Here is an 88288-nt window from a genome sequence, read left to right on the forward strand (position 1 = left end):
AGCACCGGGGCCGGCAATACCCGGAGCTGACCCCCACCATGCCGCCCCCCACCCCGAGAGGGGCCTTCGCCGCGCACGTGCGCCGGGCCGCCCCCGCCACTGCACCGCGGGGCCGGCCCGAGCACCTCAGTCTTCGGTCCCTACTCGATGACGAGCTCGACATCGATGTTGCCGCGGGTGGCCTTCGAGTACGGGCAGTACGCGTGGGTCGCCTCGACCAGCTGACGGCCGGTCTCGCCGGCCAGGGCGTCCGGCAGCTCCACCCGCATGATCACGGCCAGACCGAAGCCCGTGTCGTCCTTCCCGATGGAGACCTCGGCGGTCACCGAGACATCCTTGGTGTCGACCTTCATCTGGCGTCCGACATTGCCCATCGCACTGGCGAAGCAAGCCGCGTACCCGGCCGCGAAGAGCTGCTCCGGGTTGGTGCCCGCGCCGTTGCCCCCGAGCGCCGGCGGCATCGCCAGGGCGAGATCGATCTGGCCGTCGGAGCTGACGGCCCGGCCCTCGCGGCCGTTGGCGGTGGCGACAGCGGTGTACAGCGCGTCCATCTCGGTTCCCTTCGATAGCTCGGCGGCCGTTCCCGGGCCGCCCGATGTCCATAACCATTACACACATTTAAATTGCACGCAACTCAGTTGTGCACAACTAAATAATCCACGGCGGGCTAACCTGGGTCCATGACCTCCCCGACCAGCCCTCCGGTCCCCGACGCCGAACTGCTCCGCCTCGACCACCAGGTCTGCTTCTCACTGCACGCCGCCTCACGCGCCTTCGGCAGCGTCTACCGGGACGCCCTCAAGGACCTCGGCCTGACCTACCCCCAGTACCTGGTCATGCTGGTCCTCTGGGAGCACGGCCCCCAGCCCGTCAAGACCATCGGCGAGCAGCTCCGACTGGACTCCGGCACCCTCTCCCCGCTCCTCAAGCGACTGGAGACGGCCGGCCTGGTACGCCGCGAGCGCAGCGCCGAGGACGAGCGGTCCGTCACCATCCACCTCACCACCGCCGGCGAGGACCTGCGCGAACAGGCCCTGCCGGTGCCCCGCCGGATGCTGGCCGCGACCGGCCTCACGGTCGACGAACTCCGTACACTCCGCGGCCTGCTGGGTCGCGTGACCAGCGCGCTCGACCAGGCCTGAGCACGGGCAGGCAAGCGCAGCAGGGCGCCCACGACAGGCCAGGACACCCAGGCCGCGAGCGGACATCCGCCGATAAGCCTCTCGGGGACAACTGGCAATAAACCAACGCTAGTCCGTTGGTGTGCGCCTCCGCACCTTCCATCGACCCGTTGCGTTAGGACAAGAAGGTGCCCTGCGCGGTGCGCGCTCCCATGCGGTGCGCCCCTCCCACCCACCCCGCCACGCTCATCACCCCATTGAGCGACCAAGGTTGGGGAGTTTTCGGGACAAATCGCGTATAAAGGGTGCCCGTGACCAGCCGGAGTCGCCGGCAAAACCGTCAGAACGCGGTTGGCGGCATCGCCTACGAACAGCGGAGGAGCACCACGTGAATGCGGCAGAAGTTGTCAACAGCTTGCTGGTCCAGCGATTCGGAATCCCTTCGGCCCGCCTCAACTCCGAGGCCCCGCTGAGCACTCTGCGGTTGGACTCGCTGGCCCTCGAAGAGCTCCGCGTACTGATCGAGGAACAGCTGGACATCGACCTCGACGAGGTGTCGCTGACGCCGCGCAACACCGTGGGCCAGCTGGTGGCGGCCGTCGACGGCGTCGCCGCGTGACGGCCCGCCGGACGCCGTTCCACGCGGCGGTGACCGGGCTGGGACTGGTGACCGCCGCGGGCGTGGGCGCGAAGGCGACCTGGCACACCGTCACCGAGGACACCGTGCCGAGCGGCGTACGGCGCCAAGCGGAACTCGCCGATCTGCCCTGCGACTTCGTGTACGCCATCGACGGTCTGGACACCGCCGAGGTGCTGGGCATCGCCACCCAGCGGCTGATGGACCGCTTCTCACAGCTCGCGGTGATCGCCGCACGGGAGGCCATCGCCGACGCCAAGCTGGACACCTCGACCTGGGACGCCGCCCGCGTCGCCGTCGTCATCGGCTGCGCACACGGCGGGCTGCCCTTCTACGACGCGCAGTATGCCGCCATGGCCGCGCGCGGCCCGCGGCGGGTCTCCCCCAAGCTCGCCTCGCTGACCGCGGTCAACAGCGCCGCAAGCAGCATCTCCATGGACCTCGGCGCACAGGGCCCCAGCATGACCGTGGCGACCGCCTGCTCCTCCGGCAGCGTCGCCGTGGGCACCGCGCACCAGTTGCTGCGCACCGGGGCGTGCGATATCGCCATCGCCGGCGGCGCGGAGTCCGTCCTCAGCCGGCTGCTTATCGCCAGCGTCTGCAAGATGAAGGCGCTCTCCACCCGCCGCGAGAACCCGTCCGCGGCCTGCCGCCCGTTCGACGCGGAGCGGGACGGTTTCGTCATGGGCGAAGGCGCCGGGCTCCTCGTGATGGAACGGCCCGAGCACGCCAGGGCCCGGCGGGCCACCGTCCGCGCTCAGGTCTCCGGATACGGCGCATCCAGCGACGCCTACGCGGCCGTGGCACCGGACCCCGACGGCAACGGCATCGAGCGGGCGCTGCGCACCGCCATGGCGGACGCCGACGTACAGGCCCGCGACGTCGGCCATGTCAACGCGCACGGCACCTCGACCGTCCTCAATGACGTCATCGAGGCCAACATGCTGCACCGGGTGCTCGGGGACCATCCCCTGGTCACCTCCACAAAGGGGATGACCGGGCACACGCTGGGTGCGGCCGGCGGCATCGAGACCGCGCTCACCGTGCTCGCCCTGGAGCAGCAGCTGGTGCCGCCGACCGCCAATCTCGAAGTGCCCGATCCGCGGCTCCCGATCGAGATCGTGCGCAAGGCGGCCCGACCGGGGGCGTTTGACTGCGCGGTCAAGATGTCGCTCGGCATCGGCGGGCACAACGCCGCGCTCGTACTGACCCGCGGTTGAGGCGTCGCCCATGGATCAGCCCGGATCCCCCCTCGTACCGCCCCCGTCCAGGCCCTCGCACGCAGCCCGTTCCCGCAGGTCTCCGCGAAAAGGAAACAGCCATGTCAGAGGAATCGATCCGTTCGTTGTCGGTGAGCGGGGTGCCTTATTCCTACCGGGTGGCGCGGCAGCCCGACCGGAGTATCGAACCCGTCGTGGCTCTGGGAGGCGCTATGCAGGGATTGCACGGCTGGCCGCCGATGGAGGACCGTCTGGGGCCGTTGGCGGATGTGGTGACCGCCGACCTGCCCGGCATGGGGAGCGCGGGACCGCTGCCCCCGGGGCCGTCCCTCGACCTCCTGTGCAGGGCAGTCGAGGGCATCGTGGACGACCTGGGCGACCCACAGATCAATCTCTTCGGTTATTCGCACGGGGCCAGCGTCGCCTACGCCTTCGCCCAGCGCTTCCCCCGGCGCATCGCACGGCTCGTCCTCGGCGGCCCACCGGTATACATCAGCCCCGCACTGCAGGCCCCGTTCCACCAGGCCAGCGACGCCCTGGACAAGGGCGACTTCGAAACCTTCGCAACCATGACCGCCAAAGCTCTGATGTGTTTTGACGAGGACCGGCATGTGGTACGGCGGGAGCTCACCTATCGCTACGTCCGGCGCTCGCTGCTGCACACCTCCCGGAGCACACCGCACGCCGCCACCTTCGTGCGCCGCGCGCTGTCGAACCCACCGGAGTTCTCCGGCGGCCTGACCGGCGTACCGACGCTGGTGTTCAACGGCGAGCACGACACATTGACCACCGCGGCCCGGCAACGCGATTTTGCGGCCAGCATTCAGGGCAGCCGGCTGGTGACCATTCCCGATTCCGACCACTGGGTGATCCTCGAACGCGCCCAGGACGTGGCCGACTTGGCGGCCCGCTTCTTCACGGACGCGCCCCTGAGCTCGGCTCCCTGCCTCGTACCGGTCGCGCGTGAGGAGCTGTCGGCGGCCGGCCCGGCGTTTGTGTGACGCCGGACCAGCCGTACCGGGCCCTTTCGCGAGCCGGTGGAATGTCGACATCCAGCACTGGGCGTCCAGCACTCTCCCCTGAAAGATTCCCTTGCGGTTATATAACCAGGGAGGGATGCTGGAGGTATGCCCATACCGTTCGACGTACTCGCGGAGCCGAGCCGACGCAAGATCCTCGACCTGCTCCTGGAGCGCCCTCATCTGGTCGGTGAGCTCACCGACCACCTCGGGCTGAGCCAGCCCGGCACCTCCAAGCATCTGCGGGTGCTGCGCGAGGCCGGGCTCGTCCGGGTCCGGCAGGACGCGCAGCGCCGCTGGTACGAGCTGCGGCCCGAGCCCCTGGCGGAGCTGGACGCCTGGCTCGCGCACTACCGGCACCTGTGGACCGGGAGCCTCGACGCCCTCGAACGGCACCTCGACGCCATGGAGGACGAACCGCGATGAACCCGCACTCCGACACCCTCACCACCGCCGATGGCCGGACCGCGCTGCGCATGGAGCGCCGGCTCGCCCATCCGCCCCGCAAGGTCTGGTCCGCGATCACCGATCCGGCGCAGATCGGACGGTGGTTCCCGTCCGAGGTCACCGTGGAACTCGTACCGGGAGGGGCGATGACCTTTTCGATGCCGGGTGCCGGCGGCCCCCCGATGACCGGCACGGTCACCGACGCCGACGAGCCCCGGCTGTTCGCGTTCACCTGGGGCGACGACCATCTGAGCTGGGAGATCACCCCCGATGGGGAGGGCTCGCTGCTGACCTTGGTGCACACCTTCGGCGACCGCTTCGGCGGCGCCAGCTTCGCTTCCGGGTGGCATCTGTGCATCACCGCGCTGTCGCAGCTGCTCGACGGTGAGTCCACCGCCGTGACCCCCGATACCGGCGAGCTGCACGAGGCGTACCTCGAACAGTTCGACCTCGGTCACGGCGCCGTCGAGGACACCGCGGACGGTCTGCGGATCCGGTTCGAGCGGCAGCTCGTACGGCCCGCGGACGCCGTCTGGGCCGAGCTGACCAAGGGGGACGAGCCGCTGCCGGGCACGCCCGCCCCGGAAGGCTTCACCGCGGAGAAGATCCCGAACGGGCCGGTCACCGAGGTGCGGGCACCGACGGCGCTCGCATACCGCTGGCATCCGGAAGGAACGGTCCGCTGGGAGCTGGGACAGGGCACCGGCCACGGCGCTCGCCTCGTGCTCACCCAGACCGGCCCGCAGGAGTTCGACACGGAGACCGCCCTTGCCGCCTGGCACTCCCGTATCGAGCACCTCGCGGCGCGGCTGCTGGAGAACTGAAGACCCCGGACACCGAGAACGAGAGCCGAGGCGGAGGAGGAGGAAGAGGAGGAGGAGCGTCTCCGCCTCGGTGAATCCCCCGACGCTTTCTTGCGCCCTCTACGCATCCCGTAGGGGGCGCAGCTATATGGCGTGCCGCGATGACGTTCCCGACGTCCATGTTCCGGGTGCCCGCTGTTCGTGGCAGGGCCTGCGGCTGAACGGGCGGGGAAATGCCTTTACCGCGGTGTGGCGCAGGCAACTTCATGGCGCGCGGGGACAGCCTTTGAGGGCGGTCTCGGGTGATGCCGGGCACAGGGCGTACATCACGTACGAAGGTGCCTAGTCGATGCCATTCCGGGCCCACGCCGTGAAGAACGGGCAGAACAGTGACAAGGCGGAGCATCTCTCCCTTTCTCACGAAGATGGGTAGTACAGGGCATCTTTGCCTTCATCCAGGGCCGGCGCTAACCATGTTTCCGGTAGCACCGAGAACGAGCCTGCGACCTCAGCCAGAGGGCTAACGCGGCCATGACCCTCGGTCGATACGCGCCACCGAAGGCCACCTCCCCGCCGTCCAGTCCCTGGAAGAGGTCACTCCGCATGCCCAGCTTCACCCTGCCCAGCACCGCCCGCATCACCCGCACGCACAAGGTTTCCGCGGCGCTGGTGGCCACCGCGAGCTGCGCGGCCGTCGTTGCGCTCTCCGCGGGGCCGAGCAATGCGGAGGCCTCCGCCGGCCACGCGCCGACCGCGGTGAAGCCCGTCAGCGCCAATGGCCTGCCCGCCACCGCGAAGGCCAAGGCCGACGACGCCAAGACCGACGGCGAGGTCCTCGCCTCCGTCGCCGACCGCATCAAGGTCACCGCCGTCGCCGAGCAGGGGCACACCGCCAAGCAGGCCGCCAACCGCTCCACCGAGCGCAAGGCCCTGGTGACGAAGAAGGCCACGCCGAAGGCCGCCCCCAAGGCCGCGCCGAAGGCCGCGCCGAAGCAGTACGCGAACAACCTCGACGGCTGGATCCGTGAGGCCCTCGACATCATGGACGCCAAGGGCATCCCCGGCAGCTACGAAGGCCTCCACCGCAACATCATGCGAGAGTCCAGCGGCAACCCCAACGCCGTCAACGACTGGGACATCAACGCCATCAACGGCATCCCCTCCAAGGGCCTCCTCCAGGTGATCCAGCCCACCTTCGACACCTACCACGTCGCCGGCACCCCCCATAACCTCACCGACCCGGTCGCCAACATCACCGCCGCCGCCAACTACGCGGCCGACCGCTACGGCTCCATCGACAACGTCAACTCCGCGTACTGAGCCGGAACGACCGAAACAGCAATTGCCCTGCCCGCATCGCGCGGGCAGGGCAATTGCCATGGGTGTCACCAAGCGGGCGTCAGTAGGTCCGACCTCCCAGCACACCGTTCAGCAAGTCGGCGAGCGAGCCGGGGTAGATGCGCTCGCCGACCTTTCCCGGAGAGGCGGCCTTCTGGTCCTTGGAGGAGTTGGAGGAGCTGTAGGGGGACGAGTCCTCCGGGTCGTATCTATCGGCGGTGGCCGCGGTGGCGGCCCCGGAGGCGAGGAAACCTGAGACGACAAGGCCGCTGAGAATGACGGCTGTACGACGGAGCATGAGCTTTCCCTTACGGTGAGTGATTGCCTTGTGCGCTTTCACCTTCCGGGACGCTCGGGCGCGTCGCCATTCGAAAGCCCCGACGCTGCTGCGAACGGACGAGAGGCACCGTCGTGTCGCCGCAGCGGAACTCACGAACGGCCGATCGGAGCCGCCCCGCGCCCCATTCACCTGTCACGGGGCGGGAATTGGCGCCCGTCCCCGATTCCACTGGAAGTGACCCGGGTCACTTCCGGGAGCCCAGGGGGGACACGGCGAGCACGCGGGGTGCACCCCCGAAAACACAGCGGAGGCTTGCCGGGAGTGGCCTGCGCCACTTTCGGAGAATTTCGGTCTCCCCCTGAGGCATTTCCCAGGCGCTCCCGTGCACCCCCGGGCAGATCTCGATCTTTCCCGCGGGCCGTTTCCGGGCACCGAGCAGGGCCATAGGCAGGTAATTCGGGTGTGAGCCACACCACTTCGAAGGGCCTCTGGAGGGGGCGTTGCGGCGCCTCCCGGGTGATGCGGGGCACAGGACGCACATCACGTACGAACGCGCTTAGTTCCCTTACTCAGGCTGTATAGCCCGAGAAATTCGCATAGCTTCGGACATTTCCATCCATCTGACGAAGATGGGTAGTACATAGCACCATTGCCACGATTAAGGGCCGTCGCTAAACATGGTTCAGGCAGCACCGAGAACGAGCCAGCGACTTCGGCCCTCACGGCGAACGCGGCCATACACCTCGGACCTGACGCGCCACCGAAGGCCGCTGCCCCGTCCCCAGCACCCCCTGGAAGAGGTCACTCCCGCATGCCCAGCTTCACCCTGCCCCGCACTGCCCGCACCGCCCGCATCACCGGCACCCACAAGGTCGCCACCGCCTTTCTCCTCGCCGTAGGCGCCACCACCGCAGTGGCCGCCACCGCGACCCCCAGCACCGCTCAGACCGCTTCCGCGCACGGCTCGATCGCGGTGAAGCCGGTCAGCGCCAATGGCCTGCCCGCCACCGCGAAGGCCAAGGCGGACGGCGCCAAGACCCACATCGAGGCCGCCAAGTCCGTGACCGACCGCATCAAGGTCACCGCGGTCGCCGAGCAGGACCACACCGCCAAGCAGGCCGCCAACCGCTCCACCGAGCGCAAGGCCGTCACGCCGAAGCAGTACGCGAACAACCTCGACGGCTGGATCCGTGAGGCCCTCGACATCATGGACGCCAAGGGCATCCCCGGCAGCTACGAAGGCCTCCACCGCAACATCATGCGAGAGTCCAGCGGCAACCCCAACGCCGTCAACGACTGGGACATCAACGCCATCAACGGCATCCCCTCCAAGGGCCTCCTCCAGGTGATCCAGCCCACCTTCGACACCTACCACGTCGCCGGCACCCCCCATAACCTCACCGACCCGGTCGCCAACATCACCGCCGCCGCCAACTACGCGGCCGACCGCTACGGCTCCATCGACAACGTCAACTCCGCGTACTGAGCCGGATGCAGCAGTGGGCATGAACAACGAGACGAATAGGCCGACCGAGTCGGCGTAGGCAGTAGCGAAGCGGCGGAATGGCGCGTTCGCCGCTGCGCAACAGAGCGGGTCACGGCACTGCCGGGGCCCGCTTTCGCGTTGGTGCGGCAGGCTCCCGCAGGCGACGGCCAGTCGAGTGAGATGGCCCTGTCGGTCAGCGGCCTGACGGCTTGTTGGGGAACGGGCGCGATCAGTTCAGCGTATAAATCTTCTTATCAGCAGGAATCTGCTCAAAATCTGCTGAAACTGACCCAACCGAAGGCCCTCGGAGGCTCGCGATGCCCTTGCGCAGATCCGGTCCGGCCCGCCGCCCACTCTCCATTGCGGCCGGAACTCTCGTTTCTCTCCTCTCCGTGCTTGTTCTGCCCCTCGCGCTGTCCGGCTCCGCTGGTGCGTCGTCGGATGCGGGAAAGAGACCCGCCCACCCCGAGCGGGACTGGATGGGGTCGACCATCGCCGCCCACGAGGGCGACGACCGCGCCGGCGGCTCCGAGCCTCGGGGAACCGCCAAGACCGTGCCCGGCGTCGACGTCTCCAGCCACAACGGCCATGTCGGCTGGCCGGCGCTGTACAAGAGCGGAGTGCGCTGGGCCTACGTGAAGGCCACGGAGGGGACCAACTACAAGAACCCGTACTTCACGCAGCAGTACAAGGGCGCGTACGACGCCCACATGATCCATGGCGCGTACCACTTCGCGCTGCCGGATCACTCCAGCGGCGCCGCGCAGGCGAAGTATTTCGCGACCCATGGAGGCGCCTGGTCCCGGGACGGCCGGACGCTGCCCGGTGCGCTCGACATGGAGTACAACCCCTACGGGGCCAGTTGTTACGGCAAGAGCCCTTCGGCGATGGTCAGTTGGATCGCGGACTTCTTCCGGGCCTACCGGGCGAAGACCGGCCGGGACGCGGTCATCTACACCTCGACCAACTGGTGGAAGGCGTGCACCGGAAACTCGAACCGGTTCGGCAGGACGAACCCGCTGTGGATCCCGCGCTACGGCACCGCCGTCGGGCCGCTGCCGTCCGGCTGGAGGTTCCAGACCATCTGGCAGCACACGTCCTCGGGTAAGCCGATCGGTGACCGCAACCGCTTCAATGGCGCATACAGCCGGCTCAAGGCCCTCGCAACCGGCTGATTTCCGTGGACACGGCCGGCTCCCGACGCTGACAGAGGCGCCGGGGCCGGCTGTTTTCGTGAGCGGGACCGTCCGTTTTCGGTCGGCCCAAGGGCCCGCCGCCCGTGCCCGATTTCATCATCATCTCCGCGCTCTTCGCCAACTCCGTTCGAACTGCGGCGAATTCGCGAAGAGGCGTACAACCATCCCCGTCCGCCCGGTGTCTAACGCTTCGAAATGACCACCCGAGGCACACCACCCAAGGAAGAATCACCTGACGGGGGTATTCCCATGAAGCGTTCACATGCCATCGTAGGATCCGCGGTTCTCGCCGTGGCCGGAATCGCCACGATGGCAACGGCCACCACCGCATCGGCCGCTCCGGCGGGCGCCACGGCCACGTACAACGGAGCCTGCGGAAGCGGCTACAGCGTAGTGAATTCCGTGCCGCTGACCGGAAAGGGAACCGTCTATCTCACGTACAGCGCAAAGACCGGAAAGAACTGTGTCGTGACAGTGCGGAACAGTCCCGGTAAGCCGGTGTACATGTACACCTATCTCGGCCCGACCGATGCGAGTTCCGACCCGGTTTTCGACAGTGGTGAATACACCTCCTACGCGGGTCCGGTGTATCTCCAGGCGAAGGGCCTGTGTGTGGACTGGGGCGGCACGATCGAGACCGTCAGTGTCAGCGTCTCCGGCTCGAACTGCGGCCGGATGGCGGCCGGTGTCGTGACGCACCACTGAATGATCCCGACGGGGGCACTCACCCCGCCCCCTCACCCCATCCCCAACGCACGCAACGCGGACTTGGCGGCATTGTGACCGCTCATACCGTGGGCGCCGGCGCCCGGTGGGGTGGCCGCCGAGCAGAGGAACACGCCCGGTACGCCCGTGCTGTACGGGTCGAGGGCGACCCGTGGCCGCATCGTCAGCCGCAGCGGAGTGTTGGCACCGCCGATGATGTCACCACCGACGAAGTTGGCGTTGCCGCGTTCGAAATCCGCAGTGGAAGTGGCGGTGGCGGCGACGATGCGGTCGCGGGTCCCCGGTGCGAAGCGCTCGAACTGCGCGAGCATCGCCTCGGTGGCGTCGCCACCGTAGCCGTGCGGCACATGCGCGTACGCGGAGACGGGGTGGATGTCGCCGGCGGAGCGGTCCGGGTCGGCGAGATACTGCTGGGAGACGAGCGTGAAAGGCCGCTCGGGCATCCGCCCCCGGTACACCTCCCGCTCCGCGTACGCCATCTCCTCGAAACTGCCGCCGAGGTGCACGGTCCCGGCCCGGCGGCAGGCCTCGGCGCGCCAGGGCACACCGCCCTCGACCGCCAGGTCGAGCTTGAACGCACCGGGGGCGTGCCGGTAGCAGGTGTAGGCGCGGCGTACCCGGGGCGGCAGCCGGTCGCCGATCACAGTGGCGGCCGCAGCCGGGGCCAGATCCAACAAAACCGTTGCGGCTGGCGGGAGTTGGTCGAGCGAACGGACCCGTACGCCGGTCTCGATCCGCCCGCCGGCTTCGGCGAGCAGCGCGGCCAGCGCGTCGGTGATGGCGCGGGAGCCGCCCCGGGCCACCGGCCAGCCGTACCGGTGTCCGGCCGCGATGATCATGAGTCCGACGGATGCGCCGAACGGCTGCGTCAGCGGTCCGAAGAGATGGGCCGCCACCCCGCCGAAGAGACCCCGCCCCGCCTCCGTCCGGAAGCGGCGCGCGACGAGGGTGGCGGGCTGCACGGCGCGCAGGCCGAAGCGGGCGAGCCGGAGTGGATGCCGGGGCACATGCGCCATCGGCCGCATGACCTCTTCGGTCAGCGCCTGGGCGTCGGCGGCCAGCGGCCCGAACAGCCGCCGCCAGGCGGGCCCGTCGGCGCCGAGCTCCACGGCCGTCCGCTCGACCGACCGGTAGAGCGCCCCGGCGCCGCCCGAGTCCACCGGATGAGCCAGATCGATCTCGGGCCAGAGCCATTCCAGCCCGTACGCCGCGAGATCGAGCGTGCGCAGGAACGGCGAGCCGGCGCCCATCACATGCGCCGAGGAGCAGTGGTCGAACAGGACGCCCGGCACGTCCAGTTCACCGCTTCTGGTGCCGCCGCCGATCTCGTCCGCCGCCTCGAACACGGTCACCCGGAGCCCGCTCCGGGCCAACGTGACCGCCGCCGCGAGCCCGTTCGGCCCGGCCCCCACCACTACCGCCGTATCGCGCTCGGCCTGTTTCGTCATCCCTCCAGGATGCCAATGGGCTCCCGGGGCGCACCCGCAGGGCCCGGTCGTGAGGTCCTCGGTGAGCCGGTCGGTGCCCTCGTCAGCCCAGCGTCTTGAGGATCTCGACGGCGAGCGGGGCGGCGGAGGCCGGGTTCTGACCGGTGACCAGGCTGCGGTCGACGACCACGTTCGGGGCCCAGGGCTCGCCCTCCTGGAAGTCGGCGCCGAGCTCCACGAGCCGGTCCTGGAGCAGCCACTTCGCCTTGTCGGCGAAGCCGGCCTGGGCCTCCTCGGCGTTGGTGAAGCCGGTCAGCCGGTAGCCCGCGAAGGCATTGGTCCCGTCGGCCTTGGCCGCGGCCAGCAGCGCGGCCGGGCCATGGCAGACCACACCGAGTGGCTTGCCCGACTCCAGGGCCAGGGTCAGCAGCCTGCCGGAGTCGGCGTTGACCGACAGGTCCTCCATGGGGCCGTGGCCGCCGGGGTAGAAGACGGCGGCGTAGTCGGCCAGGTCCACCTCGTCCAGCTTCAGCGGCCTGCGCAGCTCCGTGATGGACGTGAGGATGTTCGCGATCTTGTCGGCGCCGTCCGGGCCCCCATTGACCTCGGGAGCAAGGCTCGCTTGATCGACGGTCGGCACGACGCCGCCCGGTGTCGCGACCACGATCTCGTGCCCCGCCGCCGTGAACGCCTCGTACGGGGCGACGGCCTCCTCGGCCCAGAAACCGGTCGGGTGCCGGGTTCCGTCGGCCAGCGTCCACTGGTCGGCGCCGGTCATCACGAAAAGGATCTTTGCCATGTCGCATTCTCCGGGGGTTCGGGCCGTCTCCGGCCTGGAAGTGATCCGTGGTTTCGAAGGTAGGCCGCCCTTCCATAAGAATCCAATAGGACATCCACTGGCAGCTATCGGAAATCCAATGGATCTACTGGGCGCTAACCCATAAGGACCTCGTAGAATTCCCCCTATGAGGCATAGGGATTCCGATGAGTCTGATGCGCCCGTCAGGCCTGACGGTCCGGTCGAGTCTCATGCGCTTGTCGAGTCTGATGCACCGGTCGAGTCTCATGAATCCGGTGAGTTCGATGCGTCCGGCGGGTCCAAGGGCCGCGGCGTCCGGCGGGCGGCCACCGCAGCACCGCTGGATCTCCATCAGCTGCGAACCTTCCTTGCCGTATACCGCGCCGGGTCCTTCACCGCCGCCGCGCACCTGCTGGGGCTTTCGCAGCCCACCGTGACCACCCAGATCCGCGCCTTGGAGCGGCAGCTGGGGCGCGAGCTGTTCGCACGGCTGCCGCGCGGCGTCGCGCCGTCGCCCTACGCGGACGAACTCGCGGCGCGGGCGGTCGCGCCGCTGGACGCGCTCGCCGCCATCACGGGACATGGCGGCCCCGAAGACGGCCCCGCCGAACCCGTCCATCTGGCCGGCCCCGCCGAGCTGCTGTGTGTACGGGCACTGCCCGCCCTCGCGCCTCTCGTCGAGGACGGGGTGCGCCTACGCGTGACCACCGGCCTCACCGACCCACTCCTCGACGAACTGCGCGCCGGACGCCATGACCTGGTCATCGCCACCACCCGCCCCCGCGGCCGGTCGCTGACCTCCGTGCCGTTGATGGACGAGGAGTTCGTACTGGTCGCCGCGCCCGCCTGGGCCGAGCGGCTGGGAGGTGCGCAGCGGATCGCCGCCGACGGCCCCGCGGCGCTGCACGGCGTCCCGCTCGTCACCTACGCCGAGGACCTGCCCATCGCCCGCCGCTACTGGCGGCACGTCTTCGGAAAGCGCCTCACCTGCCAGGCTGCGGTCACCGTCCCCGATCTGCGCGGCGTACTGTCCGCGGTCACGGCGGGCGCCGGCTTCACCGTGCTGCCCCGATACCTGTGCCTCGCGGAACTCGCCTCGGGCGCCCTCGTCCCCCTCCACGCCCCGGAAGACCCGCCGATCAACACCGGCTACCTCGTCCAGCGCCCCGGTTCCGCCGGCAATCCGCACGTCGTCCTCGTCCGCGACCGGCTGCTTCAGGCCGCTCGTACGTGGTAGCGGGTGGCGAGTCATTCGCTTATTCGTTGGCGAGCGGTGCCGACAGCCGTGAGGATCGCATCATGCCCTTCTTCCTGGAGACTGAACGGCTGATGCTCCGGTCGTTCACTGAGGCCGATGTAGACCACCTGGTGGACCTGGACGGCGATCCCGAGGTCATGCGTTTCATCAACGGAGGTCGGCCGACCGCCCGTGAGACGGTCCGGACCTGGCTCCTGCCACGGCTTCTCCACCGCTATCCGTGCATCGGAACGTTCGGCTTCTGGGCCGCCGAAGACAGGCTCACCCGAAGGTTTCTGGGCTGGTTCGAGTTCCGGCCGGTGGAGGGCCACAGCTCGGCAGTGGTCGAGCTGGGCTACCGGCTGCGCAAGGACGCGTGGGGCACCGGCTATGCCACCGAAGGTTCACGCGCCCTGATCCGCAGGGGTTTCACCGACCTCGGTGTTCAACGGGTGACCGCGAACACGATGGCGGTCAATATCCGTTCACGAAGCGTCATGGAGAAGGCGGGGCTGGCATATGTCCGCACCTACTTCGGGAACTGGCCGGAAGCCATCGAGGGCTCCGAGCATGGCGAAGTCGAGTACGCCCTGACGAGAACCGACTGGGAACGCCAAGGAACCACAGCCACCAGCTGAGACAACCATTCGTCGAGATCACTACGGGGGCCAGGCATGGGCAGGAAACCGGCACCGCAGGCCGATGTGGAGGACGATCGACCGGCTTCCGCTTCCGAGCGGTTACTGTTCGGCGGCCGGCTGCGCGACGACTTCGCCTGGTCACGACACAACGGTGCGTTCCTCCAACTCGGCTTGCGCACCATGGTGTTACGTCTTCCCCATCTGCTGGCGCTGACCGCCCGGCTCGCGCACCGCGCCGATGCGCGTGCGCTGCGCATGGTGATCGGTGCCGAGACGGGCCGGGGCGTCGCACAGGCCATCGCGATGGTGAAGATCAACAGCGTTCTCGCGGCGCTGCTCAGCGCCGGGGCGACCACCGAACGGTTACGGGACGCCGTACCGGCCCTACTCGTCGTGGGGCTCCTCGCGATCGCCGGGACGGCCTTGAAGTCCCTGTCGACGATGGGTACGGGCCGGCTGGAGCCGAAGGTCGAGCGGGTGGCCACCGAGCTGTATCTGGAGGCGGCGCAGAAGGTGGAAATGGCCACCGTCGAGGACGCGGAGTTCCACAAGCGGCTGGAGAGCGCCCGGTTCGGGGCGTCGGCGGCGCGTCGAATGGTCCAGTACAGCGCGTCGGTGATCAACGCACTGCTGTCGCTGACCGCCGCGGTGGGTGTGCTGACGGTGCTGCACCCGGCGCTGCTCCCGCTGATCGTCATGATGACGCTGCCCAGCGCCTGGGCGGCACTGTCGGTCGCCCGCCGGCACTACGTCTCGCACACGGCGTGGATGCAACATGCCCGCGCCGGGCGGATGTTGAGCGATCTGCTGACGTCCGCGCAGGCCGCGGCCGAGATCCGGGTGCACGGCATCGGCGGGTTCCTGCTGCGGCATTTCCGGCTGATGGCCGAGGATTCCGAGCGGGAGCAGACCCGCCTCGCCCGACTGGCGGCCCGTACCGGCCTGATCGCCGCGCTGTGGAGCGGCGCCGCGACCCTGGCCACCTTCGGGACCCTCGGGTGGCTGCTGTGGAGCGGGGCGGTGGCGCTGTCGGTGGGCGGTACGGCGGTGATCGCCATCCGTACGGGCGCCGGCGCGCTGGACACCCTGGTGCGGCAGATCAACTACCTGCACGAGGAAGCCCTGTTCGTCGGCGACCTGGAACACGTCCAGGCCGAGGCCGAGGCGCGTGCGATCCCCACCGACGGGCTCCCGCTCCCGGACCGTCTCGACGAGATCCGTTTCGAGAAGGTCACCTTCACCTATCCGGGCAACGACTCCCCCGCGCTGTGCGAGCTGGACCTGGTCGTCCCGGCCGGGAAGATCGTCGCGCTGGTGGGCAACAACGGCTCGGGAAAGACGACCGCCGTCAAACTGCTGTCCGGCCTCTACACCCCTGATGAGGGGCGCGTCCTGGTGGCCGGGGTACCCACCGACCGGGTCGACCGGCAGGCGCTGTTCTCCCGGATCTCCACCGTCGGCCAGGACTACTTCCGCTGGCCGTTCACGGCACGGGCGAACATCGCCATCGGGCGGGCCGATGCGTCGCTGACGGACGCACGGATGGACGGCGCGGTGCAGTACGCGGACGCCCAGGACGTGATCCGGGAGATGCCCCGCGGCCTGGACACGCTGCTCGCCCGCGGCTACAAGGACGGCCACAATCTGTCCGGCGGGCAGTGGCAGAAGCTGGCCATCGCCCGTGCGCGGTACCGGGACGGGGAGATCCTCGTGGTGGACGAGCCCACCGCGGCACTGGACGCGGAGGCCGAGCAAGAGGTCTTCGCCAAGATCCGTAACCTCGCCGCGGACGGCCAGACGATCGTCCTGATCACGCACCGGCTCCATTCGGTCCGGCACGCCGACCTCATCTATCTCATGGACCGCGGCCGGATCGTCGAACGCGGCACGTTCCAGGAGCTGATGGCCGCCACCGCGCCGGGTGGTTTCCGGGCGATGTACGAACTCCAGCGCAGCCAGTTCCAGGCTGATGCGGAGCGTGTCGAGCATGCGGAGCGGCCGCCGCTTCCGGGGCAGAACGGGCATGCGGAGCAAGGGAGTTCACGTTAGTGGGGTGGGTGGAGCTGGGCGGGGCGCGCCCTATGGCGTAGGCGGCGCTCCGGTGCTTTCCCGGGCCTCCAGATGCGGCAGTTCGCCCTGTACGGTGCGCAGCGGTCCGCCGTCGAGTACGGCGAGGAGTTCCTGGGCGGCGAGCCGTCCGAAGCCGGGGGTGTCGCGGACGAGGGCGGTCAGCCGGGGGTGGGTGACGCGGCAGAGCGCCGAGTCGTCCCAGGCCACGATCGACAGCTGCCCCGGTACGGGGATGCCGCGCCCGGCGGCGACCGAGGCGCCGGCCACGGCCATCACGTCGTTGTCGTAGATGATCGCCGTGGGCGGTTCGGGGGTGTCGAGGATGCGCCGGGTGGCTTCGGCGCCTTCGGCATCCGAGTAGTCGGTGGTCACCGAGCGGACCTGCCGCTCGTCGAGGCCCCGCTGGTCCGCTTCGGCGCGCAGTGAGCGGATCCGACGGTCGGTGTGGGCGAGGCCCGACATTCCGGCGATATGCGCGATCCTGCGGTGCCCAAGGGCATAGAGGTGATCGAGGACGCGGGCCATGGCCTTGGAGTCGTCGGCCCAGACGGTGGGAAGTTGTGGGTGCGCGGCCCGCGGGGGGTCGTCCGGCCGCTCGGTGGCGAGTCCGCCGACGACGACCGCGGGCAGGCCGAGGGAGGCGAGGAGCTCCGGCCGCGGGTCTTCGGTGCGCGGGTCGACGACGAGGACGCCGTCCACCCGCCCTTCGGCCCACCAGCGGCGGTAGAGCGCGCATTCGGTGTCGAGGTCTTCCACGACCTGGAAGAGGAGCGCGATCTTCCGCGCGGAGAGCACTTCTTGGATGCCGGAGACAAGCTGAAGGAAGAACGACTCCACGCCCAGCGTCTGCGCGGGGCGGGCGAGCACCAGGCCCGCGCAGCCGACGCGTTCCCCGGACAGCGCGCGGGCGGCGCTGCTGGCCTGCCAGCCGAGCTCCTCCGCTACCCGGCGTACCCGGGCGCGAGTGTCCTGGGAGACGCCCGGCCGGTCGTTGAGCGCGAAGGAGACGGCGCTCTCCGACACGCCGGCCCGGCGTGCGATGTCCTTGATCGTCGGCCGGCGCGCCGGCTTACGGCGGGCGGCCTCACCGGGCGCTGTCATGACGGGCTCTCCTCGTGCGGATACGGCTCCGGCGGCCGTGACCTAAACCGCATTAGTGCGCCCAGTCTGATCAGGGGTACTCGGCATGTCAAACGTACCAGGGTATTGACACTAGCTAAAGCGCATTAGTACGGTCTGCCGCATCGTCATCCGAGGGTTCGCAGAAATGATCCCGCCCGCCCGGCCGGTGACGGGCCTGGCTCATCTCTCGTTCTTTATGCGGTCCGCGAGCAGATCGCGCAGATCGCGCAGTCCGAACAGATCCAGAAGATCAAGAAAATATAGCGATTCGCCGTGCGTGTGCGCGGATTCGTGGGCGCCCAAACAAATTCGACATGTTTCTGGTCCGAGCGAAGGAGCCGCCAGCCATGTGTATGTCCCGCAGAGCAGTCGCCGCCACCGCAGTCCTGGTTGCCTCGGCGCTCGCCCTGACCGCGTGCGGGGCCCCGGACGGCTCCGGCGGCGCCGACGGTGCGTCGGGGAAGGTCGAGGGCCAGGTGACCTTCCAGACCTGGAATCTCAAGGCAAATTTCAAGGACTACTTCGAGGGTGTTATCGCGGACTTCGAGAAGAAGTATCCGGACGCGAAGGTGAAGTGGGTGGACCAGCCCGCCGAGGGATATCCGGAAAAACTGAGCGCCGATGCCGCCGGCGGCACGCTCCCCGATGTTGTCAACGTGTCGCCGGATCTTGCGTATCCACTGGCCAAGGCCGGGATGGCGCTGGATCTGGAAAAGTCCGCCGGGAAATACCGTGGGGAGTATCTCGACGGGGCCTGGAAGAGCAATGAGATGCCGGGAATGAAGGGTGTCTATGCCTTTCCCTGGTATCTGAACACCGGGCCGATGTTCTACAACAAGGACCTCTTCAAGAAAGCCGGTCTCGATCCGGAGAAGCCGCCGACCACATATGGCCAGCTCTTCAAGGACGCCGCGTCGATGGCGAGGAAGAGCGGTCGGGAGATAGCGATGCTCGCGAGCACGCCGTCGATCGAGGACTTCGGGCGCTATGGCGTCCGGCTGATGAACGCGCAGGGTACGGAGTTCACCTTCAACGAGCCCAAGGGGGTCGAACTACTCCGACATTACAAGGAGTTGTACGCCGCCGGGGCTCTGGACTCGCAGGCGCTCACCGCGAAGGCCGAGTCCTCCGGACGTAAATTCCAGCAGCAGTCGGTCGCCATGAACCCGGGCAGCGCGCTTGATCTTGAAACGTTCAAGAAGGAGGCACCGAGCCTCTACAAGAACATCGGCATCACGGACACGGTCAACAACACCGGCAAGGCCAATATGTACGTCCAGGGCCTGATGGTGAATGCGCAGAGCAAGGTCAAGCCGGCGGCCGTCGCGTTCGCGCATTTCGTCACTGGAAAGAAGAACCAGATGGCCTTCGCCAAGGAGGTCACGATCTTCCCGAGCACCAAGGGCTCGCTGGATGATCCGTACTTCACCAAGGAGGACGGCACCGATGCGACCCGCGTGCGGGTGGCGTCAGCCAAGTCCCTCAAGAACGCGGTGAATTACACGCCGGTGCTGCTCAGCGACCAGATGAAGACCCTGCTGCGGAATGCCGTCGCCAAGGCCGTGCAGGGCAAGCAGTCGCCCAAGGCGGCGCTGGACGGCGCGGTCGCCGACTGCAACCGCCTGCTCAAGACCGGCTGAGGCCGAGGCTGATCGTGATGATCCGTGGAACCCGTGGAATCCGTGGAATCCGTTCGCATCGTCCGTCCAGCCCCTGGCTCTTCCTCGCTCCCGGTCTGCTGATCGTCGCCGGATTCAGCCTCCATCCGTTCCTGAGCACCGTGGGGAACTCCTTCACCGACGCGCGCACCCTCACCGAGGGGCAGTTCGTCGGCGGCGCCAACTACCAGGAGCTGATCCATGACGCGATGTTCTGGACGGGGCTGCGCAACAGCCTGCTGTACGTCCTGGGGGCCGTACCGCTGCTGGTGATTCTGCCGCTGCTGCTGGCCATGCTCGTACAGCGGCACATCCCCGGGATCACCTTCTTCCGGGCCGCGTTCTACACCCCGGTGGTCGCCTCCGTGGTCGTGGTGGGGCTCATCTGGGTCTGGCTGCTGGACGACCGCGGGCTGATCAACGCGCTGCTGGAAACCGTCGGCTTCGGCAGGGTCGGCTTTCTCAGCGATCCATGGCTGCTGCTGCTCAGCGCGATGGCGGTCACGGTCTGGAAGGGCCTCGGCTACTACATGATCATTTATCTGGCGGCGCTGGCCAACGTCCCCAGGGAACTGCACGAGGCATGCGCGGTCGACGGAGCGGGCGCGGTGCGCCGTTTTCTGACCGTCACCGTGCCGGCGGTGCGCTCCACGATGGTGTTGGTGGCCGCGCTCTCCTCGGTCGGCGCGTTCAAGGTGTTCTCCGAGGTCTATCTGATGGCCGGACCCACCGGCGGCCCCGGTGGCGAGGACACCACGCTGGTGATGCTCGTCCAGCAGGTCGGTACGGGCCTCAGCGGCCGGGTCGGCTATGCCTCGGCGCTTTCCGTCGTGGTCTTCGTCATCACGCTCGGCCTGATGCTGCTGGTGCTGCGCGCCAACCGCAAGGAGGACGCATGAGTGAGCGCAGCGAGCGAATCAATGGCACCACCAGACCACGGCAGGAGCGTGCCGAGCAGCGGCGGATGCCGTGGTGGCAACTGCTGCTCCGCTATCTGCTGCTGCTCGCTGTGCTGGCGCTGACAGTCGGCCCGTTCCTGTGGCAGCTGTCCACGTCCCTCAAAGGTCCCGGCGAGGACATCTACCGGTATCCGCCGAGCCTGATCCCCCATCACTTCACCCTCGGCAACTACGCCGGCGTCGCGGAGATCATTCCGGTCTGGGACTTCGCGCTGAACTCCCTCAAGGTCGCCGCCGCGAATGTGCTCACCAACTGCGTGGGCGCAGCGCTGGCGGGCTACGCCCTGGCCCGGATGCGGTTCAAGGGTCGTAAGACCGCGCTCGTCGTCTTCATCATGGCGATGCTGGTACCGGTCGAGAGCATCATGATCGCCCAGTTTGTGACGATGCGGGAACTCCAGCTCAACAACACCCTGATCGGGGTGCTGCTGCCCGGCTGCATCGGCGCGATGAACGTGCTGCTGATGCGCAACGCCTTCGCCGGGCTGCCGTACGAGGTCGAGGAGGCCGCGTTCGTCGACGGCGCCAACGCCTGGCAGCGGTTCGTACGGATCGCGCTGCCGTCGGTCAAGGGCACCCTCGCCGTTGTCGCGATCTTCGCGTTCATGGGTGCCTGGGACGACTTCCTGTGGCCGTTGATCGTGCTGAGCGACCAGTCGAAGTTCACCTTGACCATCGGGCTGAACTTCCTGCACGGCACATTCGCCGACAACCAGCGGCTGGTCGCGGCCGGCACCATCATCGCCGTGCTGCCGCTGATCGTGATGTTCGCCTGCCTCCAGCGTTACTTCTTCCGGGGCGTGGGCGAAGGAGCCGTCAAGGGCTGACCGCCCAGCCCAGCCACTCCCCACCCCTGCCCCCGTACTCACAGGAAGCCCCATGCCTATGCAGGAACCTGCCCCCCACCAGAAGCACCAGCCGCGGTTCGGCGCCAACTACACCCCCACCGAAGGCTGGTTCCACCACTGGCTCGACTTCGATCTGGACGCCGTACGCGCCGACCTCGACTCCATCGCCGCCCTCGGCCTGGACCACATCCGGGTCTTCCCCCTCTGGCCGCTCTTCCAGCCCAATCGCACCCTGATCCGGCCGCGCGCCGTGGAGCAGTTGGTGCAGTTGGCGGACGCCGCCGCCGAGCGCGGGCTCGACGTCAACGTCGACGGGCTGCAAGGCCATCTGTCGAGTTTCGACTTCCTGCCCGCCTGGACGCAGACCTGGCACCGCCGCAACATCTTCACCGACGCCGCTGTGCTCGCGGGCCAGGAGGACTATCTGCGGACGCTGGCGGCCGCGCTGGCCGACCGGCCCAATTTCCTCGGGATGACGCTCGGCAACGAGATCAACCAGTTCTCCGACGGCCCGCACCCGGATCCGGACCGCATCACCGACGAGCAGGCCACCGCCTGGCTGGAGCGGATGCTGGCGGCCTGCGAACGGGGCGCGCCGGGCCGGACGCATCTGCACGCCGAGTACGACGCCGCCTGGTACCGCGACGGCCACCCGTTCACCCCCGCCCAGGCCGCCCGGCTCGGCGCCATGACGGCCGTGCACTCCTGGGTGTTCAACGGCACCGCGCAGCGGCACGGCCCGTCCGGCACCGCCACCGAGCACCACGCCGCGTATCTGATCGAGCTGTCCAAGGCTTGGGCCGTCGACCCGCACCGCCCGGTGTGGGTCCAGGAGGTCGGCGCGCCCGCTCCGCACATTCCCGAGGACCGAGCGGCTCACTTCACCAAGGCGACGGTCGTCAACGCCCTTGATTGCACTGGCATTTGGGGTATCACCTGGTGGTGTTCGCATGATGTGTCGCGGTCGCTGGCGGACTTCCCCGAGCTGGAGTACGGCCTGGGCCTGCTCGGCAACGACCGTACGGCCAAGCCCGCGGGCAAGGCCGTCGCCGCACTGGTCAAGGAGTGGCGCGGCCGCGAGCACCGGCCTCCGGTACGCACCACCGCGCTGGTCGTCGACGTCGGCGGGGGCGAGGATGCGCCGCGCCGCTCGGTGTGCGCGCCGGGCGGCCCCGTCTTCGAGGCATGGGCAGAGCTCACCGCTCAAGGCGTCCGGCCGGCCCTCGTGTTGGCCGAACTGGCATCAGACAGCGCACATTTGACGTCCCGTGGGATTACCGAGGTCTGCACACCGGAAGAGGTCCGCCAGGGCCTGTCCGACCCTGACCCATCGGACAGGCCCTAAGGCACGACCGCCGCCCACGCCGACCACCGGCCCGTTCCACCCGCCGTTCCGCCCCGCCCGCCACCGGAGGAGCACACCATGACCCAGCGACCCTTCCCGTTCTCCCGCCGCCGAGTGGTGCTGGCCGGGGCGGGTGCCGCGGCCGCCCTGCTCGGACCGTCCTTCGGAGGCGGCACGGCGCTGGCCGCCGGCCGCCTCGGAGCCCGCCCCCGCGCCGCGGACACCTTGCAGCCCTACGCGTCGTACTGGTTCCCCGACTCGCTGCCTTCGGGCACGCCCGGCGACGGCATCACCTGGACGAGCCTGGCGAACTGGACGCCGGAGGGTGACCGGGATCTGCCGTTCAACACGGCCACGGTGCCGCTCGCCGAACGGTTCAGCCCGGTCCCCGCGAACACCACGGCCCGCTCCGACCAGGCCAGGATCAGCGCGCTCGCGGCCTTCGACCACACCGCGGGCAACCCGTCACAGGGCTCGGCCACCGCCGACTACTACGCGCCGACGCACTGGGCGTACATCGACGAGCTGATCTTCTGGGGCGGGTCCTCCGGCGAGGGCCTGGTGCTGGCGCCGAACGCCCCTGTCGTCGATGCCGCGCACCGCAACGGCGTCCCCGTACTGGGCACCGTCTTCCTGCCGCCGGCCGCCTTCGGCGGGGATCTGCGCTGGACCCGTGACCTGGTGCGGAAGGACTCGGCGGGGCGTTTCCCGCTCGCCGCGAAGCTGGTGCAGGTCGCCACCGCGTACGGGTTCGACGGCTGGTTCATCAACGCCGAAACCGACGGCGGGGACGCCGCGCTGGCCGCGGACATGCAGGCATTCCTGCGCGCGCTGCGGGCCGCGGGAGCCGGTCACGGGCTGCGTATCACCTGGTATGACGCGATGAACGTGACCGGGCAGGTCGGCTGGCAGGGCGCGCTCAACGACCGTAATCAGCCGTTCTTCCAGGACGACGCGGGCCCGGTCGCGGATTCGATGTTCGTGGACTTCCGCTGGACGGCCCAACGGCTCGCCGACTCGGGGAAACTGGCCGACCAACTGGGCCGTAGCCGCTACGAGTTGTGGGCCGGGGTCGATGTCGAGTCGGCGGGCTGGGACACCGCCACGGACTGGGACGCCATCATCCCCAACAGGCGCGACCATGTGGTCTCGTACGGCTTCTACCGTCCCGAGTGGACCCTCCACCACCTCCCCGAGGGGCGCACTCCTGGCCAGTTCCACGCCGCGGACGACCGCTTCTGGTCCGGCGAGGGGCTCGATCCGACCCGGCCTGGCGGCACCGGCAAGGGCTGGCGGGCGCCCGCCACCGCCGTATCCGACCGTTCGACGATCTCCGCGCTGCCGTTCGCGACCACCTTCAACACCGGTCACGGCCTGCGCTGGTACGAGGACGGCGCGGCGACCTCCGACGCCCCGTGGAACCATCTCGGCCTGCAGGACCGGCTGCCGCCCCGGCGATGGGCGGTACGGACGGAAGGCCAACGCCCGGACATTTCCCTGGACTTCGCGGATGCCTGGCGCGGCGGCGGCAGTCTGCTGGTGCGCGGCGCGCTCGATGCCCCCGTCACCGTCGAGCTGTTCCCCACCCGGTTGCCGTCCGGCGCCGCCACGGTGCTCGATATCGCTCACCGTACGGATGCGGCTTCGGGTCCGGTGACCGTTGAAGTGGCCGTCGCGCTCCAGGAACCACCGGCACCGGGTGCGCCCACTCCGTACGCGTATCTGCCCGCCGGGAGCATCGAGCCGGGCGGCGGCTGGCGCACCGCCTCCGTACGGCTCGACTCCCTCGGCTCCGGCACCGTTCACGCCCTGGGCATACGGCTGACCGGCCGCGATGGCGCCGCGGTGGCATGGCGGCTGGGCTCCCTCGCGGTCCGCGAGGGCACCGGGCAGCCGGGAGCTCCCGGCGGACTCACGGTCGGCGACGCCGCCACCGTGAACGGGACGACTTCGCTGCGGCTGCACTGGCAGCGCGCCACCGGGCCGGTACGCCACTACGAACTGCATCGCCGGCTCCCGGACGGAACACGGCGTTTCCTGGGCGGTACGTGCGGCGCGGCCTTCTACGTCCCCGGCCTGCGTCGTGAGCAGAACGAGCGGGCCGTACTGCTCGAAATCCGCGCCGTGGGCGAACTGTTCACGGAATCGGCGCCCGCCAAGGCCCAACACCCTTGGTAAAGATGGACTGTTGGGAATTCGCATCGCCCGCCACCCCTCCCCGACTCTACGGAGCCACCTCCCATGCATGACGATCGCGCACTGGTCGAAGCCCGTCTCAAGCGTGTGCTGAACGAGCGCATCCGACCCGCCCTGTATCCGGAATCGGTCCCCCTTGAGGTCGCGGCATGGGTCGCGCCGGGCGAGCCCGTGCCCGTCGCCGAGGGCCTGTCCGCCGCACATACACCTGTGAGCGTGGGTGAGATGTGGGGCGCGCCCTGGGCCACGACCTGGTTCAGGGTTCACGGCGAGGTGCCGGAGAACTGGGCCGGCCGCACCGTCGAGGCGGTACTCGACCTCGGGTTCGACGAGCGGATGCCGGGCTTCCAGTGCGAGGCGCTCGTCTACACGCCCGACGGCAGCCCGGTGAAGGCCATCAATCCGCGGAATCAGTGGGTACGAGTCGGCGCGCCGGTACAGGGCGGCGAGCGCGTCGAATGGCATCTGGAGGCCGCGTCCAATCCGGTCATCCTCGACGTCCCGCCGTTCCAGCCCACCCGGTTGGGCGACCGGGAGACGGCGGGCAGCGAGCCGCAGTACCGGCTGACCCGGATGGATCTGGCGGTGTTCGACACCACGGTGTGGGAGCTGATCCAGGACCTGGAGGTGCTGGGCGAGCTGATGGCGGAGCTCGCGGTGGACAGCCCGCGGCGCTGGGAGGTCCTGCGCTCGGTGGGCCGGGCGCTGGATGCGGTCGATCTGCAGGACGTCAACGGCACTGCGGACGCGGCGCGTTCGGAATTGCGGGAGGTCCTGGCGGCGCCCGCGGGAGCGTCCGCGCACCGGATCAGCGCGGTGGGGCATGCGCATATCGATTCGGCGTGGCTGTGGCCGCTGCGCGAGACGGTCCGCAAGGTGGCCAGGACGGCCTCGAACATGACGGCTTTGCTGGAGGACGAGCCGGAGTTCGTCTACGCCATGTCGCAGGCCCAGCAGTACGCCTGGATCAAGGAGCACCGGCCCGAGGTCTACGCCAAGGTCAAGAAGGCGGTCGCGGACGGACGGTTCGTGCCGGCGGGCGGTATGTGGGTGGAGTCGGACACCAATATGCCGGGCTCGGAGGCGATGGCCCGGCAGTTCGTGCACGGCAAGCGGTTCTTCATGGAGGAATTCGGTGTCGAGAACGACGAGGCGTGGCTACCGGACACCTTCGGCTTTGCCGCGGGACTGCCGCAGATCATCAAAGCGGCGGGCGCGAAATGGCTGCTGACCCAGAAGATCTCCTGGAGCCAGATCAACGCCTTCCCGCATCACACCTTCCGCTGGGAGGGCATCGACGGCACCCGGATCTTCACCCACTTCCCTCCGGTGGACACGTACAACTGCCAGATGGCGGGCAGTGAAATCGCCCATGCGGCAAGGAACTTCAGGGACAAGGGGGTGGCACGGCACTCGCTCGCGCCCACCGGTTGGGGTGACGGCGGTGGTGGTACGACCCGCGAGATGATCGCCAAGGCGCGCAGGCTGCGCAATCTGGACGGCTCACCGGTGGTGGAGTGGGAGAAGCCCGCCGACTTCTTCGCGAAGGCGGAGGCGGAATGCCCCCAAGCACCCGTGTGGGTAGGCGAGTTGTATCTGGAACTGCACCGCGCGACGCTCACCAGCCAGGCGCGGACCAAGCGCGGCAACCGACGCAGCGAACAGCTGCTGCGCGAGGCCGAACTATGGTCGGCGACGGCGGCCGTTGCGGCCGAACACCCCTATCCATACGCCGAGTTGGACCGCATCTGGAAGACGGTGCTGCTGCACCAGTTCCACGACATCCTGCCCGGCTCGTCCATCGCCTGGGTGCACCGCGAGGCGGAGAAGACCTACGCCGCGGTCGCCGCAGAGCTCGAAGACGTCATCGCTGCCGCACTGTCGGCGCTGACCGGTTCCGGGAACGCCGACCTGGTGGTGAATTCGGCGCCGCACTCCCGCGGCGGGGTCGCGGCCGGGGCCATCGCGCCCGCGGTGGCCGACGGAGGTGAAGGAGACGAGGGAGGCAAGGGCGGCGAGGGAGGCGCGGTGCGCGCCGAGCCCCGTGACGGCGGCGGATTCGTGCTCGACAACGGCCTGTTGCGCATCGGAATCGACGACCGCGGCCTGATCGTCTCCGCATGCGACATCGCGGCCGAACGCGAGACCGTCGCGCCGGGCCACACGGCGAACCTGCTCCAGATCCACCCGGACTTCCCGAACATGTGGGACGCCTGGGACGTGGACGCCTTCTACCGCAATGTCGTCACCGATCTGACGGAGGCGGACGAGGTGGCGCTCGGCGAGGTGTCGACGGACGCCGCGACCGTCCACGTCTCCCGTTCCTTCGGTGATTCACATGTGGTGCAGGCGCTGACGCTGGCGCGCGGGCAGCGGCGCCTGGACATCGACACCGAGGTCGAATGGCACGAGACGGAGAAGTTCCTCAAGGCCGCCTTTCCCCTGGACATCCACGCCGATCGCTACGCCGCGGAAACCCAGTTCGGGCATCTGTACCGGCCCACCCACACCAACACCAGCTGGGAGGCCGCCAAGTTCGAGGCTTGCGCGCACCGTTTCGTGCATGTCGAGGAACCGGGGTGGGGCGTCGCACTAGTCAATGACGCGACATACGGCCATGACGTCACCCGCACCGTTCGGGACGACGGCGATTGCGGCACCACCACGACCGTACGGCTCTCCCTCCTGCGCGCCCCGCGCTTCCCCGACCCGGAGACCGACCAGGGCCTGCACCACTTCCGCTACGCGCTCGCGCCCGGCGCGGCGATCGGCGACGCCGTACGCGAGGGCCACCGCATCAACCTCCCCGAACGCCGGATCACCGGTGCCGGCCCGGTGGCGCCCCTGGTCACGGTCGACAATGACGCGACGGTCGTCACCGCGGTCAAGCTCGCCGACGACGCGAGCGGCGATGTGGTCGTACGCCTCCACGAAGCGCACGGCGGACGCGCCAGGACGACCCTGACCACGGCTTTCGACCTGGCTGACGCCGTCCCGACCGACCTTCTCGAACGGCCGACGGACGACGGTCCGGCCATCGAGCGGGAGGGGAACTCGGTGCGGATGTCGCTCCGGCCGTTCCAGATCGTCACGCTGCGGTTGAGGGGGGCGGGGGGCCGGGCGGACGGCTAGGGCCTGTCCGATGGGTCATGGCCGGGCCCGCGGCGTCTGGCCCGGCGCGCTTCACGGCCGGCGCCGCGCCCGGTGTCGTGACCCACGTATCGCACCGTGGCCACGCCCCGGCTCGCGACCGCGCGCCGCCTCATTGCCGTAAGGCGGGTCATGGTTGCGAGCCGCTTCATGGGGCGGGTCGTGGCACGGGTCCAGGTCCAGCATGTCCATCAGCAGGGAAAGGTCGGCCGCGTCCCGCGCGCGGTCGGCCAGCGCCCGCCTGGCGCGTCGTCGCTCCTCGTCGGCGGTCATGGGGCGAGGCGCGGTGTCATCGGCACTGTGGTGTTCATCGCTCACCGCTGCATTCTCGGCCGGATGGCGGCGCCGTGCCCGTCGAGCGAGCGGGCGAACGCTCGGGCGGAACCTCCGGGGCCGCGTTGGGCCGATCGGGTGTCCAGCGCCATGACGGCCCCGGGTGGCCCCGTACGACCGGGCACCCCCGGGGGCGGCCCGTAACGACACCCACGCCCCGGCACAACGCCGCACGATCCACCACGCCCGGGCATGATCCGGCACGATCCGGCACGACCCGATTGCCGGCAACGGAACCTCCGGCGTCGCTTTTCCCTCTTTATGGGCACTTGATCGCCCAGCCCGCGGAGTCACCGTTGAAACACCGTTACGCCGTCGCACTCGCCGCCGTGCTCGCCGCTTCCTCCGCGCTGCTCACCGGCTGCTCGGAGACCGGAGAGCAGATCGACTTCAACGCCGGCGCCAAGGATGGCGGCTCCGCGCAAGGCAAACCGGCCGACCGCGACACCTTGATGCCGACCGGCCCCAAGAGCGACTTCCGGATCACCCGGACACTGGACGACGGCACGCATATCGGCCGGGCAACGCTGAAGGGCGCGAAGTCCGGGGTCACCGGAAGTGTATGGGTCTGGGCGCCGAAGGAATACAACGACCCCAAATACGCCAAGAGCGGATTTCCGGTGCTGATAGCCCTGCCGGGCGGCCTGGGCAGCCCGAAGGAAGAGGGCGGCGTCACGAATTACTGGGTGGGCGGCGACATCAAGCTGCAGGAGAACATCACCAAGTGGACCGAGGAGGGCAAGAGCCTCCCGTTCATTGTCGTGATGCCGATGCTCAATCCGGATAACCAGTACCACGACGGCAGCGACATCCCCGGTCAGCAGAAGATGGGGACCTGGCTGACGGAGGACGTCGTGAACCTCACGAAGGCCAACTTCCGGACGTTCAAGTCCCGTGACGGCTGGGCCTTCATGGGGTCGTCCTCGGGTGGTTTCGTGGGCCTGAAGTCGGTGCTGAAGTTCCCGGAGAAGTTCAAGGCGGCGATAGCCAGCGGCCCGGACATCGTGCCGGACTCGCCGCTGTGGGCGGGGCACCAGGCGGAGAAGGACGCCAACAACCCGGAGAAGCTGGCCCAGCGCCTGCTGCAGAAGGGCGGCCCGGACGTCTACCTCGCCTTCCAGGCCGGCACCAAGGAACCGGCCAGCGTCACCTCCCGGATCAACGCGTTCCGGCAGACGTACGGCAAGGGACCGGTCCACACCGCATTGCAGATCATCCCCGGCGGCCGGCACAACGCCTGGGACTACCAGAACGGCATGGAAACCAGCTCCATCAAATTCATCAGCGATCACCTCAAGGCCCCGGTCCCCAGCGGTTCTTGAGCCGGGATCGGTCCTCCTTGAACACCGTGCAGGGGCTCCTCGACGGGAGCCCCTGCACGGAGATGCAGATCGTCCGTCCGGGGGTGATGCTGGATTCGTGCGGAAATCTGTCGAGGAGGATCACGTATGTCCATGAAAGACAAGATCAAGCACATGCTGAAAGGCCGCGAAGAGCAGGCCGACAAGGGCATCGACAAGGCCGGCGACTTCGTCGACGAGAAGACCCAGGGCAAGTACAGAGGCCAGGTCGACACGGCCCAGGAAAAGCTCAAGGAACAGCTCGGAACGGACCAGGAACGGAGCCAGGACAAGGGCCAGGGGGGACCGCCGCAGCCCTGAGACATCCGGGAGCCGCACCAGAGCACAGCGACGCCCCTGGCCCGCCCGAGCAACCGGATGATGACTTTCGGTCGCGCGAATTTCCGTACACGCGACAACTGTGACGGTGGGGATATCCGGGCATTTCCGAGGTGTATGCCGGGAGGTCGTGCGGAGATTTCGCCGCCAGGGAGCCCATTCAGCGATATCCCGAAGAAACCCCTCAATGATCCGCTGGGTCCCAGATCACGCTCTGCCCCTTCCGCAGCGCCGACGTCGGCCACTGGATCGACGCGGACCACGTGGGCCACCGCCTCCAGAAGATCCTCGACGACCGCAACCCGTGAGCGACGCCGGAGGGACTCCGCGAACCCTGTGCGCCGGTCCACGGCCGATCGGGTGATCCGCCCGCACACACGACGGCGCCCACCCCCACCGGGAGCGGGCGCCGTGTGAGCAGCGAGTGACTACGCCAGGCGGATCTGCTCCGCCTGGGGGCCCTTCTGGCCCTGGGTGACCTCGAAGGTCACCTTCTGGCCTTCCTGCAGCTCGCGGAACCCCTGGGCATCAATGTTCGAGTAGTGCGCGAAAACGTCGGCGCCGCCGCCGTCCTGTGCGATGAAACCAAATCCCTTTTCCGAGTTGAACCACTTCACCGTGCCGGAAGCCATACCTGTTTCCTTCGTTCATTGGACTCGAATCGGCTTCCGCATGCTGCGGAACCCGGAGGTGATCGCCCTGGTCCGGAGGCGCACCACACAACAAGAACGCCCGTGAATGCGACACGGGCGCCCGGCACTTCGGAACCACGACAGCTGTTCAGGACGCTACACCGACCAACGCCCGGCAGTCACGACAACCGTGGCAGACGCGTTACCCTTCACCGACAAGGGCATATCGGGTCATCCAGATCCACGACCGATCGGGCGAATGTACGACGATCGCCGGCCCCGCACGCGGAGCCCCGCCGCCGTACTGTGCCCGACGGCGGCGCCCCGGATCAGTCGTGTGCTTACCAGATCTCGTTGACCCACTCGGGGTGATCGATGAACGGGTTCCGGTTGTGCTGGTACTTGTCGAATATCACCTGGTTGCGGTGCTGTTCGAAGGTGTCCGGCGGGTCCTGCTGGCTCCACTGCTTCAGGACGGAGATCCGGCCGATGTTGGGCTTGGAGCCGTTGTCGACGCTGTTGTTGGGCTCCAGGTCGGGGAAGCCGTCGTCACCGTCGTAGCGGACGGCCATATAGAGGATCATGCGGGCGACATCGCCCTTGTCCGCGTCGCGCGGCTCGAAGGAGTCGTCGTCGGTGTAATTGCCCGGCGCCTCGCCGACCTCCGTACCGCCCTTGTCGAAGTCCTTGTTGCCGCGCGTGCTGTTGACGGACACATCCGTCGGACGCAGGTGGTGGATGTCGGTTCCGGGTCCGGTGGCGGTACCGAAATCACCGTGGGACTTCGCCCAGACGTGTTCGCGGTTCCAGTCGTCCGGATCTCCGCCGTTGGAGTTCTTGCTCTGCGAGGTGCCGGAGTACAGCAGAATCACATTCGCGCTGTTTTTCGGGTCCTCGTCGGTGTCCTTGAGGGCGTCCCAGACCTGGTCATACGTCAGTTTTCCGGTCTGGGTGCTGCTGATGATCTGGTGCAGCGAATCCTTGAGGTCCTGGCCGGTCTTTCCTATGGCGTCTTCGTAGTACGAGTCGTCATACGCGCCGACGGATATGGACGAGCGCTGGCCGACGGCCGTGGCACCGGATCCGGCATGGTCAGCCGGGGTGGCCGTAGCCATGGCCGGTATCTGTGCGCCCACCGCCACCAGTACGGTGCCGGCGGCTACGGTCAGTGCGATGCGGCCACGACGGGTCACGCGGAAGTTGTCCACGGATGGTGTCCTCTCCCCGAAATCTGGCACCGAGCCGCGAGATGTGGGGCACGGTCGGCGCCGGCCGTTGGGTATACGGCCGCAGGCAGCTTTCCACCGCAGTAATCACCACAGTGTGAACACCAGGAGAGAGTTGTGTGATCAGCCCGTGGTGACCACCGAATCCCCGCCGAAAGGCCCCATCCTTCACTGTCCATTGCCCTGATCTTTCATCTGTTCCAGGGCTAAGCAGCGAGAATTTGCATGATGGGCAGGCATAGTCGGTGATATTTCGTCAGAGCCTGACTGATAATGCCGACTCAGTCTAAAAGCAGGCAATACGGGATTCGCGGAGGCGGGACCGCGGCCCGGCACCGAGGGGGCGGCGCCGGACTGATTCCTCGTCATGGGCGGGCCGCGCACACCTCTCTCGGCTCTGCCGCCTGCGCGGCGGCCGGGACGGGGGCGTCGGGCGCGGACTTCGGGGCGGTCGCGGAGCGGCGCAGAAGGTCGGGGACGAGAGTGCCGAGCCCGGCCAGGGCGAGGACGGCGCCGAGCCACAACGGGGCCCGCAGCCCATAGGAGTTGATGACCAGGCCGCCGACCGACGAGCCGACGATGACGCCGAGCGTGATGAAGGACGAATGGACGGTGTTGACCAACGGCCTTGCGTTGCCGGTGCGTTGGACGCGGGTCGCCATCGCCGGGTTCATCGTGACGCCGACGAGTCCGATGCCCATCATCAGCGCCACGGCCGGGAGAGGAAGGTGCGCGAACAGCGCGAATCCGACGAGAAAGAGGAAGTTCAGGGCCAGACCGGCCAGTTGGACGCCGACGGCGTGCCGGTCGGCCAGCCGTCCGACGACGGTGTTGCCGACGACGGTCGCGGCACCGTAGGCGATGAGGAGCAGCGGAACGGTGCCGGTGCTGAATCCGGTGACCTCGGTGAGGATCGGGTTGAAGTAGCTGAACGCGGCGAAGGTCGCGCCGATGATCAGGGTGGAGGTGGAGAGCACCAGCCACAGCCGGGGATTCCGGAAGGCGACGAGCTCCTGCCGGACGTTCCCGCCGCCCTCCGCACGTCCCAGCCGAGGCACTCCGATGACGGTGGCGAGCGCGGCGACCACCGTGATGCCCGAGATGACCCAGAACGCCGCGCGCCAGCCGAGGCGTTCGCCGACCACCGTGGACAGCGGAAGTCCCAGCAGCGTGCCGAGCATCAGCCCGTTCATGGCCAGGGCGATGGCGCGGCCGCGGACCTCCGGGCGGGCCAGCTGGACGCAGAGCGAGATCGAGACGCCGAAGAACGCCTGCGAGGCCACGCCGGTGATGATCCGCGCCACCAGCATCACGCCGTAGTCGGGAGCGACGGCGGCCAGCACATTGCCCGCCAGGAATATCCCGAACAGCAGCATCAGAGAGCTTTTTTGACGGATCCTCAGTACAGCCATGGTCAGGAACGGCCCGCCGGCCGACATCGCCACGGCGAAGGCAGTGATGAGATAGCCGATCTGCGGGATACCGACGCCCAGCCCGACGGCCATCTGCGGCATCAGACCGGCTACCGCGAATTCACTGGTCACCATGGCGAAAATCCCCATGGCCAGCACATATACGGCGCGCGGCACGGTCAGCCCTCCCTCTTCTGAGGCGAACGTGACCAACGCGACCAACGCGACGACCCCGACAACCCCGACGCATACGACGACAGCGCTGCGGCCGTGCCCTTGTCCCGCCCGCCCGACGGACCCGTCATGACGCGAAACGCCATGTCGACACCAACTTTCCCAACCGATCGTTCCAATAAGTGAGCATGCGAAAGCCCCGGGTCGACAGGGCGATGAAGGCGAGAGAGCGCCTCGCCCGCCCCCACGCCGAGGACTGTACTCATACTGGATCGATCGGTCCAAAAATCAAAAACGGGAAGCTGAGGGTCCTTCAGATCAGCTACCCGTCTTGTCCCACACCACGGAGTCACGCCAGAGCAGATAACGGCGGAAACGGCTGCCCGGCAGCGGTTCACGGCGGCTTGCCGCACGTCGCCCTCACAGACCGGTGCTCCCATCGGGTGAACCCCCGCGGCCCGCGCAACCGAACCGGGGCGGCGCGGCCTCCGAAGAGCTGACACCTACTTCCGATCGCGAGCCGTGGAGGCCCTTGATGTACCTGTACTGCGAACAGACCCTGATGGACACGACGGAGCAGCTCTACCCGCCCACGTACCCGAAGGATCTCCACCTCCCGCCACCCCGCCCGGAGGACCGGCTCTGCCCACCACCCCGCCCCGAGGACCGGATCGTGTTCCCGCTTCCCTCGACGGACGGCCACCGGCTCCCACAGCCCCAGGGCCTTACGGACCCCCAAGGCCCCCAGCTCCAGCCCCCGTACTGCGACGAACCGCTGCCCGCTCCCCCGCGCGCCGAGGACCGGCTGCAGTACTCCGTGGCCACGCCCGACCGCCGGCGGCTCGACATCCAGGCCGCGCTCACCAAGGCCGGTGTCGCTCCGGCAGCCGGGGACGCGGCCGCCGTCCGGGCGATCGCGGGTCTGGACGACGCCACCGTCGCCGCCGTCATCGGCTGGATCGGCGCCGCCGCACAGGGAGCCTCGTAGGTCCCGTCCGGACTCACCGCAAGCCGGGCAGGCTGCGCAGTTCCCCGATCTTCAAGATGCGCGCCAGGCCCAGGAAGATCAGGGCCATCGTGGCCGTACCGGCGGCCAGCGCCAGGACCGGGGTCCAGCCCGCCGAGGTGGGGACGCCGGAGCAGGCGCGCGCCGCGAGCCAGCCGAACGCTCCGGCCGCGGCGGCGGACGCGGTCAGCCTGCCGTAGGTGCGGACCAACCGCCGCCCGTCGAGCCGGCCGGCGAGCCGTCGGCGCAGCAGCAGCGCGGTGGCGAGCAGCCCGAAGCCGTACGCGACGGTGTACGCGAGGGCCATGCCGGTGACCGACCAGCGAGCCGGCAGCCACAGGTGGCAGGCGGTGGCCAGGGCGATATTGACGCCACTGATCCAGACCGCCATCCAGAACGGCGTGCGGGTGTCCTCGAAGGCGTAGAAGCCACGCAGCAACAGGTACTGGGCGGAGTACGGGATCAGGCCGAGGCCGAAAGCCTGGAGCATGTGCCCGGCGGGCGCGGCCGAGGCGGCGTCCGCCGTGCCGTGGGCGAACAGCAGTTGTGCCGTCTGCGGGCCGAAGGCGAGGAAGAAGAAGGCGGCCGGGACGATGATGACGCCGCTGACGCGCAGTGCGCGGGAGAGGTCGCCGCGCAGGTCGTCCAGGCGGTGTTCGGTGACCGCCCGGCTCATCCGCGGCAACAGCGCCGTCACGAGTGAGACGGTGATGATCGACTGCGGCAGCATCCAGATGTTCTGCGCCAAGGAGTAGGCGCTGTATCCGACGCCCGCGGTGGGGAGTTGGTGGTCCGCGGCGTCGGCGAAACGCGTGACGACGGTCATCGCGGCCACGTTGGCGAGCACGAAGAGCAGCGTCCAGCGGGCGGCCACGATGCTCTTGCGTAGGCCGGTGCCGCGCCAGTCGAAGCGCGGTCGGAAGCGGAAGCCCGCGGCACGGACGAAGGGGATCAGGGCCAGGCCCTGGACGGCTATACCTCCGGTGGTGGCGAAGCCCAGGAGGTCGATCTGGCTACTGGTGATGTCCTCGACGCGATCGGATCCGGCCATTACTCCGATGTAGATACCGAACATCGCGATCAGGACAATGTTGTTGAGGACAGGCGTCCACATCATGGCGCCGAACTTGCTCCGGGCGTTGAGGACTTGCCCGAGGATGAAGAACAGGCCGTAGAAGAAGATCTGCGGGAGGAGGAAGCGGGCGAAGAGGACGGTGAGCTCGAAGGCCGCGTGGGTCTTGGGCGTATCGGGCGTGAAGATGGTGACGATCTGCGGCGCGGCCCACACGGCGAGCGCGGTGCCGACGCCGAGCACGGTGAGGACGAGGGTGACCAGGCGCTGTTCGTAGGCGCGGCCGCCGTCGGCGTGCTCGACCCTGGCGCGTACGAGCTGCGGCACGAGTACCGAGTTGAGGGCGCCGCCGATCAGCAGGGTGTAGATGCTCATCGGGACCATGTTGGCGATGCTGTACGTGCTGGCGAGCAGGCCGGTGCCCAGCGCGCCGGCCTGCAGCACCATCCGGATCAGCCCGGTTGCCCGGGATACCACCGTCCCCGCCGCCATCAGCAGCGACGAGCGCGCCAGGCCGCCCTTGGCGCCCTTGGCATCCTCAGCGCTCTTGTCGCCCATCTCCCCCTCGCCGCCGGCTGTCTGCCACCCCGGCGATCGCAGCTGCATTGTGTCGTCCGATGTCCCGTCGATCATGGTGGTCAATCTATGCGGAGGCCCGGACGGGCCCCGGCACGACGACGCATTCCGGCACGATGACGTATTCCGACACGATGCCGATCCCGTCACGACGGGGGCTTCGGGAGCGGGGCGGCTCTGTTGAGGTCGAGGAGCGGGCCGAGCAGATCCCCGTGGCGCTCGCGGCGGGCCGCGATATCGCTGAAGAGGAACGAGAGTTGCTCCGGTGCGGTGCAGGCGGCGATCTCGTCCCAGGTGACGGGGGTGGACACGGTGGGGGTGGCGCGGGCGCGCAGCGTGTAGGCGACGGCGGTGGTCTTGGCGGCGGCGTTCTGGGAGAAGTCGATGAAGACCTTGCCGGGGCGCAGCGCCTTGGTCATCCGGTGCACGACGAGATCGGGGAGCGCCGCTCGGGCCTCGACGGCGAGGGCTCTGGCGTAGGCAGTGGCCCGTTCCGAGGGTGTGTGCTCGATGGGCACGATCAGGTGCAGGCCCTTGGAGCCGCTGGTCTTGGCATGGACATCGAGGCCGTCGGCCGCCAGCCGGCCGTGCAGCCACTGGGCGGCGGCGCAGCACTCCACGATCGTGGCGGGTTCGCCGGGGTCCAGATCGAAGACGAGGCGGTCGGCGGAGCCGGGTGCGTCACCGGTCCACTGCGGGGCGTGCAGCTCGACGACCAGATTCGCGGCCCAGACCAGCGAGGACAGGTCCTGGATCAGGACCTGCCGGGTGGCTTCGCCACTCGTATGGGGCACCTCGCAGGTCTTCACCCAGGAGGGCGTGCCGGGCGGCACGTTCTTGGTGAAGAAGCGCTGGCCGTCGGGACCGTCGGGATAGCGGAGGAAGGAAACCGGCCGGTCGTGGAGGTGGGCGAGGAGCGCGTCCGCCGTGGTGGTGCAGTAGTGCAGCACCTCGCCTTTGGTGGTGCCGGTCTCGGGATAGAGGACCTTGTCCAGGTTGGTCAGCGAGAGGCGCCGCCCCTCCACGATGGTGATCGGCGACATACGATGAGAATCCCACACAGAAATCCCACACAAGGGATGGAACATGCGATCTGTATGGAATGGGTCTATTTCATTTGGCCTGGTCAACATCCCCGTGAAGACGTACAGCGCCACCGACCGCACCTCGTCGGTCTCGTTCGTACGCATTCATGAGAAGGACGGCGCGCAGATCCAGTACCGGAAGGTCTGCGAGCTGGACGGGGAGGAAGTGCCGAACGAGGAGGTCGGCAAGGGTTACCAGGCGCCGGACGCGGAAGCCATCGTGCCGATCACCGACGACGACCTGTCGCGGCTGCCGATGCCGACCGCGAAGACGCTGGCGATCCTCTCGTTCGTCGACGCCGCCGAGATCGATCCGCTCCAGCTGGACAAGGCCTACTACCTGGGCCCCAACGGTCTCTCCGCCACGAAGCCGTACGCGGTGCTGCGGGAAGCGCTGGAACACCACCAGAAGGTCGCGATCGGCAAGGTGGCAATGCGCGGCCGGGAGACGCTGGCGATGCTGCGCGCGTACGACGGGGCGATCGTGATGCACTCGCTGCTGTGGCCGGACCAGATCCGGCCCGCGACCGGTGTGGCGCCCGAGAACGTGGAGATCCGCGAGAACGAGCTCAAGCTCGCCGAGACGCTGATGGACTCACTGGGCGAGCTGGACCCCGCCGAACTCCACGACGACTACCGCGAGGCCGTCGAGCAGCTGGTCGCCGCGAAGCTGGAGGGCGAGGAGCCGGTCGCCGCCGATACAGGAACGTCAGGGGCGCAGGTCATCGACCTGATGGCCGCGCTGGAGAAGAGTGTGCGGGCGGCACAGGGGGCCGGGGCCGAGGCCGGGGCGGAGTCGGCGACCGTAACGCCGATACGGGGCCGGAAGTCGGCGAAGAAGACCGCGGAGGATACGGGGAAGACCCCGGCGAAGAAGACGGCTGCGAAGAAGTCCGCCGGCAAGAAGACTGCCGCTACCGCCGGCGCCAAGAAAAGCACCACCAAAACCACAGCGAAAAAGCCCGCCGCGAAACAGCCCGCCGCGAAGAAGACGAGCAAGAAGTCCCCCGCCTAGCACCCGTGCCCGCCCCCCTCGTCCTAGAGTCGTGGCATGGCTTCAAACGAGGGGAACGAGGGGACCACCCGCATCGACAGCTGGATCTGGTCCGTGCGGCTCACCAAGACACGTTCGATGGCGGCCGCGGCTTGCCGCGCGGGGCACGTACGCGTCAACGGCGAACGCGTGAAGCCGGCCCACGGTGTGCGCAACGGCGACGAGGTGCGACTGCGGCACGCCGGCCGGGAGCGGATCGTGGTCGTCACGCGACTGGTGCGCAAGCGAGTGGGCGCGGCCATCGCGGCCGAGTGCTTCATCGACAACAGCCCGCCGGCGCCGCCGCGCGAGGAGGCCACGGTCATCGCGCTCCGCGACCGCGGCACCGGCCGTCCCACCAAGCGCGACCGCCGCGAGATCGAGCAGCTGCGCGGCCACTGACGGCGCGACGCCGGCCCGGGCACCGGGCCGGCAACGAGCGTCTGTGCCGAATCCCGAGCCTCACGCCGAAGGCAGCGCGTCCACGTACACCCACTGGCCCGCCTCGCGGACGAAGCGGCTGTTCTCGTGCTGACTGTCGGCGTGCCCGCGCAGTGTGTAGTGCGCGCGGAATTCCACGGTGCCGTCGGCGTGGAAGGCGCTGCCCCCGGTCGTACCGAGAATTTCCAGCCCGGTCCACCGCTGCGCCGAATCGAATTCGAGGCCGTCGGGCCGGGTCGTCGAATGCCAAGTACGCAGCAGATATGCGGCGTCACCGACGGCGAAGGCGCTGTAGCGAGAGCGCATCAGCCGCTCAGCGGTCGGGGCGGCGGTTCGCCCCTGGTGGAAGGCGGCGCAGCAGTCGCTGTAGGTCGCGTCGCGCCCGCAGGGGCAGGGTGCGCCAGGGGTGATGGCGGCCGGGCCGCCCGTTTTGCTCTGCGGTTTCTTCGGCTTCTTCGGCTTCAGCGACGTCTTCGGCTTCTTCGACACCCGACGATTCTGCCGGACATCCGAGGACACCCCCACAGGCTACGACCGTTTGAGGGGTTTCAACGATAAATCGCCCATTTGCATCTTTTGACGGCTTGATACTTGCGGTGAGGCTGGAAGAACTCATGGTGACCGTCCCCACCACCCAGGAGAGAACCCATGATTCTGTCCGTTTCCGGCGTCATCCTGCTCGGCGTCGTCGTCTTCCTCTTTTTCCGAAAAGACGGCCTCAAGGTGTCCCACGCCTTGGTCTGCGCGCTCTTCGGTTTCTATCTGGCGGGCTCCGCCATCGCGCCCAGTATCAAGGCCGGCGGCGCCAGCCTGGCCAACCTCCTTGGAGGGCTCAAGATTTAGACCCTCCCCACCCCCGGCTCGCCTCCCACGCCGAGCCGTTCACGACCACCGCACAAGCAACAGGAGACAGATGTGGCCCGGCGCCCCCTGCCCCGCATCCTGACCGACAGCGCACGCATCGCGCGCAGCCGCGCATTCGCACGCACCGCCGCCGACGGCGCCTTCGACGTACTCCATCCGCTGATCACCATCAGCCGTGGACTGCGCCGACTGGTCGCCACCGGCCGGGAGCGCTGGTCCGAGACGCCCAAGGAGCGTCGTGGTCCGCTGTTCTTCTTCGTCGCCGCATGCGTCCTGGTCGTAGCGCTGATCCCGTACGGGCCGCTGCTCGCGCTCATCTCGGTGATGGGAGCGGCGGCCTGGGCGGGACGGGACCGGGCCCCGGTGGAGACCGGGCCCAGCGAGGCGGAGACCGCACGGTTGCAGTCGCTGTACGAGGCGCTGGTGCCGTACTTCTCCGCCGACGGCGATCCCAGCCCGCTCTACGCCCATGACGGCGACTGGGAGAACGCCTTCACCGAGTACGCCTTCGACGACAGCGGGCGACTGGAGCGCCTGCAGCTGAAGTACCCGCCCTTTTTCACCGATGGCGAGCCCCAGTCCCGGGCCCGTATCGAGCAGCTGCTGCACGTCAAGTGCGGCCGAGGGCGGGAGTACCACTTCGTCTGGGAGGAGGAGACCAACGAGCTGGTCCTGAGCGTCCTGGGCGCGCTGCCCACCGATATCGCGGCGCAGCGCTTCATCATCTCGCCGGGCGAGACGGTGCTCGGGTTCACCGACCCGGACGCCGTCCGGCGGACCCTGCCGGTCGCCCACGGCGACGACGAGACGCGCGATGCGTCGCCCGTGATGTGGCGCACCGGCATCCGGTCCACCGAGCCGCATCTGCTCGCCCTGGGGCAGCCGGGTACGGGGGCCACGACACTGCTGCGCTCCATCGCGCTGCAGGCTCTGTACGACGGCGATGTGCTGGTCATCGACGGTGGCGGCGCCGGCGAGTTCGCGTGCCTGTCCGGTCGCAGTGGCGTGATGGGGGTGGAGAGCGGGCTCTCGGGGGCGCTGGCGACGCTGGAGTGGGCCTCGCGCGAGACCGAGCGGCGGCTGATCGCGGCGAACCGGGCGCGGCAGTTCGGCCGGCCCGCGCCCGAGGACACCCGTCGGCCGCTGTGGATCATCGCGGACCGCCCGACGGCACTGGCCCATGTCGCGGCCGCGGAGGGCCGGGAAGATCCGCAGCGGCTGCTTCAGGTGCCGCTGCGGCACGGCCGGGCGGTCAATGTCACGGTGGTCGTGGCCGATCAGTTCGAGACCGCCGGAATGCTCAGCGACGCGGTACGGGCGCACACCAAGGCGCGGGTCGTGCTCGGTCCCGCCACAGCAGAGGAGGTGCAGGCGGTGCTCGGCGCGCCGCCGCGCACCACGCCGACGGCGGATGTGCCGCCCGGGCGCGGCTACGCGCGTCTGGGGACCCGACCGGTCCTGCGGCTCCAAGTGCCGGCCACACCCGATCCGTTCGACGACGGCACGAGCGAGGAACATCGGGAGGCCGTCCTGGAGCTGCTGCCCGAGCACACGGTTCCGGCCGGTGAGGCGGCGCCCGGCAAACCGTTGACCGCCGTCCCGCCGTTGAGCGTGGTCCAGCCCGCGGCTGCCTCCGCGACACTGCTGCCCTATGAGCAGGACGCCGACGACGAGATGACCGCGGACGGGGAGGCACCGGCCGACGCGGAGCCGCTGAGCGCGACCACCCGGATGATGACCGTCCGGACCGGTGACCCCCTCGCGGCCAACGGGCCGGCGGAGGCGGCGGAGGCGGCAGCGCACGCCGAGGGCCGCGCGATCCCGTTCCACTGGTAAGACGCGTCAGGACGTCAAAGCGCGTCAGGTCCAACCGGCCGGTACCTGCCCTCTCCCGACAAGTTCCCTTTCCGGCCAGGCGCCTGAATACCCGTCAGGAACAAGAAGCCAGAAGCCTCATCAGGCCACAAACACCTGCCGCGTCTCCGTCTCGACCGGGGCTCCGGTCGCGACCAGCCGCGCGGCGCCCGCCAGCCGTACGGCGGCCTCGTCGGCGACCGCTCCACTGACCGTGAACGGCAGCCGCACAAAGCCCTCGAAGGCCCCGTCGACACCGAACCGCGGGCCGGAGGGGACCCGCACCCCGAGCCGCTCCCCCGCCTCGGCGATGCGGGAACCGGAGAGTCCGCCCGTACGGGCCCAGAGGGTGAGGCCGCCGCGCGGGACGCTGAACTCCCAGTCGGGGACGTGCCGGCGCAGGGCGTCGACGATCGCATCGCGGTTCTCGCGGGCCTGCTCGCGGCGGATCCCGACGGCCGACTCCCACCCGCCGGTCTCCAGGAGCGAGGCGATGGCGAGCTGTTCGAGGACCGGTGAGCCGAGGTCGGAGTAGGCACGGGCGGCGACGAGGCTGCGGATGATGTCCGGCGCGGCCCGCACCCAGCCGATCCGCATCCCGGCCCAGAACGCCTTGCTGGCCGAGCCGACGGTGATGACGGCGCTGCCCGCGGGATCGAACGCGCAGACCGGGCGGGGTGGTTCGGCGTCCTCGTCCAGCTGGAGTTCGGTCATCGTCTCGTCGACGACGAGCAGCGTGCCGGCCGACCGCGCGGCATCGACGAGGCGACGGCGCTGCTCCTCGGTGGCGAGGGTGCCGGTGGGATTGTGGAAGTCGGCGACGACGTATGCCATACGGGGCGCCGCGTCACGCATCACCTGGCGCCAGACGGGGATGTCCCAGCCCGCCAGCCGCTCGCCGAGGGCGACCGGGACGAGCCGGGCGCCGGCGTCCCGCATCAGCTGGAGGATGTTGGCGTAGGACGGGGAGTCGACGGCCACCCGCTCGCCGGGGCTGGTACAGAGCCGGCAGATCGCGGCGACGGCGCCCATCGCGCCGGTCGTCACCATGATCTGTTCGGGCATGGTGGGGATGCCGTGGGCGGTGTAGCGGTCGGCGAGGGCCTGGCGCAGGACGGGGAGGCCCGCCGGGTAGTCGCCGTGGGTGTGGGCGTAGAGCGGGAGGTCGGCCATGGCGCCCTGGACGGCGCGGGTCAGCCAGGGTTCGGGGGCCGGGAGGGCGGCGCAGCCGAGGTCGATCATGGAGCCGGCGGCCTCCGGAGGGAGGGGCTCCAGGCCGCGGGTGGGCAGGGGGTTGCCGGCCGGGACGGCGGTCCAGCTGCCGGAGCCGCGCCGGGACTCCAGGAATCCTTCGGCGCGCAGCGCTTCGTAGGCGGCGGCGACGGTGGTGCGACTGACGCCGAACGCGGCGGCCAGTTCGCGTTCGGCGGGCAGCCGGGCGGCGACCGGTACCCGGCCTTCCAGTACGAGGAGGCGTACACCGTCGGCGAGGCTGCGGTAGGCGGGCAACTTGCGGCCGCCTACGGCGAGTTCGGCGGCTCGCGGGTCCTGCGACCGGAGCAGTCGGGCGAGTTGGGGCGCGCCTACCGCCGAAGTCCACTGAGCCATACAGATCAGTCCACCTTCCCCGGATTGGCTCTTCTTGCGAAGCCCGTACATGCCACATGGTCGCACGTGCCAGTCCAATCTTGCCAGGAGGGGGAAGAGTCGTGTCCATCACCGAGGAATCCGGCGCCCGGAGGGCGCTGCTGCCACGCCGGCTGATCCAGCTCTATGCGGGGCTCGTTCTGTACGGCGTGAGCATGGGGCTGATGCTGCGTGCCGGGCTCGGCCTGGAGCCGTGGAGCGTGCTGAACCAGGGCATATCCCTGCACACGGGTCTGTCGATCGGCACTGTGACCATCGTGTCCGGCGCGCTGATCCTGCTGCTGTGGATTCCGTTGCGGCAGCGCCCGGGACTGGGGACGGTGTCGAACGTCGTGATCCTCGGGCTGGTGATGGACGGAACGCTGGCGCTGGTGCCCGAGACCGGCGCGCTCGGCGTCCGTATCCCGCTGCTGGCCTTCGCCGTCGTCCTCAACGGCGCCGCGACCGGCCTCTATATCTCCGCCCGCTTCGGGCCCGGTCCGCGCGACGGGCTGATGACCGGGCTGCACCGGCGGACCGGCCGGCCGCTGCGGCTGGTGCGGACCGGCATCGAGGTGACCGTCCTCGCGGTCGGTTTTCTGCTCGGCGGTTCGGTGGGGGTGGGCACGGTCGGCTACGCACTGGCCATCGGGCCGCTGGCGCAGTTCTTCATCCGCCGCTTCGCGATCAAGGGCCTGCCCGAGCGGCCGTCGCCCGTGGTGGCCCGCGGAGTGCCGCAACCCGAGCCCGCCATACTGCCCGAGTGACTTCAGCGATACGACTGCGCCACCCCTACCTCGACCACCCCGCCCCGCTCCCTTTCGCCCACAGGGGCGGGGCGGCGGACGGCCTGGAGAACACCGCCGCCGCCTTCCGGTGCGCGGTGGAAAGCGGCTACCGCTATCTGGAGACCGATGTGCATGCCACGTCGGACGGAAAGCTCGTCGCGTTCCACGATGCGACGCTGGACCGGGTGACGGACACCCGCGGCGCCATCGGCGCGCTCCCCTGGCGGGCGGTGCGCCGGGCCCGGGTCGGCGGCCGGGAACCGCTGCCGCTGTTCGAGGACCTCCTGGAGGAGTTCCCGCAGGCCCGCTGGAACGTCGACATCAAGGCGGAGGCCGCCCTGACACCACTGCTGGATCTGCTGCGCCGGACCGACGCCTGGGACCGGGTGTGCGTCGGTTCGTTCTCGGAGGCCCGGGTCGCCAGGGCGCAGCGACTGGCGGGCACGCGGATGGCGACCTCGCTCGGCACCCGGGGCGTGGTGGGCCTGCGGATGCGCTCGTACGGCCGTGGGGTGCTGCCGTTGGACCGGCTGCTGGGCGCGGCGGTGCGGCGCAGCGCCGTCTGCGTACAGGTCCCCGAGCGTCAGTTCGGTATCCCCGTGGTCGATCCGCTTTTCCTGCGTGCCGCGCATGCGCTCGGTATGCAGGTCCATGTCTGGACGGTGAACGACGCCGAGCGGATGGCAACTCTGTTGGATCTTGGGGTGGATGGCATCATGACCGATCACATCGGGACGCTGCGTGCGGTGCTGACCGAGCGCGGCTCCTGGGTCTGAGCTTGATTCCCAAGGTCCGTCCCGGCGGCCGTGCACAGCGCTGACGGGGGCAGAAAGACGGGGGTGGGCTCGGTGAGCGCACAGGTCGTGACCGGGAGTGTGGCCGAGGCGGACGCCAGACGTCGCGAGCAGCGCGGCTGGTACTGGTACGACTGGGCCAACAGCGTTTACTCGACGAGCGTGTTGACGGTGTTCCTCGGGCCGTATCTGACGTCGGTGGCGAAGGCCGCGGCGGATGCGGAGGGCTTCGTTCATCCCCTGGGCATTCCGGTGCGCGCAGGGTCCTTCTTCGCCTACTCCGTCTCGGCCTCGCTGCTGCTGTCGGTGCTGGCGATGCCGGTCGCGGGGGCGCTGGCCGACCGTACCGGCCGTAAGAAACCGCTGCTGGGCGGCTGTGCGTACGCCGGTGCCGCCGCGACGGCCGGGATGTTCTTCCTGGCCGGCGACCGCTATCTGCTGGGCGGGGCGCTGCTGATCATCGCGAACGTGTCCTTCGTCGTGTCGATGATGCTCTACAACTCCTTCCTGCCGCAGATCGCCGAGCCGGACGAACGGGATGCGGTGTCCTCCCGGGGATGGGCGTTCGGCTATGCGTCCGGGGCCCTGGTCCTGCTCGCCGATCTGGCGCTCTACGCCGGACACGACTCCTTCGGCGTCAGTGAAGGCACCGCGGTGCGGATCTGCCTGGCGTCGGCGGGGCTGTGGTGGGGCGCCTTCACCCTGATCCCGCTGAGCCGGCTGCGCGACCGACGGGCGGCGGCCGCCGGCGGCACCCAGGGTCCGGCGCCCGGCGCAGCGCTGGGCCAGGGCCGGCGCCGGCTGCGGGAGACGCTGCGCGATATGCGCCGCCATCCGCTCACCCTCGCCTTCCTCCTGGCGTATCTCGTCTACAACGACGGCGTGCAGACGGTGATCACCCAGGCGTCCGTGTACGGCTCCGAGGAGCTGAAGCTGGATCAGACGACACTGATCGTGGCGATCCTGCTGGTGCAGGTGCTGGCCGCGGCGGGCGCGCTGCTGATGGGGCGGCTGGCCCGGCGGTATGGCGCACAGCGGACGATCCTCGGTTCGCTGGTGGCCTGGGCGCTGATGATCGCGGTGGGCTGTGTCCTGCCGGCGAAGGCGCCGGTGTGGTTCTTCGGCCTGGCCGCCGGGATCGGCCTGGTCCTGGGCGGCAGCCAGGCCCTCTCCCGTTCGCTGTTCTCGCATCTGGTGCCGCGCGGCAAGGAGGCGGAGTACTTCTCCGCGTATGAGATGAGCGACCGGGGAGTGAGCTGGCTGGGGCCGCTGGTCTTCGGGGTGGCCTACCAGCTGACCGGCAGCTACCGGGACGCGATCGTGTCCCTGGCGGCGTTCTTTGTGGCCGGTTTCATACTGCTCGCGAGGGTGCCGGTGCGGCAGGCGATCACAGCGGCCGGAAATCCCGTACCCGACCGGATTTAGTCGTGGAGCACGCGGGCCGGTAGTGTACGCCTTTGGCTCACCAGGCGGACCGTTACTGCGCGCTCAAGCATGGAAAGCGCTGGGTGACATCTGCTGCCAGATGTGACAAACCGGGCGTTGGTGGGTACAACAAGGGGCGGCACGAAGGAAGGCAGCGGCGCACGGCGCCTCCGTCAAGGGCGGTGGTGGGCGACGGGTGGGCGCATATCCCGATTACGGGAATCTTCACCGCCGACCGGACGTTGACCGGATGACGACGACAGCGACACCTGTCCTGTGGGCGACAAGCCCGGGAGGCACGATTCATGAGTGAGCGAGCTCTCCGCGGTACGCGACTCGTGGTGACCAGCTACGAGACCGACCGCGGCATCGACCTGGCCCCGCGCCAGGCGGTGGAGTACGCATGCCAGAACGGACATCGATTTGAGATGCCGTTCTCGGTTGAGGCCGAGATTCCGCCGGAGTGGGAGTGCAAGGTTTGCGGTGCACCCTCTCTTCTGGTGGATGGCGACGGCCCTGAGGAGAAGAAGGGGAAGCCCGCGCGTACGCATTGGGACATGCTCATGGAGCGGCGCACCCGCGAGGAGCTTGAGGAGGTGCTGGCCGAACGGCTGGCCGTCCTGCGCTCCGGCACCATGAACATTGCCGTGCATCCGCGCGACAGCAACCGCAAGTCCGCCTGACAACCGGACTGCGCAGTACAGCAAGCACAAGGGCCGGGGCCACTGCACTTCGCAGTGGCCCCGGCCCTTGTTGCGTTCGTGGTGATCTCAGCGGGTCAGCGGCGGGTCCTGGCGGTCCTCGCGGGGCGCCGGAGGCGTGTCGTCCCGGATGACCTCGCCCTGGACGACCTTGCCGTCCGGCTTGTGCATGCGGGCCTGCTGGAAGGCGTCACCGAGCGACCCCGTGGGGTAGGACGCCCGCCGGGTCAGCAGCTTCTCGGCGCGGCGGCCGATCAGCTTCGCGGCCGGCGGGAAGAGGCAGAGCAGCCCCAAGGCGTCGGAGATCAGCCCGGGCAGCATCAGCAGCAGGCCACCGATCATCGGGAGCGTATTGCCGCTGCCCGCGGAGGCGGGCGCCTTGGGCGCCGTGGGGTCGGCGCCGGCCTGCAGCGTGTCGGTGAGGTTCCGCCACGCACGGCGGCCGGCCCGCTTGATCACATACCCGCCGGCGATCACGCCCCCGAGCAGCAGCAGAACGACCGTCAGACCGTTCGTGGCACCGGCGACGACGATCAGCAGCCAGACCTCCAGCACCATCCAGGCGGCCACACCCAACGGAACGAACCGGCGGGCGCGCGAGCGCGTGGGCGGGCGGGGACTCGGCGATGGCATGGCTCCGAACGTCATGCCTCAAGTGTGCCTGGCCCGCCCGGCAGCGCCCCCTAAGGGTCGCCGTATTGATCGCTCTCGGATCGCCGGGCGGTGGCGGAGCCGGGAATCAGACCGGCTCTCACCGGCCGCGGATCTTGCCCAGCTTGGAGCTGACACCCCAGGCCGTGATCCGCCACAGCGCCTCCACGACGATGTCGCGGCTCATCTTGCTGTCGCCGAATTCCCGGTCGACGAAGGTGATCGGGACCTCGACGACGTGATAGCCGGCCTGCACGGCGCGGCGGGCGAGGTCGACCTGGAAGCAGTAGCCCGCCGAGGCCACCTCGTCCAGCCCGAGGCCCGCGAGGGTCTCCGTGCGGAAAGCCCGGTAGCCGCCCGTGACATCGCGGATCGGGACGTCCAGCAGGATGCGGGAGTAGGTGCTGCCGCCACGGGAGAGCAGCTCGCGGTACTTGGGCCAGTTCACCACCCGGCCGCCGGGCACCCAGCGCGAACCGAGCACGAGGTCGGCGCCCTTGAGGGCGGTCAGCAGCCGCGGCAGCTCCTCGGGCCGGTGCGAGCCGTCGGCGTCCATTTCGACCAGCACGCCGAAGTCGTTGTCGATGCCCCACTGGAAGCCGGCGAGGTAGGCGGCGCCGAGCCCTTCCTTGCCCTTGCGGTGCAGGACGTGGACCTGCTCGTCCTCGGCGACCAGCTCATCGGCGAGCTTGCCGGTGCCATCGGGACTGTTGTCGTCCGCGATCAGCACATGCGCCTCGGGCACGGCGGACCGCACCCGCGAGACGATCGGCTTGATGTTCTCCGCCTCGTTGTACGTCGGGATAATCACCAACGTGGTGCCGAGCGGACCGTATTGCCGCTGACCGCCGTCTGTCACTGCTGCCCCTTCTCGTCTTTCGTACGCCCACGCCGGCCCATGACTGCGGCGGCGGCACAGGAGAAAAGCCCCACGATAGCGAGCACCCACTCGGGAGCCGAACCGACGCGGTCAGCCAGCGTCGTTTCGTCGCGGAGCGGGATCCGCGCGGAGACGACTCCCTGGGTGAACTCCGGGATCTGGTGGGTGACCGTGCCGTCCGGGGCGACGACGGCGCTGATGCCACTGGTGGCGGCGGTGACCACGGCCCGGCCGTGTTCGACGGCGCGCAGCTTGGACATGGCCAGCTGCTGTTCGGGCTGGCCGGTGCGGCCGTAGGTGGCGTTGTTGGTCTGGATGACCAGGGCGCGGGCGCCGGCACCGACGGTCTCGTGCACGATCTCGTCGTAGGCGACCTCGAAGCAGATGACATCGCCGAGCTTGGCGGGGCCGACCTGCAGCACGCCGGTGTGGTCGCCCGGGTAGAAGTCCCGGGGCACCCGCTGGAAGCGGGTGATGATCTTGCTGAGCTGCTCCCGGAACGGCACATACTCACCGAACGGCACCGGGTGCTGCTTGGTGTACGAGGCGCCGGGCCCCTTCTTCGGGTCCCAGACGATGCCCTCGTTGAAGACATAGCCCTGCTTGGAGGGGTGGTCGACGAGAGCACCGACGAGCACCGGGACGCCGATGGCCTTCACCGCCTCGTCGATCCGGTCGTAGGCCTGCGGGTACTGGAACGGGTCGAGGTCGGAGGAGTTCTCCGGCCAGATGACCAGATCGGGCTTCTCGGCCTTGCCCGCCTTGATGTCGGCGGCGAGCTTCTCGGTGGCCGTGGCGTGGTTGTCGAGGATCCTCATCGGGCGGCCCAGGAAGTCCATACCGGGCTGCTGGACGTTGCCCTGGACGACAGCGATGTCAACGGTGTCGTCGGCCTTCGTGGGGACGGGTACGGCCGCGCCGGCCACGGTGAGGGCGGCGGCGAGTCCGAACGCCTCGACGGCGGGGATCGCGCGGCGCAGGGTGCCGGAGTCGCGCAGGCCCCAGAGGGTGACGGCGCACACGGCCAGCAGCGCGCCGGTGAGGGCGACGGCGAAGGTCACCAGCGGGGCGCCGCCGAGCGCGGCGAGCGGGGTGAACGTCGAGCCGGTGTTGGCGAAGGCGAGCCGGCCCCAAGGGAAGCCGCCGAACGGAAGGCGGTCGCGGGCCCATTCCTCCGCGACCCACAGACAGGCCGTCCACAGTGGCCAGGCCGGCAGCCGGGAGGTGCCGGCCAGCGCCCCGCCCAGCACCGTCATGAAGAGCGCCTCGGCGACCGAGAGTCCGGCCACCGCGTCCCAGCCGACGACGTGCAGCCACTTGAGCAGGATCAGGAAGAACGGCACGCCGAAGGCGAAGCCGGTCCAGGCGCCCTGCCGGACGGTCCGGCCGCGGGTGAGCAGCGAGAGCGCGGCGACGCCGAGGAGGGACAACGGCCACAGGTCGTACGGCGGGAAGGCGAGCGCCAGCGCGATGCCGGAGACGACCGCGAGACCGGTACGCGGCGCCTCGCGGCGGACCAGCGCGGCGAACCGCCGGGCGCGGCCGGGGCGGCGCGGCACGGCGGCGGAACCCGCCTCGGCGGCCGGGCCCGTCGCAGCGCGCGGCACCGGACCGTCGGGCGAGGTGCCGCTGACGGCTTCAGCTGTGGTGTCGGAACCCGATGGCACGGTCGCGGCCTTCCTGCAGGTCGTGCGGTGGTGAGCTGACCGTACATCGGGTAGCCGCGATCGCGGGTGCGGGGTGCGTGAGGCGGAGATGCACCTGAGCGGTGCGGGCGGGCCGCAGTGTGGTGCGGATCGGGGCCCGGCGCCCTTCGGGCCGACCTGGGGCCCGCTGGCTGCGGGTCGACCGAGAGCCGTTGTCTACTGAGCATCCGGGCCCCACCCGGGTCGCACCGTCCCCCAAGCTCTCAAGGAGCAGGGAGGGACCCCCATCCGGTCGAAACTTTCCGTCGCGCCGTGCCTCTGGTCCTGGACCTGGCTCCCAGTGGCGGTGTGCCGGTGTGGCGCACCGCCCCATGGCCCAGCTGCGTTCGACGACTGCGCGGAGGTCTCCCGATCGGACGTCCTGCGGTGGACTCGGCCGAACCTACCGGCCGTCGACCGCCTGCTGTCAACAGGTGCTCCGCCTGCGTCGATTTCGCGTCGTCCCAGGTCAGCGGCGAGCCTTCGCAGGTGGGGCGAGTAGCGGCAAGCACGCCCTCCGGGTGGCACCTGACGCACGATGTCACTCGATCGGCCGCCGGAAGACGGTGCGTCCGCCGACGACGGTGCGCAGGCATACCGGGAGGTCGTTGCCGGGGGTGAGATCGGGCAGGCCGGGGGTACCGGAGCGGGGGTCGGTGGACCACCGTTCCACGCGCTCGTCGGGAGCCTGGACGATCAGGTCCCCGGTGCGCCAGACCGCATAGTCGGCGGGGGCTCCGGGGACCAGGACACCCGCGTCATCCCGGCCGATGGCGCGCCAGCCGCCGCGGGTGTGGGCGGTGAACGCGGCGCGGGCGGAAATGCCGTGGGCGCGGGTGCGGTGGAAGACGGCGGCGCGCAGGGTGCCCCAGGGGTCGAGCGCGGTGACCGGGCTGTCGGAGCCGAGGGCGAGCGGGACTCCGGCCTTGAGCAGGGCGGCGTACGGGTTGAGGGTGCGGGCCCGGTCTGCGCCGAGGCGGGCGGCGTACATACCGTCCGCGCCGCCCCAGGCCGCGTCGAAGGCGGGCTGGACGGAGGCGGTCAGGGCCAGGTCGGCGAATCCGGCGACGGTGCTGTCGGTGAGCATTTCGGCGTGTTCGACGCGGTGCCGGGCGGCGCGGATGCGGTCGAGGCCGACGCGGTCGGCGGCGGCGCGTACGCCGTCGACGACGGTGGTCAGGGCGGCGTCGCCGATGGCGTGGAAACCTGCCTGAAGGCCGGCCTCGGTGCAGGCGGCGACGTGGGCGGCGACGGCCGGGGCGTCGAGGTGACCGGCGCCGGTGTGGTCGGCGTCCGCGTACGGGGCGTGGAGGTGGGCGGTGTGCGAACCGAGCGACCCGTCGACGAAGAGATCGCCGGCCGCGCCGATGGCACCGAGCTCACGCACCCGCTCCGCATCCTTTGCGGATGCGATCAGCTCGGCCCAGTAGCCGACGACCCTCGGACCGTCCGCTTCGGCCGCCAGGGCGAGCAGCCCCCTGAAGTCGTCCTCCCCGGAGATCTCCGGGCCCGCGCACTCATGGATGCTGCCGATGCCGAGGGAGGCGGCGCGAGCGAGGGCCGCGGCCTGGGCGTCGGCGCGCTGGGCGGGGGTGATCGTGGCGTGCGCGGCCTGCCGTACTGCGTGGTGGGCGTCGCCGGTCAGCGGCGCGTCGGAGTGGAATCCGGCCAGCTCGCGGACGCCGACGACGAGGTCCAGCAGAGCCGTGGTGACGACGGCGGAGTGCACATCGACGCGGGTGAGATAAAGGGGACGGCCGCCGGTGGCGTCGTCGAGTTCGGCGCGGGACGGCGGGCGCCCCTCGGGCCAGGCGCTGGCGTCCCAGCCGTGCCCGAGCAGGATCCTGTCCGCCGGGCGGGAGGTTGCGTATGCGCGGATCCGGGCCAGCGCGTCGGGGAGCGTGGCCGCGGCGGACAGATCGAGCCCGGTGAGCGCGAGGCCGGTCGCCGTGGTGTGCACATGTGCGTCCGTGAACGCCGGCGTGACGAGTGCGCCATCGAGGTGGATGATCTCGTCGACGCCGTCGGCGAAGGAGTCGGCGGCACCTTCCTCGCCGACCCAGGCGATGCTGCCGCCCTCCACGACCATGGCGGTGGCGAAAGGGTCCGCGGGGCTGTGCACCTCACCGCCTCGCAGCAGGACGGTGCGGGGATTGGCCGGATCGGGGATGCGCTCGCTCATACCGGACAGTTTGGCCCCTGCGCGCGGGCGGGCCGCGCGCGGGGTCCGATGCCTGGTCAGATGCGCGGCGGCCGGGCCTCGTACGGGGTCGAGAGGACGACCGTGGTGCGGGTGGAGACGCCGGCCAGGGTGCGGATGCGGGTGAGCAGGTGCTCCAGCTCCAGAGGGGTGGCGACCCGGACCTTGAGGATGTAGTTCTCGTCGCCGGCGACGCTGTGGCAGGCCTCCAGCTCGGGTACCTCGGCGAGCCGCTCGGCGATGTCGTCGGGCGCGCTGGGGTCGAAGGGCTTGACCGAGATGAAGGCGGTGAGCGGCAGACCGACCGCCTCGGGGTCCACGATCGCCGCGTAGCCCCGTATGACACCGCGCTGCTCAAGACGGCGCACGCGCTGATGCACCGCCGAGGTGGACAGGCCGGTGGCCTTGCCCAGGTCGGTGTAGCTCATCCGCCCGTCCTTGACGAGCAGATCCACGATTTGTCGGTCCAACTCCTCCACCCGCTCAACCTACTGTGCTCGGGCGCATATGCGCAGCGCGCGCCGGATCGTGGACACCCTGCGCCGGGCAATGTGATGAATGCCACACGCGTGAACCGGTGTCCGACGGGCCGCCGAGATTATGCGCCCGGCATGAAGGGAATTGCTGGTGGTGGCCGGGACCGCCCGTCACAGGAAGTCGGCGGTCCGGTGGGGCCCACCCGAGGGGGATGGACATCATGCGACGCCTGAAGCAGGAATCCGCTGCGGCGAACGTCGGCGCCCAGGAGGGCGACAGTCTCGGTTTCTCCGGCGACGACGGTGCGGACGAGGCTTTCGAGACCTTTGACATCTACCGTGTGACCTGCCCGGACTGCGGGCAGCCGATCGCACTGCTGGCGGACGAGGACACACTTCCGGAGCACGCGCTGTGCCCCTCCCCGTGGAACCCGTTCGGTCTGACGGTGTGCCAGGGCTCGGGCCGAACGGTGGCCGACGCCCCGTCGACCGACGACACCCTGGACACCCAGGAGCAGGACGCGGCGATGCTGCTGACGCTCCCGGAAAGCCTGGACTGGCGCCGCCAGCCCTTCTCGCACATCGGCGGGCCCGGCTCGCGGACGGTCCGGGTTCCCCGGATGCGTCGCGGGGCCGCCTGAGCACCCGGCCTCAGGGCCACGCAGAGGGTGTGGACCCGCGTTCAATGAGCGGAGAGCGCGGGCGTACCTCAACTACCCGCCCTTATGGGTGCGTTGAGCTTCACATGCCGGTGCAGCGCATTCCCGGCCCCAGCAGTCCGAGGAAATCCGCCTCCTCGCCGGGGACTTGGCCCTGGAGGCAGGCAAGGACAGACCGGCATTGCACTCCGGGCGGCCCTGCGAACCACCGACCCTTCAGCGGAAGTTGACGCTACGTCACCTGAAGATGGCGGACCGCACCCGCGAAGGAAGCCAGAAGTGGAAGGCGGGAGGCAGGAGGCGGAAAGCGGGAGCCGGTGCCTAGGAATACGCAGGAGCATGTAGGGACCAGTACCCAGTTGCGCCTGTTACTGTCGCGGAGTCAGTCGACGAACCGACCTTGGGAGCGACGGTGACCTCACCCTCTCTGCACTGCCTGCGCTGCGGCCGCACGGCGGAGGGCTTCGACGGCTGCCGGGCCTGCGCGAGCGAGGGCATCGGCGTCAACACGCCGCCGCCGCTCGCGGATCTGACCGGGCTGGAGCTCGCGTCGTACACCGGCGGGCCGTGGGGCTGGCCGACGGCCCTGTCGGTGCCCGGTCCGCCGGTCACGCTCGGCGAGGGAAACACCCCGAACATCCTGCTGCGCACGGATGCGGATGATGCCCAACAGCCGCCTGACACCGCCGAGTTGTGGGTCAAATACGAGGGCGGGAACCCGACCGGATCGCACAAGGACCGGGCGATGGCCGTCGGGCTCGCCGCGGCGGTGGCGGCCGGCGCGGACACGGTCGTCGCGGCGTCCTCCGGCAACGCGGGCGCGGCGGCCGCGGCGTATGCGGCGCGGGCCGGGCTGCGGTGCGTGGTGTTCACCAACGAGGGGGTACCGGCGGGGCTGCGGGCGCAGATCGATGCGCTGGGAGCCGAGCGGGTGGTGCACCGCGGCACGATGGCCGAGCGGAACGCGGCGATGGCGCAGGCCGTCGAGGAACGCGGCTGGTACCCGCTGACCAGCTTCTCCTCGCCGTCGCCCGGCGGGAACCCGTACGCCAACGAGGGCTACAAGTCGGTCGCGTACGAGCTGGCAAGGGACTTCGCGGGGCGGCGGATCGACGCGGTCGTGGCCCCCACCAGCCGGGCCGATCTGCTGGCCGGAATCGGCCGCGGATTCCGGGAGTTGACGGCCGCGGGGCTGCTGACGGAAGTGCCTCGACTGGTGGCCGCGGAACCGGCGCCGTCGGCTCCGTTCACCGCCGCGCTGAGCCACGCGGACCGGGCGACCCAGGAGCGTACAAGGGTGGTGAACGGCCCCACGGTGGCGTTCTCACTGGGCGAGGAGCGCCCGTGCTGGCAGGGGCTGGACGCCTTGTGGCGCACCGGCGGCGCGGCGGTCGCGGTGTCGGACGAGGCAACCATGGCGGAACACCGCAGGCTGGCGGCCGAGGGACTGATCATGGAACCGTCGTCCGCGGTCGGCGTCGCGGTGGCGCGTGACCTGGTGACGGCGCCGGACTCGCTGGTGATCGCGATCGGGACGGCTACGGGGTTGAAGGGGCTGGGCGGCTGAGCGGCCGAGCGGCCGGGGCTGGGTACCTTGTCCGCCATGGAACGGTCCGAGTGGGAGCGGGCGGCGTTCGACAAGGTGGCGAGGCGGCTCGCGCGTACCGCCCCCCGGCGTCGAGAGCCTGTGCATCAGCGAAGACGGTCTGCCCGCCCTGCCCGACGAACTGTGGCGGCTCGACCGGCTGCGCCGGCTCTCCGAGGCGAGAGCGACAGCGCGGAAGGGTTGAGGGGGCGGGCGGGACCGAACCCGGCCCCGCCCGCCCCTCCCCCGCTCAGCGCGACTCGGGCCCCGCCAGATGCCGGGCGATGACGATCCGCTGGATCTGGTTGGTGCCCTCGACGATCTGGAGGACCTTGGCCTCGCGCATGTAGCGCTCGGCCGGGAAGTCCTGGGTGTAGCCGTAGCCGCCCAGGAGCTGGACGGCGTCCGTGGTGACTCGCATCGCGGTGTCCGTGCAGAAGAGCTTGGCCATCGCCGCTTCCTTGGAGAACGGCAGACCGGCGTCGCGCAGCCGGGCGGCGGTGAGGTAGAGGGCGCGACCGGCCTCGATCTGGGTGGCCATGTCGGCCAGCATGAAGCGCAGCCCCTGGAAGTCGGCGATCGGGCGGCCGAACTGATGGCGCTCGGCGGTGTACGAGAGCGCCTCGTCCAGCGCCGCCTGGGCGACTCCGATGGCGCAGGACGCGATGCCGAGGCGGCCGGAGTCCAGGGCGGAGAGGGCGATCGCGAAGCCCTGGCCCTCGTCGCCGAGGCGGCGGGAGTCGGGGATGCGGACGCCGTCGAAGTGCAGCTGGGCCGTCGGGGAGCCCTTCATGCCCATCTTGCGCTCGGGCTGTGCGGCGCTCAGGCCCTCGGCGTCGCCGGGGACGAGGAAGGCCGTGACGCCGCGGGGGCCGCTGCCGCCGGTGCGTGCCAGGACGGTATAGAAATCGGCCACGCCGCCGTGGGTGATCCACGCCTTGGTGCCGTTGATCGTCCAGGTTCCCCCGTCCTCGCGGGTGGCGCGGGTGGTCAGGGAGGCCGCGTCGGAGCCGGAGGAGGGTTCGGAGAGGCAGTACGCGCCGAGGAGCCCGCCGCCGAGCATGGCCGGCAGGTTTTCGGCGCGCTGTTCCTTGGTGCCGTATCCGGCGAGCGCGTGGCAGGCCAGGGTGTGCACGCTGACTCCGAGGCCGACGGTGAGCCGGGCGGCCGCGAGCTCTTCCAGAACCTGGAGGTAGACCTCGTAGGGCTGGTTGCCGCCGCCGAATTCCTCGGAGTACGGGAGGGAGAGCAGCCCGGCTTCGGACAGCAGGGTGAAGGTCTCGCGCGGGAAGTGGCCGGCGGCCTCTTCTTCGGCGGCCGTGGGCCTTATCTCACGCTCGACCAGCTCTCGTACGAGCGTCATCAGGTCGCGGGCTTCCTCCGTGGGCAGCCTGCGATCCACCGGCTGGGGGCCGTACTCGGTCATGCGGCGCTCTCCTCCCTGTCGGGCGCTGCGGCGACGCGCGCGCGGGGTGAGAGCGGCGGCGCCGGTTTCCGTAAGTGCCAAGCCGATGATCGCCTTCCGGGTCTCGGACAGGGCATGACCTGCAGCTGTGGCGCTAGGAGTATGCCCGATCGGAGGCCCCGCGTCACGGGTTGATCATCACTGGTCGGGAAGATCCGGACAGCGCCCCGCCGGTCACGAAATTGGTCCGAACCATTGACCTCACTGGTCTAGTCCTTCTACCTTCTCCTCCAACGTTCAACGCGTTCATGCCAATTCGGGACGCAGGTCAGGCTCTACCGCTGGGCGGTATCCGCAAAGTCCCGTCGTCCGCCCGAAGGGCGGGCCGCGGGCCAGGCAGGACTTTGCAGACACCCACCGGCGCCCCCCTCCGAGGAGATGACATGCTCAGACCGCACCGGAAGCGATCGCCGCGCAGGCTGATCGCCGCCGCCACCGCGCTGTGTACGGCGGCGCTGGCCGGCACCCTGCTCGCACAGTCGGCCACCGCCAACCCGGCGGACGCCCCCGGCTCGAAGCCCCCGTCGACGGTCGCCAAGACCGCCGCCGCGGGCGACAAGGTCGTCGGATACTTCACCAACTGGGGTGTCTACGACCGCAATTACCACGTCAAGAACATCGAGACGTCGGGGTCAGCGGACAAGCTCACCCACATCAACTACGCCTTCGGCAACGTCCAGGGCGGCAAATGCGCCATCGGTGACTCGTACGCCGACTACGACAAGGCGTACACCGCGGACCAGAGCGTCGACGGCAAGGCGGACGGCTGGGAGGACGGCGCGCTGCGCGGCAACTTCAACCAGTTGCGCAAGCTCAAGAAGCTGCACCCCGACCTCAAGGTGATCTGGTCGTTCGGCGGCTGGACCTGGTCGGGCGGCTTCACCGAGGCCGCCAAGAACCCGGACGCGTTCGCACAGTCCTGCCTCGACCTGGTCGAGGACAAGCGCTGGGCGGATGTCTTCGACGGGATCGACGTCGACTGGGAGTACCCCAACGCCTGCGGCCTGACCTGTGACACCAGTGGTAAGGAGGCGTTTACCAATGTCATGAAGGCGCTCCGGTCGAAGTTCGGACAGGACAACCTGGTAACCGCGGCGATCACCGCGGACGCCTCGGAGGGCGGCAAGATCGACGCCGCCGACTACGCGGGCGCAGCCCAGTACGTCGACTGGTACAACCCGATGACGTACGACTACTTCGGCGCGTGGGACGCCAAGGGCCCGACGGCGCCGCACTCCCCGCTCGCGTCGTACGACGGCATTCCCAAGGCCGGGTTCAACGCCACAGACACCACCAAGAAGCTCAAGGACCTGGGCATCCCGGCCGAAAAGCTGCTGCTGGGCATCGGCTTCTACGGCCGCGGCTGGACGGGCGTCACCCAGGACGCGCCGGGCGGTACGGCGACCGGCGCGGCGCCCGGCAAGTACGAGGCGGGCATCGACGACTACAAGGAGATCAAGGGCCGCTGCCCGGCCACCGGCAAGGTGGGCGGTACCGCCTACGCCAAGTGCGGTGACCAGTGGTGGAGTTACGACACCCCCGAGACCATCGGCACGAAGATGGCCTTCAAGGACGCGCAGGGCATGGGCGGCACGTTCTTCTGGGAGCTGAGTGGTGACACCGCCGACGGCGAGCTGATCAAGTCGATCAAGTAGCCGTAGCGGCACGGGAGTTCACAGCGCTAAGGGAGCGGTGAGGGCGGGAGGCTTCGGCGGCCTCCCGCCCTTGCGTGTTCGTGCGGCAGGCGCCGTCGACGGCCGACGGGTGCCTCAGACAGGTGGCCGGGACGGCGCCGGGCAGCTCGGTTCGTGCTCCTCGATCAGCCGGAGCGTGTCGCCCAGGCCGCGCACCAGCAGTGCGACGACCGTCTCGCGCGGCACCTCCTGCTCCGCGATCCAGTCGAGGGTGACGCCCTCGACGCTGGAGAGCCAGCCGATCAGCGCGGTGCGGGCCAGCCCCGGGATGTCCGCCCGCCCCCAGACGCCGAGGGCGAGGGTGCCCAGCAACCGGGCGCGGACGGCGTCCCGGATCGCCAGCACCTCGGCGTCGAAGCCGACGCCGCCGGTCACAATGGCGCGGTAGGCGGCCTGGTTGTGCTGGGCGTAGCGCAGATAGCCGTCGACGGTGCGCTGGACGCGTTCGACGGGCGGGAGGTCATGGGTGGCGGCCGCGCGCTCGACGAGCTCGGCCACCGCGTCCTCGATGATGGCGAGGTAATAGCCGCGCTTGTTCGTGAAGTAGTAGTAGATCAAGCCCTTGGCGACTCCTGCGTGGCGGGCGATGTCGTCCATGGACAGTGCGTCGTAAGAGACGTCGGCGAACAACTTCCGTCCGGTGGCTATCAGTCCGGCACGACGCGCCTGGGAGCGTGCGGTGGCGCGGGCGGCCGGCGGAGCGGTCCGTGCACGCTGTTGACTATTATTCAAATTCGGCCCTAGTCTCCAACTACCAAGAGTTTTGCGCAGTATGACAGACCGTCATGACCTGCGGACCGGACGAGCAAGTCCTCCGCAGGGGCTCGACGAAGCACTTCCCTCGCGCACACGACCGCAGCCCCGGGGAGGACGCAGTGAGCTCAACGATCGGTACATCTGACACACCGCCCGAGGGGCGGACCTCCTGGAAGAAGACCGCCGTGGTCGCCCTGCCCGCCGTGCTCGCCGTCGGCGCGCTGGCCACGGTGATGGCCCAGGGCGCACTGGCCGCGTCCTTTGCCGTGTCCGGCACCAACTTCCAGGTTTCCTCAGGCAAGTTGACCAGTAAGGGCCTGTCCTCTTACGTCCATACCGACCGCGACACCGACGGCCGTGGCCATCCCGTCGCGCTGCTCGGTATCGGCAAGGCCTCGCTCACCGACATCTGCCAGTCGGCCCAAGTGAAGACTCCGGTAGGCACGGTCGTGTTCAAACTGACCGCGGGCGGCAAGGCCGGCGCGGTGTCCGCCGACAGCCTGGTCATCGACGGCGAGGACCTGGTCGGCGACGCCCGCTTCGGCACCGCCCAGATCGGCCGCGACGCCGCCACGCTCGACGCCGTACCAGGGGTCCACGGCCCGAAGGGGAAGTTCGGTCTGCAGGCCGGGGACATCGAGGTCGCCGGGGTGAAATCGCATGCCTGGTCGGCCACCGGTGGCAATTTCCGCCTCAAGGGGCTGCGGGTGAGCGTGAGCCTGGACGGCGCGAAGTGCTTCTGAGTGCGGGCCGGGCCCGCCGGGCCGCCTGGCTCGACCGGAAGCTGCCGTGGCCCGAGCGACGGGCGACGCTCCGGCACTGGCGGCGCACCCGGCCGTTCTGGGCCGGGCTGCTGCTTCTGCTCGGCGGCGCCGAACTGCTGCTGGTCCCGCTGTCGCCGCTGACCGTACTGGTCAGCTTAGGACTCGGCGGACTGGCCGCCCTGGGCATCGGCCTGGCGCTGATGGTGGCGGGACTGTTCCTGTGGTGCGCACCGGCCGCACACCACTACGTCAGCATCAACGCGCTGATCCTGTCCGTCCTCTCCTTCGCCGCGACGAACCTCGGCGGCTTCCTGGTGGGCATGGGGCTGGGGATCGCGGGCAGCGCGATGGGATTCGGGTGGACGGCGCCGGCGCGGGACCCCGGTGGGACGACGGCCCCGGACGGGACCTCGCCCCCGGCGCGCGTGCCACCGGCCCGCACCACGACGCGCGGCAAGGCGCTCGCCGCAGGGCTGCCGATCGTGCTCCTGACGGCCATCGGGGGCCCGGCCCAGAAGGCCGACGCGGCCCCCGTCCCGGCGCCGCCCAACCCGCCTACCGTGACCACGACCAGGTTCGCACCGAAGGGCTTCACGCTCGCCGGGGTCACCGAGGTGCCCACCGCCGACGGGCCGGTCAAAGCGATGGTCCTGAAGATGAAGGCCGCCTCGCTCACCGACTACCACCTCACCACCCGCGACGGCGGTCCCGAACTCAGCCTGACAGCAGACTCGTTGGACCTCAGCGGCGAGGTGACCCTCTACCTCACCAGGTTCAGCGGCTGCTTGGAGGGCCTGGTCTGCCTCACCTTCACCCCTGACACCCTGCCGGTGCCGCCGGTCGTCCCGCCCTTCGTCTTCATGACGGACGTGGACGCCGAGCAGGCGCTGGTCACCTCGGACCTGATCACCGCGGACGGGCTGCGGCTGCGGGCGGGCGGCAGCCGGGAAGCCGGTGGCTGACGCGTCTCCCACCGCGGGGTTTACGACCCTGCCCCGTACCAGCACCATCAGGCGTACGGGGCAGGAGCCGCATCGAGAGGTGACACGTGGGCAACCCTTGGCTGGCGATGGAGTCGGGCGCCGACCCGGTCGAACGCACCCGCACGGTACGCCGTGCCCACGAGGCGTTTCTGGCCGGTGGGACGGTGGCACCGCCGGTCCGCCGGGTGGTCGCCGAATCCTGGCGCCGCTCGGCCGCCGCGCGGGCCGCGTCCGACGGGGCCGCCCCGATCGAGCTGGACGGGGCCGCGCTGCACGCCTACCGGGACGGGCATCCGCTCGCCCGCGCGATGCCCGTCTTCCGGGAGCTGCTGGGCACCATCGCGCAGGACGGGGCCCATCTGATGGCCGTCTGCGATCCGCAGGGGCGGATGCTGTGGATCGAGGGGCACCCCGGGGTACGGCGCAGCGCGGAGCGGATGAACTTCGTCGTCGGGGCCCGCTGGGACGAGCGGCACGCCGGCACCAACGCGCCGGGCACCGCACTCGCCGCCGACCACGCCGTACAGATCTTCGCAGCGGAGCACTACAACCGGCAGGTGCAGCGCTGGACGTGCGCCGCGGCCCCGCTGCACGATCTGCGGACCGGGCGGCTGCTGGGGGCGGTCGACATCACCGGCGGCGACCATCTGGCGAACCCGCACAGCCTGGCTCTGGTGCAGGCCACCGCCCGCGCGGCAGAGGCCCATCTCGCCACGCGGACATGGCAGTCGGGGGTGGTCCTGACGACGCTGGGCCGCGATGAGGCACTGCTGGTGACGGACGGAAGGCGGCTGCGGCTCGGCCGCCGGCACAGCGAGATCATGGTGCTGCTGGCCCAGCATCCCGAAGGACTGACCGGTGACCGGTTATCGGTCCTGCTGTACGGCGAGCGCGAGATGCGTCCGGTGACGCTGCGGGCCGAGATGTTCCGGCTGCGGCAGCTCGTCGGCACGCTGCTCCACTCCCGCCCGTACCGCCTCGCCCGGCCGGTGGAGACCGATCTCGCCACGGTCGAGGCGGACTTGACCACTGGTGAGCTGACCACCGCACTGGACACCTACCGCGGTCCGCTACTGCCACTGTCCGAGGCGCCGGGTATACGGCGGTTGCGCACCGCGCTTGAGGACCGGATGCGGCGCGCGCTCCTGGGCTCGCGGGACCCCGACCAGCTGCGCCAGTGGTCGCAAACGGCCTGGGGCGAGGACGACCTGGAGATCTGGGAGGCCCTGGTGGACGCCCTGCCGGAGCGCTCCCCCGCGCGCACCGCCCCCAGAGCCGCCGCCGACCGCCTACGCGCCGCGTACGGACTGGCAGGAGGCTCCCCGTCCACTGGATGAGCCCCATCCGGCGACTCCGCGGACGCCCCTTTCCACCGCGCAACGTTGCCGCAACCTTCGCCGCCCTAGCCTGCGCGCAACGCCCACCCACGGGAGCGGTGGGTACCGCGCCGACAGCGATTGGGAGGCCGCCCCATGGCCCGTTACGCCAGCCCGGGTTCCGCCGATGCCGTCATGTCCTACCAGCCCCGCTACGACCACTGGATCGGCGGCGAGTTCGTGGCGCCGGCACTGGGCCGGTATTTCGAGAACCCAACTCCGGTCAACGGTCAGCCGTTCACCGAGATCGCGCGCGGCACGGCCGAGGACGTGGAGCGCGCGCTGGACGCGGCCCATGCCGCAGCCCCCGCCTGGGGCCGTACCGCCCCGGCCGAACGGGCCCAGATCCTCAACCGGATCGCCGACCGGATGGAGGAGAACCTCCAGGGCCTGGCAGTCGCCGAGAGCTGGGAGAACGGCAAGCCCATCCGGGAGGCCCTGGCCGCCGACATCCCGCTCGCCATCGACCACTTCCGTTACTTCGCGGGCGCGATCAGGGCGCAGGAAGGCTCGCTCTCCCAGATCGACGACGACACCGTCGCGTACCACTTCCAGGAACCGCTCGGCGTCATCGCCCAGATCATCCCCTGGAACTTCCCCCTGCTGATGGCGGCCTGGAAGCTGGCACCGGCCCTGGCGGCAGGCAACACCGCCGTCCTCAAGCCGGCCGAGCAGACCCCCGCCTCGATCCACTACTGGATGAGCCTGATCGCCGACCTGCTGCCGCCGGGCGTGGTCAACATCGTCAACGGGTTCGGGGCGGAGGCCGGCAAACCGCTGGCGTCCAGCCCGCGCGTCGCGAAGATCTCCTTCACCGGCGAGACCACGACCGGGCGCCTGATCATGCAGTACGCCTCGGAGAACCTGAAGCCGGTCACCCTCGAACTGGGCGGCAAGAGCCCCAACCTCTTCTTCGACGACGTCTCGTCCGCCGACGACGACTTCTACGACAAGGCCCTTGAGGGCTTCACCCTCTTCGCACTCAACCAGGGCGAGGTGTGCACCTGCCCGTCCCGCGCACTCATCCAGCGCGGCCACTACCGCGACTTCCTGGAGGCCGGGGTGGCCCGTACGGAGAAGATCGTGCAGGGGCACCCGCTGGACACCGACACGATGATCGGCGCCCAGGCATCCAACGACCAGCTGGAGAAGATCCTCTCCTACCTGGACATCGGCCAGAAGGAAGGCGCCCGCGTCCGCACCGGCGGCAACCGCGCCGAACTCGGCGGAGAGCTGGAGGGCGGCTACTACGTCCAGCCGACGATCTTCGAAGGCAGCAACGACATGCGCGTCTTCCAGGAGGAGATCTTCGGGCCCGTGGTCGCCGTCGCACCGTTCACCGACTTCGACGACGCCATCACCATCGCCAACGACACGCTGTACGGCCTGGGCGCGGGCGTATGGACCCGAGACGGCAACACCGCGTACCGCGCGGGACGCGCCATCCAGGCGGGGCGGGTCTGGACGAACTGCTACCACGCCTACCCGGCACACGCCGCTTTCGGCGGCTACAAGCAGTCCGGCATCGGCCGCGAAACCCACAAGATGATGCTCGATCACTATCAGCAGACGAAAAACCTGCTGGTGAGCTACTCGGCGAAGAAGCTGGGCTTCTTCTAAGGACACGAGGAAAGGCGCCTGGCCTGGTCTTTCATCCGTCAGGCGCCTTTCGCTCGGCCCGCTCAGAGCAGGGCCAGGCTTACCTCGTAACTCCCACTTCCCCCCACCCGTATCCCGCTCCTGACCGGCGCTTCCGGACCAGTCACGGACCAAAACCCCAAGTCACCCGGCAGGCTCCGCACCTTGGCTGACACGGTCCCACTCCTGCATGGACTGCTCGATGAGGCGGTTGGCCTGCTCCCGGACGCGACCAGGAACTTGGCGGTGCGCGGTCCCCGGCGCGACGCCTCAGTTCAGCTGCCGGAACAACTCCGCGCAGACGAGCCAGCAGGCCACCACGCCCGCCAGCGCCACACAAGCCCGGCGGAACCGGTCCTGCCAGTTCCGGACGATGACAAAGAGCCCCGCATACGTACCGAGCAGAGTCAGCACCGGGATCCACCACAGCCCCGGATTCCTTCTCGCCGCAACCCAGAGGAAGACCCATGGGGCGCCCAGGCCAAGGATCACCATTGCCCGCTGATAGAAGCGGACCTTCCAGTCCGGAAGCCCGTCCCGTGGCAAGGGGTCTCCCATATCGGGGAGTTCTGGTTGGGTCACGCCGTTCCCTTCTCGTTGCTACACGGCCCGGTTGTCGTACCCCGAGCCTCCGGGTACCGGGAATTCATTTACGGTGTTGAGCGCCACGCCGAGACTGCCCCGAATCGCGCCGGTTGCGGCGGCGGCGATCTTCGTTGCCTTGGCGAGATTCGCCGTCGTATCCGCCCATCTGTCCATCACCCGTACGACCTGGAGCACGGACAGGGCGTAAAAAGGTGCGGCCGCGGCGGCGCCAACGCCCGTGCTCAGCGCCCTGTTGCCGGCGATCCAGTTGAGCAGCGCCTTGAGGCCGAGGTCAAGCACGTCCACGATCATGCCTTTGTAGAATTCAGTGAAGGCGTAGATGGCGGCGGAGACCTCGGAATAGTTGTCCTTGAGTGAGTCGAAGGTTTCCTGGAGCGTGAGCAGCTTGCTGGTGCGCCGCCCGACACCCCGAGGACCTGACGGCCGAGCTCTGGGCGACCGCCGTGGGCCTCGGCGACGTGGACCCCACCTGCACCATCGCGGGCGGGGTGGTGGCGGCCGTACGGGAACGGGCGGGCTGCCCGAGGAGTGGGCGCGACGCCGCTAACCGCTGCCGCGCTGAGGCGGTCAGCGCGTGTCCCTAGCGCCGACCCGACCGAGCCATCCAGCGTCCCTCGTGCCGGGACACCTCGATCGGCCGGCCGAAGCACGCCGTCATCCGCTCCCCTGTCAGCACCTCGGCCACCGGGCCGTGCGCCTGCACCCGCCCGTCGCGCAACAGCAGCGCGTGGCCGATGGCCGGGGAGAGCTCCTCCAGGTGGTGCGTCACCGTCACGGTCGCCAACTCCGGCCGAACCAGGGCGAGTCGGTGCAGCGCATCGATCAGATCCTCGCGGGAGGGCAGGTCGAGCCGTATGGGGGCACCTCCCATGCCCGTTCAGGGCTATGGGGGAGGCTCGTCGAGCAGCAGCAGCGCGGGATCGCCACGCACTCCACGCGATGCATCATCCACATCGGTCCCCGCACTTCAGGCACAGCCGTGGGTCTCCTCCTTCACCGAAAGCGGGACTGCCAACCCTCTGGGGACGAGTCTCCGCGGCCGACTGGAGCGCGCCCGCCCCGGGTGTGACGGAGGTCGTAGGTTCGCTTGGCCAGCCAGGAGGCGAGTTCCGTGCGGGTCAGGACGGTCGTCCGTGCCCGCGCCCATGTCGTGCCGTACGCGGCAGCATCCACGTGGTTGCCTACCTGGTTCCGGAACAGCCGGCCGTCCGGCGCCACGCCGAACCGTTCGATGTGTGCACGGAAGACGCGTACGAACTGCGGCGGGATGGGCACAGGCCGGGGCGCGGTAGCCGCCCCGCGCCCTGTGCGCCCTCTGGTGACGTTGTTGCGACCGAACGTCCCCTCGGAGCGCTTGGGCCAAGCCGGTCGAATCCGGACTGCGGCCCGGGGACGGTGCGGATATCCTGGAACAGATGGATCAACGAGCTTCGGGGATCTTCGCGCGGTGTCGAATCGACTCGTCGCGTACTTCTACCTCCCGGACGCCCGACGCATCGCCTGCCGGCCAGCCGGCAGATCCCGGCCGGGAGTCAGCAGGAGCGGTTCGTGGCGCCGGACATCATCGCCCATGAGCGGCGCGTGCGCTTGGAGTTCTACGAGACAAAGCCCAACTCCGGCTCCGTGATGCCCTGAGTCCGGCAGGAATGGCAGACGGGGTTCACCGCCTTCGTCCAGCAGTACCTGCAGGACGTCCGCGACAACGTCTTTAGGAAACGTGCAGGAGCGATGCGATGAACCTGTTGCCGGTCGAGATCAAGGTCAACATCGAGGGCGACGTGGAGGCGGCGCTGTCGGCCCTCGGCGGGTCGCGCGGCGCGATGACGAGGCGTCGCATCTGGTTCGCCGAGAACCGGGACGGCGTCGCCGAGGGGCGGGTGCCTCTTCTGGACGGCGGCGTGATCGTACGGTTCAGGATCGGTGGCGGTCCGGACGACCTGACCGTCAAGTTGCGTCCGTGCACACGGGAGCAGCTGGTCGGCCGGTTCTCCGCCCCGTTCGACGCGGAGCACGTCACCTACAAGATCGAGGAGGACTGGTCGGGCAGCCGCCGCATGCTGGCCGCCTCGCTGGTGCACAATCACCCGTCGGGGGTGCTCTCGGGCGCGGTGGCGCCCGGGGCCGATCCCGCCGCGCCGATCGACGCGGTGCAGGACCAGTTCCTGCATGCCTGCGCACCCGCCGTCCAGCCCGACGGGCTGGTCGTGCTGGGGCCGATCCTCTCGACGAAGGTCGACGACGTGCCGCTCGACGACCTGGAGGTGGACCTGGAGGTGTGGTCGGCCGCCGGTCTGGACTTCCTGGAGGCATCGATCCGGGTGAAGCCCAAGGACGGGGACGACTCTGAGAAGCTCACGGCACGGGCCGAGCGCAAGCAGCGAAAGCTCGAGGATGCGGTGCGCGAGCTAGGGGTGGCGCTCTCCGAGCACCCCGAGAGCAAGACCCACCGTGTTCTCACTGCCTTGGCGGAGGCCGGACGGACCTGAGACGGCGGCCCGGCGGGGCTTCCAGGCACAGCGCTGTCGATGCGACTCTGTGCCCTCGATGTGCTCGCGATGTGCTCGCTGGACCTGATGTCACGCGGACCGCCGCTCGCTGGGTAAGTCCAGCGCTTCGTGGTGGTGCCACAACAGATGGCGGTCGCCACGGCGCAGTTCTGCGTCCCCCCACTCAAGACGCATGACCCCCTTGTCCATGGCGCACGCGTAAGCCAGGAGCACCAGGCCGACGTCGGGGTCGAGCTGGTTCAGATCATCGTGGATCTCCTGCTCTTGCAGTTCTTCGAGCCCTAGGTCCAGCTCTCCCTGCATGGGTTCTGGTCCATGGCGCCGGATCAGGTCAGCGCGAAGGCCGACTGCGCGGCGGAGTCGAGCCACGGTTACCGGGACGTCCGTCTTTGCATACCGGATCGGGTAGAGGACCTGGCCGGCGACCACCATCACCGTCCGAGCCTGGAGACGTACCGGAGTGGCGCCAGGTAGGTCCGCCAAACCTGAGGCTAGTTCTTCGTATTGACAGGCATGGAGACCGTGCCCGTATGCCTCCAGCGTCTGTGTGCGCACTCTCTGATGGCCATCTCGCGCTCGCTCATGGGCTCGCACGATGCACGCCGGCACGAGGTTCGACAGCAAGTCGGCCAGTTCTCCGAAGACGCCGCGCGACCATGACCCTGCGTTCGGTTCCCCCATCTACGTTCCCCCTTGCACAGGTGGCACTGTCAGAGGCAACTGCCATTACGACAGTGACTCACCGTCAGGCTCGACGCAAGGGCGCACGGCGGGCGTCACCGGCGCAGGCCGGCAGCATCGACGATCCGCCCACACGAACGTGGGGCCGGCCCATTCGCAGTCAAGCGAATGACCGATAAAGCAGAACTCCTGTCGGTGTTCCGCGAGTTGGCCGGCCGTCTCTTGCCTGGCCATTCCGAACCAGATCTGTCAGAAGTGAAGCAACGGCCAGAAGAGCCAAGTTGGTGACTTTCTGCGGCAACTCGACACAGCGGTGGCGGTGCCACCAGCGACCGATTCATCATGGTTTGCATAGGTTCTTCATCTTGCTTCCGAAAGTATTGGGTGGTCAATTATGAAATTGCATACCGAGCTGGAGAAGAATAGTTCGCGGCTAATCGCATGGACCGGCAAATTGTGCGCGGCCAGATTCGTGGGGCGGGTTCACCCGTATGCAGTAATGCGAACCTGGTCCCCGTGCCGGCACTGTGGGCCTTGGAGCCGAGTCCCCCGACACCGACGAGTCCCGGTGCCGTACCGCCGCGATCGAGTCGAGTGGCACCCCGCCGGTGCACGACGGAAACTAGAGCGTGATGGTTTCGCGAAGGCATGAATTCACGACTTCGCGGAGTCTGAAATTGCTTTATCCGCTCAGCACTCGGCGCGCGGAAACCAGGCGTCGGTCGAACCGGCCAACGGTGATCAAAATTTGATCAAGGAGCTTGTATGGTGGAGAATTCTGCCAATTACCTGACGACCGTGCCGGATGAGTCTGCAGTCGCCGAGCACAGCACGAAAAGCCCGTCAACAGACAACACCCTGCCAACAGACAACACCCCGTCGGCAGACAACAGTCCGTCGGAAGGCAACAGTCCGGCAGCAGACAACGACCGGCCGACGGACACGGAGAGGGACTTCGCCGAGATACTCGCCGGCGTCGTGAGCGTCGAGCAGGTGTCCGTCGACAGCAACTTCTTCGATGACCTCGGCTGTAATTCATTGGTGATGGCTCAATTCTGTGCACGTGTCAGGAAGCGGGCAGATCTGCCGTCCGTGTCGATAAAAGACATCTACCGTTACCCGACGATCCGCAGCCTGGCCACGGCGCTCGCCGATGCCGATACCGCTGCCGCGCCCACCCCCGTCAGCTCGCCGTTCCCGGCATCGTCGGAGGTGGTGACTCCAGTCGGCACACTGCAGTACACCCTCTGCGGAACGCTGCAGTTCCTGGTTTTCCTAGGATATTCCTTCCTCGCTGCCATGTTCACCGCCCGCGGCTTTGCATGGATATCCGCCGGATCGAATCTGATCGACATCTACCTCCGGTCGGCCGTCTTCGGCGGCGCCGGCTTCGTCGGCATGTGCACTTTCCCGATCATGGCCAAATGGATCCTTATCGGCCGGTGGAAAACACACGAATTCCCGGTCTGGGGTCTGGCCTATCTGCGCTTCTGGACCGTCAAGGTGCTGCTCCACGCCAACCCGATGGTCCTCTTCATCGGCAACCCCTTGTATGTGCTGTACCTGCGGGCGCTCGGCGCACGAATCGGCAAGGGTGTCACGATTCTCTCCCACAACGTTCCGGTCTGCACCGACCTGCTCACGATCGGCGCCGGCACGGTGATCCGCAAGGACTCGTTCTTCCACTGCTACCGGGCGCACGCCGGCCGTATTCAGACGGGCCCGGTCACCCTCGGCCGGGATGTGTTCATCGGTGAGAAGACCGTGCTCGACATCGGCACGTCGATGGGCGACGGGGCGCAGCTCGGTCATACGTCCTCGCTGCACAGCGGCCAGGCGGTCCCGGGCGGCCAGCGATGGCACGGATCTCCGGCGCAGCGCACGGAGGTCGACTACGTGCGGATCCCGCCTGCCAGGTGCGGCACCCTGCGCCGGGCCGGCTTCGGCCTCGCCGCCATGGGTCGGCTGTTCTTCCTCTCCGTGCCGCTGGCCGTCGGGGGGCTGTACATGCTGTTGACGGAATTCCCGGCGCTGAGCGAGCGACTGGGGCCGGGCGCGGCAGGGGTCGCGTCGCCGGAGCTCTACGTCGATGCGCTGATCGTTTCCTGCGTTCTGTTCTTCGGCTTCGTCTTCGCGGGCGTCGCCGTTCTGTTCACCGTTCCGCGCCTGCTGAATCTGGTCGTCAAGCCGAACAAGGTGTATCCGCTGTACGGCTTTCATTACTCGACGCACCGGGTGATCGCACGCATCACCAACGTGAAGTTCTTCAAGTGGCTCTTCGGTGACAGCTCCTACATCGTCCACTATCTGCGCGGCCTCGGATACGACCTGTCCCGGGTGGAGCAGACCGGGTCGAACTTCGGCACGGAAGTGCAGCACGAGACCCCGTACCTTTGCTCTGTGGGCAGCGGCACGATGGTCGCCGACGGCCTGTCGATCATTAACGCCGACTTCTCAAGCACGTCTTTCAAAGTGTCCCGGGCGTCGATCGGGCCGCACAACTTCCTCGGGAACAACATCGCCTATCCGTCCGGGTCGAAGACGGGCGACAACTGCCTCCTCGCGACGAAGGTGATGATTCCGCTCGACGGCGAGATGCGCGAGGGGGTGGGTCTGCTCGGCTCACCGTGCTTCGAGATTCCCCGGTCGGTGGAGCGCGACTCCCGGTTCGACCACATGCGGACCGGAGACGAGTTGCGCCGCAATCTCGCCGCCAAGAACCGCTACAACATCCGGTCGATGGTCCTCCACCTGCTCGTGCGGTGGTTGTACTTCTTCCTGCTCACGGTGCTCGCCCTCGCGGATGTCGATCTGTATGACTCCTTCGGACATCTACCGATCGCGGCATTCCTGGTGCTCACCCTGATGTTCACCCCCCTCTACTTCGTGCTCGTGGAGCGTGCCATCGTGGCTTTCCGCGGGCTGCGACCGCGGTTGTGCTCCATCTACGACCCGTATTTCTGGTGGCACGAGCGTCTGTGGAAGGTGCCTGACGAGTACCTCAACGTCTTCAACGGCACCCCCTTCAAGAACGTGATCTGGCGGCTCCTGGGTGTGCGGCTCGGCAGCAGGGTCTTCGATGACGGCTGCTATCTGACGGAGCGGAAGCTCACCACCATCGGGAACGACTGCACCCTCAATGCGGGGAGCAAGATCCAGTGCCACTCACAGGAGGACGGCACCTTCAAGTCCGACCGCAGCACGATCGGCGACGGATGCACCCTCGGTGTCGGCTCCCACGTCCACTACGGCGTGGCGATGGGTGACGGCTCAGTGCTTGCGCCCGACTCCTTTCTCATGAAGGGCGAGGAAGTCCCACAGCACGCGCAGTGGGGTGGAAACCCGGCCACGGAAATGAGAGACGCCCCTGACCTGGGTAAGCCGACAGCACTGGTGCGGAGGGGGTAGCGGGACCATCTCGGTCAGCGGGCTCGACTGGCTGGACGCACCGGCCTGCCGGTCCGCCGAGAGCAACGACGACAGTGGAACCGCCCTGGTCGGCGGTGACAGACATGGTGGCCAAGGCGAGCGAAGGGGGACTGATCGATGGCAACGCGAGTGGAGGCGGGGCAGGAGTTCCGGCGCGGTGTGCTCGTCGCCGGCGGATCCACCACGATCCCGCGGTGGACGCTCCGTCCGATGGCGGGCGTCGACGAGCACGAGGCCACCATCCCGGACGACGTCATGGACGCCTTGCGCCGTTTGGCGGAGGACCTCACGATGCCGCTCGGCTCCGTGATGCTGGCCACGCACGCCAAGGTACTGGCCGCGCTGGCCGGCGAGCACGACGTCACGACCGGCTACGTCGCCCAGAGGGGCGGCCGACCGTTGCCCTGCCGGCTGACGACCGCACCCGAATCGTGGCGAGCGCTGCTGGTGGACGCCCATCGCGTCGCGTCGGAACTGCAGTCGCACAAGGACTTCCCGGTCGATCGACTCAGGCGCGAGCCGGGCGTGACCGAACCGTCGATCGAGACCGTCTTCGATCCGCATCCGACCTTCGATCCCCGTCCGACGGGCGTCGGCGGCGATCTCGCCGGAGACACCGTGCTGTGGGTGGGATTCTCGGAGCACGGCGGCCGCCCCGTGCTCCGACTGCGGTACCGGACCGACGTACTCGACGCGGACTACGCCGCCAGGATCGCCGGTTACCACCTCGCCGCGCTCGCGCTCGTCGCCGCGGATCCGGATGCCGAGCACACGCGGCAGAGCCTGCTGTCCACCGAGGAGCTCCGGTTCCAGCTCGAAGGGCTGTCCCGACCGCGCCGTACCCTGCCGGACGCCCGGATGCACGAGCTGTTCGAGCAGCGGGTAAGGGCATGCCCGGACGCCGTCGCCGCCGTGCACGGCGACCGGCAGTGGACGTACCAGGAGCTCAACGCACGTGCCAACCAGCTGGGACGGGCCCTGTTGGCGCGGGGGCTGCGGCGCGAAGGGGTCGTCGCGGTGGTGACCGAGAGAAACCTGGACTGGATGGCCGCCGTCCTCGCGGTTTTCAAGGCCGGCGGCGTGTACCTGCCCGTCGAGCCACACTTCCCGGCCGACCGCATCGCGGCCATGCTCTCCCGCGCCGAGTGCGGGCTCGTACTCACCGAACCGGGCGGTACCGACTCGCTCGACCAGGCCCTGGACTCGCTACCGGGCGTCCGAAAGCTCCTCATCGGCACGGGGTACGACGAGGGCCATGCCGACGACGACCTGGGCATCGCCGTCGCGCCGGACCAACTCGCCTACATCTACTTCACCTCCGGCTCCACGGGAGAGCCCAAGGGCGCGATGTGCGAGCACGCGGGCATGCTCAACCACCTCTACGCCAAGATCGACGACCTGGGAATCGACGAGGGGCAGGTGGTCGCCCAGACCGCCCCCCAGTGCTTCGACATCTCGCTGTGGCAACTGGTGTCCGCGCTCCTGGTCGGTGGGCGGACCCTGCTGGTGGAGCAGGAGGTGATCCTGGACGTCCAGCAGTTCGTCGACAAGATCGTCCGTGGCCGGGTCGCCGTGCTCCAGGTGGTGCCGTCGTACCTCGATGTCGTACTGACCTATGTGGAGCAGCACCCGCGCGAGCTGCCCGACCTGCGGTGCGTGTCCGTCACCGGTGAGGCGTTGAAGAAGGAGCTCACGCAGCGCTGGTTCGCGGCCGAGCCCGGCATCAAGCTGGTCAACGCGTACGGCCTGACGGAGACCTCCGACGACACCAACCACGAGGTCATGGACCGGGTGCCGGACCGCGAACGCGTCCCGCTCGGTCCCCCGATCAGCAACGTGCACGTCTACGTCGTCGACGAGCAGCTGTCGCCGGTGCCGCTCGGCGCCCCCGGCGAGATCGTCTTCTCCGGCGTCTGCGTCGGCCGCGGATACGTCAACGACCCCGACCGCACCAAGCAGGCCTTCATGCCCGATCCGCACCGTGAGGGCGCCCGGCTCTACCGCAGTGGCGACCACGGCCGCTGGCTGCCCGAGGGCAAGCTGGAGTTCCTGGGACGCCGCGACACGCAGGTCAAGATCCGTGGCTTCAGGATCGAGATCGGCGAGATCGAGAACGCCCTGCTGCGGGTGCCCGGTGTCCGCGACGGTGCGGTGGTGGTCGACGAGCGGCCCGACCGGAGCAAGCACCTTGTGGCCTTCTACTCCGGCCCGAGGTCGCTCTCGGTCGAGGCCCTGCGGGACCGGCTGGGTGAGTCGCTGCCGGAGTACATGGTGCCGTCGGCCTTCCACTGGCGCGAGAGTCTGCCGCTGACCGCCAACGGCAAGACCGACAAGAGGGCACTGGCGGCGCTCGCGGGCGAACTCGATGTCGTCGAGGACCACGAGGAAGGCCACGACGCGCCGGGTACGCCCACCGAGCAGCGGCTGGCGGCCGCCTGGGCGGAGGTGCTCGGCATCCCGCAGGATCGGATCGATCGGCGGGACCATTTCTTCGACCGGGGCGGCACATCGCTGTCGGCCGTGAAGCTGGCCATCGCCCTGGACCGCGCGGTGTCGCTCAAGGACGTGACCCGCCATCCGGTCCTCGCCGATCTGGCCGTGCTGGTCGACGGCAGGTCCGATCGGCGTTCCGGGCTGCTTCAGTCGCTGTGCGAGCCGAAGGGCTCGCCGGCTGGTGCCCTGGTGTGCTTCCCCTACGCCGGTGGCAACGCGGTGAACTTCCAGCCGATGGCCAAGGCTCTGCGCGGCAGTGGGATCGCGGTCTACGCCGTTGAGCTGCCCGGTCACGATGTGGCTGCCGACAGCGAGCCCTTCGCGCCGATGGCAGACGTGGTTGCGCAGGTCGTCGCCGAGATCGCCGAACGTGGCCTGCCCGGAGTCCTGCTGTGGGGTCACTCCTCGGGCGCGGCCTTCGCTCTTGAGACGGCCAGACAGCTGGAGGAGCGCGGGGTGGATGTCCAACGGATCTTTGTCGGCGCGCAGTTGCTCGGCAACGCCGCTGAGCGGCGCGACGCCATCACGGAGCTGACCGGGCGGAGCAACGCCGAGATCGCCGTGAAGCTGAGCACGGACAGCGGCTACACCGAGCTCCATGAGCTGGATGCGCGGCGCGCCGAGCATGTCGGTGCCGCCTACCGGCACGACTGCGTGGCCGCACACCGCTATTTCGCGGACCTCCTCGACACTGCCCCGGCGGTCAAGCTGTCCGCGCCGGTCACCGTGGTCGTCGCCACCGACGACCCGATCACGGCTGATCACCGGTGCCACCACCGCGACTGGGAGCTGCTCGCGGCCCGCGTCGACCTGAACGAACTCACCGAGGGCGGCCACTACTTCCTGCGCACCTGTCCGGCCGAGGCAGCACAGGTCGTGCTGCGCACGGCCGAACCTCTGCCTTCTTCCTGGGCGGCACACACAGCCGCACACTGAAAGGAAATCAAGATGTCCTCCATATCCCCGGCGTCGCTGCTGGACGAAGTCGAGTTCCAGCCCGGCCGACCTCCGATACTGCGGGCCGAGTCCCCCGGCGACGCGCCGGGCTGGGCGGCCGCGCACCGGGACGCGCTGCGCGCCGTCGTCGCCGAGCACGGCTGCGTCCTGATCCGCGGCCTCGGGCTGCGCGACGTGGCCGAGTCCGGTGCTGTCTTCGAGCGGCTGAGCACCGGGCTGATGGCGGAGCGGGAGGCCTTCGCACCCCGGCGGACCTACGCCGAGGGCGTGTACTCCTCCGCGCAGTGGCCGCCGAACCAGCCGATGTGTATGCACCACGAACTGAGCTACACGCTGGAGTTCCCCGGCCTGATGCTGTTCGCCTGTCTCACCGCGCCCACCGAGGGCGGGGCGACCGGAGTGGCCGACGCGGCGACCGTGCTCGACGAGCTGCCCGCCGAGTTGACCGAGCGGTTCGAGCGGGAGGGCTGGCTGCTCACCCGCAGCTACAACGACGAGATCGGGTCGTCCCTCACCGAGGCGTTCGGCACCGACGACCGGGGCGCCGTCGAGCGCTACTGCCGCGCCAACGCGATCGAGGTCGATTGGCAGCCCGACGGGGGCTTGCGCACCAGGCAGCGCCGCAGCGCCGTGATACGCCATCCGATCACCGGCCGGCGCTGCTGGTTCAACCAGATCGCATTCCTCAACGAGTGGACGTTGGCCCCCGAGGTCCGCGAGTACCTCGTCGAGGTCTACGGCGCCGACGGGCTGCCGTTCAACACCCGTTTCGGAGGCGGCGACCCGATCGACGAGGACGTGGTGAAGCTGCTCAACAAGGTCTACGAGGCCAACACCGCACGTGAGCCGTGGCAGGTCGGCGACCTGATGCTCGTCGACAACATACGCACCGCGCACAGCCGGGAGCCCTTCGAGGGATCGCGCGACGTGCTCGTCGGAATGGCCGACTCGGTGCGAGTGTCCGACTGCTCGCCGAACTTCGAGGTGACCGTCCGATGACCGGCAACCGCCCGCCGACCACCGTCCCCGACGCCGTGACGGCGTCCGCGGCAACCGAGCCGCACACCGTGCGACCCTTCGCGGTGATCTCCGGTGCCCAGGTCCAGCAGGTGTTGGAGGGGCGCGAGAAGCAGATCGTCGAGTTGGTCGAGGCCACCTACCGGCTGCACGGCGCTGGTGACTCGGTGAACCCGCCGTCGTACTTCCTGCGTTTCACCGACCGCCCGTCCTCCCGGATCATCGCGCTGCCGGCCTCGATCGGCGGGCACATAGGGGTGGACGGCCTGAAGTGGATCTCCAGCTTCCCCGGGAACGTACAGGCCGGCATCCCGAGGGCGTCCGCCGTGCTGATCCTCAACGACCAGGACACCGGCTACCCGTTCGCCTGCCTGGAGAGTTCCATCATCAGCGCCACCAGGACGGCCGCATCGGCGGCGCTGGCCGCGGACCGGCTCAGCCGGGACCGGCCTCGGCCCGCGCACGTCGGGTTCTTCGGGACGGGCCTGATCGCCCGCTACGTCCACACGTTCCTGGCCGGCAGCGGCTGGTCGTTCGACGAGATCGGCGTACACGACCTGTCCGCCGAAAGCGCGGCCGGGTTCCGCTGCTACCTGGAGCAGTCGGGCAGCACGGGCCGGATCACGGTGCACGACAGCGCCGAGGAGCTGATCCGCTTCAGCGACTTGGTGGTCTTCGCCACCGTCGCCGGTGAGCCGCACGTCAGCGACCCTGCGTGGTTCTCGCACAACCCTGTGGTTGTGCACGTGTCGCTGCGCGACCTCGCGCCGGAGATCGTTCTCGCCTCGACCAACATCGTCGACGACGTCGAGCACTGTCTGAAGGCCAACACCTCGCCGCATCTGGCCGAGCAGCTCACGGGCAACCGGGACTTCCTGCAGGGCACGTTGGACGACGTGATGGCCGGCCGGGTGACGGTGCCGGCGGACCGGCCGGTGGTGTTCTCGCCCTTCGGCCTCGGGGTGCTCGACCTCGCGGTCGGCAAGTACGTCTACGACGAGGTGGTCCGCTCCGGAGAGATACATGTCATCGACGACTTCTTCCATGAACTGCGCCGATACGGATGACCGTCCAAGAGCGCGTTCAGCTCTGGCATCCGAACCCGGCCGAGTCGGCGCCGTGCACGACCAGGAACCGGAGGCGTGACATCCACACCACGGCCGGAGGGACGTTCCGAAAGTCCTGCTGCAGATGAGGAGGCGGCCGTCATGCCCGTCATATCCGCTGCCCATGCCTTCAACGAAGGACAGCTCTATGTCGACCTTCGGCCCATCTTCGGGCGCTCCCTGTTCCTGAAGTGTGAGGGCTTCAACTTCGCCGGCTCGATCAAGCTGAAGGCCGCGAACGAGATGGTGGAGACCGCCGAGCGGGACGGAGTCCTCAAGCCGGAGTCGATCCTCGTCGAGTCCTCCTCCGGCAACCTCGGCGTGGCATTGAGCATGATCGCGGCGAGCAAGGGCTACCGGTTCCTGTGCGTGACGGACTCCCGCTGCAACCTCTCGACCAGACTACTGATGGAGGCATTGGGCAGCCGCGTGCACACCATCGCCGACTTGGACACCAACGGCGGCTTCCTGAGCGCGCGAATCGACTACGTCCGCACGCTGTGCGATTCCGATGACCGGTACGTGTGGCTCAGTCAGTACACCAATCCGGGCAACTGGAAGGCGCATTACCACAAGACGGCGCCGGAGATCGCGCAGGGCTTCCCGCGCCTGGACGTACTGTTCGTCGGCGCCGGCACCACCGGGACTCTGATGGGCTGCGCACGCTACTTCCGTCAGTGGCACCGGCCGGTGCGGATCGTCGCAGTGGACAGCGTCGGCTCGGTGATCTTCGGTGGTGCGCCAGGCCGCCGCATGATTCCCGGTCTCGGCATGAGCATGCGTCCGCCGCTGCTCGACGAGACCTACGTGGACGAGGTCATACGCGTCGAGGAGACGGACACCATCCGTGCCTGCCGTCGTCTGGCCAGACGCGGATTCCTGTTCGGCGGCTCCACCGGCACGGTCGTCAGCGGTGCGATGCGTTGGCTGGCCGACCATGACGCGCGTGAACTCACCGCAGTGGCCATCGCCCCGGACCTCGGCGAGCGCTATCTCGACACCATTTACCAATCCAACTGGCTGCAAGACCTTTACGGCGAGGACGTCTTCGACTCCGACGAAACGGCGGAAGATTCCTGGGAAGCCGGTCCCATGCCAACGCGCCGAGGGAGCCGCCCACCGCACCACCCGCAGACCGGCGTCGGCGGTGGTAGCCGGCACCGCCGGCACCAGGACCGTGAAGCGTAGGTGTTCTGTCCACGCAGGGGGGTGCGCCGCCGCTTCGCGAGGAGGTTGTCCGTCCACAGCGGACGAGAAATGACAAAGGCAAGGAGGTCACTCGCTCCTTGCCACTCTCAACTTATAGCGCACCGGGGGGCTTGCGGCAAGACCCGGGGCGTACCGCAGAATCATCGACCCAGGCCAGAACCTGCGGAGATAAGAGATTCACGAAGTGCATGTGTTGCTGTCGACATATGGCTCGTGCGGGGACGTTAATGAGGGGTTTCATGATCGACGTGATCGTGGTCGGCGGCGGACCGACCGGCTTGATGCTGGCCGGCGAGTTGCGGCTGCATGGTGTGCAGACGGTCGTGCTGGAGAAGATGGCCGAGCCGACCGAGCAGTCCCGCGGGCAGGGCCTGCACGCGCGCAGTGTCGAGATGATGGACCAGCGCGGCCTGCTTGACCGGTTCCTCGCGGTCAGTGAGAAGTTCCAGGTCGGCGGTCTCTTCGGCGGCATCATGAAGCCGTGGCCGGACCGGTTGGACACGGCGCACCCGTTCGGCGTCGCCACCCCGCAGCCGGTCACCGAGCGGCTGCTCAACGAGCGTGCGCTCGAACTCGGTACCGAGATCCGGCGCGGCTGCGAAGTGGTCGGGCTGAGCCAGTCCGACGACGGGGCCGGGCCCGGGGTGACCGTCGAGCTGGCGAGTGGGGGCACCCCCGCCAATGAGGGCGTAGCCGGCGGGGGAGGCACGCAGTTGCGCTCGCGCTACCTAGTCGGGTGCGACGGCGGCCGCAGTGTGGTGCGCAAGCTGCTCGGCGTCGGTTTCCCCGGCGAGCCCGCCAAGGTCGAGACGCTGCTGGGTGAAATGGAGGTGACCGAGGATCCGGCGACGATTGCCGCCGTCGTCGAGGAAGTCCGCAAGACCCAACTGCGGTTCGGCGTCACCCCGCCCAGCGAGGGCGGTGTGTGCCGCGTCGTCGTGCCAGCCGATGGTGTGGCCGAGGACCGTGCGACCGAGCCGACCCTCGACGACTTCAAGAACCAGCTGCAGGCCGTCGCGGGCACCGACTTCGGCGTGCACTCGCCGCGCTGGCTGTCCCGGTTCGGGGACGCCACCCGGCAGGCCGAGCGCTACCGGGTCGGCCGGGCGTTCCTGGCCGGCGACGCGGCGCACATCCACCCGCCGACCGGCGGGCAGGGGCTCAACCTCGGCGTGCAGGACGCGTTCAACCTCGGCTGGAAGCTGGCCGCCGCGGTCAACGGCTGGGCACCGGAGGGGCTGTTGGACAGCTACCACACCGAACGGCACCCGGTGGGCGCCCGCGTGCTGGACAACACCCGTGCGCAGATCACGCTGCTGGGGACCGATCCGGGTGCGACCGCGCTGCGGGAGCTGTTCTCGAAGCTGATGGACTTCGAGGAGGTGAACCGGTACATGACCGAGATGATCACCGCGGTCGGGGTCCACTACGACTTCGGCGAGGGCCACGAACTGCTCGGCCGGCGGATGCGGGACGTGGAGCTGAAGCAGGGTCGCCTCTACGAGCTGATGCACGGCGGCCGCGGCATGCTGCTCGACCAGACCGGCCGGCTCTCGGTGGCGGGCTGGGCGGATCGCGTCGACCACGTCGTCGACGTCAGCGAGCAACTGGACGTACCCGCGGTGCTGTTGCGGCCGGACGGCCACGTCGCATGGGTCGGTGACGATCAGCGGGATCTGCTCGGCCAACTCCCGAAGTGGTTCGGCGCCGCCGTCGGCTGAGCGCACAGTTGTGGCCCGAAGGGGTGGGGCCTTGACCGAGACGCTGGAGTGGCTGCTGGAGAGCTGCGAGCGCACGGCCGAGGCCCCGGACTTGCTGCCGGGTGACCGCCTCGCCGAACCGGAGCCGGCGGTGGCCGCGCCACGGCACCGGTAGCGGCGGATCACCAGACGAGCAACAGGCCGAAGCCGGTCGTCCGTCTGTATATCCGACGCCCTCGCCGGGCGTCATCGCCCAGCTTGCGAACGCCGCTTAGCCGGCCTCCGAGTTGACCCGGCATCGGGCGTCCCGGTCGATTGTCAGTGGGTGCTGTCATAGTCGACGGCATGACGACTCCACTCGCGTGGGTGCCCGCGATTCGCGGCCATGAGCTGGCATTGGACGGGACGAACCTGAGATGCCGCAAGACCGATGGCCAGGTCTTGAAGTCCATCCCCAGTGCCGTACGGAGCAGTCCGGTCGGCGAGCGGTTCGCAGCGCTGCAGGAGCAGTTGGCTCGGCACGAGAAGGAGTGCCGGGCCACCGTGGAGTCGTGGTTGCTGGGCGGGATGCCGATCCCCGCCCAACTCCTCGCACGTGTGTGGCCGGATCCCAGCTGGCGGACCCGCTTGCAGCATCTGGTGGTGTATGTCGATAGGCGGGTCGGGCTGTTGGAGAAGGTGTCCGAGGACGGGCGCATGCGGATACGGGAGGCGGACGGCACGCTGTACGGGCCGCCGATCGGGTCGCCCGTGACGCTGGTGCACCCCGTCCTGCTGGACGATCTCGGGCGGTGGCGGCGGCTTCTGGAGGAGCATGAAGCCGCCCAGGGGGTCGAGCAGTTGAGCCGTCGGGTTGATCGGCGGCGGGAGGGAAGTGATCCCGAGTCCACCGGCATCGACGCGTACGGGGACGAGTACGCCGAGAAGTTCGGCTCCGCCCGGCTGCGTGCCGTTCAGAACGGCTTTGACGTGCGGGGCGGATTCGCCGTCCTGGGGATGACCGAGCGTGGCGTCACGGTGGAGGCGCGCTGCTGGCTGGGGAGCGACGAGTCCGGATCGTCCGGAGAGGCTGGGCGGCTCGTGTGGGTCGATGAAGCGGAACGGCCGGTCCCGCTCGGCGAGGTGGGGCCGGTGGCCTGGTCCGAAGGCCGGCGGATGGCGGAACTGATTTACGGCGGAACCGATCCACGGGGGTCCGAAGACCGATGACGCATGACGTGTATACGAGCATCAACGCGTACGCCGCGACGGCGGCTACCCATATGGCGTCGACGCTGACGGCGGGGCTGGCGCCGGCCGGGACGGCGGGCGGGGAGGAGATCTCCGCCCGCCGGTACGGCCATCCGTTGCTGGGCGCGCGGCCCATGGTCCGGCTGACGGGGCGGACCGTCGCGCCCGTCGAAGACCGGCTCCTGGCCGACGTCGGGTATACCGCGCCGGACGCCGGGGAACCGGTGGCTGCCGGGAACCGCCCCGACCCACTCCGCTATCCGGTGTGGGCGATGGTCCATGACCTCGCGCACGCCGAGGTCGCGCTGTCCGCGGGCGTCGAGATGGCGCGGGCCGGGCGGCTGGTCGGCCCGCGGCCGGGACCCGCGTTGGAGGAGTTCCAGCGGATCGCGGTGACGCTTCCCGATGACCACCTGCCGGTGTTCTGGGAAGAGGTCGGCCGGATGTTCATCGCTGCCGGGCGGGACAAACAGGGCGCGATGATGTTCGGCAGGGCGCGGGCTGCCGACCGGCACGCCACCATGGGCATCGATCCGGCCCGGCGGCGCGCGGTGTTCCTGGAGTTCGCGCTGGCCGGAGCCCTGTCGGCCAAGGACATCAAGGTGTACGTCGGTGAGCTGTCCCAAGGGCCCGACCCGGTAGAGGCGTACCGCGAGCTGCGGGAGCTGGCCGTACGGCGGACGACGGGCGGTCTCGCGCCGTGGCCCGAGATGCTCAAACAGATCGGCAAGCTCGCCAAGGCTGCGGGGCTGGATGTCGTCACCGAGCACCGGCTGCTGCTGGAGAGCCTGGTCGGTACGCCGGCTCTGTGGCGGGCGGCGGACGGTTTCTGGACGGCGCAGCGCAAGCTGCTGGTGCCCGCGGTCGCCGCCTCCGTAGCGCTGAAGAAGCGGCTGCTGTGGCGGCTGACCGAGGTGCCGCCCTCGGAGATGGACACCTGGTGGTGCGGTCTGCTCGATGAGACCGGGGCGCTCGACGAGCTCGCCGGCGATGCCGGGGAGTGGCTGTCCGCGATGCTCGGCCGGTACGGCGGGGCCTCGTCCCCTTCAGTTCCCGAGGAGTTGCTGCGGCTGGCGCACCTGCTGGCGGACCGTATCCGGGAAGCGGGGACGCCGATACGGTTCGGCCCTGGCGCACCCGAGGATTACTGCAGCATCGACGCCGTCGCGCTGGTCCGCTGCCTGGACGTGGGCATCCCGGTGGCGGACCCCGGCCCGGCCGCGTCGTTGAGGAACTGGCAGGGGCCTGCTCATGTCGATCTGCAGGCGCTGATCGATGACGAACGGTTCGGGCCGGTGCTGGTCCGGTCCGTTCCTCATGAAGGGGGCGAGTTCCGCGGGCTGTGGGGGAAGAAGGCCCTCCGGCCCGTCCTGCGCGAGATCGTCGACACCGAGGTCCGGCACGCACGGTCGGGCGGCCTGGCGGACGCGACCCTCGCGCTCCGCTGGATGGAGGACAACGTCCGTGCGGACATGCTGAAAGAGACGCCCGACCTGCCCGCCCGGATCGCGGGGCTCGACCTGGTGACGCCGCTGACCCGTACGCTGCGCGCGGGCATCCTGGACGAACTGGGCTGGGCCGCCCTGGACGAGGCCGCCGCCGAGCTCACGGGCAAAAATTTCTGGTGCCGGGCGAGCTGGCCCGTCCTGACCGTCCACGACCGCAAGAAGGCCATCGCGATAGGGCCCGGCGGCCGCATCGCGGAACACCGGCTGCGGGTGCCGAGCGAAGCCGCCCAATTCCACTACACACCCGAGGTCTACTTCTCCGACGGACAGTTCCTCGTCCTCCACTACGTCAACGGCAGGCAGCGGCACTACTGGTCGAACGCACCGGACGAGATCTTCGACGTACGGCCCGGGATATGGGAGTCGCTCTACTACGAAGCGGCTCGGCCCGGATACACGTTCATGGCGCCGAGCGGTCGGCGATTCATGGGCCACCGGGTCCTCGGCCCCCGCGAGGAGCGGGTCGGCCCGAACGGCCATATGTTCCATGACGGCCGGGACTTCTGGTGGCACACCAGGGACGGTCGGGAATCGCAGGTGCACCGCGTCGACCTGGCGACCGGCGAGCTCGCCGAAGCCGGTCTGCCGGAGTTCTTCGACCCGTCCCTGCTCGGCAAGGACGAGCGATGGGACTTCGCGTCCTCGTCCCTGGCGCCGCTGCCGTACGGCGTCAAGGGGTCACCGCTGGGCAGCGATGGCACGCATGTGGGCCTGCGGGTCGCCGAGGACAGGGCGACCGGGCAGGTCCGCTATCACCGCATCGACGGCGTCCACGGCGCGCTCGACGGGGCCGGAATCACCGCCATTTGGGGTCTGCTCGATGTACCGGGTGCCGAGAAGCGGCTGGTGCTCAGCGGCGGTGTCGGCCGTTACAACCCGGTGCTCGCCCGCGACGCCGAAACGGGTGAGCTCTACTGGCAGGCCGAACTGAAGAACGACGGCTGGGCCGACAACGAACCCGACCCGGTGGCCGCCGGGACGCGGCTCATACCGCCGCCCGCCTTCTGGCACTTCCTCACGCCGCGCGACGCCGCCGGATCACGGGCCCTGCGGCAGATCACCGAGGACACCGTGCGGCGCCTGCTGAAGGCCGCGGCCACCTCCGAGGAGGCACTGCGGACCGCCGTCGGAAAGCTGCTGCCCGAGGTCGGCCATCCGCTGCTCGTACGGGGCGTCGTCGGGTGCGTCCAGGCGACCACCGAGATGATTTCTCACCGGGACCGGATCCTGACCCGGCTGGAGCGGCCTCGCCGGGCACGGATCAAGGTGTCGGAGGAGGACCTGGGCGGGGCACTGGAGGGGCTGGTCAGCAAATACAACAGCGGTTACCGCGGCACGGCGACGCAGATCGAGCTCACCTCGGCGTTCTTCGCCGGCACGATCGACGCAGAGACCGCGATGGAACGCTGGCTGGACAATGACAGCGCATTCGACTGGACCGAGCTTCCCGGACGGATCGGGGGCCTCGCGGTCCGTGCGGTCAGCGCCGTCACCAGTGCCGCGCACCGCCGGGCGCTGGCTCGGCTGCTGAGGTACTGGGCCCTCTCGCCGCTGGCCGAACCTGGCCTGCAGCGAGGCCTGTTGGACAGCGAGCAGCGGGCCGCACTGTCCGACGAGAACGGCACACTGATGCCGTTGGACATCACCATGCTTCATGGCGACTGGGGCCGGTCCCATTCCGATGCCACCTGGAACATCGCGGCGTTTCTCCAACGGGGGACCGTACCCTGCCCCGCAGGTCTCCTCGACATCCGATCCGTGCCCGAAGGCTGGGCCACGCCCGAGCGGCTGCACCGGCTGGTGGACGAACTGGAGCGCAGCGGACCGGTCTCCTTCGACCCCGCCGCGGCCGCCCGGCTCGCCGAAGCCACCGACCTCGACCGCGCCGCGGCGGCCCTGCTCATGGCGGGTCTGCCGCACATCACAGACCACGGGCACAATTTCCTGCCCCCGGAGACCCGCAAGGCCCTGGGCCTGAAGCTGACGGAGGCCAAGACCGCCCGCGACATGCTCCGTCGCATACCGGAGGTCGCCCGCCTGGAGCTCTACGACGCCGCCATGCCCGACGACCCGGCCGAGCTGTGGGGCCAGGCCACGATGGCGGAGCGGATGGCGGCGGCGTGGAAGGGGGTGGGTGCTCGATCCTGACCCATCAGGCAGGCCCTGGTAGCAGCCCATTCCCGGGCGAACATCTCTGGTGGCTCCGTGCGGTACGTCTCTTCAGCCACGTTGCTCCCCTCGCCGTGGCACGGCAGTCTCCCCCCCCCCGCACTCCGTGACAGATCGCGGCCGTCTTCGCACGTAGCAACGCGATGTCACCCACAGGGTGCGCAAAGCGGCCACAGCCGCATGGTGATCAGCTCCGGATGCCAGGTTCTTTGTGGATGTCCCTTCCGGGAGATCCACAAAGGACCGAGGGGGAAGGGATCTCCACATGCGCACACGTCTGCGCACCACTCTGGCCGCAGCCGCCGCTTTGAGCGGGCTGCTTTTGGCACTGGCCCCCGCCGTCACTGCCTCCGCCACTCCAGCCACCACACCAACATCCGCTCCTGTGGCAGGCGCGGACGCGTACTGCGGCTACTACGACGGCAACGCGACGACGAGGCGAGTCGATACCGGCGACCGGGTCCGGGAAGTCCAGTGCCTCATCAACCACTGGGCCGGTGGTGAGGCCCTCGCCGTCGACGGGGGCTTTGGCCCCCGCACCGAAAGCTGGGTCGTCCACTTCCAGGACGTGAACGGTCTAGAAGTAGACGGCATCGTCGGGCCACAGACCTGGAGCGTCCTGCGCGCGCTGTGACTCCCGCCGCCGAGTCGTTCGGCCTGCTCGTGAGCAGCACGCGAGGAGCCCCACCTTGGCATGGTGGGGCTCCTCGGTGGTTAGAGCCTGTCTGATGGGGCGCAGCGAGATGTGTATGCACATGGCCCGGCAGTGGACCTGATGGGAGGAGAGGGACCGACCTGGCGACCTAGCTGCCGGCCGCGGTGAAGGTGACCATGGTGACCGCGACCATCGCCGCCTGCATGTCGCGGATGGCAGCGCGGACGCTCTCGGCCGCCCATTGCCCTGTGGCGACCTCCGCCATCCGCGCCGCAACCTGCTTGCGCTGGCTGTCGGGGAAGGCAAGACGGTGCAGCTTGGCGGAGTGGATCAGCGCGATGAGGCCCGCTGTCCGCGCGTCCGGCTCGGCGCCGTCCAGCACCACGGCCCGGAGCCGGTCCCGCAGTTCGCCCTCGACCGCGCCATCTGCCTCGGGGTAGCGGCGTATCGGGAACACGCCGAGTGCCTTGTGCTTCTCCTCCGCGACCACCCCGCGCTTGCACAGGCTCTCAAGCGCCGCTGCGACGGCTTTGGGTTGGTCCTTCGTCAGCCACTCCGTCACCCGGCGCTTGCTGCGACCCCGCAGCCAGGTCTCGATCAGTGCCGTCCGGCTGTCGAGCAGCTGATCCCCGGTCGGAGTGGTGTCTGCCAGTTCGAGGTATTTACCCGCAACTGAAACCCGCCCGGCCAGGACCAGTTCGAGCAGGATCCCCCCTGACACCGCCCAGCCGGCCGCTTGACGCTGCTTCGCCGATCCGGACTCGTCGTCCAGGGACAGCAGCATGATCTCCTCGGCCAGTGTGATCGCCATACCCGTTACCCCCGTACGCCCAGTGATCACTTTCTCAACTGACCAGACGCCCTGCTCCCCGGAGAAGTTCCCCCGTGCACTCCGACTCTCGGCCGTCCGTCTCGGATCACGCCCAGGAAACGGCCTGACCCGAACGACACGGCCTGGTCCCAAGAGCCTGGTCCCAAGAACCTGGTCACCAGGGCGGGTTCACATCGGACCGCCCCCCAGCCACAGCTACAGCAGCAGGCGCTGGGCGCCCTGCGGCTCTCGCTGGGCCGGTGGAGCACCAGCGAAGACGTCCGGAAGGCGGCGCCACCGATCGCCTCAGCTGCCGCACGCGGTGATCGTCAACACCTTCGCAGATGGGGTGGGTGGTGAGCCCACGCGCCTAAGCGGTGCCCGGTGAGTCCCCCGTGACGCCGTCGTCCCGGCCAGGGCCGGCGAGGTTCCTGCTGCCTGTGCGCTGTGCTCTCTAAGGGCCGAGAAATGTCAGCGTTTGGGAGGGGGACACCACGGACATCTTACTGCGTGTAATCATCTCCTCACGGTGGGGAGTTGAATGGGGAGGGTCTGCTGTATGCGAACACCATTCGCCGCTCTGCGCCGGCTCGGGCTGATGGCTGCCGCGCTGTCCCTCGCGCTGCTGCCCAACCTCGCGGCAACCGAAGCGAGCGCCGCTCAGGCGGCTGATGTCGTCATCGTCGATGGCTACAGCACCACGGTGAAGGAATCGGCCGGAGTCCCCGTCGCCTGCCCGCAGTATCAGGTCCTGCTGGGCCGGGCGCACTACGGGGACGAGAACGGCAACACCACGTACTACTGCGGCTTAATCTTCATCTCCGGGGAAATCGTCCAGGTGAGCGCGCCGACCTGGAGCGATTCCCAAAGGGAGAGCAACTCGTTCTTCGCAGCTCCGGCCGATGAGGCCCTGGTCGGCCGGGTCCATTCCGGCGACGAGAACGGCCAGACGCGGTACGCGACGGCCTCGCTGACCTGGCAGGGTCGAGACGTGAAACTGACCTCATACCGATGGACCCCAGGCCAGAGGGAGAGTTCCAGCTACTCGAAGGCAGGCGAGGGGGAAGTCATGGCCGGCCGGCAGCATAGCGGGGACGAGAACGGCCAGACCTCCTACCAGTACGCCGAGGTAACTCTGGGATAGACCAGCTGCGGTTCTTGCTGCCGGCGTCCGCCTCAGGCAGCAAGAACCGTAAGACCACTGGAAGTCGACCCATACAGGTCAATGGGTTGAGGCCCCGAATCAGCGGTTCGGGGCCTCAACTGGTACGGAGGGTGCGATCAGCGGCAGTCGCCCCAACTCGCCTTGGATGTCGTCGAGGATCCTCTGCTGCTGTGCCTGGTAGGCGCGCTCTTTGATAGGGCCCTGTTCACTCTGACCGCAGTGGGATGCCTCGCCCCGCCTACCCTGCATCTTCTGCTTGGCCTTCTCGTTCAGCTCGTCCTCGACACCCATGAGGGCGGGTGCCCGCAGGTGCTGCGATAGGCGACCCATCGGACACGCCCTAGGCTTGCGAATACCTGGCGGGACGGTCGGCAGGACCGTGAGGAGAGCTGTGGCAACGTGATGGACAGCGAGCGGGAGCTGGCGGACGCGCAGCGGCGGCACTGGCAGGACACCTACACCGCCCACCCCGGCATGTACGGGGAGCAGCCCTCAGCACCTGCCGTCCATGCCGCCGAGGCGTTCCGGGCGGCCGGATCGGCGGACGTACTGGAACTGGGGGCCGGCCACGGCCGCGACACTCTGTACTTCGCCCGTAAGGGCTTCGCCATCCAGGCCGCCGACTTCAGCACCACAGGCCTGGAGCAACTTCGCGAGGCCGCCCGCGAGCAGGGCGTCAGCGAGCGGGTGACCACGACGGTGCACGACGTCCGTGACCCGCTTCCGCTGGAGGACGCGTCCGTCGACGCGGTCTTCGCGCACATGCTGCTGTGTATGGCTCTGTCGACCACGGAGATCCACGGCTTGGTCGGCGAGGTCCGCCGCGTCCTGCGGCCCGGCGGGGTGTTCGTCTACACCGTGCGGCACACCGGCGACCCCCACTGCGGGACCGGTACCGCCCGCGGCGACGACATCTTCGAACACGGCGGCTTCGCCGTGCACTTCTTCCCCCGCGACCTGGTCGACGCCCTCGCCGACGGATGGACCCTGGAAGAGGTGCACGCCTTCGAGGAGGGCGAGCTCCCCCGCCGCCTGTGGCGCGTCACCCAGAGCCTGCCCCGATGACCTCCGCACCGATACCCGCGGCTCATATCACCGTCGACGGCACCGGCCTGCTGTGCGTCGTCCTCCTGCTGCGGCTGCGCGCTCACATCGCCGACGCCGCTCCGCGCACGGTCGTGTACATCATCGCTACCGACCCGGCCACCCCGCTCGACCTGGCCGCCTGGTGCCACATGACCGGCCACAGCTACCTAGGCCCCGTCCCTGACCCCAGCCAGGCCGTGTACGCGCTGCGGCTGACCGCCGACGCACGCCCCACCCGGCCGGACACCCCATGGCACTCGGCCGGTCCAGGCCACTGACAAGCGGGTTTCGCGACATCGCGGGACAGGAGGACCTCGGCGCACTCCTGACGATGCTTCGGGGGCCGGGCGAGTGAACCACTGCGTGGGCTCCGTCGCCTGGCGAGTCGTCGGTCGAACACTGGGAGCGGGCCGATTCCAGGCCGGGCACCTACCGCGGAGGCAACATGAGCCGCGATCCCGCCGACTCCGTTCCCGCGTTCATTACGGAAGCGGCCGAACCGGTCCGTGAGCACCTGGCTGCCGCGGTGGAACTCAGGACGTTCCTGCAGGGGGCGGGCGCCCTGAGCCTGAACGAGCGTCTGCTGCTTGTGGACCAGGCTCTAGGTGTGTTGTCCGGACAGGTTGGTGACGCGGCTGGCTGGCGTGAGGCCGTGGATGCCGGTGTGGGGTCGGTGGTAGTTGTACCAGTGCAGCCAGTCG

General features: G+C 69.1%; 76 protein-coding genes and 3 pseudogenes. 52 read left to right on the forward strand and 27 right to left on the reverse strand.

All coding sequences use genetic code 11. The features are described 5' to 3' along the window. Positions 1 to 140 precede the first annotated feature (140 nt). Positions 141 to 551 carry an organic hydroperoxide resistance protein gene (locus AB0I10_RS21530; RefSeq protein ID WP_363154152.1) on the reverse strand — a complete coding sequence of 137 codons (411 nt, stop codon included), beginning with the start codon at positions 549 to 551 and terminating at the stop codon, positions 141 to 143. A gap of 129 nt (positions 552 to 680) precedes the next feature. Between AB0I10_RS21530 and AB0I10_RS21535 the strand changes: the two genes are divergently transcribed. From AB0I10_RS21535 to AB0I10_RS21565, 7 genes are all read left to right on the forward strand, one after another. Continuing rightward, complete coding sequence (locus AB0I10_RS21535) at positions 681 to 1142, forward strand: MarR family transcriptional regulator (protein ID WP_363154153.1); 462 nt, start codon at positions 681 to 683, stop codon at positions 1140 to 1142. Positions 1143 to 1509: 367 nt separating this feature from the next. Next, positions 1510 to 1740, forward strand: coding sequence for an acyl carrier protein (locus AB0I10_RS21540; RefSeq protein ID WP_363154154.1), 231 nt, complete (start codon positions 1510 to 1512; stop codon positions 1738 to 1740). Beyond that, on the forward strand, positions 1737 to 2978 hold the full coding sequence (locus AB0I10_RS21545; RefSeq protein WP_363154155.1) for a beta-ketoacyl-[acyl-carrier-protein] synthase family protein: 1242 nt from the start codon (positions 1737 to 1739) through the stop codon (positions 2976 to 2978). The genes AB0I10_RS21540 and AB0I10_RS21545 overlap by 4 nt, the downstream gene beginning before the upstream one ends. Before the next feature lie 101 nt (positions 2979 to 3079). Further along, positions 3080 to 3979 (forward strand): alpha/beta hydrolase, encoded by a 900-nt coding sequence (locus AB0I10_RS21550; RefSeq protein WP_363154156.1) that lies wholly within the window; start codon positions 3080 to 3082, stop codon positions 3977 to 3979. 126 nt (positions 3980 to 4105) lie between these two features. Beyond that, positions 4106 to 4423 carry a metalloregulator ArsR/SmtB family transcription factor gene (locus AB0I10_RS21555; RefSeq protein WP_363154157.1) on the forward strand — a complete coding sequence of 106 codons (318 nt, stop codon included), beginning with the start codon at positions 4106 to 4108 and terminating at the stop codon, positions 4421 to 4423. Next, the gene (locus tag AB0I10_RS21560; protein ID WP_363154158.1) at positions 4420 to 5268 is read left to right on the forward strand and encodes an SRPBCC family protein; all 849 of its coding nucleotides are present in this window, start codon (positions 4420 to 4422) and stop codon (positions 5266 to 5268) included. Before AB0I10_RS21555 ends, AB0I10_RS21560 begins: the two co-directional genes overlap by 4 nt. Positions 5269 to 5850: 582 nt before the next feature. Further along, complete coding sequence (locus AB0I10_RS21565; protein WP_363154159.1) at positions 5851 to 6567, forward strand: transglycosylase SLT domain-containing protein; 717 nt, start codon at positions 5851 to 5853, stop codon at positions 6565 to 6567. A gap of 79 nt (positions 6568 to 6646) precedes the next feature. Here AB0I10_RS21565 and AB0I10_RS21570 read toward each other — a convergent pair whose 3' ends face one another. Then, on the reverse strand, positions 6647 to 6883 hold the full coding sequence (locus AB0I10_RS21570) for a hypothetical protein (RefSeq protein WP_363154160.1): 237 nt from the start codon (positions 6881 to 6883) through the stop codon (positions 6647 to 6649). Positions 6884 to 7676: 793 nt separating this feature from the next. Here AB0I10_RS21570 and AB0I10_RS21575 point away from each other — a divergent pair. The 3 genes from AB0I10_RS21575 to AB0I10_RS21585 all read left to right on the forward strand — a co-directional run bounded on the left by AB0I10_RS21575 (position 7677) and on the right by AB0I10_RS21585 (position 10252). Next, positions 7677 to 8351 (forward strand): transglycosylase SLT domain-containing protein, encoded by a 675-nt coding sequence (locus tag AB0I10_RS21575; RefSeq protein ID WP_363154161.1) that lies wholly within the window; start codon positions 7677 to 7679, stop codon positions 8349 to 8351. 317 nt (positions 8352 to 8668) lie between these two features. Next, positions 8669 to 9526: a lysozyme gene (locus AB0I10_RS21580; protein ID WP_363154162.1), complete on the forward strand. Its 858-nt coding sequence runs from the start codon at positions 8669 to 8671 to the stop codon at positions 9524 to 9526. 270 nt (positions 9527 to 9796) lie between these two features. After that, positions 9797 to 10252 (forward strand): spore-associated protein A, encoded by a 456-nt coding sequence (locus AB0I10_RS21585; RefSeq protein WP_363154163.1) that lies wholly within the window; start codon positions 9797 to 9799, stop codon positions 10250 to 10252. A gap of 32 nt (positions 10253 to 10284) precedes the next feature. Here the strand turns inward: AB0I10_RS21585 and AB0I10_RS21590 are convergent, their stop codons facing one another. Together AB0I10_RS21590 and AB0I10_RS21595 are read right to left on the reverse strand one after the other, a co-directional pair. Then, positions 10285 to 11721 (reverse strand): NAD(P)/FAD-dependent oxidoreductase, encoded by a 1437-nt coding sequence (locus tag AB0I10_RS21590; RefSeq protein ID WP_363154164.1) that lies wholly within the window; start codon positions 11719 to 11721, stop codon positions 10285 to 10287. A gap of 82 nt (positions 11722 to 11803) precedes the next feature. After that, a complete protein-coding gene (locus AB0I10_RS21595; RefSeq protein WP_363154165.1) occupies positions 11804 to 12499 on the reverse strand; it encodes a type 1 glutamine amidotransferase domain-containing protein in 696 nt (231 codons plus the stop codon). A 166-nt stretch (positions 12500 to 12665) separates the two neighbouring features. Between AB0I10_RS21595 and AB0I10_RS21600 the strand changes: the two genes are divergently transcribed. The 3 genes from AB0I10_RS21600 (at position 12666) to AB0I10_RS21610 (ending at position 16426) form a co-directional block, all read left to right on the forward strand. Further along, on the forward strand, positions 12666 to 13736 hold the full coding sequence (locus tag AB0I10_RS21600) for a LysR family transcriptional regulator (RefSeq protein ID WP_363154166.1): 1071 nt from the start codon (positions 12666 to 12668) through the stop codon (positions 13734 to 13736). A 62-nt stretch (positions 13737 to 13798) separates the two neighbouring features. Beyond that, complete coding sequence (locus AB0I10_RS21605; protein WP_363154167.1) at positions 13799 to 14374, forward strand: GNAT family N-acetyltransferase; 576 nt, start codon at positions 13799 to 13801, stop codon at positions 14372 to 14374. 36 nt (positions 14375 to 14410) lie between these two features. Then, positions 14411 to 16426: an ABC transporter ATP-binding protein gene (locus AB0I10_RS21610; protein ID WP_363154168.1), complete on the forward strand. Its 2016-nt coding sequence runs from the start codon at positions 14411 to 14413 to the stop codon at positions 16424 to 16426. Positions 16427 to 16456: 30 nt separating this feature from the next. Here the strand turns inward: AB0I10_RS21610 and AB0I10_RS21615 are convergent, their stop codons facing one another. After that, entirely contained in the window at positions 16457 to 17548 is a 1092-nt protein-coding gene (locus tag AB0I10_RS21615; RefSeq protein ID WP_363154169.1) for a LacI family DNA-binding transcriptional regulator, read from the reverse strand. Between the two features lie 368 nt (positions 17549 to 17916). Between AB0I10_RS21615 and AB0I10_RS21620 the strand changes: the two genes are divergently transcribed. The 6 genes from AB0I10_RS21620 to AB0I10_RS21645 all read left to right on the forward strand — a co-directional run bounded on the left by AB0I10_RS21620 (position 17917) and on the right by AB0I10_RS21645 (position 27707). Continuing rightward, positions 17917 to 19209: a sugar ABC transporter substrate-binding protein gene (locus AB0I10_RS21620; RefSeq protein ID WP_363154170.1), complete on the forward strand. Its 1293-nt coding sequence runs from the start codon at positions 17917 to 17919 to the stop codon at positions 19207 to 19209. Between the two features lie 17 nt (positions 19210 to 19226). Beyond that, positions 19227 to 20126: a sugar ABC transporter permease gene (locus AB0I10_RS21625; RefSeq protein WP_363154171.1), complete on the forward strand. Its 900-nt coding sequence runs from the start codon at positions 19227 to 19229 to the stop codon at positions 20124 to 20126. Positions 20127 to 20191: 65 nt separating this feature from the next. Continuing rightward, on the forward strand, positions 20192 to 21013 hold the full coding sequence (locus AB0I10_RS21630) for a carbohydrate ABC transporter permease (protein ID WP_363154221.1): 822 nt from the start codon (positions 20192 to 20194) through the stop codon (positions 21011 to 21013). 52 nt (positions 21014 to 21065) lie between these two features. Continuing rightward, positions 21066 to 22379, forward strand: a complete 1314-nt coding sequence (locus AB0I10_RS21635; RefSeq protein WP_363154172.1) for a glycosyl hydrolase — start codon at positions 21066 to 21068, stop codon at positions 22377 to 22379. A gap of 78 nt (positions 22380 to 22457) precedes the next feature. Beyond that, a complete protein-coding gene (locus tag AB0I10_RS21640; RefSeq protein ID WP_363154173.1) occupies positions 22458 to 24557 on the forward strand; it encodes an endo-beta-N-acetylglucosaminidase in 2100 nt (699 codons plus the stop codon). A 63-nt stretch (positions 24558 to 24620) separates the two neighbouring features. Further along, positions 24621 to 27707, forward strand: a complete 3087-nt coding sequence (locus tag AB0I10_RS21645; RefSeq protein WP_363154174.1) for a glycoside hydrolase family 38 C-terminal domain-containing protein — start codon at positions 24621 to 24623, stop codon at positions 27705 to 27707. A gap of 51 nt (positions 27708 to 27758) precedes the next feature. Here AB0I10_RS21645 and AB0I10_RS21650 read toward each other — a convergent pair whose 3' ends face one another. Beyond that, entirely contained in the window at positions 27759 to 28043 is a 285-nt protein-coding gene (locus AB0I10_RS21650) for a hypothetical protein (RefSeq protein ID WP_363154175.1), read from the reverse strand. A gap of 311 nt (positions 28044 to 28354) precedes the next feature. Between AB0I10_RS21650 and AB0I10_RS21655 the strand changes: the two genes are divergently transcribed. Further along, positions 28355 to 29380 (forward strand): alpha/beta fold hydrolase, encoded by a 1026-nt coding sequence (locus AB0I10_RS21655; RefSeq protein WP_363154176.1) that lies wholly within the window; start codon positions 28355 to 28357, stop codon positions 29378 to 29380. A 126-nt stretch (positions 29381 to 29506) separates the two neighbouring features. Further along, entirely contained in the window at positions 29507 to 29719 is a 213-nt protein-coding gene (locus tag AB0I10_RS21660; protein WP_363154177.1) for an antitoxin, read from the forward strand. A 446-nt stretch (positions 29720 to 30165) separates the two neighbouring features. Here the strand turns inward: AB0I10_RS21660 and AB0I10_RS21665 are convergent, their stop codons facing one another. The 3 genes from AB0I10_RS21665 to AB0I10_RS21675 all read right to left on the reverse strand — a co-directional run bounded on the left by AB0I10_RS21665 (position 30166) and on the right by AB0I10_RS21675 (position 33184). Beyond that, positions 30166 to 30369 carry a cold-shock protein gene (locus AB0I10_RS21665; protein ID WP_363154178.1) on the reverse strand — a complete coding sequence of 68 codons (204 nt, stop codon included), beginning with the start codon at positions 30367 to 30369 and terminating at the stop codon, positions 30166 to 30168. Positions 30370 to 30710: 341 nt separating this feature from the next. Further along, entirely contained in the window at positions 30711 to 31577 is an 867-nt protein-coding gene (locus AB0I10_RS21670) for an endonuclease (RefSeq protein WP_363154179.1), read from the reverse strand. A gap of 383 nt (positions 31578 to 31960) precedes the next feature. After that, positions 31961 to 33184 carry an MFS transporter gene (locus AB0I10_RS21675; protein ID WP_363154180.1) on the reverse strand — a complete coding sequence of 408 codons (1224 nt, stop codon included), beginning with the start codon at positions 33182 to 33184 and terminating at the stop codon, positions 31961 to 31963. Positions 33185 to 33716: 532 nt separating this feature from the next. Between AB0I10_RS21675 and AB0I10_RS21680 the strand changes: the two genes are divergently transcribed. Beyond that, a complete protein-coding gene (locus tag AB0I10_RS21680; protein ID WP_363154181.1) occupies positions 33717 to 34169 on the forward strand; it encodes a hypothetical protein in 453 nt (150 codons plus the stop codon). 13 nt (positions 34170 to 34182) lie between these two features. Here the strand turns inward: AB0I10_RS21680 and murJ are convergent, their stop codons facing one another. Continuing rightward, positions 34183 to 35817, reverse strand: a complete 1635-nt coding sequence (gene murJ, locus AB0I10_RS21685; RefSeq protein ID WP_363154222.1) for a murein biosynthesis integral membrane protein MurJ — start codon at positions 35815 to 35817, stop codon at positions 34183 to 34185. A 164-nt stretch (positions 35818 to 35981) separates the two neighbouring features. Continuing rightward, positions 35982 to 36878, reverse strand: a complete 897-nt coding sequence (gene ligD / locus AB0I10_RS21690) for a non-homologous end-joining DNA ligase (RefSeq protein ID WP_363154182.1) — start codon at positions 36876 to 36878, stop codon at positions 35982 to 35984. A gap of 94 nt (positions 36879 to 36972) precedes the next feature. Between ligD and AB0I10_RS21695 the strand changes: the two genes are divergently transcribed. Continuing rightward, a complete protein-coding gene (locus tag AB0I10_RS21695) occupies positions 36973 to 37935 on the forward strand; it encodes a Ku protein (protein ID WP_363154183.1) in 963 nt (320 codons plus the stop codon). A gap of 36 nt (positions 37936 to 37971) precedes the next feature. Then, positions 37972 to 38355, forward strand: coding sequence for an RNA-binding S4 domain-containing protein (locus AB0I10_RS21700; RefSeq protein WP_363154184.1), 384 nt, complete (start codon positions 37972 to 37974; stop codon positions 38353 to 38355). Positions 38356 to 38415: 60 nt separating this feature from the next. Here AB0I10_RS21700 and AB0I10_RS21705 read toward each other — a convergent pair whose 3' ends face one another. After that, the gene (locus AB0I10_RS21705; protein ID WP_363154223.1) at positions 38416 to 38805 is read right to left on the reverse strand and encodes a YchJ family metal-binding protein; all 390 of its coding nucleotides are present in this window, start codon (positions 38803 to 38805) and stop codon (positions 38416 to 38418) included. Between the two features lie 237 nt (positions 38806 to 39042). Here AB0I10_RS21705 and AB0I10_RS21710 point away from each other — a divergent pair, with 237 nt between their 5' ends. Together AB0I10_RS21710 and AB0I10_RS21715 are read left to right on the forward strand one after the other, a co-directional pair. Further along, positions 39043 to 39237, forward strand: a complete 195-nt coding sequence (locus tag AB0I10_RS21710) for a hypothetical protein (RefSeq protein ID WP_136737761.1) — start codon at positions 39043 to 39045, stop codon at positions 39235 to 39237. A gap of 72 nt (positions 39238 to 39309) precedes the next feature. After that, the gene (locus tag AB0I10_RS21715; RefSeq protein WP_363154185.1) at positions 39310 to 41094 is read left to right on the forward strand and encodes a hypothetical protein; all 1785 of its coding nucleotides are present in this window, start codon (positions 39310 to 39312) and stop codon (positions 41092 to 41094) included. A 120-nt stretch (positions 41095 to 41214) separates the two neighbouring features. Here the strand turns inward: AB0I10_RS21715 and AB0I10_RS21720 are convergent, their stop codons facing one another. Beyond that, positions 41215 to 42720 carry a PLP-dependent aminotransferase family protein gene (locus AB0I10_RS21720; protein ID WP_363154186.1) on the reverse strand — a complete coding sequence of 502 codons (1506 nt, stop codon included), beginning with the start codon at positions 42718 to 42720 and terminating at the stop codon, positions 41215 to 41217. Between the two features lie 194 nt (positions 42721 to 42914). Between AB0I10_RS21720 and AB0I10_RS21725 the strand changes: the two genes are divergently transcribed. From AB0I10_RS21725 to AB0I10_RS21740, 4 genes are all read left to right on the forward strand, one after another. Then, complete coding sequence (locus tag AB0I10_RS21725; RefSeq protein WP_363154224.1) at positions 42915 to 43505, forward strand: hypothetical protein; 591 nt, start codon at positions 42915 to 42917, stop codon at positions 43503 to 43505. Continuing rightward, positions 43502 to 44302, forward strand: a complete 801-nt coding sequence (locus AB0I10_RS21730; protein ID WP_363154187.1) for a glycerophosphodiester phosphodiesterase — start codon at positions 43502 to 43504, stop codon at positions 44300 to 44302. Before AB0I10_RS21725 ends, AB0I10_RS21730 begins: the two co-directional genes overlap by 4 nt. A 72-nt stretch (positions 44303 to 44374) precedes the next feature. Further along, a complete protein-coding gene (locus AB0I10_RS21735; RefSeq protein WP_363154188.1) occupies positions 44375 to 45745 on the forward strand; it encodes an MFS transporter in 1371 nt (456 codons plus the stop codon). A gap of 305 nt (positions 45746 to 46050) precedes the next feature. Beyond that, positions 46051 to 46428: an RNA polymerase-binding protein RbpA gene (locus tag AB0I10_RS21740; RefSeq protein WP_026170122.1), complete on the forward strand. Its 378-nt coding sequence runs from the start codon at positions 46051 to 46053 to the stop codon at positions 46426 to 46428. Positions 46429 to 46515: 87 nt separating this feature from the next. Here the strand turns inward: AB0I10_RS21740 and fxsA are convergent, their stop codons facing one another. The 5 genes from fxsA to AB0I10_RS21765 form a co-directional block, all read right to left on the reverse strand. After that, positions 46516 to 47094 carry an FxsA family membrane protein gene (gene fxsA / locus AB0I10_RS21745; protein WP_363154189.1) on the reverse strand — a complete coding sequence of 193 codons (579 nt, stop codon included), beginning with the start codon at positions 47092 to 47094 and terminating at the stop codon, positions 46516 to 46518. Between the two features lie 103 nt (positions 47095 to 47197). Further along, a complete protein-coding gene (locus AB0I10_RS21750) occupies positions 47198 to 47956 on the reverse strand; it encodes a polyprenol monophosphomannose synthase (RefSeq protein ID WP_363154190.1) in 759 nt (252 codons plus the stop codon). Next, complete coding sequence (gene lnt, locus AB0I10_RS21755) at positions 47953 to 49644, reverse strand: apolipoprotein N-acyltransferase (RefSeq protein WP_363154191.1); 1692 nt, start codon at positions 49642 to 49644, stop codon at positions 47953 to 47955. Before lnt ends, AB0I10_RS21750 begins: the two co-directional genes overlap by 4 nt. Positions 49645 to 50203: 559 nt before the next feature. Next, entirely contained in the window at positions 50204 to 51844 is a 1641-nt protein-coding gene (locus AB0I10_RS21760; RefSeq protein WP_363154192.1) for an amidohydrolase, read from the reverse strand. A 56-nt stretch (positions 51845 to 51900) separates the two neighbouring features. Next, positions 51901 to 52341 carry an Lrp/AsnC family transcriptional regulator gene (locus tag AB0I10_RS21765; protein ID WP_227049280.1) on the reverse strand — a complete coding sequence of 147 codons (441 nt, stop codon included), beginning with the start codon at positions 52339 to 52341 and terminating at the stop codon, positions 51901 to 51903. Positions 52342 to 52550: 209 nt separating this feature from the next. On the opposite strand from AB0I10_RS21765, the gene AB0I10_RS21770 reads away from it, so the two are divergent. Beyond that, complete coding sequence (locus AB0I10_RS21770; RefSeq protein WP_363154193.1) at positions 52551 to 52979, forward strand: hypothetical protein; 429 nt, start codon at positions 52551 to 52553, stop codon at positions 52977 to 52979. 430 nt (positions 52980 to 53409) lie between these two features. Further along, a complete protein-coding gene (locus tag AB0I10_RS21775; RefSeq protein WP_363154194.1) occupies positions 53410 to 54564 on the forward strand; it encodes a pyridoxal-phosphate dependent enzyme in 1155 nt (384 codons plus the stop codon). Positions 54565 to 54832: 268 nt separating this feature from the next. Here AB0I10_RS21775 and AB0I10_RS21780 read toward each other — a convergent pair whose 3' ends face one another. Continuing rightward, a complete protein-coding gene (locus tag AB0I10_RS21780) occupies positions 54833 to 56008 on the reverse strand; it encodes an acyl-CoA dehydrogenase family protein (protein ID WP_363154195.1) in 1176 nt (391 codons plus the stop codon). Positions 56009 to 56430: 422 nt separating this feature from the next. Here AB0I10_RS21780 and AB0I10_RS21785 point away from each other — a divergent pair, with 422 nt between their 5' ends. After that, the gene (locus tag AB0I10_RS21785) at positions 56431 to 57702 is read left to right on the forward strand and encodes a glycoside hydrolase family 18 protein (RefSeq protein WP_363154196.1); all 1272 of its coding nucleotides are present in this window, start codon (positions 56431 to 56433) and stop codon (positions 57700 to 57702) included. A gap of 114 nt (positions 57703 to 57816) precedes the next feature. Here AB0I10_RS21785 and AB0I10_RS21790 read toward each other — a convergent pair whose 3' ends face one another. After that, complete coding sequence (locus AB0I10_RS21790; RefSeq protein WP_363154197.1) at positions 57817 to 58473, reverse strand: TetR/AcrR family transcriptional regulator; 657 nt, start codon at positions 58471 to 58473, stop codon at positions 57817 to 57819. A gap of 257 nt (positions 58474 to 58730) precedes the next feature. Between AB0I10_RS21790 and AB0I10_RS21795 the strand changes: the two genes are divergently transcribed. The 4 genes from AB0I10_RS21795 to adh all read left to right on the forward strand — a co-directional run bounded on the left by AB0I10_RS21795 (position 58731) and on the right by adh (position 63240). Then, positions 58731 to 59240 (forward strand): DUF6230 family protein, encoded by a 510-nt coding sequence (locus tag AB0I10_RS21795; RefSeq protein WP_363154225.1) that lies wholly within the window; start codon positions 58731 to 58733, stop codon positions 59238 to 59240. Continuing rightward, entirely contained in the window at positions 59231 to 60223 is a 993-nt protein-coding gene (locus AB0I10_RS21800) for a DUF6114 domain-containing protein (protein WP_363154198.1), read from the forward strand. Before AB0I10_RS21795 ends, AB0I10_RS21800 begins: the two co-directional genes overlap by 10 nt. Before the next feature lie 86 nt (positions 60224 to 60309). After that, on the forward strand, positions 60310 to 61581 hold the full coding sequence (locus AB0I10_RS21805) for a GAF domain-containing protein (protein WP_363154199.1): 1272 nt from the start codon (positions 60310 to 60312) through the stop codon (positions 61579 to 61581). A 135-nt stretch (positions 61582 to 61716) separates the two neighbouring features. Next, the gene (gene adh, locus AB0I10_RS21810; protein WP_363154200.1) at positions 61717 to 63240 is read left to right on the forward strand and encodes an aldehyde dehydrogenase; all 1524 of its coding nucleotides are present in this window, start codon (positions 61717 to 61719) and stop codon (positions 63238 to 63240) included. A 288-nt stretch (positions 63241 to 63528) separates the two neighbouring features. Here adh and AB0I10_RS21815 read toward each other — a convergent pair whose 3' ends face one another. Both AB0I10_RS21815 and AB0I10_RS21820 read right to left on the reverse strand, forming a co-directional pair. Next, positions 63529 to 63840 carry a hypothetical protein gene (locus AB0I10_RS21815; protein ID WP_363154201.1) on the reverse strand — a complete coding sequence of 104 codons (312 nt, stop codon included), beginning with the start codon at positions 63838 to 63840 and terminating at the stop codon, positions 63529 to 63531. 18 nt (positions 63841 to 63858) lie between these two features. Further along, complete coding sequence (locus AB0I10_RS21820) at positions 63859 to 64149, reverse strand: hypothetical protein (protein WP_363154202.1); 291 nt, start codon at positions 64147 to 64149, stop codon at positions 63859 to 63861. 98 nt (positions 64150 to 64247) lie between these two features. Here AB0I10_RS21820 and AB0I10_RS21825 point away from each other — a divergent pair. Next, a pseudogene (locus tag AB0I10_RS21825) lies at positions 64248 to 64411 on the forward strand (ADP-ribosylglycohydrolase family protein); the annotation flags it as partial. Between the two features lie 33 nt (positions 64412 to 64444). Here the strand turns inward: AB0I10_RS21825 and AB0I10_RS21830 are convergent. Further along, positions 64445 to 64804: pseudogene (locus AB0I10_RS21830) on the reverse strand (ABC transporter ATP-binding protein); the annotation flags it as partial. 793 nt (positions 64805 to 65597) lie between these two features. Here AB0I10_RS21830 and AB0I10_RS21835 point away from each other — a divergent pair. After that, on the forward strand, positions 65598 to 66350 hold the full coding sequence (locus tag AB0I10_RS21835) for a hypothetical protein (protein WP_363154203.1): 753 nt from the start codon (positions 65598 to 65600) through the stop codon (positions 66348 to 66350). 90 nt (positions 66351 to 66440) lie between these two features. Here AB0I10_RS21835 and AB0I10_RS21840 read toward each other — a convergent pair whose 3' ends face one another. Then, a complete protein-coding gene (locus AB0I10_RS21840) occupies positions 66441 to 66674 on the reverse strand; it encodes a hypothetical protein (protein ID WP_363154205.1) in 234 nt (77 codons plus the stop codon). Positions 66675 to 67817: 1143 nt separating this feature from the next. Between AB0I10_RS21840 and AB0I10_RS21845 the strand changes: the two genes are divergently transcribed. The 10 genes from AB0I10_RS21845 (at position 67818) to AB0I10_RS21890 (ending at position 84504) form a co-directional block, all read left to right on the forward strand. Continuing rightward, a complete protein-coding gene (locus AB0I10_RS21845) occupies positions 67818 to 70460 on the forward strand; it encodes a Pls/PosA family non-ribosomal peptide synthetase (protein ID WP_363154206.1) in 2643 nt (880 codons plus the stop codon). A 138-nt stretch (positions 70461 to 70598) separates the two neighbouring features. Continuing rightward, positions 70599 to 73910 carry an amino acid adenylation domain-containing protein gene (locus AB0I10_RS21850; protein ID WP_363154207.1) on the forward strand — a complete coding sequence of 1104 codons (3312 nt, stop codon included), beginning with the start codon at positions 70599 to 70601 and terminating at the stop codon, positions 73908 to 73910. A gap of 12 nt (positions 73911 to 73922) precedes the next feature. Then, a complete protein-coding gene (locus tag AB0I10_RS21855; protein WP_363154208.1) occupies positions 73923 to 74930 on the forward strand; it encodes a TauD/TfdA family dioxygenase in 1008 nt (335 codons plus the stop codon). Beyond that, complete coding sequence (gene sbnB, locus AB0I10_RS21860) at positions 74927 to 76015, forward strand: 2,3-diaminopropionate biosynthesis protein SbnB (RefSeq protein WP_363154210.1); 1089 nt, start codon at positions 74927 to 74929, stop codon at positions 76013 to 76015. The genes AB0I10_RS21855 and sbnB overlap by 4 nt, the downstream gene beginning before the upstream one ends. A 141-nt stretch (positions 76016 to 76156) precedes the next feature. Continuing rightward, positions 76157 to 77242 (forward strand): 2,3-diaminopropionate biosynthesis protein SbnA, encoded by a 1086-nt coding sequence (sbnA, locus tag AB0I10_RS21865; protein ID WP_363154211.1) that lies wholly within the window; start codon positions 76157 to 76159, stop codon positions 77240 to 77242. Between the two features lie 260 nt (positions 77243 to 77502). Then, positions 77503 to 78984, forward strand: a complete 1482-nt coding sequence (rox, locus tag AB0I10_RS21870) for a rifampin monooxygenase (RefSeq protein WP_363154212.1) — start codon at positions 77503 to 77505, stop codon at positions 78982 to 78984. Between the two features lie 31 nt (positions 78985 to 79015). Further along, complete coding sequence (locus AB0I10_RS21875; protein WP_363154213.1) at positions 79016 to 79138, forward strand: hypothetical protein; 123 nt, start codon at positions 79016 to 79018, stop codon at positions 79136 to 79138. Positions 79139 to 79308: 170 nt separating this feature from the next. Beyond that, positions 79309 to 80172, forward strand: coding sequence for a DUF4132 domain-containing protein (locus AB0I10_RS21880; RefSeq protein WP_363154214.1), 864 nt, complete (start codon positions 79309 to 79311; stop codon positions 80170 to 80172). After that, positions 80169 to 83849 carry a hypothetical protein gene (locus tag AB0I10_RS21885; RefSeq protein WP_363154215.1) on the forward strand — a complete coding sequence of 1227 codons (3681 nt, stop codon included), beginning with the start codon at positions 80169 to 80171 and terminating at the stop codon, positions 83847 to 83849. The genes AB0I10_RS21880 and AB0I10_RS21885 overlap by 4 nt, the downstream gene beginning before the upstream one ends. Positions 83850 to 84135: 286 nt before the next feature. After that, the gene (locus AB0I10_RS21890; RefSeq protein WP_363154216.1) at positions 84136 to 84504 is read left to right on the forward strand and encodes a peptidoglycan-binding domain-containing protein; all 369 of its coding nucleotides are present in this window, start codon (positions 84136 to 84138) and stop codon (positions 84502 to 84504) included. 169 nt (positions 84505 to 84673) lie between these two features. On the opposite strand, the gene AB0I10_RS21895 is transcribed toward AB0I10_RS21890, so the two are convergent. Beyond that, positions 84674 to 85336, reverse strand: coding sequence for a GPP34 family phosphoprotein (locus tag AB0I10_RS21895; protein WP_363154217.1), 663 nt, complete (start codon positions 85334 to 85336; stop codon positions 84674 to 84676). Positions 85337 to 85895: 559 nt separating this feature from the next. Here AB0I10_RS21895 and AB0I10_RS21900 point away from each other — a divergent pair. Continuing rightward, on the forward strand, positions 85896 to 86480 hold the full coding sequence (locus AB0I10_RS21900) for a hypothetical protein (protein ID WP_363154218.1): 585 nt from the start codon (positions 85896 to 85898) through the stop codon (positions 86478 to 86480). 99 nt (positions 86481 to 86579) lie between these two features. On the opposite strand, the gene AB0I10_RS21905 is transcribed toward AB0I10_RS21900, so the two are convergent. Beyond that, positions 86580 to 86831 carry a hypothetical protein gene (locus tag AB0I10_RS21905; RefSeq protein ID WP_363154219.1) on the reverse strand — a complete coding sequence of 84 codons (252 nt, stop codon included), beginning with the start codon at positions 86829 to 86831 and terminating at the stop codon, positions 86580 to 86582. A gap of 72 nt (positions 86832 to 86903) precedes the next feature. Between AB0I10_RS21905 and AB0I10_RS21910 the strand changes: the two genes are divergently transcribed. Further along, positions 86904 to 87566, forward strand: coding sequence for a class I SAM-dependent methyltransferase (locus tag AB0I10_RS21910; protein ID WP_363154226.1), 663 nt, complete (start codon positions 86904 to 86906; stop codon positions 87564 to 87566). Next, positions 87563 to 87865 carry a sulfurtransferase TusA family protein gene (locus AB0I10_RS21915; RefSeq protein WP_363154220.1) on the forward strand — a complete coding sequence of 101 codons (303 nt, stop codon included), beginning with the start codon at positions 87563 to 87565 and terminating at the stop codon, positions 87863 to 87865. The genes AB0I10_RS21910 and AB0I10_RS21915 overlap by 4 nt, the downstream gene beginning before the upstream one ends. Positions 87866 to 88188: 323 nt before the next feature. On the opposite strand, the pseudogene AB0I10_RS21920 reads toward AB0I10_RS21915, so the two are convergent. Then, positions 88189 to 88288: pseudogene (locus AB0I10_RS21920) on the reverse strand (IS481 family transposase); the annotation flags it as partial.

Source organism: Streptomyces sp. NPDC050636, from assembly GCF_040654775.1.
Lineage (GTDB): Bacteria > Actinomycetota > Actinomycetes > Streptomycetales > Streptomycetaceae > Streptomyces.

Coding starts and splice junctions, on each gene's coding strand:
- AB0I10_RS21530 (WP_363154152.1), bottom strand. CDS start 551: ATGGACGCGCTGTACACCGCTGTCGCCACCGCCAACGGCCGCGAGGGC.
- AB0I10_RS21535 (WP_363154153.1), top strand. CDS start 681: ATGACCTCCCCGACCAGCCCTCCGGTCCCCGACGCCGAACTGCTCCGC.
- AB0I10_RS21550 (WP_363154156.1), top strand. CDS start 3,080: ATGTCAGAGGAATCGATCCGTTCGTTGTCGGTGAGCGGGGTGCCTTAT.
- AB0I10_RS21555 (WP_363154157.1), top strand. CDS start 4,106: ATGCCCATACCGTTCGACGTACTCGCGGAGCCGAGCCGACGCAAGATC.
- AB0I10_RS21560 (WP_363154158.1), top strand. CDS start 4,420: ATGAACCCGCACTCCGACACCCTCACCACCGCCGATGGCCGGACCGCG.
- AB0I10_RS21565 (WP_363154159.1), top strand. CDS start 5,851: ATGCCCAGCTTCACCCTGCCCAGCACCGCCCGCATCACCCGCACGCAC.
- AB0I10_RS21570 (WP_363154160.1), bottom strand. CDS start 6,883: ATGCTCCGTCGTACAGCCGTCATTCTCAGCGGCCTTGTCGTCTCAGGT.
- AB0I10_RS21575 (WP_363154161.1), top strand. CDS start 7,677: ATGCCCAGCTTCACCCTGCCCCGCACTGCCCGCACCGCCCGCATCACC.
- AB0I10_RS21580 (WP_363154162.1), top strand. CDS start 8,669: ATGCCCTTGCGCAGATCCGGTCCGGCCCGCCGCCCACTCTCCATTGCG.
- AB0I10_RS21585 (WP_363154163.1), top strand. CDS start 9,797: ATGAAGCGTTCACATGCCATCGTAGGATCCGCGGTTCTCGCCGTGGCC.
- AB0I10_RS21590 (WP_363154164.1), bottom strand. CDS start 11,721: ATGACGAAACAGGCCGAGCGCGATACGGCGGTAGTGGTGGGGGCCGGG.
- AB0I10_RS21595 (WP_363154165.1), bottom strand. CDS start 12,499: ATGGCAAAGATCCTTTTCGTGATGACCGGCGCCGACCAGTGGACGCTG.
- AB0I10_RS21600 (WP_363154166.1), top strand. CDS start 12,666: ATGAGGCATAGGGATTCCGATGAGTCTGATGCGCCCGTCAGGCCTGAC.
- AB0I10_RS21605 (WP_363154167.1), top strand. CDS start 13,799: ATGCCCTTCTTCCTGGAGACTGAACGGCTGATGCTCCGGTCGTTCACT.
- AB0I10_RS21610 (WP_363154168.1), top strand. CDS start 14,411: ATGGGCAGGAAACCGGCACCGCAGGCCGATGTGGAGGACGATCGACCG.
- AB0I10_RS21615 (WP_363154169.1), bottom strand. CDS start 17,548: ATGACAGCGCCCGGTGAGGCCGCCCGCCGTAAGCCGGCGCGCCGGCCG.
- AB0I10_RS21620 (WP_363154170.1), top strand. CDS start 17,917: ATGTGTATGTCCCGCAGAGCAGTCGCCGCCACCGCAGTCCTGGTTGCC.
- AB0I10_RS21625 (WP_363154171.1), top strand. CDS start 19,227: ATGATCCGTGGAACCCGTGGAATCCGTGGAATCCGTTCGCATCGTCCG.
- AB0I10_RS21630 (WP_363154221.1), top strand. CDS start 20,192: ATGCCGTGGTGGCAACTGCTGCTCCGCTATCTGCTGCTGCTCGCTGTG.
- AB0I10_RS21635 (WP_363154172.1), top strand. CDS start 21,066: ATGCCTATGCAGGAACCTGCCCCCCACCAGAAGCACCAGCCGCGGTTC.
- AB0I10_RS21640 (WP_363154173.1), top strand. CDS start 22,458: ATGACCCAGCGACCCTTCCCGTTCTCCCGCCGCCGAGTGGTGCTGGCC.
- AB0I10_RS21645 (WP_363154174.1), top strand. CDS start 24,621: ATGCATGACGATCGCGCACTGGTCGAAGCCCGTCTCAAGCGTGTGCTG.
- AB0I10_RS21660 (WP_363154177.1), top strand. CDS start 29,507: ATGTCCATGAAAGACAAGATCAAGCACATGCTGAAAGGCCGCGAAGAG.
- AB0I10_RS21665 (WP_363154178.1), bottom strand. CDS start 30,369: ATGGCTTCCGGCACGGTGAAGTGGTTCAACTCGGAAAAGGGATTTGGT.
- AB0I10_RS21680 (WP_363154181.1), top strand. CDS start 33,717: ATGTACCTGTACTGCGAACAGACCCTGATGGACACGACGGAGCAGCTC.
- murJ (WP_363154222.1), bottom strand. CDS start 35,817: ATGGGCGACAAGAGCGCTGAGGATGCCAAGGGCGCCAAGGGCGGCCTG.
- ligD (WP_363154182.1), bottom strand. CDS start 36,878: ATGTCGCCGATCACCATCGTGGAGGGGCGGCGCCTCTCGCTGACCAAC.
- AB0I10_RS21700 (WP_363154184.1), top strand. CDS start 37,972: ATGGCTTCAAACGAGGGGAACGAGGGGACCACCCGCATCGACAGCTGG.
- AB0I10_RS21710 (WP_136737761.1), top strand. CDS start 39,043: ATGATTCTGTCCGTTTCCGGCGTCATCCTGCTCGGCGTCGTCGTCTTC.
- AB0I10_RS21720 (WP_363154186.1), bottom strand. CDS start 42,720: ATGGCTCAGTGGACTTCGGCGGTAGGCGCGCCCCAACTCGCCCGACTG.
- AB0I10_RS21725 (WP_363154224.1), top strand. CDS start 42,915: ATGGGGCTGATGCTGCGTGCCGGGCTCGGCCTGGAGCCGTGGAGCGTG.
- AB0I10_RS21740 (WP_026170122.1), top strand. CDS start 46,051: ATGAGTGAGCGAGCTCTCCGCGGTACGCGACTCGTGGTGACCAGCTAC.
- fxsA (WP_363154189.1), bottom strand. CDS start 47,094: ATGACGTTCGGAGCCATGCCATCGCCGAGTCCCCGCCCGCCCACGCGC.
- AB0I10_RS21760 (WP_363154192.1), bottom strand. CDS start 51,844: ATGAGCGAGCGCATCCCCGATCCGGCCAATCCCCGCACCGTCCTGCTG.
- AB0I10_RS21770 (WP_363154193.1), top strand. CDS start 52,551: ATGGACATCATGCGACGCCTGAAGCAGGAATCCGCTGCGGCGAACGTC.
- AB0I10_RS21780 (WP_363154195.1), bottom strand. CDS start 56,008: ATGACCGAGTACGGCCCCCAGCCGGTGGATCGCAGGCTGCCCACGGAG.
- AB0I10_RS21785 (WP_363154196.1), top strand. CDS start 56,431: ATGCTCAGACCGCACCGGAAGCGATCGCCGCGCAGGCTGATCGCCGCC.
- AB0I10_RS21795 (WP_363154225.1), top strand. CDS start 58,731: ATGGCCCAGGGCGCACTGGCCGCGTCCTTTGCCGTGTCCGGCACCAAC.
- adh (WP_363154200.1), top strand. CDS start 61,717: ATGGCCCGTTACGCCAGCCCGGGTTCCGCCGATGCCGTCATGTCCTAC.
- AB0I10_RS21835 (WP_363154203.1), top strand. CDS start 65,598: ATGAACCTGTTGCCGGTCGAGATCAAGGTCAACATCGAGGGCGACGTG.
- AB0I10_RS21840 (WP_363154205.1), bottom strand. CDS start 66,674: ATGCAGGGAGAGCTGGACCTAGGGCTCGAAGAACTGCAAGAGCAGGAG.
- AB0I10_RS21845 (WP_363154206.1), top strand. CDS start 67,818: ATGGTGGAGAATTCTGCCAATTACCTGACGACCGTGCCGGATGAGTCT.
- AB0I10_RS21850 (WP_363154207.1), top strand. CDS start 70,599: ATGGCAACGCGAGTGGAGGCGGGGCAGGAGTTCCGGCGCGGTGTGCTC.
- AB0I10_RS21855 (WP_363154208.1), top strand. CDS start 73,923: ATGTCCTCCATATCCCCGGCGTCGCTGCTGGACGAAGTCGAGTTCCAG.
- sbnB (WP_363154210.1), top strand. CDS start 74,927: ATGACCGGCAACCGCCCGCCGACCACCGTCCCCGACGCCGTGACGGCG.
- sbnA (WP_363154211.1), top strand. CDS start 76,157: ATGCCCGTCATATCCGCTGCCCATGCCTTCAACGAAGGACAGCTCTAT.
- rox (WP_363154212.1), top strand. CDS start 77,503: ATGATCGACGTGATCGTGGTCGGCGGCGGACCGACCGGCTTGATGCTG.
- AB0I10_RS21880 (WP_363154214.1), top strand. CDS start 79,309: ATGACGACTCCACTCGCGTGGGTGCCCGCGATTCGCGGCCATGAGCTG.
- AB0I10_RS21885 (WP_363154215.1), top strand. CDS start 80,169: ATGACGCATGACGTGTATACGAGCATCAACGCGTACGCCGCGACGGCG.
- AB0I10_RS21890 (WP_363154216.1), top strand. CDS start 84,136: ATGCGCACACGTCTGCGCACCACTCTGGCCGCAGCCGCCGCTTTGAGC.
- AB0I10_RS21895 (WP_363154217.1), bottom strand. CDS start 85,336: ATGGCGATCACACTGGCCGAGGAGATCATGCTGCTGTCCCTGGACGAC.
- AB0I10_RS21900 (WP_363154218.1), top strand. CDS start 85,896: ATGCGAACACCATTCGCCGCTCTGCGCCGGCTCGGGCTGATGGCTGCC.
- AB0I10_RS21905 (WP_363154219.1), bottom strand. CDS start 86,831: ATGGGTCGCCTATCGCAGCACCTGCGGGCACCCGCCCTCATGGGTGTC.
- AB0I10_RS21910 (WP_363154226.1), top strand. CDS start 86,904: ATGGACAGCGAGCGGGAGCTGGCGGACGCGCAGCGGCGGCACTGGCAG.
- AB0I10_RS21915 (WP_363154220.1), top strand. CDS start 87,563: ATGACCTCCGCACCGATACCCGCGGCTCATATCACCGTCGACGGCACC.